General features: G+C 62.7%; 79 protein-coding genes (2 of these 79 running past the window's edge). 42 read left to right on the forward strand and 37 right to left on the reverse strand.

The window, feature by feature from the left end; all coding sequences use genetic code 11:
* The 6 genes from ACR9Y2_RS26135 to ACR9Y2_RS26160 form a co-directional block, all read right to left on the reverse strand.
* Positions 1-900 carry the 5' portion of a hypothetical protein gene (locus ACR9Y2_RS26135; RefSeq protein ID WP_435044669.1) on the reverse strand. Its footprint begins 363 nt before the window's first position, so 900 of the gene's 1,263 nt are visible here — the first part of the coding sequence; the start codon lies at positions 898-900; its stop codon lies beyond the left edge, outside the window.
* 64 nt (positions 901-964) lie between these two features.
* Complete coding sequence (locus ACR9Y2_RS26140) at positions 965-1,582, reverse strand: hypothetical protein (protein WP_435044670.1); 618 nt, start codon at positions 1,580-1,582, stop codon at positions 965-967.
* Positions 1,583-1,626: 44 nt separating this feature from the next.
* Positions 1,627-3,474: a M28 family peptidase gene (locus ACR9Y2_RS26145; RefSeq protein WP_435044671.1), complete on the reverse strand. Its 1,848-nt coding sequence runs from the start codon at positions 3,472-3,474 to the stop codon at positions 1,627-1,629.
* A 19-nt stretch (positions 3,475-3,493) separates the two neighbouring features.
* Positions 3,494-4,459 carry a thioredoxin domain-containing protein gene (locus ACR9Y2_RS26150; RefSeq protein ID WP_435044672.1) on the reverse strand — a complete coding sequence of 322 codons (966 nt, stop codon included), beginning with the start codon at positions 4,457-4,459 and terminating at the stop codon, positions 3,494-3,496.
* Positions 4,460-4,477: 18 nt separating this feature from the next.
* Positions 4,478-5,521 (reverse strand): cytochrome d ubiquinol oxidase subunit II, encoded by a 1,044-nt coding sequence (cydB, locus tag ACR9Y2_RS26155; protein WP_435044673.1) that lies wholly within the window; start codon positions 5,519-5,521, stop codon positions 4,478-4,480.
* An 18-nt stretch (positions 5,522-5,539) separates the two neighbouring features.
* Positions 5,540-6,874, reverse strand: coding sequence for a cytochrome ubiquinol oxidase subunit I (locus tag ACR9Y2_RS26160; RefSeq protein ID WP_435044674.1), 1,335 nt, complete (start codon positions 6,872-6,874; stop codon positions 5,540-5,542).
* A 117-nt stretch (positions 6,875-6,991) separates the two neighbouring features.
* Between ACR9Y2_RS26160 and ACR9Y2_RS26165 the strand changes: the two genes are divergently transcribed.
* A complete protein-coding gene (locus ACR9Y2_RS26165) occupies positions 6,992-7,453 on the forward strand; it encodes a hypothetical protein (protein WP_435044675.1) in 462 nt (153 codons plus the stop codon).
* 65 nt (positions 7,454-7,518) lie between these two features.
* Positions 7,519-8,661, forward strand: coding sequence for an AAA family ATPase (locus tag ACR9Y2_RS26170; RefSeq protein ID WP_435044676.1), 1,143 nt, complete (start codon positions 7,519-7,521; stop codon positions 8,659-8,661).
* 7 nt (positions 8,662-8,668) lie between these two features.
* Here ACR9Y2_RS26170 and ACR9Y2_RS26175 read toward each other — a convergent pair whose 3' ends face one another.
* From ACR9Y2_RS26175 to ACR9Y2_RS26190, 4 genes are read right to left on the reverse strand one after another with little or no spacing between them, the layout of a single operon-like run.
* Positions 8,669-8,857, reverse strand: a complete 189-nt coding sequence (locus ACR9Y2_RS26175; protein ID WP_435044677.1) for a YgaP family membrane protein — start codon at positions 8,855-8,857, stop codon at positions 8,669-8,671.
* Entirely contained in the window at positions 8,854-12,027 is a 3,174-nt protein-coding gene (locus ACR9Y2_RS26180; protein ID WP_435044678.1) for an efflux RND transporter permease subunit, read from the reverse strand. The genes ACR9Y2_RS26175 and ACR9Y2_RS26180 overlap by 4 nt, the downstream gene beginning before the upstream one ends.
* The gene (locus ACR9Y2_RS26185) at positions 12,024-13,184 is read right to left on the reverse strand and encodes an efflux RND transporter periplasmic adaptor subunit (protein WP_435044679.1); all 1,161 of its coding nucleotides are present in this window, start codon (positions 13,182-13,184) and stop codon (positions 12,024-12,026) included. The genes ACR9Y2_RS26180 and ACR9Y2_RS26185 overlap by 4 nt, the downstream gene beginning before the upstream one ends.
* Positions 13,171-14,484, reverse strand: coding sequence for a TolC family protein (locus ACR9Y2_RS26190; RefSeq protein ID WP_435044680.1), 1,314 nt, complete (start codon positions 14,482-14,484; stop codon positions 13,171-13,173). Before ACR9Y2_RS26190 ends, ACR9Y2_RS26185 begins: the two co-directional genes overlap by 14 nt.
* An 88-nt stretch (positions 14,485-14,572) precedes the next feature.
* Between ACR9Y2_RS26190 and ACR9Y2_RS26195 the strand changes: the two genes are divergently transcribed.
* The 6 genes from ACR9Y2_RS26195 (at position 14,573) to ACR9Y2_RS26220 (ending at position 19,871) form a co-directional block, all read left to right on the forward strand.
* Positions 14,573-15,013 carry an OsmC family protein gene (locus ACR9Y2_RS26195; protein WP_435044681.1) on the forward strand — a complete coding sequence of 147 codons (441 nt, stop codon included), beginning with the start codon at positions 14,573-14,575 and terminating at the stop codon, positions 15,011-15,013.
* A gap of 21 nt (positions 15,014-15,034) precedes the next feature.
* Positions 15,035-15,637: an RNA polymerase sigma factor gene (locus ACR9Y2_RS26200; RefSeq protein ID WP_435044682.1), complete on the forward strand. Its 603-nt coding sequence runs from the start codon at positions 15,035-15,037 to the stop codon at positions 15,635-15,637.
* Entirely contained in the window at positions 15,634-15,915 is a 282-nt protein-coding gene (locus tag ACR9Y2_RS26205) for an anti-sigma factor family protein (RefSeq protein WP_435044683.1), read from the forward strand. The genes ACR9Y2_RS26200 and ACR9Y2_RS26205 overlap by 4 nt, the downstream gene beginning before the upstream one ends.
* A 108-nt stretch (positions 15,916-16,023) precedes the next feature.
* Positions 16,024-16,365: a PadR family transcriptional regulator gene (locus ACR9Y2_RS26210; protein WP_435044684.1), complete on the forward strand. Its 342-nt coding sequence runs from the start codon at positions 16,024-16,026 to the stop codon at positions 16,363-16,365.
* Positions 16,366-16,370: 5 nt separating this feature from the next.
* Positions 16,371-19,025, forward strand: coding sequence for an ADOP family duplicated permease (locus ACR9Y2_RS26215; RefSeq protein WP_435044685.1), 2,655 nt, complete (start codon positions 16,371-16,373; stop codon positions 19,023-19,025).
* 171 nt (positions 19,026-19,196) lie between these two features.
* Positions 19,197-19,871 (forward strand): hypothetical protein, encoded by a 675-nt coding sequence (locus ACR9Y2_RS26220; RefSeq protein WP_435044686.1) that lies wholly within the window; start codon positions 19,197-19,199, stop codon positions 19,869-19,871.
* A gap of 87 nt (positions 19,872-19,958) precedes the next feature.
* On the opposite strand, the gene ACR9Y2_RS26225 is transcribed toward ACR9Y2_RS26220, so the two are convergent.
* The 4 genes from ACR9Y2_RS26225 to ACR9Y2_RS26240 form a co-directional block, all read right to left on the reverse strand.
* Positions 19,959-21,047 (reverse strand): c-type cytochrome, encoded by a 1,089-nt coding sequence (locus tag ACR9Y2_RS26225; RefSeq protein WP_435044687.1) that lies wholly within the window; start codon positions 21,045-21,047, stop codon positions 19,959-19,961.
* 16 nt (positions 21,048-21,063) lie between these two features.
* Complete coding sequence (locus ACR9Y2_RS26230; protein WP_435044688.1) at positions 21,064-23,061, reverse strand: hypothetical protein; 1,998 nt, start codon at positions 23,059-23,061, stop codon at positions 21,064-21,066.
* Positions 23,058-24,026, reverse strand: coding sequence for a DmsE family decaheme c-type cytochrome (locus tag ACR9Y2_RS26235; RefSeq protein ID WP_435044689.1), 969 nt, complete (start codon positions 24,024-24,026; stop codon positions 23,058-23,060). Before ACR9Y2_RS26235 ends, ACR9Y2_RS26230 begins: the two co-directional genes overlap by 4 nt.
* Positions 24,027-24,092: 66 nt before the next feature.
* Entirely contained in the window at positions 24,093-26,222 is a 2,130-nt protein-coding gene (locus ACR9Y2_RS26240) for an OmcA/MtrC family decaheme c-type cytochrome (RefSeq protein ID WP_435044690.1), read from the reverse strand.
* Positions 26,223-26,936: 714 nt separating this feature from the next.
* Between ACR9Y2_RS26240 and ACR9Y2_RS26245 the strand changes: the two genes are divergently transcribed.
* The 3 genes from ACR9Y2_RS26245 (at position 26,937) to ACR9Y2_RS26255 (ending at position 30,973) form a co-directional block, all read left to right on the forward strand.
* On the forward strand, positions 26,937-28,079 hold the full coding sequence (locus ACR9Y2_RS26245; RefSeq protein ID WP_435044691.1) for a glycosyltransferase: 1,143 nt from the start codon (positions 26,937-26,939) through the stop codon (positions 28,077-28,079).
* A 35-nt stretch (positions 28,080-28,114) separates the two neighbouring features.
* On the forward strand, positions 28,115-30,589 hold the full coding sequence (locus ACR9Y2_RS26250) for a glycoside hydrolase family 95 protein (RefSeq protein WP_435044692.1): 2,475 nt from the start codon (positions 28,115-28,117) through the stop codon (positions 30,587-30,589).
* Positions 30,590-30,652: 63 nt separating this feature from the next.
* Positions 30,653-30,973, forward strand: a complete 321-nt coding sequence (locus tag ACR9Y2_RS26255) for a PspC domain-containing protein (protein WP_435044693.1) — start codon at positions 30,653-30,655, stop codon at positions 30,971-30,973.
* Here ACR9Y2_RS26255 and ACR9Y2_RS26260 read toward each other — a convergent pair whose 3' ends face one another.
* On the reverse strand, positions 30,974-32,176 hold the full coding sequence (locus ACR9Y2_RS26260) for a M14-type cytosolic carboxypeptidase (protein ID WP_435044694.1): 1,203 nt from the start codon (positions 32,174-32,176) through the stop codon (positions 30,974-30,976).
* Between the two features lie 9 nt (positions 32,177-32,185).
* Positions 32,186-32,635: a hypothetical protein gene (locus ACR9Y2_RS26265; RefSeq protein ID WP_435044695.1), complete on the reverse strand. Its 450-nt coding sequence runs from the start codon at positions 32,633-32,635 to the stop codon at positions 32,186-32,188.
* Between the two features lie 160 nt (positions 32,636-32,795).
* On the opposite strand from ACR9Y2_RS26265, the gene ACR9Y2_RS26270 reads away from it, so the two are divergent.
* From ACR9Y2_RS26270 to ACR9Y2_RS26330, 13 genes are all read left to right on the forward strand, one after another.
* On the forward strand, positions 32,796-34,865 hold the full coding sequence (locus ACR9Y2_RS26270) for a CHRD domain-containing protein (protein WP_435044696.1): 2,070 nt from the start codon (positions 32,796-32,798) through the stop codon (positions 34,863-34,865).
* 185 nt (positions 34,866-35,050) lie between these two features.
* On the forward strand, positions 35,051-38,230 hold the full coding sequence (locus tag ACR9Y2_RS26275) for an FG-GAP-like repeat-containing protein (RefSeq protein ID WP_435044697.1): 3,180 nt from the start codon (positions 35,051-35,053) through the stop codon (positions 38,228-38,230).
* Between the two features lies 1 nt (position 38,231).
* Positions 38,232-40,976 carry a tetratricopeptide repeat protein gene (locus tag ACR9Y2_RS26280; RefSeq protein ID WP_435044698.1) on the forward strand — a complete coding sequence of 915 codons (2,745 nt, stop codon included), beginning with the start codon at positions 38,232-38,234 and terminating at the stop codon, positions 40,974-40,976.
* Positions 40,973-42,595 carry a CRTAC1 family protein gene (locus ACR9Y2_RS26285; RefSeq protein ID WP_435044699.1) on the forward strand — a complete coding sequence of 541 codons (1,623 nt, stop codon included), beginning with the start codon at positions 40,973-40,975 and terminating at the stop codon, positions 42,593-42,595. The genes ACR9Y2_RS26280 and ACR9Y2_RS26285 overlap by 4 nt, the downstream gene beginning before the upstream one ends.
* A 5-nt stretch (positions 42,596-42,600) precedes the next feature.
* Positions 42,601-43,461, forward strand: coding sequence for a sugar phosphate isomerase/epimerase family protein (locus tag ACR9Y2_RS26290; RefSeq protein WP_435044700.1), 861 nt, complete (start codon positions 42,601-42,603; stop codon positions 43,459-43,461).
* A 213-nt stretch (positions 43,462-43,674) separates the two neighbouring features.
* Positions 43,675-44,472 carry a DUF4159 domain-containing protein gene (locus ACR9Y2_RS26295; RefSeq protein WP_435044701.1) on the forward strand — a complete coding sequence of 266 codons (798 nt, stop codon included), beginning with the start codon at positions 43,675-43,677 and terminating at the stop codon, positions 44,470-44,472.
* A gap of 8 nt (positions 44,473-44,480) precedes the next feature.
* Positions 44,481-46,709 carry a glutamine amidotransferase gene (locus tag ACR9Y2_RS26300; RefSeq protein WP_435044702.1) on the forward strand — a complete coding sequence of 743 codons (2,229 nt, stop codon included), beginning with the start codon at positions 44,481-44,483 and terminating at the stop codon, positions 46,707-46,709.
* Positions 46,706-47,557 (forward strand): C13 family peptidase, encoded by an 852-nt coding sequence (locus tag ACR9Y2_RS26305; protein ID WP_435044704.1) that lies wholly within the window; start codon positions 46,706-46,708, stop codon positions 47,555-47,557. The genes ACR9Y2_RS26300 and ACR9Y2_RS26305 overlap by 4 nt, the downstream gene beginning before the upstream one ends.
* Entirely contained in the window at positions 47,554-49,725 is a 2,172-nt protein-coding gene (locus ACR9Y2_RS26310; protein ID WP_435044705.1) for a tetratricopeptide repeat protein, read from the forward strand. The genes ACR9Y2_RS26305 and ACR9Y2_RS26310 overlap by 4 nt, the downstream gene beginning before the upstream one ends.
* A gap of 5 nt (positions 49,726-49,730) precedes the next feature.
* Positions 49,731-50,738, forward strand: coding sequence for an AAA family ATPase (locus ACR9Y2_RS26315; protein WP_435044706.1), 1,008 nt, complete (start codon positions 49,731-49,733; stop codon positions 50,736-50,738).
* A 2-nt stretch (positions 50,739-50,740) separates the two neighbouring features.
* The gene (locus ACR9Y2_RS26320; protein WP_435044707.1) at positions 50,741-51,628 is read left to right on the forward strand and encodes a DUF58 domain-containing protein; all 888 of its coding nucleotides are present in this window, start codon (positions 50,741-50,743) and stop codon (positions 51,626-51,628) included.
* Between the two features lie 4 nt (positions 51,629-51,632).
* Positions 51,633-53,567, forward strand: a complete 1,935-nt coding sequence (locus tag ACR9Y2_RS26325) for a BatA domain-containing protein (RefSeq protein ID WP_435044708.1) — start codon at positions 51,633-51,635, stop codon at positions 53,565-53,567.
* Complete coding sequence (locus ACR9Y2_RS26330; protein WP_435044709.1) at positions 53,564-57,292, forward strand: hypothetical protein; 3,729 nt, start codon at positions 53,564-53,566, stop codon at positions 57,290-57,292. The genes ACR9Y2_RS26325 and ACR9Y2_RS26330 overlap by 4 nt, the downstream gene beginning before the upstream one ends.
* 283 nt (positions 57,293-57,575) lie before the next feature.
* Here ACR9Y2_RS26330 and ACR9Y2_RS26335 read toward each other — a convergent pair whose 3' ends face one another.
* The 4 genes from ACR9Y2_RS26335 to ACR9Y2_RS26350 form a co-directional block, all read right to left on the reverse strand.
* Positions 57,576-60,095 (reverse strand): matrixin family metalloprotease, encoded by a 2,520-nt coding sequence (locus ACR9Y2_RS26335; protein ID WP_435044710.1) that lies wholly within the window; start codon positions 60,093-60,095, stop codon positions 57,576-57,578.
* Positions 60,092-60,631 (reverse strand): hypothetical protein, encoded by a 540-nt coding sequence (locus tag ACR9Y2_RS26340; RefSeq protein ID WP_435044711.1) that lies wholly within the window; start codon positions 60,629-60,631, stop codon positions 60,092-60,094. The genes ACR9Y2_RS26335 and ACR9Y2_RS26340 overlap by 4 nt, the downstream gene beginning before the upstream one ends.
* A 134-nt stretch (positions 60,632-60,765) precedes the next feature.
* A complete protein-coding gene (locus tag ACR9Y2_RS26345) occupies positions 60,766-62,604 on the reverse strand; it encodes an Nramp family divalent metal transporter (protein WP_435044712.1) in 1,839 nt (612 codons plus the stop codon).
* A 47-nt stretch (positions 62,605-62,651) separates the two neighbouring features.
* Positions 62,652-64,904: a hypothetical protein gene (locus ACR9Y2_RS26350; RefSeq protein WP_435044713.1), complete on the reverse strand. Its 2,253-nt coding sequence runs from the start codon at positions 64,902-64,904 to the stop codon at positions 62,652-62,654.
* 104 nt (positions 64,905-65,008) lie between these two features.
* Between ACR9Y2_RS26350 and ACR9Y2_RS26355 the strand changes: the two genes are divergently transcribed.
* Positions 65,009-67,621, forward strand: a complete 2,613-nt coding sequence (locus tag ACR9Y2_RS26355; RefSeq protein WP_435044715.1) for a DUF6600 domain-containing protein — start codon at positions 65,009-65,011, stop codon at positions 67,619-67,621.
* Positions 67,622-67,908: 287 nt separating this feature from the next.
* Positions 67,909-70,932: an SBBP repeat-containing protein gene (locus tag ACR9Y2_RS26360; protein ID WP_435044716.1), complete on the forward strand. Its 3,024-nt coding sequence runs from the start codon at positions 67,909-67,911 to the stop codon at positions 70,930-70,932.
* Positions 70,933-71,007: 75 nt separating this feature from the next.
* Here the strand turns inward: ACR9Y2_RS26360 and ACR9Y2_RS26365 are convergent, their stop codons facing one another.
* The 4 genes from ACR9Y2_RS26365 to ACR9Y2_RS26380 all read right to left on the reverse strand — a co-directional run bounded on the left by ACR9Y2_RS26365 (position 71,008) and on the right by ACR9Y2_RS26380 (position 76,157).
* Entirely contained in the window at positions 71,008-73,695 is a 2,688-nt protein-coding gene (locus ACR9Y2_RS26365) for an ADOP family duplicated permease (RefSeq protein WP_435044717.1), read from the reverse strand.
* Entirely contained in the window at positions 73,692-74,054 is a 363-nt protein-coding gene (locus tag ACR9Y2_RS26370) for a PadR family transcriptional regulator (RefSeq protein ID WP_435044718.1), read from the reverse strand. Before ACR9Y2_RS26370 ends, ACR9Y2_RS26365 begins: the two co-directional genes overlap by 4 nt.
* Positions 74,055-74,127: 73 nt before the next feature.
* Entirely contained in the window at positions 74,128-74,769 is a 642-nt protein-coding gene (locus ACR9Y2_RS26375) for an HAD family hydrolase (protein ID WP_435044719.1), read from the reverse strand.
* Positions 74,770-74,780: 11 nt separating this feature from the next.
* Complete coding sequence (locus ACR9Y2_RS26380; RefSeq protein WP_435044720.1) at positions 74,781-76,157, reverse strand: M48 family metalloprotease; 1,377 nt, start codon at positions 76,155-76,157, stop codon at positions 74,781-74,783.
* Positions 76,158-76,194: 37 nt separating this feature from the next.
* Between ACR9Y2_RS26380 and ACR9Y2_RS26385 the strand changes: the two genes are divergently transcribed.
* From ACR9Y2_RS26385 to ACR9Y2_RS26400, 4 genes are all read left to right on the forward strand, one after another.
* Positions 76,195-77,130 (forward strand): branched-chain amino acid transaminase, encoded by a 936-nt coding sequence (locus ACR9Y2_RS26385; protein WP_435044721.1) that lies wholly within the window; start codon positions 76,195-76,197, stop codon positions 77,128-77,130.
* A 229-nt stretch (positions 77,131-77,359) separates the two neighbouring features.
* Positions 77,360-78,508 carry an N-acetylglucosamine-6-phosphate deacetylase gene (locus ACR9Y2_RS26390; protein ID WP_435044722.1) on the forward strand — a complete coding sequence of 383 codons (1,149 nt, stop codon included), beginning with the start codon at positions 77,360-77,362 and terminating at the stop codon, positions 78,506-78,508.
* Complete coding sequence (locus ACR9Y2_RS26395; RefSeq protein WP_435044723.1) at positions 78,505-78,777, forward strand: hypothetical protein; 273 nt, start codon at positions 78,505-78,507, stop codon at positions 78,775-78,777. Before ACR9Y2_RS26390 ends, ACR9Y2_RS26395 begins: the two co-directional genes overlap by 4 nt.
* 184 nt (positions 78,778-78,961) lie before the next feature.
* Positions 78,962-81,451 (forward strand): ATP-binding protein, encoded by a 2,490-nt coding sequence (locus ACR9Y2_RS26400; protein ID WP_435044724.1) that lies wholly within the window; start codon positions 78,962-78,964, stop codon positions 81,449-81,451.
* On the opposite strand, the gene ACR9Y2_RS26405 is transcribed toward ACR9Y2_RS26400, so the two are convergent.
* Positions 81,448-82,545 (reverse strand): homogentisate 1,2-dioxygenase, encoded by a 1,098-nt coding sequence (locus ACR9Y2_RS26405; protein WP_435044725.1) that lies wholly within the window; start codon positions 82,543-82,545, stop codon positions 81,448-81,450. The two genes, ACR9Y2_RS26400 and ACR9Y2_RS26405, sit on opposite strands and share 4 nt — an antisense overlap.
* Positions 82,546-82,735: 190 nt before the next feature.
* On the opposite strand from ACR9Y2_RS26405, the gene ACR9Y2_RS26410 reads away from it, so the two are divergent.
* Positions 82,736-83,620: a phenylalanine 4-monooxygenase gene (locus ACR9Y2_RS26410; protein ID WP_435044726.1), complete on the forward strand. Its 885-nt coding sequence runs from the start codon at positions 82,736-82,738 to the stop codon at positions 83,618-83,620.
* On the forward strand, positions 83,611-84,519 hold the full coding sequence (locus tag ACR9Y2_RS26415) for a hypothetical protein (RefSeq protein ID WP_435044727.1): 909 nt from the start codon (positions 83,611-83,613) through the stop codon (positions 84,517-84,519). The genes ACR9Y2_RS26410 and ACR9Y2_RS26415 overlap by 10 nt, the downstream gene beginning before the upstream one ends.
* Positions 84,520-84,557: 38 nt before the next feature.
* Here the strand turns inward: ACR9Y2_RS26415 and ACR9Y2_RS26420 are convergent, their stop codons facing one another.
* The 6 genes from ACR9Y2_RS26420 to ACR9Y2_RS26445 form a co-directional block, all read right to left on the reverse strand.
* Positions 84,558-85,652 carry a phytase gene (locus ACR9Y2_RS26420; protein ID WP_435044728.1) on the reverse strand — a complete coding sequence of 365 codons (1,095 nt, stop codon included), beginning with the start codon at positions 85,650-85,652 and terminating at the stop codon, positions 84,558-84,560.
* Between the two features lie 58 nt (positions 85,653-85,710).
* Complete coding sequence (locus ACR9Y2_RS26425; RefSeq protein WP_435044730.1) at positions 85,711-87,582, reverse strand: TolC family protein; 1,872 nt, start codon at positions 87,580-87,582, stop codon at positions 85,711-85,713.
* Between the two features lie 19 nt (positions 87,583-87,601).
* Positions 87,602-88,981 (reverse strand): efflux RND transporter periplasmic adaptor subunit, encoded by a 1,380-nt coding sequence (locus tag ACR9Y2_RS26430; RefSeq protein WP_435044731.1) that lies wholly within the window; start codon positions 88,979-88,981, stop codon positions 87,602-87,604.
* An 11-nt stretch (positions 88,982-88,992) separates the two neighbouring features.
* Positions 88,993-92,328 carry an efflux RND transporter permease subunit gene (locus tag ACR9Y2_RS26435; protein WP_435044732.1) on the reverse strand — a complete coding sequence of 1,112 codons (3,336 nt, stop codon included), beginning with the start codon at positions 92,326-92,328 and terminating at the stop codon, positions 88,993-88,995.
* A 143-nt stretch (positions 92,329-92,471) separates the two neighbouring features.
* Positions 92,472-93,119 (reverse strand): response regulator, encoded by a 648-nt coding sequence (locus tag ACR9Y2_RS26440; RefSeq protein WP_435044733.1) that lies wholly within the window; start codon positions 93,117-93,119, stop codon positions 92,472-92,474.
* Positions 93,116-96,043 (reverse strand): two-component regulator propeller domain-containing protein, encoded by a 2,928-nt coding sequence (locus ACR9Y2_RS26445; protein ID WP_435044734.1) that lies wholly within the window; start codon positions 96,041-96,043, stop codon positions 93,116-93,118. The genes ACR9Y2_RS26440 and ACR9Y2_RS26445 overlap by 4 nt, the downstream gene beginning before the upstream one ends.
* A gap of 69 nt (positions 96,044-96,112) precedes the next feature.
* Here ACR9Y2_RS26445 and ACR9Y2_RS26450 point away from each other — a divergent pair, with 69 nt between their 5' ends.
* On the forward strand, positions 96,113-96,583 hold the full coding sequence (locus ACR9Y2_RS26450; RefSeq protein WP_435044735.1) for a CoA-binding protein: 471 nt from the start codon (positions 96,113-96,115) through the stop codon (positions 96,581-96,583).
* Between the two features lie 21 nt (positions 96,584-96,604).
* Here the strand turns inward: ACR9Y2_RS26450 and ACR9Y2_RS26455 are convergent, their stop codons facing one another.
* The 3 genes from ACR9Y2_RS26455 to ACR9Y2_RS26465 form a co-directional block, all read right to left on the reverse strand.
* A complete protein-coding gene (locus ACR9Y2_RS26455) occupies positions 96,605-98,035 on the reverse strand; it encodes a methyl-accepting chemotaxis protein (protein ID WP_435044736.1) in 1,431 nt (476 codons plus the stop codon).
* A gap of 258 nt (positions 98,036-98,293) precedes the next feature.
* The gene (locus tag ACR9Y2_RS26460) at positions 98,294-101,473 is read right to left on the reverse strand and encodes a carboxypeptidase regulatory-like domain-containing protein (RefSeq protein ID WP_435044737.1); all 3,180 of its coding nucleotides are present in this window, start codon (positions 101,471-101,473) and stop codon (positions 98,294-98,296) included.
* A 159-nt stretch (positions 101,474-101,632) separates the two neighbouring features.
* Positions 101,633-102,022: a gamma-glutamylcyclotransferase family protein gene (locus tag ACR9Y2_RS26465; RefSeq protein ID WP_435044738.1), complete on the reverse strand. Its 390-nt coding sequence runs from the start codon at positions 102,020-102,022 to the stop codon at positions 101,633-101,635.
* A gap of 178 nt (positions 102,023-102,200) precedes the next feature.
* Between ACR9Y2_RS26465 and ACR9Y2_RS26470 the strand changes: the two genes are divergently transcribed.
* The 3 genes from ACR9Y2_RS26470 to ACR9Y2_RS26480 are packed head-to-tail and all read left to right on the forward strand — an operon-like array spanning position 102,201 to position 107,933.
* Positions 102,201-102,866 carry a DUF1175 family protein gene (locus ACR9Y2_RS26470; RefSeq protein ID WP_435044740.1) on the forward strand — a complete coding sequence of 222 codons (666 nt, stop codon included), beginning with the start codon at positions 102,201-102,203 and terminating at the stop codon, positions 102,864-102,866.
* 4 nt (positions 102,867-102,870) lie between these two features.
* Positions 102,871-107,508 carry an alpha-2-macroglobulin family protein gene (locus ACR9Y2_RS26475; protein ID WP_435044741.1) on the forward strand — a complete coding sequence of 1,546 codons (4,638 nt, stop codon included), beginning with the start codon at positions 102,871-102,873 and terminating at the stop codon, positions 107,506-107,508.
* Positions 107,508-107,933, forward strand: coding sequence for a hypothetical protein (locus tag ACR9Y2_RS26480; protein WP_435044742.1), 426 nt, complete (start codon positions 107,508-107,510; stop codon positions 107,931-107,933). The genes ACR9Y2_RS26475 and ACR9Y2_RS26480 overlap by 1 nt, the downstream gene beginning before the upstream one ends.
* On the opposite strand, the gene ACR9Y2_RS26485 is transcribed toward ACR9Y2_RS26480, so the two are convergent.
* From ACR9Y2_RS26485 to ACR9Y2_RS26495, 3 genes are read right to left on the reverse strand one after another with little or no spacing between them, the layout of a single operon-like run.
* Positions 107,926-109,224, reverse strand: coding sequence for a SpoIID/LytB domain-containing protein (locus ACR9Y2_RS26485; protein ID WP_435044743.1), 1,299 nt, complete (start codon positions 109,222-109,224; stop codon positions 107,926-107,928). The genes ACR9Y2_RS26480 and ACR9Y2_RS26485 overlap by 8 nt on opposite strands.
* Entirely contained in the window at positions 109,194-109,928 is a 735-nt protein-coding gene (locus tag ACR9Y2_RS26490) for a penicillin-binding transpeptidase domain-containing protein (RefSeq protein ID WP_435044744.1), read from the reverse strand. The genes ACR9Y2_RS26485 and ACR9Y2_RS26490 overlap by 31 nt, the downstream gene beginning before the upstream one ends.
* A complete protein-coding gene (locus tag ACR9Y2_RS26495) occupies positions 109,925-110,341 on the reverse strand; it encodes an acyl-CoA thioesterase (RefSeq protein ID WP_435044745.1) in 417 nt (138 codons plus the stop codon). The genes ACR9Y2_RS26490 and ACR9Y2_RS26495 overlap by 4 nt, the downstream gene beginning before the upstream one ends.
* A gap of 65 nt (positions 110,342-110,406) precedes the next feature.
* Between ACR9Y2_RS26495 and ACR9Y2_RS26500 the strand changes: the two genes are divergently transcribed.
* The 6 genes in view from ACR9Y2_RS26500 to ACR9Y2_RS26525 are tightly spaced (at most 57 nt apart) and all read left to right on the forward strand, a layout consistent with a single transcriptional unit that may run on beyond the window.
* The gene (locus tag ACR9Y2_RS26500) at positions 110,407-111,123 is read left to right on the forward strand and encodes a molybdenum cofactor biosynthesis protein MoaE (RefSeq protein WP_435044746.1); all 717 of its coding nucleotides are present in this window, start codon (positions 110,407-110,409) and stop codon (positions 111,121-111,123) included.
* Entirely contained in the window at positions 111,096-112,001 is a 906-nt protein-coding gene (locus ACR9Y2_RS26505; protein WP_435044747.1) for a VWA domain-containing protein, read from the forward strand. Before ACR9Y2_RS26500 ends, ACR9Y2_RS26505 begins: the two co-directional genes overlap by 28 nt.
* Positions 112,002-112,043: 42 nt before the next feature.
* Positions 112,044-112,268 (forward strand): Hfq-like protein, encoded by a 225-nt coding sequence (locus tag ACR9Y2_RS26510; RefSeq protein WP_435044749.1) that lies wholly within the window; start codon positions 112,044-112,046, stop codon positions 112,266-112,268.
* Positions 112,269-112,287: 19 nt separating this feature from the next.
* Entirely contained in the window at positions 112,288-113,100 is an 813-nt protein-coding gene (locus ACR9Y2_RS26515; protein WP_435044750.1) for an inositol monophosphatase family protein, read from the forward strand.
* 57 nt (positions 113,101-113,157) lie between these two features.
* The gene (locus tag ACR9Y2_RS26520) at positions 113,158-114,462 is read left to right on the forward strand and encodes a thymidine phosphorylase (protein WP_435044751.1); all 1,305 of its coding nucleotides are present in this window, start codon (positions 113,158-113,160) and stop codon (positions 114,460-114,462) included.
* A gap of 48 nt (positions 114,463-114,510) precedes the next feature.
* Positions 114,511-115,343, forward strand: partial view of a NupC/NupG family nucleoside CNT transporter gene (locus tag ACR9Y2_RS26525; RefSeq protein ID WP_435044753.1) — the 5' portion only. Its footprint extends 385 nt past the window's final position; the window shows 833 of its 1,218 coding nt (coding positions 1-833); its start codon is at positions 114,511-114,513; its stop codon lies beyond the right edge, outside the window.

Here is a 115,343-nt window from a genome sequence, read left to right on the forward strand (position 1 = left end):
CATGGGGTGGATCTCGCGCAGGAACACGCGGCCCACCCGCGGGGCATAGGGCCACGGATTGTAGTCGCCATAGACGGTGCGATTGATGACCTTGGGATCCATGCCGGCGCCGGAGATGTTCTTGCCGAGCTGATTCACGATGAGCAGGTCAAGATCCTGGAGCGGGATGCGCGGCATCCAGCTTTTCACCTGCACCAGGAGTTCCTCTTCGCGCTGTTCCATGGTCGCGGCCGGCACTGCTTCGATGTGGCCGGTTTCGTGGTTGCCGTCCTCGAGGATCGCCAGGCCGCCCAGGATTTTCCCGGAGGCGAGGACCTGGCGGCCGACGGCGCGGATGACGGCTTCGAGCCCAAGGCGGTAGCCGTGGGTGTGATAGCGTTGGGCTCCGGCGAACTTACCCAGGCCGATGGCCATCATTTTGAACAGGCCGCTTTCGAGTTTGCCCTCGAAGTCGGTATGCCATTTCACCCGGCTGCACATCATGACGGCGCCGGACTGATAGGCGAGTTTGTCCATCACGACGTCGATGCCCTCGGGGGTGGTGCCGACGTTGACTACCTGGAGGGCACTGCGGATGGGACAGCCCATCTTCTCATCGGTAATGCCGTACTTGGCGAGGACCTCGGCTTGCCCCTTGGCGGTAGCGGCGCCGTGGCTGCCCATGGCGGGGAAGATGAACGGCCGGGCGCCTTGTTCTTTCCACCACTGGACGACGGTGTGGACGATGACGTCAATGTTGGCGATGCCGCGGCTGCCGACTCCGATGGCGACTGCTCCGCCTGGGGGCACCCTTTGAGCGAAGCCTGAGTTCTGCAACTCATAGCGAACGGTGCCGGGGATGTCGGTGAGGGAGTGATTGGGGAGCTTTTGACGAGTCAGCAGGAAGGGCGCAAACCGCATGTAGCCATTCTATCGGCAGGCTGACCGGGTTGGCGCCGTTCTGTTGAATTTCAGACCGGAAGAGTTAGATCTCTTCCCATTCGCGCTCCAGCATGCGGGAGTATTCACCCGATGCGAAGAGTTCGAAGCGGAAGTTCCAGGGGGACAGGGTCTTAAAGGGCTCCATGCTTTGGCGGCACTGGAACATCTGGTCCGCGTAGCGGTAGTAATACTGGATGAAGTGCGGCGCCAGCCCGTCCTGGTCGGGCGCTTTATTGAAGATGGCGTTCAGGCCGAGGGCGCGGCTGAAGATCGCCTTGTAGTCGGCGACGCCCCATTTGGTCAGCTTCTCGCGGACATCGCCGGGAGGGCTGTCGATGAGCAACTGGGTGAACGCGGCGGCCGTGATGCCGGCATCTTTCAGCACGCTGTCGCGGGCCACGAGTTCCGCGCACTGTTCGAGCCAGCGTTCGAGATCCTTGCCGACGTAGTAGAGCATGCGCAGCTCACACAAACGGCCCGAGAGGAGCCGTTGCAGGATCTCGTCCGAAGACAGTTCTCCCGTGGGGAGCATGCCCTGCAACATCAGGTGGGCTCGCGAGCTTTCGACAAGCTTATCCGGCCCGCCCGGATCGGAGAATGGGTGAAGGATGACGGGCGGCAGATCCCACACTTGGCCGGCTGGTAGTTTCGCCTCTTCCATGCGTACTTCTCTTATCGGCAGCGACATCGATTTTACTTAGGCGCTTAGCGCATTTGAGTTCGTGATTTCAGAGTCGCCTTCGTTTCCACTTCCTTGCCGTCGCGCCGGTATTTCAGCGGCACCACGTCTCCTGGTTTCTTTGAGCGTAGGGCGTAGGTAAAGTCCATCAGGCTGGAGATGGCTCTTCCGTCGAATTCGACGATCAGGTCGCCGCCTTTGAGTCCGGCCAGGTCCGCGGGCGAGCCCTTGGTGACGTCGGAGAGCTTGAAGCCGCCCTTGGTTTCGCCCATATCAGGGACGCTGCCGAACCAGGGGGAGGCTCCGCCGCTGGCGGAGGCGCTGGCGGTGGCCTGCGGAGCTGGTGCGGAAACCTTCACATAGGCCGGCCGTTGGGGCGCGTCCTGCAGCTTAATGGTCACCTCGGCTACGAGGTTGACGAGGTCGGCCGCGCTCTGGTGATCGATTTTCTCCCAGGTATCGCTGGGCTTGTGATAGTCGGAGTGCAGGCCGGAGAAGAAGAACAGAACCGGCACCTGCTTGATGGTAAAGGAGAAATGGTCGCTCGACCCGTAGCCGCCCTGGTCCGACAGATCCAGTTTCAACTTGGGGTGGGCGGCTTTGACGGAATCGAGCGAGGCCAGCAGGGTGGAGCCTGTCCCGGTGCCGCCCACGAAAACCTTGCCGTCTTTGATGCGGCCGATCATATCCATATTGATCATGGCCACGGCCTTCTCGAGCGGCAGGATGGGGTGGTTCACATAGTAGGACGAGCCGATGAGGCCGAGCTCTTCAGCCGAGAAGGCGAGGAACAGGATGCCGCGTTTGCGCTTGGGCTGGGCGGCGAAATAGTCGGCCAATTCCATCAGCCCGGCGGAACCGGAAGCGTTGTCGTCGGCGCCGTGGTGGATGGCTTTGCCGGCGAGGTCAGGCGCCATGGAGCTTTGTTCGCCCATGCCCAGGTGGTCGAAGTGGGCGCCGAGGATCACGTATTCATCGGTCTCGCCTTTGAGGTAGGCGACGACGTTCGGAACCTGGCGCACCTCGCGCAGGACATTCACCTGCAGGTCAACATTGAGGCCCGGGATTTCGAACGAAGACGGCTTCATGGTCTTGTCGACCGCCTCGATCCAATCCTTCAGATTCTTGCCGGAAGCGTGCAGCCACTGGCTGGCGAGTTCGGTTTTCACCTGAACGAAGGGAATGTCGGGCGAATTCGGCCCCACATGATTGGAGAACTTGTCGACGGTATCGGAATCGACCGGGTGGTTCGACATGTCGTTGACGAACAGCACGGCCTTGGCGCCGTGGAATTTGGCGTTGACGGCCTTGGTCTGTTTCTGTTCGTGGGAGGTGTAGACCTTGCCGGCGAACTTGCTCTTCTCGTCGAACTCCTGGGGCTCGTGACGGAGGACGAGGACGATTTTGCCCTTCACGTCGAGCCCGGCGTAGTCGTCGTAATCGTACTCAGGCGCGGTGATGCCATAGCCCGCGAAGACGACGGGGGCGGTCACTTTGGCGTTGCCGGAAAAGTTGAAGGGGTTGAAATCCTGACCCAGGGCGACTGCCTGTTTCTTCCCGCTGCCATTGATGAACGACAGTTCATTGCCTTTGCCCAGCTTGGCGTTCGTGGTGACATCAAATGTCTGGTAGTAACCGGAGGCAGCGGCTGGCGGGATGCCGAGCGCCTTGAACTGACCGGCGATGTAGGCGGCTGCCTTCTTGAGTTGGGGCGTGCCCGTGCCGCGTCCCTTTAGTCCATCGGAGGCGAGGTATTTCACCGTCTGCTGGTAGTGGTCCGCGCTGATGCGGCCCTTCTCAGGAGCGGAGCCCGCTTGCAGGAAGGTGGCGGCGGAAGCGGCCAGGCTGAGGATGAACAGTCGCTGTCTGGTCATGAGTTACTACTTTCGCAGTCTATTTCTTGCCGGGAACCGGCAGGGTGAGTTCGCAGCATTTTTCGCCGCCCTCACCTGTGGTCTTGGCGTATTCCAATTCGAAATCGATGATGCTCTTCAACTGCTGGAACTGCAGGCTGCCGGGCAGCATGCGGCCGTTGACGAACATGGTGGGCGTGGAGGTGACGCGCAGGGTCCGCGCTTCGGCCATGCTGGCTTCCACTTCTGAGAGGGTGGACTTGTTGTCGAAGCAGGCCGAGAACTGGCCGGCATCGAGCTCCTTATCCTTCATCCAGTCTGTGATTTTGGCCTTCAAGGTTTCGGGCGTGATTTCAGCCTGTTTGTCGAAGATCCAGTCGTGATAGTCCCAGAAGGAGGCGGGGTTCTGGCGGAAGAGGCAGCGGCCGGCGATGGCGGCGGGTTTGGCCCACGGGTGGAGCTGCTCGATGGGGAAATCCTTGAAGTAGAGGCGGACTTCCTTGGGATAAGTCTTGATGAGGTTGGCGCGCAGCTGTTTGGCTTCTTCGCGGCAGAAATTGCACTGGAAGTCGCTGAACAGGACCAGGACGACGGGCGCGCCGGGCGTGCCGATGGAGGGCTGCAGATCTGTCTTGAGTTTCGCCAGTTCCGCGGCGAACGGGCTCTTACCCAACTGGTAGAGCGTACCGCGGACGATTTTCTGCCCATCTTCGCTGACGTAGAACATTTCGTCGAGCGACACCTTCTGGTAGCTGGCGGTCACTTTGACCAGACGGAAACCGGGCATGTCGGAGGTCTGGGGATCGGCCACCGCGACGTTGATCTGGGGCCCCCACAGCAGCAGGTGCCGCACGAAGGTTTCGAACTTGGGCTTGTCGAAGGCGGGCGGCGCGGCGGGTTTCACGGCTGCGGCCGGTTTCGCCGGAGCAGCGGACTTTTTGGGAACCTGGCCAAAGCAGGAGGCGGCCGCCAGACCGAGGGCCGCCCAGCGCGAAAATCTGGTCATACCGCCCATTCTACCGTCTCAGTAGCCGCCTTCTTCCAACTGAACTTTACCCGCGAATTTGCGGTAGAGGAAAACGGAGTAGGAAGTAGCCAGGGCCAGGCCCGGGGCAAACCAGATGAGGCCGATGCGCAGGCCGTAGGCGGGTGCGCTGGCGTTGTGGATGGTGAGGCTCAAAGCAGGGTCGGTGTTTGCGGGCAGAACATAAGGAAAAACCCCGAACACGACGCTGGTGAGCATACCGATGACGAAGACGGCGGAGCTGATGAAGGCCTTGAGGTCTTCCTGGCGGCGCCAGAACAGGAAGGCTCCGCTGAGCCCGACGAGGGCCAGCAGCGGGAAGACAAACCCGAAGGGCATGGCGGCAAAGCTGCGGCTGAGCTGGGGTTGGATGCGGAAGCTGACCAGGGTGACGATGACGGTGAAGGCAGCGACAGCGAACCAGGCCAGGCGGGCGATGCGCCGGGCGCGTTCGCGCACGCCGTTCTCGGTCTTGTAAGCGACCCAGAGTGCGCCGTGCTGGGTGAGGGTGAAGAAGGCGAAGAGGCCGACGAGGATGGTGTACCAGTCGAGGATGCCGGGATTGGGGCCGGGGGTCCAGTCGGTCCACAGGGGCAGGAAGAACTCGCCGGCGGCGTCGAGCGGCACGCCGCGCACGACATTGCCGAGGGCCACGCCGAAGAAGACTGCGAGCAGCCCGCTGGAGAAGCAGAAGACGGTGTCCCACAGCGGCTTCCAGACTGGGTTGTCGATGTGGTTGCGGAACTCGACGGAAATGCCGCGCAGGATGAGCAGCCACAGCACCATCATCAGGGGCAGGTAGAAGCCGCTGAAGGAGGAAGCGTAGAGGGCGGGGAAGGCGAAGTAGAGGGCTCCGCCGCCGGCCAGCAACCAGACTTCGTTGCCGTCCCACACGGGGCCGATGGATTTGATGACGGCGCGGCGTTCGCGGTCTGTGCGGGCCACGCCGAGATGAACGATGCCGGCGCCGAGGTCAAAGCCATCGAGCACGACATACATGGCGACCATGACGGCGACGATACAAAACCAGATGACAGGTAGCATGGTGTCTGGAGTTCTCCTTTAGTGGGCGGCCGGCGCGGAGCCCGGGCCGTGCTCGATTTCACGCCAGATGAGGAACAGGCCCAGCATGAGTAGCACGGAATAGATGCCCATGAAGCCGAACAGAGTGAACATGGCGTTGCCGCTGGAGACGCGGGCCGAGAAGCCGGCCGAGGTCCGCATCAAGCCGTAGATGAGCCAGGGTTGGCGGCCGACCTCGGCGGTCATCCAGCCGGCGGTATTGGCCACGTAAGGCAATGGCATGGCCAGCAGCAGCGCCCAGAGCAGCGGTTTGAAGGAATAGAGCTTGCCGCGCCAGAGTTGCAGGGCGGAGAGGCCCATGATGGCGATGAAGATGGTGCCGAGGCCCACCATGATGTGGAACGAGTAGTAGAGCAGCGGGATGTTGTCGGGCCAGTTCTCGCGCGGATAGAAATCGAGGCCGCGGACTTCGGCATCCCAGCGTTTGTGGACGATCATGCTGAGTACGCCGGGCAGGACGAAGGGGTTGTCGAGTCGGCGCTGTTCGACGTCGGGCTGGCCGAGGATCGCCATGGGTGCGGACTTACCGGTTTCGAAGTGGCCTTCCATGGCGGCCAGGGTGGGTCCCTGGTGGCGGGCGACGAGTGCGCCCTGCTGGTCTCCGGTGGGGAAGGCGACTAGGAGCGTGGCGAGCATACCGGTGGTGACGGAGACGCGTAAGAACGTGCGGCCGTAGTCCTGGTGTTTGCCCATGAGCAGATAAAAAGCGCCGAGGCTGGCCATGGCGAAGCAGCCGGTGACGACACCGCCGAGGATGGTGTGGAGGAACTGCCAGGCGGCCCAGTCGTTGAAGAGCAGGGCGGTCCAGCTGTTGAGGATGATCTCACCATGCGGCCCGAGTTCATAGCCAACGGGACGCTGCATCCAGGCATCGGTGGCGACGATGAGATAGCCGGAGAGCCAGCTGCCCACCCAGACGGCCAGGGCGGAGAACCAGTGGCCGACGCGGCCTACCACTTTTTCGCCAAAGATCAACAGGCCCAAAAAACTGCTTTCCAGGAAAAAAGAGTACAGGCCTTCCATGCCGAGGGTGTGGCCGATGACACCGCCTGCGGCTTTGGAGAAGCGGGACCAGTTCGTGCCGAACTGGAATTCCATGGGGATGCCGGTGACGACGCCGAGGGCGAAGTTGACGGCAAAGATCTTAGCCCAGAAGCGGGCGGTATCGTTATAGTGTTCGTTGCCCGTACGCAGGGCCATGGTCTTGAGGATGAAGATGAGCAGTGCCAGGCCGAGCGTAAGCTGGACGAATAAATAGTGAAACGTGATGGTAAACGCGAAGTGGAAACGATGAAGAGCCAGAGCGGAGTCCATTAGGTCCTTGTCTATAGCGGAGCAATTCAGACGCCAAAGTCGAGATTCATTGAAATCTCAGGGGTTTTATAACTTGCTGATTCTTTTGCCCTTTCCTGATTGGGGGATATGCCCCAAGTGAAGATCTGTCTCATGTGCCAGATGCCACGGCCCGAGGGTGAGCCGGTGTGCCTGATCTGTTTGAATGAAAGTTTTGAGCCGGCCGGGTGGGCGTTGCCGGAGGATTTCGGGTTGCGGCTGATTGGCGAAAACCGGCTGGATGTAGCTTATGCGTACCTGGAAGACCTGGTGGCGCGGGATCAGGAATCGGCCGAGGTGACGCTGCGCCTGGCCTGGCTGGCTTATGCATTTAAGGACTTCCGGGCCGTGGAGACGTGGTGCCACGAAGCAACCCGGCTGGATGAGATGTGGGCCGAGCCGCATATTCTTCTCGGGTATGTCCTGCAGCGGGCCGGCCGCTGGGAAGAGGCGGTGGAGGAGTATGGGATCGCGGGGCGAAGACCGGGCCTATCGGACGAGCGGCGGCAGCGGGTGTCAGACTTGACTTCCGAGTGTAAGACGAACATATCCGAATTCTGATGCAAAGTATCGGACAAAAGCCGCCGATATAGGGGTAGTACGGGAAAGTAGCCCCGGAGCCGTAGATGTTCACCACCGTCATTATTCAGGCGAGCCCCGAACGCTCGCCATACATTCGAGCGCTTGCCGCGGACACAGGATTGCTGCATCTGGTCCGCGAATACCCCACTGTGCCCGCGCCGTATGAGCTGACGAGAATCGTGCATGCTTCGGCGCCTGAGGTGATCCTGATTGACGTAGGCAGCGGCGACCTGGCCCTGCATTGCTGCACCACAATCAAGTCGATTGATGCGGGCATGCCGGTGGTGGGGCTGGGCTGCGCGCCGCACATGATGCAATGGGCCAAGGATGCGGGATTCACCACCGTCCTGGGGGAGTCGTTCACCACGGAAGAGCTGTGCGAAGCGATCCACTGTTCGCTGGTCAGCCTGCAGGGCGGGATGGAGCAGTCGCTTTTCAGCTTCCTGCCATCGAAGGCGGGCAGCGGCGCCTCCACTGTGGTGCTGAATACGGCCATGGCGCTGGCTCGCGACCACCAGAAGAAAGTCCTGGTGATTGATGCGGACCTGCGCAGCAGCGTGTTGAGCTTCCTGCTGGACGTGAAGCAGACCAGCGGCATTCAGTCGCTGCTGAGTACGAGCGACGAGTTCGACCAGTTCAAATTGCGCGCGGCTTCGGTCACGGTGGAAGGCGTGGACTTCCTGTTGTCCTCGCGGTCGCTGGATGCGCGGCAACCGGGCTGGCCGCAATACTTCCAGTTGCTGAACTTCGTGCGCGAGCGGTATGACACGATTCTGGTGGACCTGCCGGAGCTGATCAATCCGGCGACGATTGAGCTGGTGCGCCGTTCGCGGAAGGTTTTCCTGGTTTGCACGACGGAAGTGCCCTCGCTGCGGATGACGCAGAAGCGGAGCGAGGAACTGGCTCGCTGGGGCATGCCTGAGCATCGCTTCGGCCTGCTGGTGAATCGCTGGCACTCGAACGATCCATCGTCGGCGGAGCTGGCCAAGATCCTGGGTATTCAGGTGCTGAAGAAGCTGCCGAACGACTACCCCAGTATCCGCAAGGCCCAGACCGAGGGGCGTTTCGTGGCGCCGAACACGCGGTTGGGCAAGGCATATTCCGAGTTCGCCAGCGTGTTGGCCGGCGACGCGAACGCTCCGCCGCCAAAAGCCGCGGGGTTGCTGCAGAGCCTGTTCAGCCGTTAACCGCACGTCAGCCTTTCACCCCCAGCTTGCGCAGGAAGGTGATCATGGGGCACCAGTTGGTGAAGGCGCTCTGGAACAGGTTCAGGCCGACGAAGGCCGTGAAGTAGAACCAGCGCGGATCGTGATAGACGCCCAGGGCGACGCTGAGCATCACGAAGAAGCCGGCAATCATACGCAGGTAGCGGTCGACGGTCATACGGATTGTCTCCTCCGGTTGGCGATGAAATAGACGATGGGGACGGTGACGCGCGAGAGCGTCAACGAGGCAATTTCTCCGGCCATCAGCGCGATGGCGAGCCCCTGGAAGATGGGATCGAACAGGATGACGATGCTGCCGACGACGACGGCGGCGGCGGTGAGCATCATGGGGCGGAAGCGAACGGCTCCGGCATCGATGACCGCCTTATCCAGAGGCATACCCTCCTTCAAACGCAGTTCCACAAAATCGACGAGGATGATGCTGTTGCGAACGACGATGCCAGCTCCGGCGATGAAGCCGATCATGGAAGTGGCGGTGAAGAAGGCGTCCATCATGCCGTGGGCGGGCAGGATGCCGACGAGGGAAAACGGGATGGCGGCCATGATGATGAGCGGTGTCAGGAAGCTCTGGAACCAGCCCACGACCAGGACGTAGATGAGCACCAGGACCGCGGCGAAGGCGAGGCCGAGATCGCGGAAGACCTCGTAGGTGATGTGCCACTCGCCGTCCCACTTCATGGAGTATTTCGAGTCTTCGAAGGGTTGATGAGCGGTGTACTGCTCGATCTCGTACCCGCCGTCGACGGGCAGTTTGGCAATCTTCGGCCCGAGGTTGAGGATGGCGTAGACAGGGCTTTCCATGATGCCGGCCACGTCCGCGGTGACGTAGGTGACGGGCATCAGGTTCTTGTGGTAGATGCTGCGTTCGCTAGTGGTGTTTTCGACGCGGACGAGTTCCGAGAGCGCGACGAGGTTACCGGTGCGGCCGGCGACCTTGAGGCTGCGCAGGCGGTCGAAGTCGCTGCGGGTGGCGCGGTCGAGCCGCAGGCTGATGGGGATGTCTTCCTTGGCGGCATCGATGTGCAGCAGGCCGGCGGTCATCCCGGCCGAGGCCAGGCGCAGGGTCTGGGCGATGTCGGCGGTGGAGACGCCGTTGAGGGCGGCCTTCTCGCGATCAACCTGCCAGACCTGCTTGGGCTGGGGGTCTTCGACATACCAGTCCGCATCGACGACTCCGGGGGTTCTGTCGAAGATATCGAGGATGCCGGCGGCGAGGCGATCGCGCCCGGCGGCGGTGGGTCCATAGACTTCGGCTACCAGGGTCTGGAGGACTGGCGGGCCGGGCGGCACTTCGGCGACTTTCATGCGCGCATGGTTGGCGCGGGCGATGGGCAGCAGGCGTTCGCGCACCTGCTTGGCGATCTCGTGGCTCTTGAGTTTGCGGTCGCCCTTGCCCAGGAGGTTCACCTGGATGTCGGCCATGTTGGGGCCGCTGCGCAGGAAGTAGTGGCGGACGAGGCCGTTGAAGTTGTAGGGCGAGGCGGTGCCGGTATAGGTCTGGACGTTGACGACCTCGGGTTGGGCGAAGGTGGCTTCGGCGAGTTGGCGTGTGACGCGGGCGGTGTCTTCGAGGGTGGTGCCCTCGGGCATGTCGACGATGACCTGGAACTCGCTCTTGTTGTCGAAGGGCAGCATTTTGACCTTGACGAACTCGGTGTAGACGAGGCCCATGGAACCGAGGAGCAGGACGACGACCATCATGAGGAAGCCGTAGCGCAGGACGGGCACATGGAGCAGCTTGTCCATGGCATGGCGGTAGAAGGTAGTGAAGCGGTCTTCGGGTTCATTCGCACTGTGTGAGACGCCGGTCTTCAGCAGCCGTACGGCGGCCCAGGGCGTGACCAGGAAGGCGACGATGATGGAGAAGATCATGGCGGCGGTGGAGCCGATGGGGATGGGGCGCATGTAGGGGCCCATGAGTCCGCCGACGAAGGCCATGGGCAGGATGGCGGCGATGACGGTGAGGGTGGCGAGGATGGTGGGGTTGCCCACTTCGTCGACCGCCTCGACCGCGACCTCGGCCAGAGGCCGGCCGTTGTTGGCGGGCAGGTGCGTATGTCGGACTATGTTCTCGACGACCACGATGGCATCGTCGACGAGAATCCCTATCGAGAAGATGAGCGCGAAGAGCGTGATGCGGTTCAGCGTGTAGCCGTAGAGGTAGAAGACGGTGAGCGTCAGGGCGAGGGTGACGGGGATCGCGGTAAAGACGATGAGCGATTCGCGGAAGCCCAGCACCAGGGCGATGAGGATGCTGACAGAGACGACGGCGATGCCCATGTGGAACAGCAGTTCATTCGACTTCTCGGCTGCCGTTTCGCCGTAGTTGCGGGTGATGTCGATGCTGACGTCCTGTGGGATGACATGGCCCTTGAGGGCGTCGACACGTTCGATGACATGATCGGCCACGGTGATGGCGTTCATGCCCTTGCGCTTGGCGATGGAGAGAGTGACGGCGGGTTCGAACTTGCCGGCGGAGGCGAACTGCACGTACTGCGTGGGGTCCTCGCCGGTGTCTTCCACGGTGGCGATGTCGCGCAGGTAGATGGGCCGGCCGTTGGCGACGGCGACGACCAGGGAGGCGGCATCCTGGGCGTTTTTGAGCCACGCACCGGCTTCGAGGATGGTCACCTGGTTGGCCTGCGCGGCCTGGCCGGCGGGCAGTTTCTGATTCGACTGGCCGATGGCGCCGAACACCTGCAGGGGCGCCAGGTTGTAGCCGGAGAGGCGGGCGGCGTCGAGGGTGACCTTGAGGGCGCGCCGCTGGCCGCCGAGGATCGTTACTTCGCTGACATCGCTGACCTGTTTGACGGCGTCGTGGACCTGGGCGGCGACGCGGCGCAGTTCGAAGTCGTTGTAGCGGGCGGAGTGCAGCGTGAGGGCCAGGATGGGGACATCGTCGATGGAACGCGGCTTGACCAGCGGCTGGGAGGCTCCGGGCGGGATGAGGTCGACGTTCGAGTGCATCTTCTGGTTGAGCTTGACGATGCTTTTCTCTTCGTCCTCGCCCACCTTGAAGCGCACGATCGCCATGGACATGCCGGAGGAGGAAGTGGAGTAGATGTACTCGACTCCGGGGATCTCCCAGAGGAGCTTCTCCATGGGCTTGGTGACGCGTTCTTCCACTTCGCGGGCACTGGCGCCGGGCATGCCCACCATGACGTCAATCATGGGGACGATGATCTGGGGCTCCTCTTCGCGCGGCAGCATGATGACGGAGAAGACGCCCATGAGGAGCGACGCTCCGATGACGAGCGGCGTGAGTTTGGAGTTGATCCAGCTATGGGCCAGGCGGCCGGCCAGACCGTACTTGGGTGTCTCGCTCACGGGCGCACCTCGACCTTGCCGCCGTCGGCCAGATTGGTGGGGGCGGGGGAGACGATGGTTTCGCCGGCCTGCAGTCCGCTCAGCACTTCAACGCGGCCCGCGGTGCGGGCTCCGGTGGTGATGAGGCGGCCGCGGGCGATGCCATTGTCGACAACAAAGACGCGCTGCACCTGACCCTGCTCCATGAGGGCCATGACCGGGATGGTGAGGGCCTGTTTGGTGCCTTGGGGGAAACGGGCGCGGCCGAACATGCCGCTGCGGAGGGTGCCGGCGCCAGCCACGCCGATCTTCACGGTGAAGGAGCGGGAGGCGGGGTCCATGGCGGGTACGATCTCTTCGACCCGGGCGTCCAGCGGGTGATCCATCGATTCGAGGTCGACCTTCACGGCCAGGCCGGGGCGGATGGAGGCGAGGCGGGCCTCTTCGACAGAAGCTTCCAGGCGGTAGCTGCCGGCCTGTTCGACGACGAGGAGGGGCATGCCGGGTGCGGCGAGCATGCCGGATTCCGCCTTGCGTTCGATGACAATGCCGGTGAAGGGGGCGGTGACTTCGGTGTAGCCGCGCAGGACGGAGGCCTGGTTGACGGCTTCCCCCGCCTGTTTGATCTTCTGGTCGAGTTGGGCGCGTTTCGCCTTGGCCATCTCGTAATTGGCCTGGGCCATGCGGTGGCGGGCGGAGACTTCGTCGAACTCCTGGGGGGTGATCGATTTCTGGTCGAAGAGGCTCTGCATGCGCTTGAGCGTGGAGGCGGCCAGGTCGAGTTGGGCCTTGGCGGCGGCGATGGCGTTGTCGACCTCGGGGATGGCGCTGCGGGCCTCTTCGCGGGCAGCTTCGGCCTGACGGACACTGGTTTCGATCTCCTTGGCGTCGATGACGGCGACCACCTGGCCGGCCCTGACGGTGTCGCCGGCCTGCGGCTTGAGTTCCCGGATGTAGCCCATGACGCGGGCGGAGAGGGTGGCGGTGGTGCGGGCTTTGATGGTGCCGGTGGCCACGTACTCGTCGGGCATGGACTCCTGGGCGGCGCGGATCACGCTCACTTTGACGGCGGGCGCGTCTTCAGCCTTCTTCGGCACAGGCTTTTCACCGCCACAGCCGGTGAGCCACAACGCGGCCAGACCGAGGGCCGCCAGCTTGGTCGAGTTACTGCAGAACATTCGAATCTCCATTCAGAATTCCTTCGGCCTGCTCCACGGCGACGGCCGCCAGACGTTGTTCATAGATCGAGCCCAGGCGGCGCATTTTGGCGTCGAGCAGGGCGGTTTGGGCGCGCAGGAGGTCAGTGACGGTGGCCAGTCCGTTGGAGTAGCGGTTGCGCAGGATGCGCAGGCTTTCGTCGGCCTGGGCGATGGTAGCGTCGGTGACCTGGATGCGTTCGGTGGCCGAGTCGAATTCGGCCTGGGCGCGGCGAACCTCGAGTTGAACGGCGCTCTGCACCTGGCGCTGTCCGGCGGCGGCGGCGTTGGACATCGACCGAGCCTCCGCTACGGCGTTGCGGGTTCGATTGCCGTCGAAGAGGGTCCATTTGAGCCCGGCGGCGAACATCCAATTGGCTCCGCCTTTGTTGACGAAGTTCTGGCGGTCGGCTTCGAACGCTCCGCGCAGGAAGAATTGGGGCCAGTAGCCGGCTTTGGCGGCGGCGGCCTGGGCGGAAGCGGCTTCCAGGGTGAGGCGGGCCTGTTCGACTTCGGGGCGGCGTGCGGTTTCGGTCTTGACGGCGGCGGCAGCAGGCGTGAGTTCGGTGGTGAGTTTGTGCTGCGTATCGAGGGGCAGGCCGAGCGCGTCATTCAAAGCTGCCTGGGCGATGCGGAGATCGGCCTGGCGGCGGATGACCTGTTCGCGCATCGAGGCGACGTGCACCTTAATGGAGAGCACGTCGGCGTCGGTGGCCATGCCGGCGTCGCGGATAGTCTCGGCCCGGGCCTGGTCGGCTTCAGCGGTTTTGAGAGCCTCGCGGGCAACGACTAAGCCCTCGGTAGCGAGAGTGACGCTGTGATAGGCGCGGGCGGTGCCGGCGGCCAGCATCAGTTCCGCTGCCTTCTTTTCTTCTTCCGAAATCCTGCGGCCCAGTTCGGCGGCGTGAATGGTTTTGCGCAGGCCGCCGAAATCGTAGACCAATTGTTCCGCCGTCAGCATGGACTGGAAATTATTCAGGGGGTCGGGGCGATTGAGGGCGCCCAGGGCGAAGTTGTTGGCGGTGAACTGGCGCTGGGTGAGCAGGGCTCCGAAGACGTAGACGGGGTTGTTGCCGGACTGGAACATCTCGGTGTAGCGGACCTGCGGCAGCAGCCCGCCGCGCACCTGCTCCACACGGGCTCCGGCGGCCTGGATGCGGGCCGTGGCAGCCTCCATCGCAGGGTGTTTGGCGAGCGCCATTTTGACGGCGTCTCGCAGGCTTAGGGGATCCTGCGCCCGGGCGCCGAGGGCGGCCGCGATCGAAAGGAAAAGGATTCTCATTCGCACAGCAGAAATGATGCGTTTTTCCGCACTCGGTGACATGTCACCTTTGGTAAGCGGCTGCATCTTTTTCTGTGAAGGCGTTTATATGGAACTTACTGTCAACTATTTGGGCGATGCGCAGTTTGAGGCCGAGGCGCGCGGGCACAAGCTGATTTGCGATCAGCCGCTGGACAACGGCGGTGCTGACGAAGGAATGACTCCGCCTGAGCTGTTGCTGGCTTCGTTGGCCACTTGCGCTGGGTATTACGCAGTACAGTATCTGAATGTCCGCAAGCTGGAGAGCGCCGGTTTGCGAGTGAAGATTACGGCCGAGAAGGCCAAGGCCCCGGCGCGGCTGGATCAGTTTGTGATTGGGATTGAGGTGCCGGGCGTGTTTGAAGAGAAGGACATCGAAGGGCTCCGTCGTTCGGCGGAGAAATGCCTGATCAAGAACACCATGCTGGCCACGCCGGCGATTGCCGTGGAGATTCGGACGGGGTCCACGGTATCGCCGGTGGTGGAAGAACTCAGTCCGGCAAACGGGTGAGTGAGCAAGTAAGATAGGGGCGTGACAACCGTTAGCCGGATAGCTCCGGAAGTGGAATGGGCGCGGCGCCTGCTGGCCGGCGACGAATCAGCCTTTACGCCGTTCGTCGAGAGTTTTCAACACCGGATCTTCCAGTACACGTGGTTGATGTGCGGCCAGCGCGAAGACGCCGAAGAGGTGGCGCAGGACACCTTGTTGAAGATCTTTGAGAGCTTCGATCAACTGGAGAATCCGGAGCGGGTGAAGGCGTGGGTATTCCGGATCGCGAAGAACTACTGCCTCATGAAGAGGCGCAAGAGTGTCTTCGCTCCAGACCGGGAGCTTTCCCTGGATGAACTTCTGCCGGGCCAGGAGGGGGAGCGCCCCATCCAGGTGGCGGACACGTCGGAACTGCCGGAAGGGCGGGTTTTGCGGCAGGAGTTGAGCGAGGAGTTGGAGCGGGCGATGCGCGAATTGCCGGATACATACCGATCTGTGGTGCTGCTGCGCGACGTGGAGGACCTGTCGACGGCGGAGACGGCGGAGGTTCTGGAACTCACCGAGGATACGGTGAAGCAGAGACTGCACCGCGGACGGTTGGCGCTGCGCAAGAGCCTGGCGGCTTATGTGGAGAAGGCACAATGACGCTTCAGCATGACAAACGCGATCCGGCCTGCCTGGAAGTCTTCGCCAAGCTGTCCGAGTATGTCGACGGCGAATTGGATGCGGTGGATTGCCGGGAAGTGGAAGCACACATCGCGGACTGTCCGCCGTGCATCGAGTTCCTGCAAAGCCTGAAGCGCTGTGTGGCGGCGGAACGGGCGTTCCAGGGCAGGGCAGAGTGCGGTCCGGTGCCGCCGGAACTGGAGCAGCGGCTGAAGTCGGCGTGGCAGGCAGCGCTGGCACGGCGGCAGCAGGCGTAAGCTCCCCTCGACGACAGGATCCTTCAAACCCCTGATTCCAGGGTGTCACATTTTACATTCTGAGTTCTTCCGGTCGAACGTCTAGTGGAGTATTATCGCCACTAGACCATGCCGAAGCGCGACACACCCGATATGCTCCAGGGCACCCTGGACATGCTGATCCTCCAGACCCTGGTCGTCGGCCCATCTCACGGCCATACCATCGCCCATGTGATCGAGCACCGGTCAGAGGAGGTGCTGCAGGTGGAGCACGGGTCGCTGTACCCGGCGCTGCACCGGTTGGAGGACCGCGGCTGGATCGCGTCGTTCTGGGGCACTTCGGAAAACAATCGCAAGGCGCGCTACTACCGGCTGACTCCGGCGGGGCGCAAGCAACTGGTGGCCGAGACGGATCGCTGGACGCAACTGGCGCGCGCCGTGGAGCGGGTGATCCGGCCTGTGGAGGAGTAACGGTTATGGGCTGGACGAAGTACTTCCGCAGAGCCCGCTGGGAGCGCGAGCGGGCCGAAGAGATCGACTCCTATATCGAAATCGAGACCGCCGAGAACGTGGAGCGGGGGATGGCTCCGGACGAGGCGCGCGCGGCGGCACAGCGCAAGTTCGGCAACCGGCAACTGGTGCAGGAGGAGATTCGCGAGATGAATACGATCCAGCCGCTGGAGACGCTGGTGCGCGATGTGCGGTACGCCGCGCGGGCCTTGCGGCGCAGTCCCGGCTTCTTCTGTACCGCGGTGCTGACTCTGGCGCTGGGCATCGGGGCGAATACGGCGATCTTCAGCATTGTCGACTCGCTGCTGCTGCGGCCGCTGCCGTATCCCCAGGCGGAGCGACTGGCCCAGGTATCGCTGGAGTTCCTGGGGCAAGGCGGCGGTTTGAATACGGCGGTGAACGGCCGAATCTGGGAGATGGTGCGGGACGGGGTGCCGGAGTTGGACAAGGCCGTCTACAGCGCCTCGGTGACGGGCATCAACCTGGCGTTCCCGGGACAGAACCGGGCGGAGTTCGCGCAGCAGCAGCGGGTGGGCAGCGGCTACTTCCGGGTGTTGGGGGTGCCGCCGGTGGTGGGACGGGAGTTTACGACGGAGGAAGACCGGACGGGCGGTCCGCCGGTGGCGGTGATCAGCCATGCCCTGTGGCAGAGGGTCTTTGCGCTGGACCCCGCCGTGATGGGCAAGACGATCCATCTGCGCGGAGAGCCGCACCAGGTGGTGGGCGTGATGCCGGCGGATTTCCGGACCAATTCCGTGGTGGATGTGTGGACGCCGTTGAGGCCGAACACGGGCGGAGAAGGGCAGGGGACGAACTACCATGTGATCGCCCGGTTGCCGGTGAACCTGTCGTGGGAGTCGGTGCAGCAACAACTGGCCGCTATCTGGGCGGCCCGGCCGCGGACGCGACGTACCAACGCTCCGGAGGAGTACCGCCTGCTGGCCTTCCCCCTGCAGGCTAGCTTCACGCAGGGCATCCGCACGCCCCTGCTGATCCTGTGGAGCGCCGTGGGCATGGTGCTGTTGATCGCCTGCGTGAATATTGCGAGCCTGTTGCTGGCCCGGGCGGGCAGCCGGTCGCGGGAGCTGGCGACACGGTTGGCACTGGGTTGCGGACGGGGTGGCGTTGTCCGGCAACTGCTGACGGAGAGTGTCCTGGTTTCGTTGGCGGGCGGCGTGCTGGGCCTTGCGATTGGGTACTTCGCCTTGTCCGGCCTGGAGCAACTAGCGGGCGACCTGTTCCCGGTGTGGCAGCCGGTACAGGTGGATTTGCGGGTGCTGGCCGTAACCCTGGGCCTGGCGTTGTTTACGAGCCTGGTGTTCGGGCTGGCGCCGGCGCTGCATTTCAGCCGCATCGACATCCACGGGAACCTGATCCAGAGCGGCAGCCGCGGTCATGCGGGGCGGGCGAATCACTGGCCGCAGCGCTGCCTGGTGGTGACCGAGGTAGCGCTGGGCGTCATCCTGCTGGTTTCGGCCGGCTTGATGGTGCGGAGTTTCGCACACCTGCGCGGACTGGATCCGGGGTTCGACCCCAATCGAGTACTGACCGCCAGTTTCTCTTTGCAGGACGCGCGGTACAAGGACCCCCAGGCGGTGAGCCGTCTGTTCCGGGATGGCCTGGAGCGGATGCGGCAGATTCCTGGTGTGGAGTCGGCCGCGGTGACGCTGAGCCTGCCGTTCGAAAGCGCCCTGAATGTCGGTTTCCACCGGTTGGACGGGCCGGCGGCGCGGGAGCAGCGGCGCAATGAGATCACGAACATCGCCTACGTCACGCCGTCCTACTTCGAGACCCTGCGCATTCCGCTGCGGCGGGGCAGGCTGTTGCTGGAGTCGGATTCGGCGGCCAGCACGCCAGTGGCGGTTGTCAACGATGCCTTCGCGGCGGCGTACTTCCGTGAGCAGGAGGCTGTCGGCAGCCACTTTTCACTGGGTACGCAGCAGTTTGAAGTAGTGGGGGTGGTGGGCAACGTGCAGTCGGGTGCGGGCTGGGGGCAATTTGGGCCGTACGGCCAAGTGCCGTTTGTCTATGTCTCGCCCGACCAGCTGCCCGGCAGCCTGCTGGCGTCGGCGCACACATGGTTCGCTCCGCATTGGGTGATTCGAGGGAACGGCGGCGCCGCCGGGTTGAAAGCAGGGATGCAGCAGGCCGCCGCGGCCGTGGATCCGCTGCTGCCGATCTCCGGTTTCAAGGCGATGCACGAGGTGCGGGCCGGAACCTTGGCGATGGAGCGCTTTATGCTGTCGCTGCTGGCCGGGTTGGCCGGACTCGCCCTGCTACTCTCGGGCATTGGCCTGTACGGGTTGATCTCGGGCACCGTGTCGGAACGCACCCGGGAACTGGGCATCCGCATGGCGTTGGGCGCGAGTTTCGGACAGGCGGTGGGGTCGGTGGTTCTGCCCGGCTTCTGGTTGACGCTGGCGGGTGTGTCGATTGGACTACTGGGCGCATCGGCGGCGACCCGCGTGCTGCGCAGCATGTTGTGGGGTGTGACCACCTCTGATCCCCTGACGCTGGGCGCGGTGGCGGCGGGCCTGTTGGTGGTGGCCGTGCTGGCGAGCCTGGCTCCGGCGGCCCGCATTTTGCGGTTGGATCCGGCAAATACCTTACGGCACGAGTAAAGATTCAGGGTAGACTGATGACACGCTGGCTGGACGTCCGGCATGCTCACACTACCTTCTGCCCGCCTGAAGCTACTGATTGCGGTGTGGATGTGTGGATTGTGTCCCGGTTTCGCTCAGAGCAGGCCGCCCGGTCTTCGACCCAGTCTGGATCGTAATGGGGATGAGATCGTGCTGCGCCTGGAGAGCAGCCGGCCCCTCGCCACCGCGGCTGAGATCCTCGAAGCGGAATACGGGTGGACGATCAACTATGAGGATCCCCAGGACTATTGCCCCCAGGAGACGACTGGCGCCACCGGAGCGGCCGTCACGAAGGTGGTCAATCAACCCAGGCCCTTGATTCCCAAGCCCGTTCGCCTGGAAGTGCGCTTCCCCCTGGCGCCGCATCCGCCGACGAACATGGAGAAGCGCGCCATTCTCTCGCGTGTGGTCGAAGCCGCGCGGCGGGAAGCCGGCCGCAATTTCACGCTGATGGAGGCCGACGGAAGCGTCGACCTCATCCCCTCCGGCTACCTCGACGCCAACTGCCGGTTTATCGCGCGCCGTTCGCTGATGGACACCCGCGTCGCCCTGGAACCTGGGCCGCGCAGCTTCGCCCGGATCCTGCAGGAGTTCGTGGCCGCGTTGAGCAAGGCGACGGGGCGGCCCATTGGATTGGGCGCGGGGCCGACCAACTTCCTGAATCAAACCCAGCTTCCGATGGCCTCGTTAGGTGGACCGGCCCGGTCGGTTCTGCGCCGTTTGATTGACGCCAGCAAACGAAAGCTGGCCTGGCAGTTACTGGTGGATCCGGGGACAGGGATGGCGATGCTGAATCTGCATTTCGTGGAAACAGCTCAGAAATAGGATGGCCCGGCGGTTGCGGCAGTGGGGGCAGGAATAGGAAAAGGGTGAAGCGCGGGCCCCACCCTTTTCAACTGGAATGCGGAACAGCTAGCGGCGTGTTTTGAGATAAGCCAGCAGATCCGACATGTCTGTGTTTTCAAACCGCGGCCATTTGATGCCCTGGCTCGCCATCTGTTTCTGCATGGACGGACCATGGCCCCAGAGGACCGAGATCATCTCGTAGGAGTTGGCGCGGTCGCCCATGGCGAGCTTGGGCGCCTGGCCCTTGTCGTGGCAGGTGGCGCAGCCGCGGCTTTCGAAGACCTTCTGGCCGCGGGCGGCAGTGCCGTCGTCATTGCTGAACTGCAACGCCCAGATGTAGCCGACAAGACGGCGCATCTCTTCGGGCAGGAGTTCTGACTGCTGCTTCATTTTGGACGAGTGGTTCCACATCGAAGCGGCGAATTCACCCGCCGTGCGCATGGAGGACTTCTTCGCCAGGCTGTTGTCACCGACGTGGCAGCCTGTGCAGCCTTTCGCCTGGAACAGCACTTCACCCGTGGTGGGCGACGCCGGGGCGAACTCGGGTTTCAGGTTCTTGGTCTGCGGGAGATTCTGGAGATAGACCGAGATGTCGTTCATCTCCAGGGCCGTGAGGATGGGCATCTTCATGCCCTTGGCGTTCATGGTGTCCCGCATCTTGGGCGAGTGGTTCCACATCTGGCGGGCCAGCTCGATGGGATCGGTAACAGAGGCCCACTTCATGACCGGGGTGCCGCCCAGGCCATTGGTGGAGGTGATGTTGTGGCAATCGGCGCAACCCTTTGAGACAAAGAGCTGGCGGCCGCGGCCGGCGTCGCCCTTTTTCTCGAAGTAGCGGGCGGCGAAGAAGTAAGCGAAGAGATCGGCCGCCTGCTGGCTGTCGAGCTTGGGCTTGGTGAGGTTCGCCTTCTCCATGGCCGACCACATCTGGGGCGCGTGATTCCACATCAGGCCCGCCAGGTCGGAAGGGGAGTAGCCCCGGCTGGAGCGCTTGCCCAGGTCCGGAGCCATCTTCCCGCCTTCGCCATTGACGCTATGGCAGGTTTCGCAGTTCTGGCTTTTGAAGAGCGCCGCGCCGCGCGAGGAGTCGCCCACCAGGACAGCCGCCTGGGAGAGGACCGCGCCGGCGATCAACCCTAATAAGATTCGCTTCATTGTGCTCCTCCGGTCCTTACATCACGAACCGAACGCCGCCGGTGAACATGTTCGAGCGGAAGCCTTCGTAGTAGTAGGTAGGCTGGTGCAGCCCATAGTACTTCCACTCCGAGAAGAACTCCAGCTTGGGTGTCACGGGGAGTTGAATCCGGCCCTGCGGCTGATAGTAGTTCGACGGGCGGGTGCCCGACGTAGTGACGAACGAGCCGCCGAAGGTCAGATGTCCACTGTAGTTCTTGCCGAGCGGCAACCGCAAGTCGGCCATGAGCGTGCCGCTGTGCGCGTTGTCCCTGTAAAGGGATTGAACCGGAAAGAGCCCCAGGGGATAGAGGTAATTGAAGTCGCTCCTGATGGTGGAGCGGGTATAGTCCGCGATGATGCTGATCCGCTTACCGTCGTTCGGCAGCCATTGCAGGTTGGCCGAAGTAGACTGGGAGACCGCGTCGAGGTTGATGCCTGTCGTGGGGTTCTTGTTGTCGAACCGGGCGTAAATCAGGTTGAACAACATGCTCTTGGGCAGGGTGACGCGGCTTTGCAAATTGATACGTTTGGTGTCCATCAGGCCGCTGCGATAGTAGGTCTTCACGCCGTCGGCCAGTTCGAAGTCGCCGGTGACGGTCAACCGGGTGACCGGCCGGGCGAGGAAGCCGAACAGCCCGATGTGGCGCTGCAACTGGCCGCGTTCCACCGGATTGTTGGTGATGAACTGGTTGGCCTTCAGGACGACATCCCCCCATTCGTAGCGGTAGCCGCCGCGGACGGTGTATTTCTTCGAGATGTCGTACAGGGCTTCCACCTGCTGGCGGTTGCGGCTGACGTCGAGACGCTCGCCGTCGGTACCGGTGATGGGCGTTCCGGTGGTGGCCGTGGAAGTGAGGAAGTAGGAGGTGGTCAGGACGCCGCTGCCGCTGGTGTGGAAACGGTCGGTTTCCCAGGTGGTGCGGACGCGCAGGCGTTCCATGGGCCGGAGTTCGGCGGAGGCGCTGGCGGAGGTGTGCGGCATGCGCACGTTGCCGTAATAAGAGTCGGTGATCTGCGGGATGACCAGCAGGGGGTCTTCACCCGAGACCAGGCTACCCTTCAACGTGTCGGTGTAAGAGGCGTAGGTCTTGGGGGATGTCCGGACGAGCGAACCGGAGAGGTCGAGCCAGTTGAACGGGTTGGCGGTGAGCAGCACCTTGGTGTAGGCGCCGTTGCCGCGGACGCGATAGTACTGGGCTCCGCTCAGCAGGTAGAGCGACTGGCCCAGGTAGGGGGCCGTCCGGTTGCCGGTGAGCTTCTCTGTGGAATAGACGCCCTGGTCGTCCTTGAAGTTCGTGCCGCCTTCTTCCAGCGTCACGTGCCAGCGGTTCATCTCGATGCGGACGCCGCCGCGCACTTCGTTCATACCCCAGGTGATCAGGTTCCGCAAGGGGTATTCGTTCATGTCGGCGACGAGCGTGGTGATGCCGTTGCCGCTATCGGAGTTCCGTGAGTAGCCGATGTAGGGCATGATGCGGCCGCCGGGGAAGAGGGTGAGCTCGTTCTCGAAGTTGCGGCGCGTGGTGTCGTAGGAACGCTGGTTCAGGTAGACACCTTTGTTTGCGGTGACATCGGCGAACGACGGGAGGTAGTTGTAGTAGGCGATGTTCGAGTAGTTGCCTACATAGCGGTAGATGCCGCGTTTCTGCACGTCGAACCGGGCGGTATTGTAAGGATCGCCGCCCCAGTTGTAGCCCTGGATCCGCAGGCTGGTGAACAGGCGGTTGGCCGCGGGTTCATAGCCGACGTCCATGCCCAGCAGGCGCGTGCCCTGGCTGAGATTGACGAGGCTGCGGTAAGTGTTGAAGTCGCCGGCGTGCCCGACCCAGCGTGCGCCGAGGTCGATGTAGCCGGTGAGTTCCTTCTCTTTTTGAGGCTGCGGCGATGCGGCGGCCGCCTTCTCGTCCTTCTTCTCGGTTGTGGCTTCCTTTTTGTCGGCAGACTCCTGCGCCAGAAGCGTCAGCGGCAGAAGCAATGCCAGCCAGATTCTCATCGCAGCAACGCCCCATTCACGTTAGAACCGTGGATCTTCTGATGACAGGTGGTGCAGTTGCGGAACCGCGGGCTGCGCAGATCGTGCAGCGCCGGGGGGATCCCGCCCACCGTCGAGGCCGCGGGAGGTGTCTGGATATTGGAGTGGCACTCCAGGCACAACGGCGCGACTTCGGCCCGTTTGAGCATGCGCGGATTGACTGATCCGTGGGGCTCGTGGCAGATGGAACAGGGTTCGTTGCGGTTGGGCGCGTGTTCAAAAACGAACGGGCCGCGCTTGTCGGCGTGGCAAGCGAAACAACCAGGCTCGTTGCCGCCCGACAGGCGGAGATTGCGGTTCTGGTTGCTGGCATGCGGGTTGTGGCAGCCGGTGCAGCTCATGGCGCCTTCCGGTACGCGGTGATGATTGGGCTTATTGAAGCTGGCAGCCACATCACGATGGCAGCTTGAGCATTTCTGATTGATGCCGGTGGTCCGCTTGAACTGGTACGCGCTCGACTCCTCGCCCTGCTTGTGCATGTTGTGGCAGGAGGTGCAGGGTACGTTGTTGCGGGCATGGCTGCTCTGCAGCCGGCCGACGTGCGTCTGCTGATTCTTATGGCAGTTCAGGCACATGGCGTCGATCGCCGAGGCCTTCATCTGTTTCGGGCTGCGGATGTCATCGGCCGAATTGGTCTCTGCGTGGACGGAACCCGGCCCGTGGCACGATTCGCAGGCTTTGGTCTCCCAACCGCGCTTCTTGTTGGTTTCGAGGATGGAATGAGGATTCTTTTTAAAAGCAGTGCTGATGTCCTCGTGACAACCCGCGCAGGTTTCCGACCCTATGAATTCTTTCTTCGCTGGCGCGGCAGGTTTAGCTTCCTGCTGCGCCGCGGTTTTGTCCGGCGGCTTCTGATCCTGTGACGCACCCGCCGCCCAAACCGACAGCGCCACCGCCGCGGTCCACGGCAATAACCGGAAAGTCATGAGTTCTCCCGATCTGAGAAAAAGGGGCAGGTCCCTTGCGAAACCTGCCCGTAGTTTTGTTCTAGCTTACTGCGCGTGCACCTTGCTGACGGCGAAGTCTGCGCTGGGACCGTGGCAGGTCGCGCAGCTCTCGCCCAGCGCTGAGGTGTTGGCCAGGGCATGCGATGCCGCATCCTTGCTGGCGTGGCAGCTCAGGCAGGCCGCCGAGGCGGTTCCAGCCGTGGTGAGCCAGCCCCTCGGATCCGTGACAGGCAGGATGCCGGCGGCCGGCAGGTTCTGCGTGTTGGTGGAGTGGCACATGTTGCAGCTTCTGGCGGAAGCCGGCTCAGGGAAGGCCGCTCCGTTGAAGTTGATCGCGGCGCTGCCAAACCCGTAGATCGTATAGTCGCGGGGCTGTTCCTTGCCGGTGTGGATGCGGTGCACCATCGAGGCCATGCTGATGGACTCGTTCGGAGCCTGGGCAGCCGGACGGCGGGCGGCGTCGGTCATGTTCGGGTTGTGGCAGATCACGCAATTCTGGATTTCATTGCGATTCTCGCCGTGCAGGGTCAGATTGTAGTGGCAGTTGTTGCAGGTCGCCGTTTCGACGATCTTCCGGCGTTCCACCACAGCCGTGCCGTCCACCGAGAAGAACTTCACATCGTTGGGGATGTTGACTTCATAGGTGCGCTGCTTCTGCGTGCCGGTGAGAATCGTCTCGTCCGTGCGGCCTTCGACTGCGAACACCCACGTGCCCGTGGCGCCGGTGGGGATCACCTTGCTGAAGGTGTACTTGTACGTGCCCGGTCCGCCGGTCATGCTGGTGACCGTCAGGTTGTCGGTGACATACCCGTTCGTGCCGGTACCGCTGATGCCCGTGCCGTAGTCGGTGGTCGGGCCGGCCAGAGTGATGGCCAGACGTCCGCGGCCTGCGCCGGGGATCAGTTCCTTGATGTCCATGTCAGCGCCGGAAAGGTCCTTCAACGAGATGGTGAGAACCGGCTGCTGGCCCGGCTTCGCATTCTCGATGCTGACGATCTTGGCGACGGCGCCGCGCGTGAGGGAGGAGGCCTGCTCAACGACGTGCGCGCCCTTAATAGAGGCGTCGAAGTCGATTTCGCCCTGCGGAATGTGGCAGGTGGAGCACTGGTTGTCGGTCGCCTGCGGCAGACCGACGTGGCCTTCGCCGGTGGCGAAATTGGTGGTGTCGTGGCAGGAACCGCAAGCGGTACGCGAAGGCTGCGTCAGCCAGGCGTCCTTCTGGGTCGCGGTATTGCCCTTTTCGTGGCACCACTGGCAGTTGTTGGGCTTCGACGGCATGTTGACCGCGGAGAAGTCGCTCACCGCATTGCCGAAACCGACGATCTGATACTTGCCGCCCGCCTGCACGCTGGCCAGGCTGCTGCCGGCATGGATCTTGTGCACCATCGGGGTCATGTCGATCGTGTTGCCCGTCTCGGGATTGGTGTTGTCCACCGTCACGCCGTTCAGGGTATAAGCCGGCGTATGGCAGATGACGCAGACTTCCACGCCTTTGCGAGAGCCGCCGTGGAACGACAGATCGTCGTGGCACTTGTCGCACGAAGAAGTGCTGATCACGTCACGAACCTTCTTCACCGCCGTACCATCCGGAACAAAGCTGTAAGTCGTGCTTGCATAGTTCGTTCCGAGGTCGAATTCGGTCAGGTTCCGGCTGCCATAGATGGCCACGGTGTGCGTTGCCGTCTTGTCATAGCTCGCCGGCAGCTTGGTGCCGAACGTGTAGTCATACACGCCGTCAGAGACTTTGACGTACCGGCCGCCCGTGTCGGCGGCGGCTTGGCGGGCCTGCTTGCCAACCGTCGGCGCATACGTGCTCGTCTTCAAACGGCTCGAATACGACTGATAGAACTTGTTGCCGCTCGGGATGGTCGCCAGAATGAAGCTGGAGCTGACCGCCCCCGGCGTGTTGATGCCTTCGCGTTCCAGGGCGGCGCCTTTGGGATCGGTCATCTTGAACCGAACCGTCAAGGTGCCGTCAGACGCAATACTCGGGCTCACCACCGTGAACACAAGGCCTGGACGGACGAAGTTCACCAAAGCTTCATCCGCGTAGAACGCCTTGTCGCGCTCTGTGAAGGGCGGTTTCGTCGAGCTGACCAGCGCAGTGGATGCTAACAGCACCATCACCACGAGAGTCCACTTCATCCAGCCCTTGGAGCGTTGATGCAAGCGCATGTTGCTCTCCTTATCTATTATTTCCACTCACTACAGCGTGACCGCCGTTGCCGCAATACACGGCTCAGCATCTGCACAGCATGAACCAGTCCAAACTCGGGCGAATCCTGAACTTGCGAGTAATAGACCTGAAATCAGTAGTTTACGTTTTTTGCTGGAAATCTCCACAGCGGACTTTCTCGTCCAGCTTGGGTGAAAGCCACCAGCATTGGGTGAATCCCCCCAACTCATACATTCCCCAGAAGAAAACGGCTCGTCCCTTACGGTTTCCTAATCTGAATTGTCGATGTCTGCCTCACATCGGAACGCATGGTATGGATTCAAGGCCGAAATCCGGGGTTGGGCCGCCAACCCGCTCGGGCCGACTGGCGGAAACCGCCCCTTACCGTCCCAGCGGCGCTCCGGCACAGCCTGCCGAATCCGCCCTTGCGCAATAATTGACTGGTTGGGGCATTTGGGAGTGCGCAACCTCACCCACCCACCCAGACAGGGCTCGCCCAGATTCAGTTTCGCGGCGGGGTCAAACGTTCGTACAATGAGCTTCATTGACCAGGCGAAGGGATACTTCCAGGCAGACGGCCGACGCGGCAGAAATCCATGAGGAATCTGCCGGTTTGCGACTTTTAGTGGAATGCCGGAACCAACCCGTGAAGCTCTGCGGCCAACGGCGTGCTGCGCCCCTGCCGGACCACCGCTGGCGATGAAGAACCAACTGTGAGAGAAATCCTGTCCATGCCGCCGGAACTCAATGCTGGGGCCGAAGCCAGCTGGGATCTGTACGTCCTGTGCGCTGCCCTGGTGGTGGTCCTGCTCATCACCGCGTATGGGTTGTACTCCAGGTATCAGTACGGCCAGTTGCCGGAACTGCGGCTGCAGTCGGACAGCGCCGTCGCCGCGCAGGGCAGCCTGGACCACTGCGTCATTATTCCCGCGCGCAACGACGAACAGGTGATCGGCCGGGCGGTCCGCAGCTTTCCGGAGTCGCTGCGCGTCGTTGTTGACGATCACTCCACCGACGCCACGGCCGCCCACGCCGAGGAAGCGGGGGCTACGGTGCGGGTGGCGCGGCCCATGGAGCGCGGCTGGCTCAGCAAGTCCAACGCCTGCTGGACGGGCGCCCTCTATACCGATTCGGCCTGGATTCTCTTTGCCGATCCCGACACCTGGTATGAGCCGCGATTCCTGCCGTCACTGCTGGCCTACGCGGCCGGCAAGAGCCTGCACGCGGCGACAGTGCTGCCACGCCAGATCCTGGTGACCTGGTATGAAAAGATGCTGGTTCCTTACGCCATGGGACTCACGTTTACAGGCGTCAGCGCCCGCAACCTGAACAATCCAAAGCACCCCGAGGCGATGGCGAACGGCCAGTGCCTGCTCTTCCGGCGCAGCGCGTATAACTTCATTGGAGGCCACAAGGCGGTGGCTTCTCACCCGTTGGAAGACCTGGCGCTGGCACGGCTGATCAAACGGCATCGCATGAGCATGGCGGTGCTGCGCTGTGAAAGCATGGCCCAAACGCGGATGTTCCACTCCTTCGGCGGCGCTTGGCGCGGGCTGGAATGGATGGTGCTGCACTCCGCACGCGGCTATGGGAAGGCGCCGCTTCTATTTCTGGCTGCAATCCTGGTGAGCACCTTCTGGCTGCCCCTGCTGGTGACCCTGATTGACTGGAAGTACGATCTGCCGGCGGCGATCCTGTTTGTGACCCCAATCCTGGCCTGGCGCGCCTGGTATGGCTCCCTGCTGCGGGCGCTCTGGGCGCCTCTGGCACTGTGCCTTTTTCCGCTGATCGCCTTCACGGCACTGGTCCGGGGCGCGCTCGGCTCGATGACCGATTCACAAGGCAGACGGGTGTAAGCGCTTGGGCGTAAACTTGGAATCGATTCCAAGCCATGCCGACCCGAAGAAGTTTTCTCCAAAGCGCGGCCTCGCTCGCCGTACCTGCCGCCAAGGATCCCAATCTCCGCCTGTGGTACGACGCTCCGGCGACCGACTGGAACGAGGCCCTGCCGCTGGGTAACGGCCGTTTGGGCGGCATGATCTTCGGCTCCGTGCCGGAGGAGTTGATCTCGCTGAACGACGACACGCTCACCTCCAGCGAGCCCGGCGTCGACAACCTGCCCCTGGATATCAGCGGACGGTTCGAGGAAGTGGTGGCCCTGCTGAAGAAGCGGCAGTACGCCGAGGCTGCCGACATCATCACGAAAGACTGGACCGGGCGATCCTGGCCCTGCTACCAGCCGCTGGGTGACCTCTTATTGTCGTTTGACCACGGAACGTCAGCCAGTGCATATATGCGGGAACTGGATCTGGCGCAGGCGATGGCGCGGACGGTCTATACGGTGGGCGGGGTCGAGTTCTCACGCGAATGCTTCATCTCCCAACCGGGCCAGGTGCTGGTGCTGCGGCTGAAGGCGTCCGCACCCCGGGCGCTGCGCTTCCAGGCCAGGTTGAAATCGGTTCATCCGACGGCGGAGATGATCTCGGTTAACCGGAACGACAGTATCCGGATGCACGGCCAGGTACCCGGATTCGCACTGCGGCGTCCGCTGGAGTGGGTGGAGAAGCGCAACGAACAGTGGAAGTACCCGGAGATCTGGAATTCAGATGGAACCAGGAAGCCGTATGCCAAAGCGGTGTTGTACGGCAAAGAGGCGGGCGGACTGGGGACGTTCTTTGAAGCCAGGGTTCAGGTCCATTCCACCGATGGCACGGCGAGTGTCGACCAGGGCGTTCTGAGTGTACGGAACAGTACGGAGACCGTCCTGCTGCTGACCGCGGCCACCAGTTTCAACGGCTTCGACAAGAGCCCCAGCAAAGCAGGGTTGAATCCGGAGCAGATCGCGGCCCGGCAGATGGCGGCGGCTTCGACGAAAGGCTGGCTGGCCTTACGCGACGAACACGTCAACGATCACCAGCGATTGTTCAAGCGAGTGACCATCGACCTGGGCGCGGCAACGAAACAGAGCCAATTGCCGACCGATGCGCGGATTCCGGCGTTCAAGAACGGCGGTGATCCTTCGCTGGCAGCGCTCTACTTCCAGTACGGCCGCTATCTGACCATCGCCGGTTCGCGGCCGGGCACGCAGCCGTTGAATCTGCAGGGGATCTGGAATCCAATGGTCATTCCGCCGTGGGCCAGCGGCTATACCACCAATATCAACGCCGAGATGAATTACTGGCCGACCGAGGTGGCCAACCTGCCGGAGTGCACGGAGCCGCTGTTGAAGATGGTGCGCGAGCTGGCCGCAACCGGCCGGCAGGTGACGACCAAGATGTACCACCGCCGGGGCTGGGTGTTACACCACAACACGACGCTGTGGCGCGGTACGCAGCCGGTGGACAACGACGCGATTCCCTCGTTCTGGCCGGTAGGCGGAGCGTGGATGTGCCAGCACCTGTGGGATCACTATGAGTTCGGCGGCGACCGGCAGTTCCTGGCCGAAGCCTATCCGCTGATGAAGGGTGCGGCCGAGTTTCTGTGCGACTGGCTGGTCGACGACGGCCACGGGCATCTGGTGACGGCGGCCGGGAATTCGCCCGAGAATTCCTTCGTCTATCTGGACGCCAATGGCAAGAAGCAGACGGCCGGGGTGACGATGGGGCCGACCATGGACTTGGCCATCACGCGCGATCTGTTCCGCAACTGCATGGAGGCAGCCAAGATCCTGAGTGTGGACGCGGGCTTCCGGAAAGAGCTGCAGGGCAAGCTCGACCGGCTGCTGCCGTACAAGGTGGGGGCGCGAGGCCAGTTGCAGGAGTGGCCGGAAGACTTCGATGAGAAGGAGCGTGAGCACCGGCACGTGTCGCATCTCTATGGGTTGCATCCGGGCCGCGAATTCCATCCCAGGACCACGCCGGAGATGTGCGCGGCGGCGCGGCGGACTTTGGAGCTGCGGGGCGATGGCGGGACGGGCTGGTCGCGCGCCTGGAAGATCAACTTCTGGGCCCGGCTGCTGGACGGCAACCACGCCTATAAGTTGTTGAGCAACCTGTTCGAGCCGGGGCGGTCGGCGCCGGGTAAGTTCAACAAAGGCGGGGTGATGCCGAACCTGTTCTGCTCGCACCCGCCGTTCCAGATTGACGGGAACTTCGGCGGGGCGGCGGGCATTGCTGAGATGCTGCTGCAGAGCCACATGGGCGAACTGCATCTGCTGCCGGCGTTGCCGGACGCATGGCCGGACGGGCAGGTGACGGGTTTGCGGGCGCGCGGGGCGTTTGAGGTGGATCTATCCTGGAAGCAGGGCCAGTTGGCGCGGGTGGAGATCCGGTCGAAGCATGGCGGCGAGTGCCGGCTGCGGTACAAGGATCGGACGGCCACGTTGAAAGGCAAGCGAATGGAGTTCACGACATTTCCTTCGGCCTGAGTTTCCGATTACCGGAACAACCGCCGGGGGCGCACCGTATCTGTAGATGCAAGGAGATCCAAGATGTACTGCACACAATGCGGAACCCAAATGAACGACGACGCTCGTTTTTGCGGTCAATGCGGGAAGTCCGCGGGCGGTCCCGCGGCGGGTGCAGCGAGACCTTCTTACCAGCCTCCCAAGCCACTGGCGCGGGATATCGCTAACAAGAAGATCGCGGGCGTTTGCGCCGGGCTCGCCAGGCACCTGGGCTGGGATGTCACGCTGGTGCGGGTCGTCCTGCTGGCTTGCGTGGTATTGCACGGCTTCGGTGTGCTCGCCTACATCATCGGTTGGATCTGCATGCCTCGCGACGACGAGCAATCCTACCAGGCGACTGCCTGATTACGGTTTGGCGGGTGCAACGGCCTGCGTGAGGACGTCGACCAGGGCGGCGCCGAAGTCGAGGCGATCCTGGACGGTCGGCGGACGGTGCAGCCGCGGGTGGTTTTCGACCATCTGCTCCATGAGGAACGCGGGCACCTTGCGGGCCGCAAACAGTTCCTGGTGAACGGTTTTGCGGCCTTTCATGCCGGGTGTGGTGGATTCGCCGGCATCCCGCGGCCCGTTCGGAGCATAGAACATCGTCTTTTCATTCAGCAGACGCTGGAAGCGTTGCGCCAGGGCGTTTAGTTCCGGGCCGCCGGTGGAGAGCATCGTGTCGATGTAGTCGACCGACTCCGTGTTGTGCATCGCCAGGAAGAGATCGATGCGGTGCCCGGAATCCACCCAGGCAAGAATCGCTTTGCGCATGGCGGCGATCTCGGGCATCGTCACCGGGTCGATCGCATCCCAGTTTCTATTGATGTCGTAGCCGTTGGCGTTGAAGCGAACCGCGCCTTCGGCCATGCCTTCGGGATCGGGGCAGGGCAGCACCTTGAAAACAAACCGCTTGCGGATTCCGGCGGATTCAGTCGCCAGCAGTTTCCGCAGCCCGCCTTCCAGGGCCCACGAGGTCCCGGTCTCCCAGGCGTGCTGGCGCACCATCCACCAGATGACCTGCTTGCCGGCTTCCGGGGTGTCGAAGTCGGTCACGGTCCATAGCGGGATCGGGCGGCCGTGCACACTCTTGCCAATAACTTCCTGTTTAATAAATGGTTTGGATCCAAATTCCTTCAGCAATGCTTGAAGGTTTGAATTCGTGTACGGCGGCGTGTGCGCAATGCGGATGGCCGGTTGGGCGGGTGTGAACCGGACGGTGAGCTCCTTGACCTCTTCATTCCAGGACACTTGGTCGTCGGTGAAATGCGTCCAGCTGCGGCCTCCGTCATAGCTATAGACGGGTCGGGTGCCTTTGGTGACAGCGTGGCTGCCGGGCTTGAAGTTGTACTCGCCGACGAGATCGGTCAGGTCGAAGCGGAAGGGCCTTTTGGGCAGATTCCTGAGCTCGAAGTAATACCAGTTGGCCTGGCGGTTGCGGCCGTTCTGATCGGCTTGGCCTTTGACGGCCAGGCGCAGATGCTCGGGCGCCACGGTCTCGACTTTGCCGAGATTGCCTCCTTCAAAGGAGGTGGACACCGTGACGGCGGCCAACAACAGGGCCAACATAGGGGAAACTTAGTTCGTTTCCCACGGGCGAGTGGGCACGCCGTGGTCGCGATCCTTGACACGATCGTAGAGGTGCTTTTCGTTGGTGGTGCCGAGGCCGTGGTTGTAGAGGCTGGTCAGGCCGGCATCTTCGCGGAAGTCTTCCTCAAAAGCGTGCAGGGCAACGAGGTGCTCAGCGAGGGCGGGCATCTTCTTACCGCTGGGCGTCATGAAGATCTTCTGGAAGCCGAGGTCGGTCAACAAGGCGAGTTCCGGACCGACGACAAGCCCCACTTCGCACAGTGCCAGGTTCTGGTCGTCCTGATCCACGTCGGCGCGTGCCTGGACGAGGGCGCCCAGTTTCCCCTTGACGACGCGCGTCTGGCTGCCGGATGCTTCCACCGTGTAGCCGGCGCTCCGCAATCTGTCCAGTTGGGTGGAAAAAGTGGATTCTTTTGCTTTTTCGCGCTTGAAGAACATGAGCCTCTCTCGATCGGACTCCCTCTATTATGCCCGATCCCACTCATTCAATGAATCTTTTCTGTTCTGGGGAGCTCTAAGAGTCTGTCCCATCTGGCGGTAGTCCCACCAAATGGAGCTACTGGGGTCAACGTTCGGTCTTTCTGGGATGTCTCCAACCATGAAAAAAACTCTCCTCCTTGGTTTCGCACTCGCTCTTTCGATGGCCGCGCAGTCCATCGAGACGATTCCATATCGTGTCAACCTCTCCTCTTTGAATGAAGTGCCCGCAATCGCAGGAGATCCCTCCACCGCCGTCGCGACGCTGCTGGTCCATGTCACTCGTGACGCCTCGGGCCAGATCGTCAGCGGAGCCGTGGACTTCAAGTCCGTCTACAAGTTGGCCGTGACCTCGAATATCACAGCCATGCACATCCACCGCGGAGCCGCCACCGCGAATGGACCAGTGGTGATTGATTCGACGCTCTCCACGCCGGTGGCCGATGCCACCAGCGGCACCCTCGCCCTGCAGGGTCCGGTGCTGCCCACCAATGCGAACGCGCTCACCGCCCTGCGCGACCTGGTGGCCGATCCTTCGGGCTTCTACCTGAATATCCACACCGCCCGCAATCCCAGCGGTGAAATGCGCGGCCAGTTGCTGAAAGCCGACCGCCTGGTGCTGATGGGCCTGATGAGCCCGGATAACGAAGTGCCGGCCATCACCGGGAGCACCGGCAAGGCCGTCTGCGCGATCAACGTGATTGCCGCCCGCACGGCGGAGGGGATCCCGATCTCGGCCGAAGTCACCTTCGACGCCAACTACTCGGGTTTCCCGGATGGCACCAACTTCACGGGTTTCCACATCCACAACGGCCCGGCCGGCGCGAATGCCGGGGTCGTGATCAATACAGGGCTCAGCGGGCAACTGGCCGCCAATCCGGCCGGCGGGAATCTGAGATATGAAGTTCAGATTGACCCGGCCAACCCGAATCAGGCTGCGGCGGTGTACGGTTTGTTCGTAGCGCCCTCGCAGTACTACGTGAACCTCCACACTACGGTATCGCCGGGCGGTGCTGCTCGCGCCCAATTGCGGAACACCGACAGGATGAACTTTCAGACGCAACTGCTGACAACGAATGAAGTTCCGGCCACGAACATCGATGCCACGGCGAATGCCGCGTTCACGATGCACACGATCAGGAACAACGAAGGTTGGATTGTTGCGGGCTATACGATCTTCGACGCCAACTACCGCTTCCCGGCCAGCGTGCAGATCACGGGCATGCACATCCACGACGGGGCGTCGGGCGCCAATGGTCCGGTGGTGATCAATTCCGGACTCGGGGCGGCCAACCAGCCGGTGAATCCCGGCGGTTTCGGCAACGTCTTCCGGGCGTTGGTGCAGTCGAGCGACCTGGCCATCCGGTCGATGAACCAGGTGTCGATCGACCCAAACAGCACCTACTACAACATTCACACCTCGGACTTCCCGGGCGGTGTATTCCGCAATCAGACGGGCACGGTGCTGAATACTCCGGTGATCTCGGCGATCATCGCAGGCGTCAGCGATCCGACGATGAACAAGGTTTCCCCGCTGGGCTGGATGACGATCTTCGGCAGCAACCTGCTGAGCGCTCCGGGCAGCGAGGCGGCCTATGAGTCGAAGGCTCCGCTGCAGTTGAACGGTACGGCCGTGCTGATCGGCGGCAAGCAGGCGGCCATCATCGCATTGGCCAGGGACAATGGGCTGATTCCGACCGACTACATTGTGGCGCAGGTTCCGGCCGACGTCACCCTGGGTACGCAGCCGGTAACGGTGGTGACCTCCGGCGGGTCGAGCGCCGGTACCGATGTCACGGTGGCTTCCGTGGCTCCGGCGCTGTTCTTCGACAAGATCGGCGGCATTGCCTTCCACAACACCGATTTGACGCTGGTGCGGCCGGAGAGTCCGGCGGTGCCTGGCGAGCAGATCGGCATCGTCGGCACCAACTTCGGTTTGACTGTTCCGCCGATGCAGACGGGGCAGTATGCGACGGCCGGGTCGTTTGCCTTCGTGCTGCCGAGCCCGGTGGTGAAGTTCGGTACGACGAACGCCACGGTGGTAGGTGCGGCGATGCTACCCGGACAAGCCGGGGTGTATGCCGTAGTGGTAGTGGTGCCCAACGTGAGCGGCAATAACACCGTCACTGTGAGCCAGACCGTTGGCGGCGCGACGGTGAGTTCGAACTCCGTGACCATTCCTGTGAAGTAACCGGCCATCTAAATAAAGATGGGCGCCCGCCGGAGGATTCAGCCTCCTCCGGCGGGCTTCTTATTTGGGCGGGCGGCCGACTAGTAGGGTCATATTATTGACCATTGTTTCAACGTTGTGTCTCAATACTGGAGATGAACTTCAGGGGTGTGTCTGTCTGTGGGGGCTGCGTTGCGCTCGCGGTATTGGCGTTCGTTCTCCCGGCTGAGCCGCCTGGAGGCGCCTCAGAGCAACTGTTGCGGCTGCGGACGCTGGGCAAGGCGTATTACGAGAATCCAACCACCCAAGCCCAGGCGGTGGAACAGTTTAAGCAGGCCTACAAGCTCAATCCCGGCTCCGCCATGGACCGCCTGAACTACGCCCTGGCGCTGCTGCGCGCCGGCAACGGCAAGGAGGGCATGACGGAACTGGAGGCGGTGCAGAAGCAGGATCCCAAGATCCCCCATACCTGGTTCAACCTGGGCATTGAGTTCAAGAAGATGGGGGAATCAGAGAAAGCGATCGCGCAACTGGAGCAGATGGCCAGGCTGGTGCCGGGCGAGGCGATCACCGAATACAACCTCGGGGTGCTGTATAAGGCAATTGGCCGGGCGGAGGACGCCAACAGGAAGTTCGAGCTGAGTGCGCGGCTGGATCCCAACTTCGCGGCTCCGCACTTCCAGTTGTTCAACTTCTACCGGCAGCAGAGCGAACCGGACAAGGCCAAGGTCGAACTGGGGCGGTTCCAGGCTCTCAAGAAGACGCATGACGATGCGGGCACGGGTAATGAGGACGTCGAGTGGAGCCTGTACTCCGAGATCCTGGATCCGGTGGACGGCGCATTGGCGGCCGATGCCGCGCAACCGGGGCCGTTGAAGTTCGCGGCCACGGCGCTGCCGGGCAAGTTCACAGCGGCTGGGGCTTCGCTGCAGGTGATCGACCTGGACGGCTCGGGCTCGACCGATTTGCTGGTTGTTTCCAGTGGCGGCCTGGGTTTGTTTCGTAAAGGACTGACGCCGGTTCCGCAGCCGGCTTTCAGCGCTTTGAAGGATGTCCTGGCGGCCGTGCCGGGCGACTACAACAACGACGGATTCGTAGACTTGTGCGTCCTGACGAAGACCGGCGCCGTGCTGCTGGAGGGGTCAAAGGCCGGGTTTAAGAAGGGTGTGGAGCTGCCGGCCGGGCGGTTTGAGTCGGCCTTGTGGATCGACTACGACCACGATTACGATCTCGATCTGATGCTGCTGGGGGCGCAGACGAAACTCCTGCGTAATCAGATGCCTGGCGGATTTGAAGAGCATACGGCCGATTTGCCGTTCGTGGCCGGGACTGCTGTCGCCGGGGTAGAGATCCGGGTGATCCCGGATACGAAGTCGCACGACATGATCATCGCGTATGCCGGGCGAAATGCTGTGCTCTATAAGGACCGGCTGGCCGGCCAATACGAAGCCAGGGAATTGACGGCCGTACCACAAGGCGCCACTGGGTTGACGGTGGCTGACCTGAACAACGACTCGCAGTTGGACCTGGTGTGGACGGGCGGCGCGGCGTTGAACCAGAACGGAGCGTTCCAGACGCTGGCGTGGCCGGCGAAGGGCAGCTTTGCCCTGGGTGATTTCGAGAATCGCGGGCTGCTGGATGCGCTGACCGGCGGACAGGTCTACCGCAATCGAGGCAAAACGACACTTGTCGCCCAGGCGGGAACGGTGGGTTTGCCGGCGGAAGTTGCGGCGCTGGCGGCGGCCGATTTTGACGGTGATGGCCGGGTGGATGCGGCAGCGGTGCTGCCGGACGGCACGGTGCAGCGGCTGATGAACCAGTCGCTGATCAAGACCAGTTGGACGCGTGTCGCCTTGAATGGCGTGAAGAACCTGAAGCTGGCGGCGGGGACTGAGGTCGAGGTAAAGGCCGGTTCGCTGTACCAGAAGCAGATGTACCGCGGGTATCCGCTGACGGTGGGAATCCGTGGCAACAAGGAGATCGACACGATCCGCATCACGTGGCCCAACGGGTTGATTCAGAACGAGATGAAGCAGAAGGTCGCGACTGCGTTGAAGTTTGAAGAGGCGCAGCGGCTGTCGGGGTCCTGCCCGACGATCTGGACCTGGAACGGGCGTGAATTCGAGTTCATCACGGATACCCTGGGCGTGGCTCCGTTGGGGGCTTCGTCAGGGGACGGGCAGTATTTCCCGGTTGATCATGACGAGTTCATCTCGATTCGAGGGGATCAACTGAAGGCGGTAGACAGGCAGTACGAGGTGAGGATCACGGAAGAGCTGAGCGAGGTCACCTATCTTGACCAGGTGAAGCTGATCGCGGTCGATCATCCTGCCGGGCAGGAAGTGTACACGAACGACAAGTGGAAGTCGCCGCCCTTCCCGGAGTTCCGGCTGTTTGGCGTGACGCAGCGGGTGTATCCCAGGAAAGCGACGGAGGACGGCGGGCGGGATGTGACGGCGGCGGTGTTGAAGAAGGATGCGCGCTATCCGGACGGCTTCCGGCGGGATCTGCAGAACGTGGCGTCGATGCACGTGCTGGACCTGGATTTCGGCCAGGCGGCGAAGGACAACCGGGCGGTCTTGATCATGCACGGCTGGGTGGATTGGGCGGACGGGTCGACGTTCCTGGGCGAGTCGCAGCGGACGAAGACCGGGCTGGCAACGCCCAAGCTTCAGGTGAAAGACAAGACAGGCCAGTGGGTTACGGTGATCGAGGACATGGGCATGCCGGCCGGCAAGCCGAAGACGATCGCGGTGGACCTGACGGGCAAGTTCCTGAGCAATTCGCGGACAGTGCGGATTGTGACCAATCTCTGCCTGTATTGGGACGAGATCTTCCTGAGCGAGACGAATGCGGCTCCGCAGGTGAGGGTGACTGAGATCGCGGCCGGCCAGACGGACCTGCGGTTCCGCGGGTTCTCGAAGAACATCGTGCATCCGGAGCGCAAGCAGCCGGAGCAGTTCTTCTATGACAACCCGGCGGTGACCTCGATGTGGAATCCGACTCCGGGGCAGTATACACGCTATGGCGCGGTGACCCCGCTGCTGGGCGAGGTGGACGACAAACTGGTGGTGATGGGGTCCGGTGACGAGGTTCAGTTGAAGTTCGATGGCGGCGCTTTACCCACGCTGCCGGCAGGCTGGCAGCGCGACTGGCTGTTGAAGGTGGATGGCTGGGCAAAGGACCGCGACGCCAACACGGCCTATTCGCAGACGGTGGAACCACTGCCGTTTCATGGCATGAGCGCCTATCCCTATCCGGCGGGTCAGCATTACCCAGATTCGCCCGAGTATCGCGAGTACCAGAAGCAGTACAACACGAGACCCGCACTGCGCCTGATGCGCGCACTGCACGAATCCGGCACACGTTCCAAACAGGTGAACTGACATGAATCTGACGAAAACCGCCCGGTGGGCCGGGCTGGCGTTCCTCGTCCTGCTCGTCAACAGCTTCTACTTGCTGGCCTTTGCGACGCCCGGCATCTTCTACATGACCAACGTGTTAGTCCACATCGGGCTGGGCACGGTGTGGGCCGCGGCGCTGTTGTGGCTGGCGTTTACCTCGCCGCAGTACCGGCGCATGGCACTCTACGCCGTGGTCGGCGTAGCGACGGGCGGGGCGCTGTCCGTGGTGGGTGCGGCGCGGGAGTTCAACTGGCTGCTGTGGACTCATATCGGAGCCGGGCTGCTGGGCGCGCTGGCGATTGTCGTGGAATCCAAGCGGCGATCGGCGCAGTTGGTTTTCGCCTGTAGCGCTGTGTTCTGCGTGGCGGCGCTGGGGTATCAGAAGGTCTTTCCCGAGCACCAGTTGAAGGTGACGAATACGGGCTATGTGCCGGTTTCGATGGAGGGAGAGGGCGGCGGGCCGAAGACGCCGTTCTGGCCGTCGTCATCGAAGACGAATGTGGGCGGTGTGATTCCGTCGACGTTCTTCATGGACTCGAAGTTCTGCGGTGAGTGCCACAAGGACATCTACCAGCAGTGGCAATCGTCGATGCACCACTTCTCGTCGTTCAACAACAAGTACTACTCGAAGTCGATCGAGTATATGCAGGACATTTCGGGGACGCGCGGATCCAAATGGTGCGCCGGGTGTCACGACCACGCAGTGTTCTTCAACGGCCGGTTTGAGAAGCCCATCAAGGACCAAATTGAGACTCCCGAGGCGCAGAACGGGTTGGGCTGCGTGTCGTGCCACTCGATTACGCATGTCGATTCGACCATGGGCAATGGCGGGTTCACGATCGAATATCCGAAGCTGCACGATCTGGCATCGTCGAAGAATCCGCTGATCCACTGGGTGGACCGGTTCCTGACCAAGGTGGAGCCGGAGCCGCACCGGCGCACGTTCCTGAAGCCGTTTATGAAGGACAGCGCGGAGTTCTGCTCGACGTGCCATAAGGTGCATCTGGACGAACCGGTGAACAACTACCGCTGGATGCGCGGGTTCAACGACTATGACAACTGGCAGGCGTCGGGCGTCAGCGGGCAGGGCGCGCGGTCGTTCTACTATCCCGACAAATCGAAGACGTGCTCGGGCTGCCACATGGACCTGGTGCCGTCGAAGGATCCGGGCAACCGCGACGGGATGGTGCACAACCACCGTTTTGCGGCGGCCAATACGGCGGTTCCTTTTGTGAATGGGGACAAGACGCAACTGGCGGCGGTGCAGGGCTTCCTGCAGTCCGGGTTCATCTCGGTGGACATCTTCGCGGCGGCTCCGGCGGGGGAGGCTCCGCAGACGCAGATGCAGCGGCGGACGGATGCGGGTCCGCAGACGATGACGACGTTCGCGGTGGGGGAAGAGGCGGAGCAGGCGTCCTCGGCGTACATGATCCGGGAGGTTTCCGAACTGGCAGCGCCTTTGGACAAGACCTCGACGAAATTCCAGCCGGGGTCGACCATCCGCATGGATGTGGTGGTGCGGACGAAAAAGATTGGCCACTTCTTCCCGGGCGGCACGGTGGATGCGTTCGACATCTGGGTGGAACTGGAAGGGCACGACGCGACGGGCAAGCAGGTGTTCCTGTCGGGCAATCTGCAGAACCCGAAGCAGGGTAACCTGGCTCCGGTGGAGCCGGGGGCGCATTTCTACAAGTCGTACATGCTGGATGGCGATTCGAACCCAATCAACAAGCGGAATGCGTGGCAGGCACGGTCGTTGCTGTATGTACGGCTGATTCCGCCGGGCGCGGCCGATGTGGCTCATTACCGGGTGAAGATCCCGAAGGATGCGAAGGGGCCGATTACGTTCACGGCGAAGTTGAACTATCGCAAGTTCACCCACTACTACAACCAGTTCAGCTACGGCATGAAGGTGAAGCCGGGCCAGGATCCGAAGCTGGTGAGCATCCACTATGACAGCCGGCAGACGGAGCAGGATCCGGCGGTGCAGGTGCCGGATATCCCAATTACGGTTCTGGCCAAGGCGGAGGTGAAGCTGCAACTGGCGCAGCCCGGGGAAGCGACGGTATGGAAGCAGGAGGCGCAGAAGGCAGACCGCGAGCGCTGGAACGACTGGGGCATCGGCTCTCTGCTGCAGGGCGATTTGAAGGCCGCGGAGTATGGATTTACGCGCGTCACCGAGGCGCAGCCGGAGTATGCCGATGGCTGGTTGAACGTGGCGCGGGCCCTGATCCAGGAAGGCGAGATCGAGCGCGCGAAGGAGTTCCTGGACAAGGCGATGAAGGCCGATTCGTCGCTGGGCCGCATCTGGTTCTTCCAGGCGATGGCGCAGAAGGCGGAAGGCGACTATGACGCGGCGTTGAAGTCGCTGGAGGTGGCGGCACAGAAGTATCCGCGGGACCGTGTGGTGCAGAACCAGATTGGGCGGATCCTGTTCCTGAAGCGCGACTACAAGGGTGCGGTGGAGGCGTTGAAACGAGTGCTGGATGTGGATCCTGAGGATCTACAGGCGCACTACACACTGATGCTGGCGTGCCGCGGCTTGGGCGATACGGAGCAGGCGGCCAGGGAGGAGAAGCTGTTCATGCGCTTCAAGGCGGACGAGTCGTCACAGGCGTTGACGGCCAAGATGCGGCAACTGTCTCCGGAAGACAACAACGAGCGGCAGACGATCCACGAACACGAGTCCTCAGCACTCAGCGTGAAGAAGGCGGGAGTGATCCAATGAGAGCGCTGATTCTGCTCGCCGTGGTCGGCTCGCTAGCCGCCCAGACGCCGAAGTTCACCGATGTCAGCAAGGCGGCCGGCATTTCCTTCACGCACAATGCCGGCAAGGCTGGGAAGAAGTGGCTGCCGGAGACGATGGGTTCCGGCTGCGCGTTTCTCGATCTGGACGGCGACGGGTATCCGGATATCGTGCTGCTGAACAGCAAGGACTGGACGCCGAAGGGGCGGCGGTCTGTCTCCGCGGTTTACAGGAACAACAAGAACGGCACGTTTACGAATGTGACGGCGGGCAGCGGCCTGGATGTCGAGATGTACGCCATGGGTGTCGCGGCCGGCGATTTCGACAACGACGGAAGGGAAGACCTGTACATTACGGCGCTGGAAGGCGACCGGCTGCTGCACAACGAGGGCGGGTTCAAGTTCAAGGATGTGACGAAGGCGGCGGGGATCGACAATGCCGCGTTCGGAACGTCGGCGGCTTTTGTGGACTACGACAAGGATGGCCGCCTGGACATTTTTGTGGCGAACTACGTGCAGTGGTCGAGGGAGAAGGACCTGTGGTGTTCGCTCGACGGTGTGAGCAAGTCGTATTGCACGCCGGAGTCCTACAAAGGTGTGTCGTCGAAGTTGTACAGGAACCTGGGCGGCGGCAAGTTTGAAGACGCGACGAAGAAGGCCAAGGTCTACGACGCGACGTCGAAGTCGTTGGGCGTGGCCGTCTTCGACTACAACGGCGACGGCTGGCCCGATCTGTTCGTGGCCAACGATACGCAGCCGAACAAGCTGTACCGGAATCTGAAGAACGGCGCCTTCGCGGAGGAGGGCGTATCAGCGGGTGTGGCGTTTGGCGAAGACGGCGTGGCGCGTGGAGCGATGGGCGTGGATACTGGCGATTTCGACCGCTCCGGCCGGCCACATTTGCTGGTGGGCAACTTCACGAACCAGATGCTGGGACTGTACCGGAACGAAGGGAAGGGGCTGTTCGTGGACGAGGCTCCGCGGTCGACCGTGGGGCGGGCGTCGCTGCTGAGCCTGGCGTTTGGCGTGTTCTACTTCGATTACGACCTGGATGGCTGGCTGGACATCTTTTCGGGCAACGGGCATATCGAGGAGGAGATCGGGCGGGTGCAGCCGAAGGTGAAGTTCGCCGAACCGCCGCTGGTGTTCCACAACGTGGGCAAGGGTAGGTTTGAGGATGTGAGCGCCAAGCTCGGCGCGGAGTTGACGCGGCCTGTAGTGGCGCGCGGAGCGGCGTATGCGGATTTCGATCGCGACGGCGATTTGGATTTGCTGATCTCAACGAACAACGGTCCGGCGTACCTGTACCGCAACGACGCGAATACGGCGAAGAACCACTGGATCAATATCAGGCTGAAGGGCGGTAAGTCGAATCGCAGCGGGATTGGCGCAGTGGTGCGCGTGGAGTCCGCGTCGGGCAAGCAATGGCAGACGGTGCACAGCGGGTCGAGCTACTGTTCGCAGTCGGACCTAGCCCTGGCGTTCGGGCTGGGCAAGGATTCCTCCATCACCTCGATTGAAATAGAATGGCCTAGCGGTGTGAAACAGCGGCTCACCAATGTGAAGCCGGATCAACACCTGGTGATGGAAGAGGCAAAATAGAACGTATGACTCCGAAACTCGAACTGGCAGCGATTACCGATGAATTCTCGCCCGACCTGGGTGAAGCGCTGGAGGCGATGGCGCCCATCGGCATGACGGCCTGCGAACTGCGCGTCGTGTGGGGGAAGAACATCATGAACCTCACCGACGATGAAGTGAAGAAGGCGATGGAGCTGCTGAACGCGAAGGGCATCCGGGTGCTGGGTCTGTCGTCGCCGATTCTGAAGTGCACACTGCCGGACGGCGGCGAAGTGGACAGCCGGTTCCAGCAGGATATCTTCGGTTCGACGCACACGATTGACGACCAGCCGCGGCTGGTGGACCGGGCGCTGCAGCTCTGCGAGATGACGGGCGCCCAGGTGGTGCGGGTGTTCTCCTTCTGGCGGACGGTGGATCCGGAGAAGTGTTTTGAGCCGGCCTGCGCGGCGCTATCGAAGATGGCCGATCAGTTCAAAGCCCACAACATCATCTGTGGGATTGAGAACGAACATGCGTGCAACATCGGCACGGCGGCGGAAGCTGCCCGATTTCTGAACGCGGTTCCGCATTCGCACTTGAAGTTGGTGTGGGATCCGGCGAACGCGCTGGTGGCGGGCGAGGAGCCGTACCCGTATGGGTACAACCTGCTGCCGAAGGGACGGATTGTGCACGTCCATGCGAAGGATTGCCATATGGAAGGGCACAAGCCGGTATGGGGCCCGGTCGGGTCGCGGCATGTCGACTGGAAGGGCCAGATTGCAGCGCTGCTGCAGGACGGGTACCAGGGGGCGGTGAGCCTGGAGACGCATTGGCCCGGCCCGAACGGGAACAAGAAGGAAGGCAGCATCATCTGCGGATGGAATCTGCGGGGGCTGCTGGCGGCGTAGCGCCTTAGCTTTCAGCGCTCAGCCTTCAGCTATCAGCTCCCCCGGCCCAAGCTGAAAGCTGACCGCTGAATGCTGACAGCTTGGTGGTTGATCGCCGCAACTCTCTGGCTGCTCGAAGTATATTTCACATTTCCGATACCCGGCCGCGTGTTTGCGCGTCAATAGAAGCAGCCGGGTTTTGCTATTCTGGAGCGCACAAGAGGGGGAATCTGATTGCGCCTGCGCAGGCTGTCGACTGTCGTTGGATTAGGCCTGCTGCTGGTGTGTTCGCTCATGGGGCAGCGCTGGATTCGCGATATCTTTCCCGAATCGGACTACATCCCTACGCCTCCGGATGCGAACGAGAAGACGGAGTTCTACTTCGCGCGTCTACGCTACCGGAATGTGCAGGCATCGGGAATGTGGGCCATGCGCGGCCAGTGGACGGTGGACTACCCCAAGGCGGACCGGCAGTTCATCCAGGGGCTGCGGCGGTTGTCGCGGATCCACGCCAACAGTGTGGAGCACATCGTCGACCTCGTCAGCGACGACATCTTTAACTACCCGTTCGTATACGTTGTGGAGGCAGGGCACTGGGATCTGCCGGACTCGCAGGCGAAGAAGCTGCGGGAATTCACGGACCGCGGCGGGTTCCTCATGACGGACGACTTCCACGGGACCTTCGAATGGGATGTCTTCACCGCCGGCCTGAACAAGGGCTTTGGCGACCGCCCGATTGTCGATATCGAGAACAGCGATCCGATTTTCCATGTGTTGTATGACTTGGAGGACCGCATCCAGGTACCTGGCATCGTCAACTATCCCTTTACCAAGACCTACGAGTATGACGGCTACGAGCCGAAGTGGCGGGCCGTACGCGACGACAAAGGGCGGATCGTAGTGGCCATCTGCCACAACATGGACCAGGGCGACGCCTGGGAATGGGCCGACAGCCCGCACTATCCTGAGAAATATACGTCGCAAGCCTACCGCACCGGGCTGAATTACATCATCTATTCAATGACTCACTAGAAAGCACAATGTTCGAGTTCCTCTTCAAGTATCCGTGGCCGGTGTATCGCAAGGGCACCCTCGTGCTGCTCAGTGGTTGGCCGGTGTGGTTGCTGGGCCTGCTTGCCCTGGCGGCGGCGGTGCTGGTGGCCGTGCTGTTTCTGCGTAAGCCCCTGCCGAAGGCGCGGGCTGCAGTGTTAGCTGGCATACAGTGGACGGGCTTGCTCGTATTGTTAATTTTGTTATGGCAGCCGGCCCTGAGCGTCTCGATGCTGAAGCCGCAGCAGAACGTGGTGGCCGTGGTGGTGGATGCCTCCACCAGTATGGCGCTGGAAGGCCGCATCGGCCAGGCGAAGGGGCTGCTGGACACCGGCCTGCTGGAGCAGTTGAAGAAGCGCTTCCCGGTGCGGCTGTATCGCGCGGGCCGGACGCTGGAGCGGGTGGAGACTGTACCGGCGCAAGCGGACCAGCCCGTCACCAATCTGGGTGAAGCGCTGAAAGGCGCCACGGCGGAATCGGCCACGCTGCCCATTGGCGCGGTGGTCCTGCTGAGCGATGGGGCGGACAATGCGGGCGGACTGGACTCCGAGACGATGGCGACGCTGCGCAGGTCGCGGATCCCTATTCACGCGATCGGTTTCGGCAGCGAGCAACTCGAGCGCGACATTGAGGTGAGCGAAGTGCAGATTGTGCCGCGGTCGCTGCCGGACGCGCGGTTGTCCGCGACGGTGACGCTGCGGCAGTCGGGCTTCGCCGGCAAGGTGGCGAAGCTGAGTGTGCGGGGCGATGGGAAGGTGCTGGCGTCGCGGGTGGTGAAGCTGCCGGAAGACGGGCAGACTGCGCGCGAGGTGATCTCGTTCCAATCCGGCGTAGCGGGGGCGAAGTCGCTGAAGGTGGGCGTCGACCTGCTGGAAGGCGAAACGAACAAGGACAACAATGTTCTGTCCCGCCTGGTGAATGTGGAGGACCGCAAGCCGCGGATTCTCTACATCGAAGGCGAGCCGCGCTGGGAGATGAAGTTCATCCGGCGCGCGGCTGAGTTGGACCGCAGTCTGCAGGTGGCGAGCATCCTGCGCACGACGCAGAACAAGCTCTACCGGCAGGGGACCACGGACGGCAAAGAGCTGGAGCACGGCTTCCCGGATACGGTGGAAGAACTCTTCAAGTACCAGGGACTGGTGATCGGCAACGTGGAGGCGAGCTACTTCAATCCGGTGCAGCAGGGGTTGATCAAGGAGTTCGTGGACCGTCGCGGCGGCGGCGTGCTGTTCCTGGGCGGCCGCGCGGCCTTGAGTGATGGCGGCTGGAACAAGAGCGAAGTGGCGGAGATCATGCCGGTGACGCTGCTCGACCGGAAAACCACGTTCCATCGCGATCCGGCGACGGTCGAACTGGCCGTGGCGGGCCGCGACAGCCTGATCACGCGCATCGAAGAAGATGCGGAGAAGAACATCTCGCGCTGGAAGGCGCTGCCGTATCTGGCCGACTACCAGGAGACGGGTCCGGCCAAGCCCGGCGCGCTGGTGCTGGCGGAGATGGCGCCGACCAGCAAAGGCAAATTCCCGTTATTGACGACGCAGAACTTTGGCCGAGGCCGGGTGGGAGTGTTCGCGACGGGCGGAAGCTGGCGCTGGCAGATGCTGCAGGACTCGAAGGACATGAGCCACGAGGTCTTCTGGCAGCAGTTGCTGCGCTGGCTGGTGAGTTCCACCTCGGAGCATGTTTCGGCGGTGACGGACAAGGCCGTGTACTCCGATGAGACGCGCGTTCCCATCCATGTGGAAGTGCGCGACCAGAACTACCTGCCCGCTTCCGATGCCGTGGTGGAAGGCCATGTACTGGGGCCGGGCGGTGTGGCGGATCTGGTGCCGCTGCGGCCGGTGACCGGCCAGCCGGGCGTGTATGCCGGCGAATGGAAGGCCGACAACGCAGGCTCTTACCTCATGGAAGTGGTGGCGAAACAAGGCGAGAAAGAACTGGGGCGCGATGTCGTGACGTTCCAGCGGGAAGACGGCGTGGCCGAGCATTTCCGGACGGAACAGAACCGGGAACTGCTGGAGCGCATTGCGCAGCAGACGGGCGGGCGCTACTACAAGCCGTCGGACACGGGGCGGCTGCCGGAAGAGATCGAGTACTCCGATGCGGGCATCTCAGTGAAAGAGACACGCGACATCTGGAACGCTCCGGCGGCGTTTCTGCTGTTCGCGGCGCTGAAGGCGGGCGAGTGGTTTCTGCGGCGGCGATGGGGTGCGGTATGAAACAGATTGCGGCAATCCTGTTGTTGATGAGTTCGGCCTGGGCGGCGGATTTCCACCTGACGGTGGCGGGCCTGGGCGGCGAGCCGGACTACGAATCGCGCTTCAACATGCTGGCGGCGGATTCGAAGAAGCTGATGGGCGGAGACGTGTTGGGCGGCGCGGCGGCGACCAAGGCCGGGATCCAGAAAGTGCTGGCCGGTTACGCGGCGCAGGCGAAGCCGGAAGACACGCTGGTGGTGGTGCTGATCGGCCACGGCAATGTGGATGGAGCGGTGTTCAAGTTCAATGTGCCGGGCCCGGATATGACGGTGGATGAGCTGCGCGGGTGGCTCGACCGCATCCAGGGCAAGCAGCTTGTGGTGATCTCGACAAGTTGCAGCGGCGCCGTGTTGGAGACGCTGAAACGGGAGAACCGGGTGGTGGTCACGGCGACCAAAACGGGCACGGAGAAGAACGCCGTGGTCTTCGCCCGCTATTGGGTGGAGGCGATGCGCGACGCTGCCGCCGATGTGGACAAGAACGAGACCGTGACAGCGCTGGAGGCGTACAACTACGCCAAGCAGAAAACGACGGGCTTCTATGAGACGCAGAAGCGGCTGGCGACGGAGCATTCCGTGCTGGACGACAACACGCTGGCGGCGCGTCTGGCTGTCGTGCGGTTTGGAGCGGCTCAGAAGGCGATGAACGATCCGCAGAAACGGCTGCTGCTGGCGCGCAAGGAAGAGCTGGAGTCGGCCATCGACAAGCTGAAGTTCGAGAAGGCGGCGATGCCGATTGCGGAGTATAAATCGAAGCTCAACGCGCTGCTGCTGGAACTGGCCCGCGTCCAGGAGGAGATCGAGAAGTGATCCAGGCCGCGCCACTTCTGCTGTTCCTGCTGGCCGGCACGCCCGCGGACTGCTGGCGCGCGAAGAAGCTGGGCCAGGCGCAGGAAGGGGCGCAGTGTTTCACGGCACTGCGGAATTCGAACAATCCCGCGCTGCGGGCGGAAGGGCAGTGGGGCCTGGGCGATTTCAAGGGCGCCAACGAGACATTCCGATCGGCCGTGAAAGCGGATGATAAAAACGCTGGGCTGCGGGTGCGTTGGGGCCGTTTGCTGCTGGAGGGCTTCAATCCGGGCGACGCCGCGGGTCTGTTTGAAGAGGCGCTGAGCCTGGACAAGAACAACGCCGACGCGCTGCTGGGGATGGCCATGCTGGCCGAGGAGAACTTCGACCAGAAAGCGATCGGGCTGGCGCAGCAGGCGCTCGAGAAGAATCCGAAGTTGATCGAGGCACGCGAATTGAGGGCCGCCGTACTGCTGGAAGACGGCAACTTCGAAGCGGCCACGGCCGAAGCGCTCAATACCGTGCAGGACGCACCGCAGGCGATGGATGCGATGTCCGTCCTCGCCACCATCGACCTGTTGAGAGACAAGCGCACGACGCCCTGGACCGGCCGCATGCTGGCCGTGAATCCGCACTATGGCGAGGGCTACGCCCGCATCGCGCGCCATTTTGTGTTGAACCGCCGATATGACGAGGCGATCGGTTTTTATCGCAAGGCACTGGAGCTCGATCCCACCTTCCATGCGGCGAAGAGCGAGCTGGGCATCAATCTCATGCGCACGGGCGACGACGTCGAGGCGCGGCGCCTGCTGGGCGAGGTTTATGAATCCGGCTACCGCAACGCGGCCACGACCAATTCGCTGACGCTGCTCGACAGCTACAAAAACTTCATCGTCTACAAGCAGCCGCGCTACATCCTGCGGCTGCACAAGACGGAAGCCGAACTGCTGCGGCCCTATGTGGAACGTGAGATTACGCGCGCTCTTGACGCCTACGACAGGAAGTACAACTTCAAGCTGCCCGGTCCCGTGATGGTGGAAATGTATCCGGATCACCAGGACTTCGCGGTGCGCACCATGGGCATGCCGGGCCTGGGCGCGTTGGGCGTCACCTTTGGGTTGAGTGTCGCCATGGACAGTCCATCGGGCCGCAAGCCCGGTGACTTCCATTGGGCCAGCACGCTGTGGCACGAACTGAGCCATGTCTACCTGCTGACCATCACCAAACATCACGTACCGCGCTGGTTCACTGAGGGCGTCTCGGTGCACGAGGAGACGGCCGTGTCGCCGGAGTGGGGCGACCGCTTGACACCTGAGATCCTGGGCGCGATGAAGAAGAAGACGCTGCTGCCCATCTCGACGCTCGACCGCGGCTACATGCGTCCGTCGTATCCGGCGCAGGTGATTGTCAGCTATTTCCAGGGCGGCCGGACAATCGACTACATCACGGAGAAGTACGGCTGGCAGAAGGTGATGACGATGCTGGGCGAGTTCTCGCAAGTCACGACAACGGCGGCCGTGATCGAGAAAGTTCTCGGCGTGAAGCCTGAGCAATTCGACAAGGACTTCCTGGCGTGGCTCGACAACGAGCACCGTGTCCCGCTGGCCAAGTTCGAGGATTGGACCAAGCAGATGAAGCCGCTGCACTCCGCTGTGAAGGGGAAGCAGTGGGACGAGGTCCTCAAAATCGGAAACGCAATCCGCGATGAGTATCCGGATTACGTCGAGGCGGGCAGTGTCTATGAAGCTCTGGCCGAGGCGTATCAGGCACAGGGGAAGAAGGCAGAGGCAATTGCGGAACTGGAGCGTTATGCGAAGGAAGGCGGGCGCGATCCGGAGACGTTGAAGAAGCTGGCCCGGCTCCAGGAAGAGGCCGGCAATCCGCGCGCCGCCGAAGCCGCGCTGAACCGCCTGTTGTACATCTATCCGGTGAAGGATGAAGAGCTGCACCGCAAGCTGGGTGGGCTACGCGCCACGCAGGGCAAGTGGGATGGGGCCGCCGAGGAGTGGCGGGCCGTGCTGGCGATGAAGACCGGGGATCCGGCTTCCGCCAACTATGAACTGGCCCGGGCTTACCAGGGCATGAAGCGGATGGACGACGCCAAGGACGCGGTTCTGGCCGCGCTGGAGGCGGCGCCGGGGTACAGGCCGGCGCAGAAGCTGCTGCTGGAGTTGAACAGGAAAGAATAGATCAAATGATGCAACTCGATTCGGAAACCTTGAAAGATCGGATCGCACGCTTCGGCGCCGTGCAGGAGTCGATGATCACGCAGGTACGCAAAGTGATCGTCGGCCAGGACGAGGTGCTGGAGCAGTTGATGGTCGCGTTGTTTGTGGGCGGCCACTGCCTGATCACCGGCATGCCGGGTACGGCGAAGACACTGCTGGTGCGCACCATGGCCGAGACGCTGGGGCTGCTGTTCCGCCGCATCCAGTTCACTCCGGACCTGATGCCCAGCGACATCACCGGCACCGATATTCTCGAAGAGGAACCCGGCACCGGCCGCCGCATCTGGACCTTCGTCCAGGGCCCGATCTTCGGCAACGTGCTGCTGGCCGACGAAATCAACCGCACTCCGCCCAAGACGCAGGCGGCGCTGCTGGAAGCCATGCAGGAGCGCAGCTGCACCGTGCGCGGCAACCAGTACAAGCTGCCCGCCCCGTTCTTTGTGTTGGCGACGCAGAACCCCATTGAGCTGGAAGGCACCTATCCTCTGCCCGAAGCGCAGCTCGACCGTTTCCTGTTCAACACGCTGCTCGACTACCTGCCGGCCGAGGACGAACTGAAAGTCGTCGGGTTGACCACCACCACGGCCGTGGCCGACCTGCAGCCCGTCACGACGGCCGAAGAGATCCTCAACTTCCAGCAACTGGTGCGCATGGTGCCCATCGCCGAAGAAGTGGCGCGCTATGCGGTGAACCTGGTGCGCGGCACGCGTCCGGTGGACGTGACCGCCAGCGATTACGTCAAGAAGTATGTGAACTTCGGCGCCAGCGTGCGCGGCGCGCAGAACCTGGTGCTGGCGGCCAAAGCCCGGTCGTTGATGCGTGGCCGCTATCACGTGAGCTTCGAGGATGTGGCCTCACTCATGCGCCCCGTGATGCGGCATCGCATCCTGCTCAACTTCCAGGCGGAGAGCGATCGCCTGACGCCCGACGACATCCTCAAGAAGGTTTTGGAGGTCGTGCCCACCAAAGGTTGATCATGATTCAGCGCTTCCTCGATCCCAAGGTACTGGCCGGTATCGCGAACCTCGAGCTCACCGCCAAGACGGTGGTCGATGGTTTTGTGGCCGGCCTGCACCGCTCGCCGGACTTCGGCTTCAGCCAAGAGTTCGCCGAATATCGCATGTACGTCCCGGGCGACGACCTGCGCTATGTGGACTGGAATGCGTACGCACGCACCGACAGGCTGTACCTGAAGCGCTATCGCGGCGAAACCAATACGCGCGTCACCGTCCTGCTGGACCGCAGTGCATCGATGGGCTTCCAGGCGCAGGGTGTGAAGAAGATCGACTATGCGCGCTTTCTGGGCGCGTCGCTGGCCTACCTGGCGCATCAGCAGCGTGACGCCGTGGGCCTCATTGGCTTCGATGACGAGATCCGCGACTATGTGGAGCCGTCGTCGCGCCACGGGCAATGGGTGAAGGTGCTGCACGGCCTGAACCGCTCCGAGCCGGGCAGCCGCACCGATTTCGCAAAGCCGTTCCTCCACTTCCAGCAGTTCCTGCAGCGTCGCGGCCTGGTGCTGGTGATCTCGGACTTCTACGCTCCGGCCAGCGAAGTGGTGAAGACGGTGGCGCCCCTGCGACAGCGCGGCAACGACGTCGTCTTGCTGCATGTGCTGGATCCCGAGGAGATCCAACCCACGCTGAAAGCTTCGAAGATCCTGATCGACATGGAGACTGGCGAGGAGATGGAAGTGAGTCCCGAGTACGCCAAGGACACCTACCGCAAGAAGATGGCGGCGCATCTCGAGGAGATGGAATCGCTATCGCGCGGAGCGGGCCTCAGCTATTTCCTGGCGATGACCGATCAGCCGCTGGACGAGGCCCTGCGGCGCTACCTGGTTGTACGGTCGGGGAGGTTCTAACGCGATGGGACTCTTCGCGCCCTGGTTTCTCGCGGGCTTCGGACTGCTGAGCCTGCCCATCTATTTCCACCTGCTGAAGCGCCACCGCAGCGAGACCCAGCAGTTCAGCTCGCTGATGTTTTTCGAGAAGAGCACGGAAGCTTCGTTGAAGCACAGGCGGCTGGACTACCTGCTGCTGATGGCGATGCGCCTGGCGTTGCTGGCCCTCATCGTTCTCGCTTTCGCGCAGCCGTTTATCTGGCGCAATACACCCGCCGGCGGACCCAGCGCCAATCGTGTGGTGGTCATCGACGACTCCGCCAGCATGGGCTTTGGCGGCCGCATGAGCAGCGCGAAATCAGAGGCCTCCAAGCTGATGGGTGAGAACGTGAAAGTAGCTGTGTTCGATTCGCAGTTGCGGTTCGTCACGCCGGCCGACGTGCCGCGGCTGGAGGCAGGCACGTCGCGGAGCTCCCTGGGCGAGCTGGCGCGGGCTCTGCGAGCCTATCAGGAGTCGGTGAAAGCGCCCCTGGAAGTGCACCTCATCAGCGACCTGCAGCGCAGTTCCATGCCCGCCGGCTTCAGTGACCTGCGGCTGGGCGGCGGCACCAAACTGGTGCTGCACACAGTGGCCGACAAGACGGAGCCGAACTGGACGGTGGAGAGCGTCACTGCTCCGGCTCGTGTCAGGGACGGCAAGACCGTGAAGGTCCAGGCAACCATCGCCGGCTTCCACACCAACGCCGCGGCGCGCACCGTGGTGCTCGAAGTGAATGGCCAGCCGGCCGGCAAGCAGACCGTACAGGTGCCCGCCTCCGGCCGCGCCAAGGTGGAGTTCAACGGGCTGGACCTGCCGCACGGCTTCTCGAAGTGCGCGGTAAGCCTGCAGGAGTCCGACGGCCTGAAGGTGGACGATCGCTATCTGTTCGCGATTGAGCGCAGTGATCCGCAGCGCGTGGTGTTCCTGTACGGCGAGCGGTCGGCCCGCTCCGCGCTGTATTTCCGCGATGCGCTCGACGCCGCGACCGCCGGCGCTTACACGGTGGAGAGCTACTCCAGCGGCACGCCGGCGAACCTGGAGCGCGCCGCGTTCATTGTGGTTTCCGATACTGGCGGCTTCGACGACGGCATGCTGAAGCGCTATGTCCAGCAGGGTGGCTCCGCCCTGGTGGTGCTGGGGCCGGCCAATGTCTCCACTGGCAAGATCCCGATTCTCGGCACGCTGGTGAAGGCTTCCCGCTATGCCTCACGCGGAGCGGAACGCTACCAGACCCTGGGCACCGCTGATGACGCCTATGCCGCCATCGCCAAGGCGGGCCGCTGGGAGGGCGTGCACTTCTACCAGTCGATTGACGCCGATCCAGGCCAGGCGCGCATCCTCGCCCGGCTCACCGATCGGACCCCCATCCTGCTGGAGCAGAAGATTGGCGAAGGCACCGTCGTCGTTCTGGCTTCTGCGCTCGACAACCTGGCCAACGACTTTCCCGTGCAACCATCATTCGTTCCATTTGTCGAACAGATCGCCCACCGGTTGAGCGGTTGGGAGGAGGCGTCCTTGAACGCCAGCGTCGACACGGCGCTCGATTTCAAAGGCGGAGCCGGCTCGAAAGCGTTTGAAGCCGTAGACCCCGACGGCAAGCGGGCGTTGACTCTTGAAGAGAGCGCGAAGGGCGCTCCGCTGGTGCTGAGCCGGGCTGGATTCTGGGAAGTTCGCCGCGGTGCAGGGAAGTCGCAGATGATCGCGGCCAACGTCGACCGGCGAGAATCCGATCTCGAACTGATGCCGAAGGAATCGGCGGAATTGTGGCAGTCGCCCGGTACCACGGGCCAGCAGGCGAGCGGACAGAGCAATAATGAAAGCAAATGGCCGTTGGCCGCCTGGGTACTCGGCGCGGCGGTCTTGGCGGGGCTATTAGAGGCGCTCGTAGGGAGCAGACACCTGGTTCAGGAGACAGCATGACAGCACTGGAACGGTTTCGGAGCTATCTGGAAGCGGTCGAGAAGCGCTTGCGTTGGAAAGCCCTGGCCCGGGGCGGCGCGCTGCTGGCGCTGCTCGCGCTGGCGGCCACTGTCGGCCTGGCCTACATCGCAGACCGCTTTGCGTTCTCCGACAACAGTCTGTTCTACACGCGGCTCACCCTGTTTCTCGCAGTCGCGCTGGGCCTCGCCTTCTGGCTGGTCGTACCGCTGTTGCGCCTGAACCGCCGGGAAGCGGCGCGAGCCGTGGAAACCGGCGATGCTGGCTTTGAACAGCGCGCCCTCACGCTGGAGCAAAGTAAGGACGACAACCCCTTCTCGGAACTGCTGGCCGAAGAGGCGCTGCGCAAAGCGGAACAGTCCCAGCCGTGGCACCTGGTGAGTGGACGCCTGCTGGGCGGCCTGGCCCTGGGCTGTGCTCTGGGCGTGGGTGTTCTCGTTTGGCTCACCGTCGCGGCTCCCGGCACACTGGGCTATGGAGCGCATCTGCTCTGGGCTGGAGCGCCGCGCCCGGGCGCCGGTCCCATCTATCAGATTCAAGTGAAGCCCGGTGACGCGAAGGTTCGCCGCGGCGGCGATCAGGTGATCGAAGCGCTGCTGCTGGGCTTCGATACGCCGGAAGTGACGCTGCGGGCACGCCCGGCTGGCGCGGCCAAGTGGGAGACCCTCCGCATGGAGCCGAGGCCCAGCGGCGGCGGCTATTCATTCCTGTTCGCCGGCCTGGCCGAGAATCTCGAATACATGGTGGAGACCACGAAGATGCGGTCGGCCATCCACCGGCTCACCGTCATCGACCTGCCGACGGTGAAGAAACTCCGCGCCGTTTACCACTACCCCGGCTATCTCGGCATGCCCGTGGCAACCGTGGAACCGGCGGGCGACCTGCGCGCCGTCGAAGGCACCGATGTCGATCTGCATGTGACCACGGACCGGCCTTTGACGAACGGCGTATTGATCCTGGATGACGGTTCGCGCATTGCGCTGGAATCGCAGGCCGGCAACACGCAGTTGGCTAAGGTGCCCATCCGCAAGGACGGCATGTACTACGTCGCGGCCATGGAAGATGGTACGCCCGTGCGCCTGACCGAGGACTACTTCATCGAAGCCAAGGCCGAACGTCCCCCGGAAGTGAAGATCTCGAAACCGGGCCGCGACGCCAAGGTCAGCCCGATTGAAGAGGTCACGGTGGAACTCGAGTCGTCCGATGACTTCGGTCTCGCCGGCATGGAGCTCCGCTATTCGGTCAACGGTGGCGAGGAGAAGAGCGTGCCCCTGCTGCAGCAGAAGGGCGCGAAGGACGCTCACGGCACGACCACCATCTCACTCGAGGATTTCAAACTCTCGCCCGGTGATGTCGTCGGCCTCTACGCCGTGGCGCGTGACGCCAAAACCACCACGCAGACCGACATCTTCTTCCTGGAAGCGCAGCCTTTCGAGAAGGAGTACCAGCAGTCGCAGACCGGTGGCGGCGGAGGCGGTGGGGGCGGGGAAGACCAGCAGGGCGAGATCGCCCAGCGCCAGAAGGAGATCATCGCCGCCACCTGGAATCAGATCAAGAATGGCGGTTCCCGATCACAGGCGCAGGAGAATGCGCAGTTCTTATCGGGGGTCCAGCAGAAGCTCTCAGACCAGGCGAAGTCGCTGGCGCAGCGCATGCGCAGCCGCGAACTGGCCGGCACCAACGAGGAGTTCCAGAAGTTCTCGAAGGAGATGGATCTTGCTTCGGCCGCGATGAACGAAGCCACGGGCCAGCTCAAGGGCCAGAAGTGGAAGGACTCGCTCTCGCCGGAACAGAAAGCCTTGCAGCACCTGCTACGCGCCGAGAGCATGTTCCGCCAGATTCAGGTAGCCTTCGGCCAGCGCGGCGGAGGCGGTGGGGGCGGCGGCGGCCAGATGCGCGACCTCGAGAGCTTGTTCGACCTCGAGCTCGACACCGAGAAGAACCAGTATGAGACCGCCCAATCGCGCAATTCGCAGGAACAGCGTGAAAAGGAAGTGGACGAGGCGCTGAAGAAGCTGGAAGAGCTGGCGCGGCGTCAGCAGGAACTGGCCCAGCAACAGCAACAGCAGAAACAGCAGGCGTTCCAGCAGCGCTGGGCGCAGGAGATGCTGCGGCGCGAGGCGGAAGAGCTGCGCAAAAAGATGGAGCAGTTGCAGCGCGGCGAGTCGCAACAAGGCCAGCAGGGGCAGCAGAGCCAGTCACAACAGGGTCAGTCGCAGCAAGGTCAGCCGCAGCAGGGTGGATCTTCCGGCCAGTCGCAGCAGGGCCGGTCCCAAGGCCAGCCGCAGCGCGGCCAGCAGGGCTCCAGCGGGCAACAGCAGCAGAACGACCAGCGCATGGCGCGGGCTCAGCAGCAGCTCGACCGGGCGTTGGACGACATGCGCAAGGCGCAATCGGAACAGGGGCAGAATAGCACCGAGAGCGCACGCCGCGCGGCCGAACGGATGAAGGAAGCGCGCGACATGGTCGGCGGTATGCGCCAGCAGCAGTCCGGCCAGCGCATGGACGACCTGGCGAACCGCTCGCAGCAACTGGCCGAACGCCAGAAGCAGTACGAAAACCAGATCCGGCAGATGTATCCCGATGGCGTGCCCGCGCCTGGCGCACGGCCGCAGCCGGGACAGAATGCGGCCCCCACTCCACAGACGATCGAGCGCCTGGCCCAGGAAAAAGAAGCCATGGAGCGCGAGTACAAGCGGCTGGAGCAGCAGATGAAGGACACGGCCCGTGCAATGGATGGGTCGCAGAAGGGCGCGGCCTCCAGGCTGCGCGATGCCCTGGGCGAAGCGCAGCAGAGCGAACTCGGCCTGAGGTTGAAGTTCGGCTCTGAGTGGGTCCGGCGCGGCTTGGGTCCCTATTTGCCGCCGCGCGAGAAGGTGGTGACGGATTCGTTGGATAAGCTCAGCCGGCAGGTGCAGGAAGCGCGGGACATGGCGCAACACGGACAGCAGGCTGGCGAAGGCAAGGAACGTACGGAACAGGCGCTGAGCCAATTGGAGCAGTTACGCGGCCGGATGCAGGGCCAGTTGCAGCGTGGACAGCAGGGTCAGCAGGGACAAGGTCAGCAGGGCCAGCGGGGTCAACAACAGGGCCAGGGCCAACAGCAGGGTCAACAGGGCCAACAGGGTCAGGGTCAACAAGGTCAGGGGCAACAGCAGGGCCAGGGCCAGCAAGGCGGCGGCCAGCAGGGTGGCGGGCAACGCGGCGGCGACGGCCAACCCGGCGGAGGGTATGGCGGACGCCAGATGGGCCGCGGCTCGGATGGCGGGTTCGATCGCGGCCGTCAGCCGATGGGCGTGCAGGACGAGTACGGCGCCATCAACGACGGCACACGGCGCTTTGATCCTAACGGTCAGCGCGCCGCCGGCCAGCAGGGCCTGGCAGGCACCTATGACGAAGCTCTGCGCCAGTTGCGGCAGTTGCGCCAGGATGACGCCGCCGATGACGAAACCAAGGCCGACGTCGATCGCCTCATCCGCGACATGCAGCGGCTGGATCCCAGGAAGCTGGGCGACAATCCGACGCTGATGGGCCGCATTGAGTCGGACATCGTGCCGCAGATGGAGCAGTTGGAACTGCGTCTTCGCAAGCAGTTGGAGAACGGTCCGTCGGGCGGCCAGGTCCGCAGCGGCGCTCAGGCGAAGGCCCCGGCCGGTTACGGTGATGCCGTGGCGGAGTACTTCCGCAAACTGAGCCGCGGCAAGTAGGATCTTGATTCACACTTGATTCGTAAAGGTGCGGCCGGGCGGCAATCCGACCCGGCCCCGCATCGGTCAAGTGGTTGAGCCAGGCTACCTGGGGTGAGGTGGCATCCAGTACCAGCAGTGGCGTCACCTGGAAGGCGAAGGCCGAAGCGCGGTCGCCCGCGGCGCGGTCCACACCCCTCAAGTCCATCCTCACGTTGGCACGCCGCGAGTGCGGGGATTCAAGTTAAGATGCCTGCAAGTGGTCGGTCGGATCGGTTTTCAGGGGTTTGGAAGCGGCCCGTGACTACTTGCTGACGGTCACGTAGAAGGCGGCGGAAGTCCGGCCGTCGATCGAAACCACCAGGGGCAGGGAACTCGCGGCCGGGGTCGAGGTCGCCAGCGAGAACTGAACCAGATAACTGCCCAGCATGGCAGGGTTGGTAGAGACGGACTGTACGCTGTGTTCCACGATGCCCGGTGAACTCACCGAGATCCGGCTGGGGTCGATGGCGGAGACGCCGTCGCCCAGGTTCACTACCAGCAACTGCAGGGTATCGCCCGGATGAGCGCCCGAAGAAGCGGCGACCATCGTGCCGAGCATGGATTGGACGCCCAGGATGGTCGGCGGCTGAGGATCGACCTGAATCACCGTCGGCAATGCGCTGACGCCGTCCACGATCAGCTTCACGATCGTCGGACCCAGGGGGAAGCCGTCGGGAATCTGTACAGTAATCGTGCTGTTTGCAGTGGCATATGCCTGCGCGATGCGATCATTGCCGGTCCGGTCGGTCAGGACGGCCGTCACGTTCGTGGGCCTGGTGCTCGACAGGTTCACCATCGGCAGCACAGCCAAGCCGCCCGGGAAGATGACGCCTCCGGGCATGGTCGACGCCGCGACATACAGCGGTTTGGAGTTCGGCAGAATCTGGAAGCCGCCCGTAAGATTGTTCAGCAAAAGACCGCTGCTGACGGTCAGCGCCGCGGGTCCGGCGGTCGCCTGCGAAGAGATCGTGATCGCGGCCACTGCCTTTGTCGCGTTCATCGCCCAGACCTGACGTACGGTTACGTCGCTGGAGCCGATGCCGAGGCTAGGCAGCCAGTTGTCGAATCCAGTGTTCACACCGTTGATTTCGACGATCGTCTCGGTGCCGGCAGGCACGGCCGTCGGCGCTACGTTGATCTGGGCCAGTGCCGGAGTGTCATAGACATAGGCGGGCGAGTCCACACCATAAATGAAGAGTGAGCTCTGGCCGTCCGGATTGAAGGCGCCCAGCACACCACGGTAGCCGGATGGCGCTGGCGGCGGCGTGATGACGAGCTTGCCATCCTGGGCTGACACGATCTTCGAACTGACACCGTCCACCCAGACCGCTGTCGAGGCGCCCAGATTGTTGCCTACCAGGGTGAGTGTCCGGTCGGCATTCTGGGTCACGCTCTGGATGGCCGGCGGCAGCTTCTGCATAAACTGCACGCCTGACGGGAGAATGTAGTTCTCGTTGTTGAAGTTGAAGAGCAGGTGCCGCGGACCTTCGCCGGAAGCCGGGCTCAGCCGCAGGTCAGCGATCAGGAACGGGTTCGAGTAAGGCTGGGTGGAAACGGTCTCAGGGGCGCTCAGGGCCGTGATGGTGAGTCCGGCGCCATTGGCCGGCAGGCCATTGCCCGTCAATACGGTGCGGCCAATCGTGTTGCCCAACAGCAGGGTGGCCGGCTTGACCGCCGTGTACTTGCTGTTGTTGTCGCCGTAGTAGAAGTAGCTGTAAGTCTGTACGCCGAAAAGGCTTACGCTGGCCCGAGCATTCACCGAAACGTTCACGCCGTCGGTCGACTGGCCGGCCGCAACCTGATAGGGCTGCTGCGGAGTCGACGTGCCCGGTGCGAAAGCCAGGTCAAAGGCGCCGCCGGGCATCAGGGAACCGGAAGGATCCGTCGGCAGAATCACGTTCACCGGCTGGATCTCGCCCTGAACGGCCGGAGGCAAGCTATGCGCGTAGACATAGTACGTGCCGGCCGGCACGCCCTCAATCCGATAGGTTCCGTCGGGATAGGTCAGGGCGCTGATCGCCTGGCGGTTCGGGGCCAGTGCCACGACCGAAGCCAAGTTCATGCCCGCTCCACCCATGGTCACGCGCCCGGTGATCACACCAGTAGTAGCCTTAAACTTGTCATTCGGGTACAGGACAGAAATGCCCGCGATATCATCCAAGCCCAGCGGTTTGCTTTTCGTCGTGGTGCGCGTCACTTCGGTCGACATCACGCTGGAAGTCCAGGTGTGCTGCAGGCCGAGGGTGTGGCCAAACTCGTGGACCACCGGCAGGAAGAACGACTCAGCCCAACTTGGGCGATCGGCAGCCATCGACTTCCGCAACATCAGCACGGCGCCGGTGATGGGATAGAACGGCCCGCTGGCCCCCTGCACGGCATCGTTGGCGATGGTCGGCACACCGTAAGCGATCATGCCCGGCGGGATTTCGTCGGAGAACTGCACCTGGATACCCGGCGCGTTCATCTGCGTACCGGCGGTAAACAACCCACCGAACGCGAGCCTGATGTCAGACGTGCCGACACCGTTCCACACCGCCGCGGCGGAGCGGATCTGGCTGATCACGGCCGCAAAACTATCTCCGCTGGCCATCTGAGTCGGGCCATTGTCAGAGATAAAGAACGGGACTGTCTTGTTTTGTAGAGCGTTCAGATCGTAGTGCGCGTAGACCGGAGCATACGGAGCGCCGCCGGACTGGAACCGGATCCAATGGTAGTAGGCCGGCGCCAGCGTCCCGGAGATCAGGGCCAAACCCGCGGCCGCCGCCCAACTTCTCATTCTCATCGGACCACCGCCTGCCGCGCCCGGGACCGCAGACTGCCCAGGCTCATCTTGAGCCCGGAGTCCGTGGTCGGTTGACCATTGGTGTCAACCACTTGCGCGTCTTCGATTGGTCCGCGCGAAAGCACCGCCTCCGCTGTGCTCGCGCTCATTCTGACGGAAAGGACACCCTGGCTCAAACCGATGATGTACGGCGTCCCGCTGGGACTTATCCAGACGAAGACCACATACTCGCCACCCACTTCCAGCGCGGGGGCTCCGGCAATGCTCTGGCGCCGGCCGTTGATCACTCCGCCTGGGACGTAGACTTCGGTGGTGGTGCTGGTGGAGGACGATCCCTTGATCCATTCCGCCACCTGCACGCGGTAGATCGTGTAAATCAGACTGCCGCGTTGAACCGGAGTGGCCGAAAGCACTTTGCCGCGCACGATGGACGTCGACTTCTCGACCATCTGATCGACGGTCAGCCGTTCCAGCGTGGTGGCACCCAACCCTGCTGCCACAAGCAGCGCCAGCACGGATTGGAGAATTCTCGGCATAGATCCTGCGTTACTACCAGCAAGCCACATGCCAACTCATAGATCAATCAAATCAATTACTTAAGATGCCCCCTCCAACATACCTGAGTCTGGAGGACACAGCGGGCGGGCCAGCTTGTCTCAATTCTGGATTTCTATGAGCCGTCCTGTACCACCAGCACCGGCACGCCAACCGCGTGACGGACTTCGTTGATGGTGGCTCCAAAGACCAGATCCTTCAACCCCTTATGGCCGTGGGCGCCCATCACGATCAGGTCGGGTTTGCATTCGCGAGTGAAGCGCACGATGGCGGACTTGGGGTCTGTGGCATGGACCACGGTCAGTTCCACTTCCAGCCCCAGTTGCTCAACGGAAGCCCTGAGTTGCGAGAAGTATTCGCGGCCCTTCTCCACCTCGGCCGTTTCCGCCAGGGCGCCGTAGACCTGGCTCGTGACACCTTCTTCCACGTGCAGCAGGTGTACCTTTGCGTTGTGGCCCCGCGCCAGGGCGGTGGCGTGGCTGAGCGCCACACGGTCCAGCCTGGAGTGGTCCAGTGGAACGAGAATGTTGCGGTAGACGGGCGGCTTTAACAGGTCGAGCGAGGCTTCCGGCAACTGGACCGCGGAACCGTGCCGGAAGGGCGCGAAAGCAACCCAGCCCAGCAGGCCCAGCAGCCCCATAGCCAGCGGGAACGAAATGTACCACGGCCAATCCTGCAAGGTATTCCAAGCCAGCCAGAGGTTCAATCCAATAATAATCGCGGCACAGCTCCAGGCCAGCGTCTTGACCCAGGCGGGGCTGGTGAACTTGCCCATCTGGCGCTTGTCTGAGGTAAACCGGATGAGCGGGATGACCGCAAACGGAAGCTGCAGGCTGAGCACTACCTGGCTGAGAATCAACAACTTGTAGGCGCCGTGGTCGCCGGTCCACCAGATGGTGAACACGGCTGGCAGCACCGCCGCGGAACGCGTGATGAACCGCCGCAACCAGGGGCGCATGCGGAAGTCGAGGAAGCCCTCCATGACGATCTGGCCGGCCATGGTGCCGGTAATGGTCGAAGACTGGCCGGAGCAGATCAGCGCGATGGCGAAAACAGCACCCGCGACAGTCGTGCCCAACAGCGGAGCCAGCATCTGGTGCGCCTGCTGGATTTCGTTGACCACCACGCCATTCTTAAAGAATGTGGCGGCGGCCATGATTAGGATCGCGGCATTCACCAGCAGCGCTCCGTTCAAGGCGACAACCGAGTCGATCAGGTTGTACTTGCAGGCGGAACGCTTGTCCTTGTCCCCCTTGCCAATGGTGCGGGTCTGCACGAGCGACGAATGCAGGTAGAGATTGTGGGGCATGACGGTCGCCCCCAGAATGCCGATGGCGACGTAGAGACTCTGGTCGTTCAAGCGGGGGATCAAACCCAAGGCAACTTCGTGAAAGTTCGGCTTGGCCAGCAGCACTTCAAACAGGAAGCAGCCGCCAATGATGGTGACAAAGGCCAGGATGATGCTCTCGATCACGCGGATGCCGTAGCGGTTAAACCACAGGACCAGCAGCGCGTCCAGCGTGGAAAGCAGGACTCCAGCGATCAGCGGGAGCTTGAACAACAGGCTGAGGCCGATCGCCGCGCCCAGCAGTTCCGCCAGGTCGCAGGCGGCAATGGCGATCTCGCACAGGATCCAGAGAGCATAGGAGACACGCTTGGGATACGCCTCGCGGCACGCCTGGGCCAGATCGCGGCCGGTGACAATGCCGAGACGGGCGCTGAGGGTTTGCAGCAGGATCGCCATCGCATTCGACAGCAGCAGAACCCACAGCAATTGGTATCCGAAACGGGCGCCGCCCTCGATGTCGGTTGCCCAATTGCCTGGATCCATGTAGCCGACGCTGACAAGATAGGCGGGTCCGGCGAATGCGAACATGCGCCGCCAGATCGACGGGTGGGCAGTGGTGACTGAAGAATGAACCTCTGAAAGAGACTGTGTCCCGGACGAGTCCATGGTTGAATTTAGTCTAGCCTAAAACTAACCCGCACGCAGCATGGGCCTTACCGGGTTCGTTTGGTAATCACGAGCGCGGCCAAAGCAGCCAGCAGGGAACCGAACGACAACGCACCGCCCAGCATCACACTGGTCGGGCGGTAAACAAACTCAATGTTGTGTGTGCCGCCGTCGCAAACCACTCCGCGGACCAGCCCGTCGACCTCATAAATGGGTGTCGTTTTGCCATCCACTTTCGCCACCCAACCCGGGAAGTAGGTGTCGGCCAGCACAACCATGCCGCGGCAGGGCAAGGTGGCCGCCAACGCAATGCTGCCGGACGAGTACGACCGAATCCAGACTTCATCCACGCCGCCGCACTGCGCCAATGGGGGCGGGGCAGTGGAAACGAAGGCCTTTTTGCCCAGGTCCGCTGAAATGTTGTTCAGCTCGGCCAGGTACTGTGTACGGTCGGACACCTGCGTCAACTGATGTACCACAAAGGCACGCGGCAAAACGTCTGGATTGTGGAAGACTTTCAGCCCCGACGAGCCGGTGAAGACCTCATCTTTTTGGAACTGCGTGGGCTCTTTGCCCACGGCGTAGGAAATGCCCAGCAGGCGCTTTACCACTGGTTCATGCGTTCCCAGATTCTGGACGTTTTGGGTCAGGCTGGCGAGGTACCCACCCGCCTGCGGAATCCCATACCAGTCGCCGAAATTGTAGGCGATCAGGTTGCTGTCGATATCGACTCGCGGCAGTCCAGGCTGCTGGCGCAGGAAGCGGGCAATATCGCCGTGCTCCTTCAGCGAATTGAGGCGCGCCAGACGTTCTTTCTCAAAGACATGCGGCAGGTAGAAGCTGTTCTGGCTGCTGACTTCCACGACAAACAACAGCAGCGCGCAGAGCGCGGCGGCGCGCCAGCCCATCTGGTGGTGGCGCAACCCTTGCAACCACAAGGCAAGCAACAGGGCGGCCAGGCCGGTCATCAGGCTGCGCTGTTCCCCGTTCGCACCCGGCATCCCCTGCACGCTGATGAGGGCGAAGCGGGTGGCAAAGACAAGCACGCCCAGGCCGGTGGCGGTGATGGCGGCACGCCGCAGCCACGGACTGGCCTGTTCGCTAAACAGGGCATTCAAACCCAATGCGGAGAGGATGGAGGCTCCGAAACCGAACAGGAAGATGGCCATGGAAGCGCTGCGCGCCTTGTCCACCACCGGCAGCAGGCTGTAGATTAACCCGTGCAGCGCGTTATAGTTAGCCAGGGAGTACAGCAAACCGCCCAGGGCGATTGCGGCGAACAGCCGGGTCTCCCAGCGCCTCCACACCAACGCGATCGCGAGCAGTGCCAGGCACAGCGCGGCGACGCCCACGAATGGATCCGAGTGGATGTTCCACCCCGGGAAGATCACTCCCAGAATTGCGGCCGGGTTCAAACTGTACTGCATGTGGACTGTATAGGGCACCTTCTGGTCCCAGGTCACGACATCCGGCGCGCCCACCCAGCGGACGGAAAGCTTGCCGTATTCCTGCGCAGGCAGGATCTGGACGGCGGCTGTGGAAATGGCCAGGCCCCAGAACAACAGGAATGCGGCGGTCCACTGGCGCGGATTCACGCGAAGCCGGGAGGACAGGAACCAGATCCAGGAAGCGGCGCAGCTGAGGGAGAGAAAGATGGGGATCTGGTGGTGGCCGCTGAGCCAAGCCATGCCGAGAAAGAACCCGGCCAGGATGGAATTGACCCACGGCCGGCACCCGCGCATCACGCGGATCATATATAGATAGACCAAGGGCGCCCACACGGCTCCATTGATCATTTGCGGCCACTCGTTGACGCCCAGCCAGCCGGAAAGCGAAAAGACGGCGGCTCCAAAGACGGACGCGAGGCGGCGGCAGGAGAGTTCGCGGCACAGCTTGTACGCAAACCACGCCGCCATCAGGTGGATGATGACGAAATACCAGTGCAGGTGGATCTGCTTGATCCAGCCGTCGCGCAGGGGCAGGGAAAAGAGCAGCCAATTCAACGGGTAAGCGACACCGGGCTGCGCCTGGGCCAACAACGGCTGCCCGCCGAACATGTTGGGATCCCACAATGGGATGTGGCCTTTGTGCCACTCGCCGGCCTCGAATTGGAACCACGGCAACACTTGGGAGGCGGTATCCTCGCCGGCCAGCCAGGTGTATTGATCGGTGAAAACCAGGCGCCAGTAGAAGCCAGTGATGACGGCGATGAGCAGAACGGCGGCCGCCCAACGGCTTAAATCCCCGGGAGCACTTCCGGAAAGTGGTGGTTCTGGATCAAGGTGGTGGTTTTCGGCCATGCCGCGGACTCCGGCGCGTCGACGTAATTATAGCGAAATCAGTGAGTTGTGTTTTGGATGACAGATTGCATAATGGGGAAATGAGGGCAAAGGAACCTCGAGGCATGAAACGCTGGCTGCTGGCACTGATCATACCGGGCATGTTGTTCAGTGGCACCGCTATGGCACAGCAGGAAGGTCCGCCTCCCGGACAGCAGGAAGACGAAGCAGCGGAGGGTCCCGGCCGGGGTGTGGCGCGCGTAAGTCTACTAAATGGGGATGTATCCGTGCGACGCGGCGACTCCGGCGATTGGGTGGCCGCGGCAATCAACGCTCCCTTGCTGGCGGAAGACCGCGTGATGACGGGCCCGGGCGCCCGAGCCGAGGTTCAGCTCGACTTCTACAACCGCATCCGGCTGGCGGCCGACACCGAGATCCGGCTCTCCCAATTGGACCAGGGGCTGTATCAGATCCAAGTGGCTCGCGGCCTGGTGACTTTCAGCGCCTTGAAGGGCAGCGATGCCCAGATCGAGATCTCGACGCCCGCCGCCGCGCTTCGGCCTTTGTCTAATGGCAATTACAGGATCTCCGTGAATCCTGACGGAGTGGCCGAGTTTACAGTCCGGAGCGGGGAAGCCGACATCGCCTCCGCGAAGGGTGTGCAGAAACTGCGTCCCGGACGGACGATGCAGGTGCGGGGCGACTCCACTGACAGTGAATACCAGTTCATCGGAGCGATCCCGAAGGACGAGTGGGATCAGTTCAATGAGCAGCGAGATCGTGACCTTTCGCGTACCTCGACGAGCACTTATCAATATGTAAGCCGTGACGTATACGGCGCCGAAGATCTGGATGGCTATGGGGAATGGGTGGATATCGCCCCCTATGGCTGGTCGTGGAGACCGTATGTGGCCGCCGGCTGGGCGCCTTACCGTTTTGGCCGTTGGGGCTGGATGGACTATTACGGATGGTCGTGGATTAGCTACGATCCCTGGGGTTGGGCGCCTTACCACTATGGACGCTGGTACAATGCCGGCGGCCGCTGGTGCTGGTATCCGGGTGCGCGCGTAGGCGCCCGTCATCATTGGAGTCCGGCGCTGGTGGGCTTCGTGGGCTGGAACAGTTGGGGCGGATTCAACGCCGGTGTGGGCGTCGGCTGGGGTGCGGTGGGCTGGATTCCGCTGGCTCCGTTTGAGCCCGTGCACCGCTGGTGGGGCCGCGGCTACTACGGGAACTACCGCAATCCGGGCAGCTTCTACAACCGTGCGACTTATGTGAGCAACATCAATGTGACGAACGTGTACCGCAACTCGCGGATTGAGAACGGCGTCACGGTAGTGAATGGCAGCGACTTCAGCCGCGGCTATGCCGGACGGCCGATGCGCGCCGGGGCCGCGGAGTTAAGCCGCGCTGACATGGCGCGGGGCGCGGTGCCCGTGGCCCCGACACGGGAAAGCCTGCGATGGAGCGACCGCGAGGTGAACTCCGGTTACGTACAGAGCCGGACCGCGGCGACGACCCAGGAACGTTTCTACACCAGAAGGGCCGCTCCGCGGGTGGAGCGGGTGCCCTTCGAGACACAACGCCAGACGTTAGAACATGTTGCGACACGCGGGATGGAATCAAGGGCGAATGCCGGACGGTCGGCCACGGCGGCCGAACCTTCGCGGGGCGGGGTGAACCAGGAGACCCGGTCGCCTGCGGCGGAAGGCCGCGGGTGGCGGCAAACCACTGATCCCAATGGCTCTGGCCAGAAATCGCAGGGCGCCGGGAATGAGTGGCAACGGTTTGGCGATCCGAGGATGAGCTCGCATACAGTGTCCGAAACCACCGGCAGTGCGAGCCGGACGGCAGAACCTGCCAACACGCGGCCAGCGGAGCAGGATTCTAACCGGACGAGTACGGGCGGATGGCAGAGGTTTGGCGATCCGGGCAGCCGGACGAGAGCCGAGCAGTCGACGGGCCGCACCTCCGAATCGGGCGGATCTTCGCGGAGTGTGGATTCGTCCAGGAGTGTGGATTCTTCCAGGCAGGCGTCGCCGTCACCGCGCTGGTCGACCGGCAGCGGATCAAGCCGGTCGGAAACGCCGCGGAGCAATGATTCGGGCCGCATGTCATCGGGTGGGTCGTCCCGCAGTGAATCGACACCGAGGGTGGAGTCGTCGCGGCCTTCGAGCGGCGGCGGCAGCCGAAGCGAGTCACCCAGGACGGAAGCGCCTCGCAGTGCGCCAGCTTCGTCGGGCGATCGCGGCAGCGGCGGCGGTGGATCCCGTCAGGCTTCGCCCAGCCGGAGCGGCGGGAAGGGCAATTCCGATTCCGACTCCGAACCAATGGCGAGTGGGAACGCGCCGGGCTCCAGCCGCAGTGAGGCGGCGGGCTTTGCCAGCGGCCGGAATGAAGCGGCCAGTTCCAGCTTTGGTTCGGGTTCAAACGGGGTGGCTGGCGGCGGATCGTTCAGTGGGAACAGCGGCAGTTTCGGCATGGGGGCGAGCCGGCCGTCGACCAGCGACTCGACTTCGTATAGCGGGAACAGTGGCCGGTTTGGAATGGGATCCAGCCGGCAGGCGTCGAGTGCGCCGAGTTTCGGTTCGTCTCGCAGCAGCGGCGGCGGGTCGCGCAGCAGTGGCGGGTTCAGTGGCAACAGCGGCAACCTCGGCCGGAGCAGCGGTGGTGGCGGCGTCTCCCGGAGTAGTGGTGGGGGAGGCGGTGGACGCAGCAGCGGCGGCCGTGGCCGGTAAGAGTTCTCCAGGTTCAGTTTGAAATTCCCTCAGGGCCGGCGGCGGGCACAACCTGCTGGACCGGCCCCTTTTTCGTTTCTTATTCGTTGACAATGCAGGTGTGGCGGCGCGCTATGATGTGATTTCCTATGAAACCGCCGCCGGATTTCGCCTCGCCAGAGAATTCTACCTTCCGGTTTTCGTGCAGGTTCCGCCCGGCTTGGCGCGCATTATGGCTCACTTGTCTGGTTTTTGTTGGCCCCGCTTGGCCGCAAACGATCCGGCCGGTCATCCGGTACGCGAATGTGTTGGGCGGTTCCGCGATCGATTCGGTAGCCGCCGTCACCACTGACCAGGCGGGCAACGTGTACCTAACGGGTAGCACGAGCTCCGCCGATTTTCCCGTTACCACCACGTTCGGCGCATCTCCGGCCGCATCAACTTCCAGCGGATTTGTGGCGAAACTCGATCCATCCGGATCGACGCTGGTCTATAGCGTTTTACTCGGCAAGGGAGAGCCAGCCGCCATCGCCTTGGGACCGGACGGCTCGGTCTTTGTTGCCGGGATCAGCAGCGAGATGCCGACGACCGAAGGCGCCGCCGTCAAAGAGGGCTTTTGTTTTCTCCTTAAGTTGGAACCGTCCGGATCCAAGCTGGTCTATTCCACGCGGCTTGGTTGCTCGGGTTCAGGGTCGATTCCGCCAGGGGGGCTGGCCATGGATTCCTCCGGTAACGCGTTCGTTACAGGCAGCAATACCGGGGCAGCCACCACTCCGGGCGCCTTTAAGCCGAATGGGTACGGTGCATTTGTGGTGAAAGTCAACGCGGCGGGCAGTGCGATTCTTTACGGCACCTACCTGCCATCGGGCGAGAACTACGCCTCCGCGAAACCGAAAGCCATCGCCGTGGATCCGGAAGGAAACGCCTATCTGACGGGATCTGCTGATGCCCGCGGTTTTCCGGTGACGCAGGACACCTTGCCGCGGGAGCGAGCCGCGGAGGGTGACACTACGGCCGACGACGTCTTCCTGCTGAAGCTCAGCCCGGATGGCGCCCGTGTGGTCTTCGCCGAGCTCTTCGGCGGCTACGGCAGCGATTCCGGTTCGGTCATCGCACTGGATGCCGAGGGGTCCATCTTCATCGGCGGAATCTCGCGGTCGTCGACAGGGTGGGGTTCCCGCGATCCGTTTCCTACGACAGAGGGCGCGCTGGACAGTCTCTCCGCCATGCCTCGCGGCTTCCTGGCGAAACTGACTCCGGATGGCCGCGAGTTGCTGTTTAGTACGTTCCTGCCGGGTGCCGACGATGCCGTATGCCTGGGCGTAGGCGGGGACGGTGTGTCGGTGATGACGGTGGAGCGGATGAAGAACCAGTCCCCGAATCTCTATGCCGACCGGTTGTCGCGAGTCAGTCCTGACGGAGGGACGCTGCTCAGCACCAGCATTGCTGCATTTGCAGCCCAGCCGCGTTGCGGCAGTTCCGGTCCACGGTTTGCGTTGGCCGGCGCCAATGGGCCGTTGACCAGCCCGAATCTCAGCCCCATCGGGACCGGCGGCAAGGGCGACGTGTGGTTCACGGCAGTGGACGCCGATGTGCCTGAGGCGCCACGCCTCGATGTGAACGCCGGGGCTCTGGAACTGTATAGTTGGTTTGGCGCGGACGGCCCCACGGGCAATTGGCCCGAGAGCCTCCAGGTCCGGACGGGCGACAAGTCACTGCCTGTCCTCATCCAGGGCGGTGACTACATCAAAGTGGAGCCGGAGCAGGGCAATACCCCGTTGGAACTCCATCTGCATCCGTCTGCCGGCGACCTGAGGGACCGCCTGTTCGTCTTCGCCCCGGGCGCCCAGGATGGCTTGGTAGTCATCCCGGTTCGAGAGCGATTTTCCCTCATCAATTTTGCGTTTGATCCGGCCGCCTTCTCGTCTCCTATGGCTCCGGGACTGGTGCAACTTGCGGCCGACAGTCCCGACGCGCCCCCGGTTTCGGGTACCCTGCGCATCTCAAGTCCAGCGGTGAAAGACCTCTTTGGAGGTTCGACCGAAGCCCAGGTCCGCTTCGGCATGCAGCCTTTCGGTTCCGTGCCTGCCTGGCTCACGATGGAAGGCGTGCCCGGCACAACCCCGGCCGAAGTCCGCTTCACCGCCAATGGCGCTGGCCTAGCACCCAGGTTGTATTCCGTTTCCTTCCAGATGACCAGTCAGGACTCGTTGCCGTGGCAGGGTTCGCTACCGACGGCCAGCGTGTATTTTCGAATTGGAGCGGCACCGGCAGCGCTCCCGGTGCTGGCCCAATCACCGCAATTCTGGAATCTCCATCTCACCGACGACCAGCCAACCAGCAGCGTTACCCTCCATCTGGACAGCACCGACGGAGCCCCGCTCGATTTCACCACCGACCCCATTCCTGATTGGATCAAGGTCAGCCCTTCCGCCGGAACCACGCCCCTGGATATGACCATTACCACCACACCGCCACGCGATGTCTCAACCACCTGGCACCAAAGCATCCAGTTTCGATCGGGGAACCGCGGGGTTGGGTTCGTTGATATTACAGCGGACGTCATCCTGGGCGGATTCACTGGCTCGTTGTCGGTCAATTCGATGAACACCAAGGATGCATCGTCCGTCACTCCGGAGAATGGAGTGGCTCCGGGAGCGTTGTTCGTCGCCGGGTTACCCAGGTTGATGGCTGGAGTGATTCCGGAGACCCCGGAGCAGGCCGACGCGTGGGCGCTGGCTCCCAGTCTCGCCGGTTACTTCTTCGTGCTGGAGGGGCAACCGGTACCGGCGCGGTCGTATGCGGGCGGGACGTTTATTCTGCAGATGCCGGCGGGCCTCGCGCCGGGCTCGCACCACTTGGGTGCCCTCGACACAAATGGCCAGGAGGTGGCCGAAGCGGAGGTTCAGTTGGTGGCCGCACGGCCGCAGATCCTTGATCAGCGAGTAGACAATGGCAACTATGCTCGCAAGGAGGACGGCTCACAGATAACGCCCGATAATCCCGTGCACACGGGTGACCGCATTCTGGTCCGTGTTACCGGACAAGGTGCGGTAGCGCCGGCGATCCCCGACGGACAGGCTGCCTCAGTTGAGAACCCATCCAAGCCGATCCTGCCGGTCACGGCGTACACCGGCCAAAAGCCACTCACTGTCCTTAGCGCCCAGATGAGCACCAGCGAAGCTGGCGTGCTGGACGTGTGGGTGCAAATCCCAGAGCTGTACGAAGGCGATCACTTTGTATCGGTGCAAGTCGGACCGCTCTCGGCGGGGGTAGTTCCTATCCGGGTGGCTGCGCGTCCGGTCGACTCGGAGCCGGGCGTTGAGGAATAGACCTCTGTATTCGCGGCTTGTCACGAGTTGACATAATAACGATTATCGGAAGTTGAGTATGGGAGGCGATGGACCCTACTCGCTTCGTAGGGTTTCGGCTGGATCTGTCCGGGCAGCCCTCAACGCTGGGTGCAATCCTGCAATCGCTGCGGTGACGGCCAGAATCATGATTGGCACCACAACGGCCGATGGATCGGTTGCTTTCACGTTGTATAGAAGCTTCTCGATCAAACGCGAGCTGGCTATGCCGGCCACGACACCCGCGGTTCCACCCAGTGTCAACATCCAGGCAGCGCGGCCGGTGACCGCTTTCACCACCTCGGCCCCCTGGGCACCTAATGCGATGCGGATTCCTATTTCGCGGCGCTGCGATGTTACCGATGAGTTCAGGACACCATAGAGTCCGATGGCCGCCAGAATCAAGGCCACGAGTGCGAAGAATCCCGACAGGCTGGCCAGGAGGCGTTCTCGCACCAGATGCCATTGGACGAAGCTCTCCTGGAGTTCGATGTTCCGGACGCGCAGGCCCGACTGCCCGCTCGCAATGGCTCTCCGCAGGCTGGGCGCCGCAGCCAAGGGGTCGGTGGAAGTGCGAACCAGCAGAGTGGCGTTGGTGCGTTTGCCGATGGGCACAAAGACGGTGGGCCGGATCGCCTCGCGCAGGTCACCGTACGCGGCGTCGCGCACGACGCCCAGGATCTCCACCGGTACGAGCTTGTCCTTGCCTTGCAGCATGTGGACCACCCTTCCGGTCGCGTTGCCCCCGTTGAAGTAGACCCTGGCAAACATCTCATTCACGATGCCGGTCCCCGCCACAACCCGATTCTGCTCGTCGAGCCGCGGGGTTTCGTCGCCCGGGCGGAAGTCCCGGCCGCTGATCATGCCGATCCGCATGGTGTCGAAGAATCCGGGCGTGACACCCAGAAAGTAAGGTGGCTTCGTTTCGTCGGAGCGGCCCGGCAGTCGGACAGTGGCCGTCCAGTGGTTGTTCGACAACAGCGGCCAGCCCGCTGCCGTGGCCGAGGTCACACCGGGCATCTCCCGGATCCTATCGGCGATCGCCGACCAGTCAGGCCGGCTGGCCGCGCTGGTGCCAAGCACCAGGACACGCTGCGGCGAAAAGCCGATGGGCCGGTTCGACAGGCTTTGGAAGGTGGAGACAAAGAGGCCCGCGATGAACAAGACCAGGACGCTGAAGGCTGCCTGGCAGGCCAGGAGCGTATGCATTAAGGGGCGGCGCGATTGCCGTGTGCGCGTACCTTTTAGCGCCTGGATGGGATCGGCCGCGGAGGCACGCAGAGCCGGAACCAGGCCGAACAGTACAGTTACGGTCAACGCCAGGCCAAGGCTGAATACCAGCTCGCGCCAGCCTGTCTGGAGCACCATCCGCACCGGGTCGGCGGGCACACGCAGCATGGAGGTGACAGCCGGGGCACCCCAAGCCGCGAAGATCATACCAAGGCCGGCAGCTGCAATGGAGATCATCAGGCTCTCAACAAAGAGGAGTTGCAGCAAGCGGCCGCGGCCGGCGCCGATGGAAACCCGCAATGCCAGTTCCCTGGCCCGGGCTTCGGCTTGGGCCGTCAGCAGGCTGGCTACGTTGGCACAGGCGACCAGCAGGACCAGCATCACCAGTCCGCTGAGGATGTAGAGCGGCTGGCGGTATTGCCGCTGCAAGTGCGAAGCGCCGGAACCGGCGGGTTGCACGAGGATCCGCTGGCTGAGCATCCTGTCGATCTCGTGTTGCGGCGTGCCGGTGTGGAGCGTACTGATGCGCCCTTTCTGCTCCTCAGTGAACACCTGCTGTAGGGGTTGCTGGATCTGCTCCGCGGTGATGCCCGGGAGGGGGCGCAGCCAGGCGCGGAACCAGCTCCAACCCGGGCTGTTCAGGGCCTGGACATTCATCGTCGCGGGTATAAAGAGATCGGTGACTTCGCCCGGCTCAGTGCCAATGAAGCCCTCGGGCCCGGCGCCGATGATTTCGTACTGTCCCCCAGCCAGGCGGAAGGTGCTGCCGATGGCTTTGGGGTCGCGCGAAAAGTGGCGGGTCCAGTAGTCGTAGGAGATGACGGCGACCGGGCTTCCGCCCGGGGCGCGATCATCATCAGGCATCAGCAACCTGCCGGCCGCGGGCTTCAAACCCATGACGGTGAAGAAGTTGCCCGATACGAACTGACGCCAGGCTCGCTCGGAATCCTGGTCACCGCGGAACAGCAACTCCTGGCGGGCACTCATCCCGACGACCATGACCTCAGCTCGATTCTTCAGCGTTTCGCGGTAGCGGAGGAAAGTGGGATAGTCGAACTCGTCCAGTATGTCGGGACGGCCTTCCCGGTCAATAAAGGTGGTCTCGAGGTAGAAGAGCCTGTTCGGTTCGGACACGGGCAGTTTGCGCAAAAAGAGGGCGTCCACGAGCCGGAAGGCGGTTGTGGTGGCGCCTGCCGCGAGAGCTAGCGAGAGGATCGCGGTTGCGCTGGAAAGAGGGTGTTTTTTCAACTGCCGCCAGCCGAAGATGACGTCGGAGCCGATGGCGGAAATCGAAGGGAGTCCGAACTGATCGCGGTAGGATTCCTTGACCGCTTCCATGGGGCCGAAGTCGATTCGGGCCTGCCGGCGGGCTTCCTCCGGGGACAGGCCGCTCAGGATGTAGTCCTCAGTGGAGGCCTCGAGGTGGGCCTCGAACTCCTGGCGCATGCGCTGCTCGTGGCGGCGAGCGGACAGGGATCCGGCGATGCGGGCGAACCAACGGCGGAGGGGCCTCACGAGAGGTCCTCCGCGGTCACCTTACAGAAGCGGCTGATGATGGCGGCCGTCTGGTCCCAGTGTTCGGTCTCGGTCTGGAGTTGGCGGCGGCCGACGGCGGTCAGTTCGTAGTAGCGGGCTTTGCGGTTGTTCTCCGATGTGCCCCAGGCGGATGAGATCGCCCCTTCCTGCTCGAGTTTGAGGAGCAAGGGATACAGCGTCCCTTGGTTGACGAAGAGCAGCTCGCCGCTGATCTGGCTGATCCGCCGGGAGATGCCATAGCCGTGCAAAGGCCCCAGGACCTCAAGCGTCTTGAGGACCATGAGCGCGAGACTTCCTTGCGGGACGTCCGTTCGGTTTTGTGACTTCGGGCTCTCCATTGGGTAACCAACAAGAAGCCTAATGCTTCTCTATTGGGAAAGCAACAGGAGTCCGTGTAACAAAACGGCCGGGCTACTCCAAAAGGCTGGCCGGCAGGCTGAGTTGGCCGTTCAACCGGGCTCGTAGCAGAGCAGGCACATCGCTGGCGTGCTTCACTTCCAACACTTCACAACCAGCCGCACGGCCGCTGGCGATGCCTGGCCCGGAATCTTCCAGCACAATCGCCGAGCTGACGCCTAGGCGCTGCATGGCTGTCAGATAGGGTTCAGGATGTGGTTTAAGGTTTGTAACCTCGTCACCATAAACGGTCGCCTGAAAGCAGTCTAAGACCTTTTCTGTCTCCAGGATGGCGCGAATCTCTGAAGTAGCACTGGAAGTAACCACAGCAAGTGGAATGGAGTGCAGCTCTTCGAGTAGCGCCTTGGTCTCCGCTGAGATCAATCCGCCGCGGGTTGCTCGCTCTGCAAATAGCTTCTTTTTCAATGGATAAGTAGGCCACAGTTCATCCAATGAGCGAGGTGGAGTGGAAACCCGGCCCAGAGCCTCCAGGAAGGCCTTGTCCGAGATACCAATACAGTGTGCGCTGTAAGCTTCCCAGGTGATAGAGACACCCAGGGTCTGGAGAGCTTCGTTCCAGCACGACCAGTGAAGTGGTTCAGTGTCAGCTAGAACCCCATCGAAATCGAAGAGGATAGCTTCTATTTGTGAATGCATCTCTTGAAGCACTATTGGAAGCGGATCGACCGCGTCATCTGCTGGAAGACCGGCTCCAATTTCGCATAATCCGGTTCCGGTGACACGAAGACCAGGTAGTGGAGGGACGAGCCCCGGTCGATGGTCACCACAATGTCGACTTCCTTGGTGCCCGCATAGGGCGAATCGGAGCCAAGCTTGGTCACCAGCGCCTTGGCTCCGCCGATGGTGACCTGCTGCGGCTGTTCTACCACCTTCATCCCGGCATTCTGCTGGGCCATGCCTTGCAGCAGTTTCTGGGTATCCCCCTGGAGGTCCACCTTCTGGCCGGACGGCGCCTGGGCGACATTCACCATCACGCCGTAGCCGATGAAGGACTGGACGCGACCTTCGGCCGGCGCCAGGGTAAGCGAGTTCTGTTCAGTGGTCTCCTGCCAGTTCGAGGGGTAAGAGAGGCTGAGCCCGTTGGCCTGGGCGGTCTTCATGGTGGAGGAAACCGGGACGCTGGTGGGTTTCTGGGCGTTGGGCAACTGTGCGGGGGCAGAGGCGCCGGCGCTACTTCCCTGCCCTTTGGCCACCTTTTTCGGCGCCGCCGGCAGCCCGTCGACGAAGGCCTGCATCTTCTTCAGGTCGCCGGCCTGCGAACTGTACGGACCACGCGCCATGTAAGGTAACTGGTCTTCGATGGCTTTGACGCGATTGCCCGGATTCGGGTGATCCGACATGAACTGCGAGAACTTGCTGCTGCCGGATTTACCCATCTCGGCTTCGAGCTTCTCGAAGAAGCGAGCCAGTTCGAGGGGGTTGTAGCCGGCCTTGGCCATTGTATGGGCGCCCAGCAGATCGGCGTCACTTTCGGCGCCGCGCGAGAATTTCAGGAGGACGGAGTTGGCGCCGAGGCCGATGCCGAGCTGGGCGAGCTGGCCGGCCAAGGTACCTCCGGCGACGACTCCAGCGAGCATGGCGGGCAACTGGATGAGCTGGGCCTTGGAGGCCTGATTGGTGCCATGGCGCAGGACGACGTGGGAAAGTTCGTGCGCGAGTACACCGGCGATCTGGGCCTCGTTATCGGCCGCCTTGATGAGGCCGGTATGGACGAACATGGGTCCGCCAGGCAGGGCAAAGGCGTTGATGCTGGGTTCCTGGACCACTTTGAAGAAGTAGGGGTAGTCGTCCAGACCGCCCTGTTTCACCAGGCGATCGCCAATCTTGTTGATGTAGTCGGTCAGCTCCTTGTTCTGGACAATGGTCATCTGCTGCTCGACCTGCTGGGCGTATTCGCGCCCCATCTGGACGTCCTGCTCTTTGCTGAAGAAGTTCGGCCAGCTGGGCTTAGGCAGTTTCTTCTGTCCGGCAGCCAGCAGGACCACCGCGGTGAACAGGGATACAACAATCAAACGTCTACGCATCGGCACCCTCTCCTTTCGATGCTGGCATAATGATTCTATGACGCCTACAGAAAAAATATGGCACAACGGGCGCTTCATTGGCTGGGATGAAGCGAAGATTCACGTCTTGTCGCATGTCGTTAGCTACGGCAGCTCGGTATTCGAGGGTGTTCGTTGCTATGAGACTCTGAACGGACCTGCCATATTCCGCCTTCGTGAGCACACCCGCCGCCTATTGGATTCAGCCCGGATCTACCGGGTTCCAGTAGACTTCTCCCTGGACCTTCTGGTGGAGGCTCAGATCGAACTTGTACGCGTCAATAAGCTTCGTTCCTGCTACATACGTCCCATTATCCTGCGCGGCTACGGCGGCGTGGGGGTGCTGCCCGCCAACAATCCCACCGAGGTCTATCTGGCCTGCTGGGAATGGGGCAAGTACCTGGGCGATGACGCCATGGCCGACGGTGTGGATGTCTGCATCTCGTCCTGGAACCGGATTGCGCCCAATACTTTGCCGACACTGGCCAAGGCCGGCGCAAACTACATGAACTCGCAGTTGATCCGCATGGAGGCGCACCACAACGGGTACGCCGAAGGCATTGCGCTCGACAGCGAGGGCCGCGTGAGCGAAGGCTCGGGCGAGAACATCTTCGTGATCCGCGACGGCAAGATTCACACGCCGCCGCTGGGTTCCAGCGTACTGCCGGGCATCACACGGGACACCGTGGTGACCATCGCGCAGGATCTGGGCCTCCCGATCGTGGAGACAGTGATCCCCCGCGAAATGCTCTACATCGCCGACGAAGTGTTCTTCACGGGCACGGCTGCCGAAGTCACGCCCATCCGTTCGGTCGACCGTATCCAGATTGGCATGGGCCATCGCGGACCGATCACGGAGAAGATCCAGCGGGCTTTCTTTGAGCTCGTCGAAGGCAAGTCGGAAGACAAGCACGGCTGGCTCACTCCGGTGCCCCAGCCCGTGGAAGCACAGTAGCCAAACATGATTCGGGCCGCGAACCCGATCCCAATGTCAACCTCCCCCGAGATTTTCTTTTGTGGACTTGGCTCGCGGCCGAACAGTCTTCACTCTAGTGGGTTCACCCCCCTTGTGGGAAGGCTTTTCCACCTGCCTCTGCCCCCTTTTCAACAGGAAAATCCGCTTTTGTTTTCAGGTGGTTGCAAGAGCGGCCGTGTGGACAATCTGTGGATAATACAAGACAGCCATGAAATGTTCCGGGTTTGACGCCAACCGGGGCGCCGCGGTCGAGATCACGGGCAGCGGAGTCCTGCAGAGTGTGGAAGAGTTCGTCCGGACGCCGGAGGGACTGAACTATGTGGCTCCGGGGTTCATCGACATCCAGGTGAACGGCTTTGCCGGAGTGGACTACTGCTCGCCCGCGGCTTCGATGGAAGAGATCGGACGGTCGCTGGACCTGATCTTCTCGACGGGTACAACTCGCATCTTCCCCACCGTGATTACAGGAGGGCGCGAGGAGATGCTGGGCGCGATCCGAAACCTGGCGAAGGCAAAGCGGACGTTGAAGCACGGGCGGGCGCTGGAAGGCTTTCACATCGAAGGTCCGCACATTTCTCCGCACGACGGAGCTCGCGGCGCGCATCCTTTACGCCAGGTGCGGCCGCCGGACACGGAAGAGTTCGATCGCTGGCAGGATGCTGCGGAGGGCAACGTACGCCTGGTGACGCTGTCTCCAGAGTGGCCCGAGGCCGCTAAGTACATCGAACATGTCGTAGGCACAGGTGTGGTGGTGAGCATCGGCCACCTGGACGCGAACGCCGATCAGATCGATGCGGCCGTGCGTGCCGGCGCGACGCTTTCCACCCATCTAGGCAATGGCGCGCACAGCATGCTGCCGCGCCATCCGAACTATCTGTGGCATCAGATGGCCGACGACCGGCTGGCGGCTTCCTTCATTGTGGATGGGATACACCTGGACAAGAGCTTCCTCAGCGTGGCGCTGCGGTCGAAGGGACTGGAGCGCGCGATTCTCATTACGGACGCAGTCATGCCGGCCATGTGCGAGCCCGGGCCGTACATGCTGGGCGAGGTGGAAGTGCAGTTGCACCCCGAGGGGAAAGTGACGCTGCGCGAAGATACGAACCGCCTGGCAGGCAGCGTGCTCAGGATGGATGCGGGCATCGGAAATCTGATGAGGATGTGCGGCTTGACGCTGAGCGAGGCGATCACCCTGGCGACGCGGAATCCGGCGCGGGTAGGACGTGTGCCCTCGCGGCAGCGCGGCCTGCAGCCGGGTGAGCGGGCCGATGTGGTGGAGTATTCCTACGACAAAGCAGCCAAGTCGATTCGGGTTTTGAAGACGTGGCTCGACGGCGAACTGGTTTATCAGGCGTGATCCGGCTGGCGTGGGGCTTCGGGGTTTTAGCTGCAGCGCAGGTGGTGTTTCTGCTGTGGCGCGGGTCGGCGATTGTGCGCTCGGACGTAGGCCCAGGCGGAGATTTGCGGTACGGCCTGGCGGCCACGCTGGCGGCCGTCCCGATCCTGCTGCTGATGCATTATTTCCGGTTGCCGCTCTTGGCCGGCAGCGTGTTCAGCGGATTCTGGCTATTGTTGATTGCTTTGCTGATATTAGAGGCGTTGGCAGGGAAGCCGTTGATCTACTAAACGCAGCTGGTGGAGCCGGTTTTGCGCCAGAGATTCGACCTATGTTCTCCTCTTCGGCGAATGCGGCGTTTTTCTACGTTAATTGTTTGATCAGGGTCCACCCAACCCGCTCGATGTTACTATTGACCACCGATCTTAGGCTGTGACGCTCCTCAGTCGGCGTGCTTAAAACCTGGTCGTTTTCGTGCATGCACAAGGAATCCGGTACTTCAGTTCGAGTCTACGCACTCTAATTGGCTCCTGCCTCCTCGCGCTGCTGGCGGCGAGTTGCGGTAGTGCGCCTCCGCGTAAACCGCTGACGGTCGCTTACGGCAATGCTCCGCCGATGATCATCATTGGTGCAAGCGGCAAGCCCACCGGATTCGCCGTGGAGATGCTGCAGGAAGCGGCGAAGCGCGAAGGCATCGATCTGGCCTGGAAGCCCGGTGGATCGCGCGTCAAAAATGAAGAGGACTTGACGCAGGGTTCGCTGGATCTGATCCTGACTGGCTATGCCACGCCGGAGCGGCGGGCTCGTTTCTTTGTGTCGGCGCCATGGTGGTCCACGGAAATCGTCATCTTAACCCCGACGACGACCGGCATTCGCACGAGTCAGGATCTAAAGGGCAAGCGGTTGGCCATGCCCCTGGGTTCATTGCCGACGCTGGCCGAAGTCCTGCAGGGCTCTGAGATCCTGCCATCGGCATCGGCCGCCCTTGCGGTGGAAACGGCCTGCCAGGGCCAGGCGGACGCTGCCATTATCGCCAATATCTTCGTGCGCGACGTACTGTATTCCGGCAATTCGGCCTGCCGGGGCATCAGCCTGCGGACCATCGATACGAAATTGCAGTGGGAATATTCGCTGGTTTCACGGCGAGAGGTGGCGGAGGAGGTGCAGGCGCTGCGGGACCGGTTTGAGGAGATGACCGCCGACGGCACCATGGCGGCGCTGGCGGCGACTTACCCGGTGATCTCCAGCCGGTACGCGGCACGCATGGCCGGTGCGATGCGAGACCGCTACTATTTAACGATTCAGCGGATTCTGATCGGGGCGGCGTCGGTGATCCTGATTTTGGCGGCCATAGCCATCTTCCGGCTGAATGACTCCAGGAAGAAACTGAAGGCCGCGAATCTGACATTGCAGCAGGACCTGGAAAGGCGGATGCGGGTGGAACGCGCGCTGAGGGAGAGCGAAGCACGCTTCCGCGCGCTGTTCGAGAATGCGCCCGAGGCCGTCATCGCATTTGGACAGACGGGTGCGATGCTGTTTGCCAATCCGCGGGCCGCGGTGATCCTGGAACGCTCTCCCGAAGCGCTGACGGGGACCCATTTTGAGGAGTTGTTTCCAGAACGCCTCCGCGCCATCCTGCCGAGACTGGCCGGCGGCACGGCCAACGCCCGTGATTTGCAGGGGCTGGCGGTTCTCCGGCCGAACGGTACGGAACTACCGGTGCAGCTCTCGGCCGCGCCCATCCTGGTGAATGAGGAGGAACTGACCCTGGTGTTCTTCTCCGATATCTCGGAGCGCATTTCGCTGGAGACACAACTCCGGCAGGCGCAGAAATTGGAGAGCATCGGGCAACTGGCCGGAGGCGTGGCGCACGACTTCAACAACCTGCTGACGGTGATCGGCGGCAATCTCGAGCTGGCGCGGATGTCGATCGCCTCGAACGAACCGGCCGATTCCTACCTGGATCAGATTGCACGGGCGTCCACCCGGGCCGTTTCGCTGACGCGCCAGTTGCTGTCATTTGCCCGGCGGCAGAAGGTAACGCCGGCGAAGCTGAATCTGAACGAAGCGTTGCGGGATGTAGCCAAGATGCTGCTGCGGCTGATTGGTGCAGACGTCTCTCTGGAGATGACGCTTGAGGCAAACCAGCCGGTGACGATTATGGATCCCGGCCAGTTCGAGCAGGTGATTGTGAACCTGGCGATCAATGCCCGTGACGCCATGCCACGAGGCGGACGGCTGGTGATCCACACTTCGGATTTCCAGCTCGGCTCCGGCGATGTTCACGAATTGGCCGGATTGGCGGCAGGCGATTACGTCCTGGTGGCCGTCAGCGATACCGGCGAGGGGATGGCGCCGGAGGTGAAGACGCACATTTTCGAGCCCTTTTTCACCACAAAGGAAGTGGGCAAAGGTACGGGGCTGGGGCTATCCACTGTATATGGCATCGTGAAGCAGTGCGGCGGCTCAATCTCCGTGTATAGCGAACCGAATCAAGGCACTTCGTTCAACATTCTGCTGCCGGCCTTGGACGCACCCGGCGATGAGGAGACGCGCAAGCCCGCAGCCAAACGAGTATTGGAAGGGACTGAAACGATTCTCGTGGCGGAAGACGATGAAGCCGTACGGCGCTTCGTGTGCGGACTGCTCGCCCGGCACGGGTACCGGGTCCTGGAGACTTCGGATCCGAATGCGGCGCTGGAGGCAGCGCAGGCGGAGCCCGGCGCGATCCACCTGCTGCTGACCGACGTCGTGATGCCCTATATGAGTGGCATGGACCTGCGGACTCGATTCAGCGAGATGCGCCCGGGCGTGCCGGCACTGCTCATGTCGGGCTACTCAGCACGCCTAAGGACGCAGCCATTGGACGCGCCGTCGATTGAGAAGCCGTTCTCGCCGGCGGCGCTGTTGACCAAGATCCGGGACCTGTTGGATGGCGTGCCGGAGCCCGGGTCCAGCCATTAGCCCTGCCAACTGCGCCAGTAGTTGGGGTCCTCCACGGCCTGGCCCCCTTCGAGCACCCGAATCGGATTCAGCCCATCCAACATGACCGCGTACTCGTCCGTGTGCGTCTTCTTCCGCTGATTGGCCAGCGCCTTGGGATGCGGCCCGTGGTGAATGCCGCGCGGATGCAGGGTGGCCATGCCGGCACGAATGTTGTCGCGCGAAAAGAAGTCGCCGTCGTGGTAGAAAAGGAACTCGTCGTAGTCGGTGTTGCGGTGAAAGAACGGCACGCGCAGCGCGTCCTGATCCTCCTCCAGGGGCCGTGGCACGAAGCTGCAGACGACGGCGCCTCCGGTGACAAAGGTGGTGTGAACGCTGGGCGGCAGGTGGGCCCGATGGCTCATCACCGGGCGAATGTCCCGCAGGTTGATCTTCCAGGCTGTCAGATCGCCCTTCCAACCGACCACGTCCATGGGATTCCAGGGGTAGAACACGCTGGAGTGCTGCCCGTCGGCGAGGATCCGCACCTCCCACTCGCGAGTGTCGGCAAGCTGCGGATCGGGCTCGGGTACGACGATCACGCCGGGGTCGTAGAGGGCGTGCTGTCCGATGAGGCCCTTCTCGGGCTGGTCGAATTCGCCCTTCGATTCGACGAGCAGGAAGAAGTTGTCGGTGGTCTCGGGAACAATGCGGTAAGTCACCGCTCGCGGGATGACCAGGTAGTCGCCGCTCTCGAACGGCAGAGGACCGAAGTCGGTCTCGACAGTGCCCTGCCCCCGGTGGACAAACCATAACTCGTCCCAATCGGCATTGCGGCAGTAGAACGGCATCGGCGCCGGACGGCGCGAGACGGAGAGCCGGACATCGGCATTGCCCAGGAACGGCAGCGGCACGCCGCGAGGGTCTGTCAGGTCAGTGGGCCTGGCTTCGTTGAGGTCGAATTTGTGGGGCCGCAGCGAGCCTTCGAAGCGGATCCAGCCCGTGGGCGGATGGGCGTGATAGAGATGCGCGGTTTTCCCGTAGAAGCCCTTGCGGCCGTGCTCTTCCTCAAACGTGCCCTCGGGGATACCGACATGCGCCTGGCGGGCGACTTTGCCCTTCGTCAGTGGGTACATGGCTGTGGGCGAGCTTTCAACCGTCAGTTTTCAGCGGTCAGCTATAGAACCCAGGACCCTTGCCGTAGCTGATCGCTTCTACTGAATGCCGAACGCCGTTTCCACCCCTCCTTTGTGAGCATCCTACCATTCCTCAGTTGACACCACAAGAAGGTGGTGCTAATTTCAAAACAGCAGAGAGGTGATCGGGATGCTCACCACAACCGCCGCTCCATTCATTGAAGAGGCTCGTGCCCGCGACCAGCTTTTCATTCGTCAACCGTACGAGCTGTACGGTGAAGAGAATCATGCGGCCTGGCGGACTCTGTACGCCCGCATGCTGCCCAGTTGGGCGCAGTATGCGAATCCGCACTTTCTGGACGGCCTCACAGCCCTCCGTCTTGACCCGCGGCAGGTGCCCCGTCTGGAGGATGTGAACCGGTTCCTGGCGCCGCTGACGGGCTTTCAGGCCCGGGCGGTGAGCGGCTACGTGCCGCCCTTCCTGTTTTTCGATTGCCTGCGGCGGCGTGAATTCCCCACTACCATTACGATCCGTTCGACAGACTCGCTGGACTACCTGCCCGAGCCCGACATCTTTCACGACATCGCGGGGCATGTACCCATGCACACGCACCGGGACTTCGCCGAGACGTTGGTGCGGTTCGGCGACTGCGCCCATACGGCGGCGGAGATCGCTGCCGGCATTCGCGACGAAGCCGTGCGCCTGGAACGGCTGGCCTCGATCGTGAAGGCGATGGCGCGGTTCTTCTGGTTCACGGTAGAGTTTGGGCTGATGCGGACCAAGGACGGGTTACGTGCCTACGGCAGCGGACTGCTGAGCTCGCACAGCGAACTGCCGCATGCCTTGGAATCACCCGAGGTCCAACGCAGTGAAGCATGTCTCGAGTGGATGATCCACCAGTCGTTTGCGATCGACCATTTCCAGCCTCTGCTGTTTGTGGTCCAAGGATTTGAGCATCTGTACGAGCTAGTGGGTAAGCTCGAAGAATGGATGCTGGCCGGAAAGCTGGATCATGTGGCTCCTGGGGAGCCCGCGCTCTCGCTCGAGGACTTGCGCAGCTTCTGTTGGGCCTGAGCACGGCCGCCGCGCAGATCCACCTTCCTGACCAGACTCTGGAGGTCAAGTTCCAGGCCAACCACATCGTCACGCTGGAATCCACGCCGAAGGGCGGCGATCTCGTCGTACGGACTCGTGATGGCCAGGTGGAGCGCACGGTGGAAGCGGGCGCCGGTTTGAAGGATGTCCGGCGAGTGGAAGTGCACGACTTCGCCCTCACCAGTGACGGCACGCTGTTGGTCTCGATGGCGGTGTTATACCCCCTGGGCGCGAGCTCGCGCGTACTGGCTTTGTATCCCCTGCAAGGGGAACCGGGGTTCCTGACCTTGGACGCGGTGCTGTGTTTCCGTCTGGCGTCGGACCCCGCGACAGGCATCTGGTGCATGGGGCCGGGGCTGGAGGAGTCGTTGTTCCACCGGTTATCGGGTCCGGCGTCCGGGCCCTGGGGCATCCTGCCGAGGAAGAAAGTACGGCTGATCGATTCAGATGCGGATGAGCCGCGGCAGGCACATGAGACGGGTCCGGCGGGGTCTCCGGCCCTGTTGACCGAGATGTCCGGACGGGTGGCGGCCTGGGTGCCGAATGCGGCGGCGGTGATCGAATTCGATGCGAAGTCGGCGGAAGTGGTGACCTGGCCGGTGCCATTGGCGCAGCAGGGGAAGTCGCAGATGTCGTTTGCGGCCGCGCAGGACGGGGCGATCTACGGGTTGATGCCGCAACGTGGCGTGAATGCCGTAGAACAGTTGGACGCGCCGTACCGGCTGATGCGGTTGAACCGGGAGACGAGCGCGTGGGTGGTGGTACCGAATGGCCCTGAGCTGCCGCGAGGGGCGGTACTGGCGGGCCTGGACGGGCAGCGGGCGGTGATCTGGAAGCGGTCGACCCGGACGGTGGAGTGGGTCCAATTGCCACGATAAAAATGGCCTCGCGCGGCCCTGCCCCCGCCAGTGGAAGTTCAGCGCTGGTTTTGTGGCACCAGTTCTTCCGCGGGAGCCAGTGCGAAATTCCTGCCTTTGCTGTTCATGGCGACAAACAAACCGTGTGGATACAAAGCGCCAAGCGGCGTCGATGTAATCTCAATGCCATTTGTGGAATCCAGAGCCGTAGTCACCGTGCGTACTACTTTGCTGTGGTTGTGAGGCCGTCCCCATGTGCCTTCGCGGCGGAACAAATGAAAGCGCGAGGCGCCAGCGATCTGATCGGTACAGACAATGTACCCTGTACCGTCCTTGCGTTTCCAGATGGCGATGCCTTTCCGGCGTCCCGCAAATTCCGTCCTCCCGAAGAGCGCCAGTTCCTTGTTCGCATGGGGCGCATCCGGGTCAGCGGGATATTTGCGAATACCGGCGACTTCATCGGCATAGTAGATATACCCCAATTCGTTATCGACGGCTATGGCCTGGATTTCCCCGGATCCGGAGAATCGGCCAAATTCCCGGACCTTCACAAGGCGGAAGCCGCCGTCCGCACGACTCATCCGGTACTGCCAGAGGTACCCATCGCGCGGTCCGGATTTCCTGCTAATCATCAGGAAGACGGCGTTATCGCGTGGTCTGGTATAGACTGCGATACCCGTTGGTTGCGTGCTCGCCGGCCCTGCTGCGCCGGTGATGCCGCCGCCAGCGTCTGGTTCCTCAAAAACGGCAGGCCCCCGCATCCCGGAGATGTCAAAGGCGCCGCCTCGGCTGGATAAAATAACAAACAGGCGCAACGAGCCGAGCGCTCGTTCCGTGCAGATTGCAAGGTCCACCTTTCGACCACCCCACCTGACGCCATAGGCGATATCGACTTGGCCGAGGCGATCGAAGGGTCCCAGTCTTTGGACCATCTTGCCGTCCAACGAGAACACAGCGAGGGCACCGTGGGGCGAAGCGCCACTGTCCGTCGCGATGATAAGGCTGCGACCGGGATCCGCGTGGTTCACCCAGATGGCGGGATCGTGCGCCTCTGAGTAAACGCTGTCCGTAAAGCGGGTCACGGGCAGCGAGATTTCTCCGCCGGCGCATAAGGCGAGCCAGCCTATCAGGCAGAATGGCGGCAAGCGAGCCATGATTCTCCACCACTATTCTGCCAAAAGGCGGTGGGGTTTATCAGCCGGAGTACGGTCTCTACCGCACGCCCTGGTGCGCCGCTTCCACTGAGATGTTGTAGTCCGCCAGGATCGTACCCGTGGCCCGCTGCAGGGCCGCTCTCGCCTTCACATACGCGCCCCGGGCGGCCACTTCGGTGGACCGCGCCTGCGCCAGGAAGCTCTGGAACTGAATCACCAGGTAGCTCGTCGAAGCGCCTACCTCAAACTTCGCCTGCTCCGCCTTCAAGGACTCTTCCTGATACACACGCGCCTGGATCGCCGCCTCGTACGCAGCCTTCGCCCGGCGCTGGGCGATCAGCGCATCTTCCACTTCCAGCCGAGCCTGGTTGCGCAACTGCTGCTCGCGGATCTTCGTCTGCTTGAACTGGATTTCGTCGCGCGCCACATCAGCCTGCGCCACACGGTTCCGCAGCGGCAGGTCGATCTGGAGGCCCGCCCCATAGGACGGGTAGTCGCGCCGGAAAATCTGGCCGAGCGCGCTGGCATAGCTCCCGATGAATGTCGCATCCGGGGTGACAGCAATGGGATTAACGTCACCGGCCAGGCCGTTGTTGGTGGCAAAAGCCACAATGTCCACCTGCGGCTTCAGCGCATTGCGCGAGCCCTTCAGCGACAGTTCCGAATTGGCGATCTGCAGCGCGGCCGTGGAGAGATCAGGGCGATTCTGCGCCGCGATCCCCACCAGCTCTGGGGATTCCCGATTCTCTTCAGGCGGCAGCGCCAGCGTGCCCATGGGAATGATACGGGCCCTGCGGACCACTTCGTCTTCCGAGCCGCGGCGCGTGAGTACCGTCTTCAGAATGACTTCCTGCTCTTCCAGCAAGCCGCGGGCCCGCTCGAGGTCGAGGCGTGTCGAATACACCTGCGCATTGGCCCGTGCCATTTCCACGGTGGCCAGCGCACCCTCATCCACTTGTGCCTTGGTGTCGTCAAACAGCTTCTGGGCCAGACGCAACGTTTCTTCTTTCACCTTGACGTCCTCATAGAGTGCGACAAAGTCGTCGTACAGCCGGGTCACTCCATACACCGTGTTGATGAGCTGCTGTCGGAAGAGCAGGTCTGCGATCTTCTGCTCATTTTCGGCCTGTCGCTGGAAGCGGCGGTTCACACTGAAGCCGGCGCCGCGCAGCAGGGGCTGCGTGACATTCAGCGTGAGGGCGGAGGCGGTGTACGGGCTATAACTGCCGCGGATGGAATTCGTCGTCTGGCGCAGATTGGTGAACGCCGCGCTGACAGAGGCGCCGGAGCCGAAGCCCTGGCGGTAGCCCAGGCCCCCTGAGGTGTTGCCTGTGATCAGATTGGGCGCGCCGGCCACGGCCAGGTTCGTCTGGGGCGTGCTGAGGTGGGAGAATCCGAAATTCCCGCTGAGAAAGGGATCGAAAACGGGGATCGCACTGCCGTTGGAAAGAGGCGTCGCTCCGGTGATGCTGAGATTGGTCTGGACGACCCCCAGCGCGCCCACTTCCAGCGGATTCGTGGAAACCGAGGTGCCTGGAATGATCCGCGAGGAACTGGTGAGCAACTGGCTTGTGGGGCCGCCCACGCCCGCCGGCATTTCCGACAGGTTCAGCGCAATACCACGGGTGAGGCCGCCGCCACGCGTCCGCAGCAACTCAGTGTCGGCCGCGGCCCGGGCATAGCGTTGGATCTCGACATCCAGGTTATTCTCGATGGCGAGTTGAACGGCATCGTCGAGCGTGAGATAGAGATTGCCGGCTCGCAACAACTGCTCAAAACGGGGCGAATTGCTGAGAATCGGAGCTTGCCGCACAGGCGCGAGATAGGGCCGTTTGAAGGGCTGGAGTACGCCGCCGTCTCCGGCGAAGACTGAGCTTTGCGCCAGCAGGCATACGGCGAGCCAAACTGTCGATTGCCTGGGGAATTGCATGCGTTTGTTGGCCACCTGCTCAGCGCTTGGCGCCGTCCTCTTTCAGCTTCACGGTCTTCACCTTGACGCCCTCCTGCACGGAGTCGTTCGCGTTGACGACCAGCGCCTGGCCTTCTTCCAGCCCCTTGATCACCTCGACCTCTTTGCCGAAGTCGCGGCCAACCAGGATCTTCTGGAAGTGAATGCTGTTGTCGGGCCGGACGATTGCCACCATCGTGCCTTGCGGCCGGATCAGCAGCGTGTCGCCGGGGATAATGAGCGGCGGATTGACGCGGCGGATGCTGAGCGAAACCTGGGCATACATACCGGGCAGCAGCGCGCCATCCTGATTGGGGATCTGCACTTCGGTCAGCAGCGTGCGGCTGGAAGCATCCAGGGCGCCGGACGATCGGGCCACCTTGCCGCGGAAGATGCGGCCCGGCAGGTCGACTACGGCAACCTCCGCCTCGACACCCGGCTTGATCACATCCGCATAGGCCTGCGGCACGTTGACAAAGGTACGGAGCGTCGCCATCTGGGCAACGCGATAAATCAGGGTCTGGCCTGTACTGATGAGCGCCCCCACATCCACGTTGCGCAGGGTGATCATGCCGGCGAATGGCGCGCGCACCAGGCGATAGCCCTGCACCTGGTTCAGCCGGTCGAGGTTGGCCTTGGCGGCCTCGATGTTGCTGCGGGCCGCCGCGACGGCGCGTTCCTGGGCTCGGGCAAAGGCGCTCTGGGCCTGGAACTGGGCCTGGTAGTTGTCGTTATCCTGGCGCGAGACGGCGCCCTTGCCCAACAGGTTGCTCCAACGCTGGGCTGTAATGCGGGCCAGTTGCTCGTTGGCACGGGACTGTTCCAGGCTGGCCGTGGCCTGTTCGAGAGCCGCATAGGACTGCTGAAGCGATGCTTTGGCCTGCTGGACCTGGTTGTCCAACTCCGGCGCCTCGATCTCCGCCAGCAATTGCCCGGCGGCCACGCGATCCCCAATATCGACCAACCGGCGTTTCAGGTAGCCATCGGCGCGAGCCAGGATGGGCGCCTCGGTAACAGCCTGGATGCTGCCCGGCAGCTCGAGGTCGACGGCGGTTTCACCACGCTTGGCAAGGGAGGTGCTGACAGTCGGGCGCGCCTCAGTGTCCGCCTTGGTCTCGGCATTGATCGATTCGGTACGGCGGATCTTGGGCAGATACCCGGTGGTGAAACCAACCCCAAGGAGGATAGCGGCCACGATGGCGATGCCGAGCAAGGCCTTGGAGGACGGACGGCGGCCGGGACGCACATCATGGTCAGTTGCATCGGCGGCGCGCGCTGCGCGGTCTTTCAACTTCGCGATTTCGGCTCGCAGCAGGGCTTCACGCTCGGCGGCGACGGGATCGTGGCCGTGGGATGCGGTCTTCTGTTCGCTGTCGGGCATAACTCTTCGCTTCAGGCCTGGCCGGATTCCGCCGGCAGTTCGCCTTCATGCTCCTCAAAGAAAATCGTCTCGTCGTAATTCACGGGCGGGGTCTTGCGCAGGGCGCTGTAGATGACCGGAACCACCACCAGGGTGGCCAGCGTCGCCACGGCCAGGCCGCCTATCACCGCGCGGCCGAGCGGTGCGTTCTGTTCCCCGCCTTCGCCAAATCCAAGCGCCATCGGCAACATTCCGATGATCATCGCCATGGCCGTCATCAGCACGGGCCGGACGCGCGTGGCGCCAGCGGAAAGCGCGGCCTCGCGGGCGTTCTTGCCCACCATCCGTTCGTCGTTGGCAAACACCACCATCAGGATGCTGTTCGCCGTCGCTACGCCGATGCACATAATGGCGCCCATCAATGAGGGGACGTTGAACGTGGTCTGGGTCAGGAACAGGGCCCAGACGATGCCGGCGAAGGCGCCCGGGATCGCCATCAGGATGATCATCGGATCCAGCCAGGATTGGAAGTTGACCACCATCAGCAGGTAGACCAGGGCCACCGCACCCAGCAGGCCGATGCCCAGCCGGAAGAACGAATCCTGCATCGTCTTATACTGGCCGCGCACGTTGAGCCCCATGCCTTTGGGCAGCTTCTTTGACTCTTCGTCGATCACCTTCATCACCTGGTCGCCAACTCCGCCCAGGTCCCGGCGGTCCACGTTTACGAAGACATCGACGACAGGCTGAACATTGTAGTGGTTGACAATGCCGTAGGTCCGGCCCCGTTCTATCGTCGCCAGGTTCGAGAGCAGTTGCGAGCGGTCGGCCTGCGCGCCCGGATTGCCATAGGCCAATGTGTTCTTGCCGGGGCTGGCGCCCGTGGAGCTGGGAGTGAGCGCCGAGGCGCCGGCCAGCGAGTCCGTGGTGGTGAAGGCCACACTGTTGGTGGCCGAACCGATGGGCGTCCGCATCAGGTCGTCCAGCGACAGGAAACGGTAGATGGGCGTCTGCACCGCGACGTTGTAGTTGACGCCGTTGGCGAAATTGAGCCACTGGTTGGGCGCCACCTGGCCGCTGGAGCTCAGCGAAATCAGCAGGCTGCTGGAGACGTCTCGCTGCGTCAGGCCCATCTGGCCGGCCTTGGTACGGTCGACGTTCACACGGATCTCCGGACTGTCGTCCGTCTGGTGGAGGTGAACATCCGCGCTGCCCGGAATGCGCTCAACCCGCTTGGCGATCTGGCGGGCAATCTGGAAGGCCTTGACGGGGTCGCGGCCCGTCACTTGGATGTCGATCGGCGCCGGCAAGCCGAAATTCAAGATCTGGTTCGTAATGTTGGCGGCTTCGAAAAAGAAGACCACGTCGGGGAATCGCTCGGATAGCCGCTTGCGGAGCTTCTCCGTGTACATCTCCACCGGCTCGTGCTTCTCCTGATTGAGGGAGATCAGAATTTCACCATCGTTGGTTCCGATGGTGGGATTGTCTCCGAACGCCAGGTTGAAGCCGCCGTTGGGGAGACCGATGTTGTCGACGATGGTCTCCAGTTCCTGCGGCGGGATCACCTTCCGGATCTCCTCCTCAATGCCTCCGAAAACGAGCTCGGTCTGCTCCAGCCGTGTACCGGAGGGGGCGCGGGCATGCAGCCGCATCTGGCCCGAGTCGATGCTGGGGAAGAAGTCGCGGCCGACCATGGGCGACAGGGCCAGCGAGAGTACAACAAAGACGCCGAACACCACGCCAACGATCTTCTTGTGATCCAGCGCCCAATCGAGAAAACCGGTGTATCGCTCACGGAAGCCCTCAAAACGGCGGTTGAAGGCGTGATGGACACTCCAGATGACGCCTTTGCCGCCCGTGGCATGTTCGCCATGCTGGTAAAGATGCGCTTCCTGGCCTAACAGGTAATGCACCATGGTGGGCACCAGGGTTCGGGAGAGCAGGTAGGACGCCATCATCGCAAAGACCACGGCGAGCGCCAGCGGCGTGAACAGGAACTTGGCCACTCCGGTGAGCAGCAGGACGGGTACAAAGACGACGCAAATCGAGAGGGTCGAAACGAAGGTGGGCGCCGCGATCTGCATCGCGCCATCCAGCACGGCGCGCGTCAGCGGCTTCTTCATCGCCAGGTTGCGATGCGTATTCTCGATCTCCACCGTCGCGTCGTCCACCAGGATGCCGACGGCCAGGGCCAGGCCGCCCAGGGTCATGACATTGATCGTCTGCCCCATGAGCGAGAGCACCGTCAGCGACGACAGGATGGACAGCGGAATGGAGATGGAGACGATCAGCGTACTGCGCCAACTGCCGAGGAACATCAGGATCATCAGGCCGGTGAGGATGGCGGCCATCAGACCTTCCTTCAACACTCCATTGATGGCGGCGCGGACGAAGACGGATTGGTCGAAGAACTCACGGACTTCCAGTTCTTTGGGCAGTCCGGCCAGGATCTTGGGCATGGCGGCCTTCACACCCTTCACGATGTCGAGAGTGGATGCCTGGCCGTTCTTCATGACAATCAGCAGCGCGCCGCGCGTCCCGTTGGTGCGCACAATGCTGGTCTGGACGGCATAGCCGTCGCGCACATGGGCCACATCCTTCATATAGACCGTGGCGCCATTCACCGTGCGGACAGGCAGATCGTTCAACTGTTCCAGCACGCGCGGGCTGGAGTTGAGCCGCACCTGGTATTCGCGCTGGTCCAGCTTGATATTGCCGGAAGGCAGAATCAGGTTCTGCAGGTTCAGCGCATTGGAAACATCGAGCGCCGACAGATTCTTGGCATAAAGGGCCTGTGGATCAAGGTCCACCATCACCTGGCGGAAACGTCCGCCGTAGGGCAGCGGCACCGAGGCGCCTTGTACCGTGGCCAATTGGGTACGGATGAAGTTCAGCCCGAGATCGAAGAGTTCCTGCTCACTGAGGGTTTTACTCCCCAGGCCCAACTGCAGGACGGGCACGATGGAAGCGTCGTACTTCAGGATGCTGGGCGGAAAGATGCCGGGCGGCAGGCCGCGCAGCAGGGTCTGCGAGATCGCTGTGACCTGCGCAATGGCGAGGTCGATCTTCACATTCGGCTGGAAGAAGATGCGCGTCACCGAGACGCCGCTATAACTCTGCGACTCGATGTGTTCGATGTCGTTGACTGTCGTCGTGAGGGCCCGTTCAAAGATGGTGACAATCCTCTTCTCCATCTCTTCCGGGGGAATGCCGTTATACGTCCACACGACGCTGACAACAGGGATGTCCACGGCCGGGAATATGTCGACCGGCATCGAGACGATGGCCGAGCAGCCCAGAAGGACGATCAGCATCGCGAGGGCGACGAAGGTATACGGGCGACGGAGCGCCAGCCGAACAATCCACATTTAGGTTGCTAGTCCGATGGAAGAATCTCTCGAAAGGCACCGCCAACTTTGGCCGTACCTGTCTGTCTAGCTACCAGTGTCCCGTTCGGGCCACCTAAAGTCATGACACCCAGGGGCTAGGGGCCTCTGGCTATTTCGAGCTATCAGGACAAGTGAATAATCCCGCGCTGCAGGGCGGAGGTCGCTGCCTGCGTGCGGTCATCCACCCCTAACTTATTGAGAACATTCTTCACATGGTTCTTAACGGTGTATTCGGCAATTCGCAGTTCATAGGCGATCTGCTTATTGCTGAGACCCTGCACAATCAGCCGGAGTACCTCAGTTTCCCGGACACTGAGGTCTGCCCTGGGGAACTGGGCGGCCAGCGCCGCAGCCACCGACGCAGGCAGGTAGGTCTGCCCGGAGTGAACCGCGCGGATGGCTTTCAGCAGCTCGTCGTGCAGGACTTCCTTCGTGAGATAGGCCTGGGCGCCGCACTGCAGGGCGCGCCGGATATCCTCATCGCCGCCATACGTGGACAGGGCCACGAAGCGCGCATTCGGCCACTCGCTGCGGATGGAGGACATGGCCTCGAAGCCCGTCATGCCCGGCATGCGGATGTCCATCAGGGTGATGTCCGGCCGGAACTGACGGTGCAACTGGACGGCGTGCGCCCCGTTCAATGCCTCGGCCACCACGGTCATATCGGACTGCATCGCCACAATCGTAGAGATGCCCACCCGCGCGATCAGGTGGTCCTCGGCAATCAGGATGCCGATGCGCTTCGGGCTGGGAATCTCAGCAGGATTCATGTGAGGGGAACCGTCACTTCGATTGTAGTGCCCGCACCGGGCGCTGTTTCCAGCCGCAGGGTGCCACCGGCGCGCTGGGCGCGCTCCTGCATGCCCAGCAGGCCGAAGTGGCCGCCGGCCGAGAGGAATGCGTTATTGGCATCAAAGCCGCTGCCGTCGTCCGTAATGCGCAGCTTCAGCGCGTTGCCCTCCCGCTGCAGAGCAATCGTGGCGTGGGTCGCTTCGGAGTGCTTCAGGGCGTTGTTCAGCGCCTCCTGTGCGATGCGCAGCAGTTGTTGTTCAGTCTCCTTGGACACCAACGGCAGGTCAGGCGCCGCCTGGACCGTGGCGCTCAAACCGCGCCCGGCGGTCATCATGCGGGAAGTCTGTGCCATCGCCTGGGCCAGCGTCTGCCCCTCCAGAGCCTGGTCGCGCAGATCCATGACGGATCGCCGGGCCTCCGTCAGGCTGTGCTGGGCCATTTTCTGGGCGAGGTTCAGATACTGCGCGGCTTGCGAGGGGTCCTCGGGCAGCAGCATCGAGACCGCCTCGAGTTGGGAGGAGATGCCGACGTAGCCCTGCGCCAGGGTATCGTGAATCTCGCGCGCCAGCCGGGCACGCTCGGCCAGGACCAGCGAGAAGCGGTGCCGTTCCTGCAGAATGCGCCAGCGGCTGATCAGCCACACCAGCAGGGCGGCAAAGGCAGCCAGGGACCAGCGGAACCAGGCGGTCTCCCAGAGGTGCGGGGTACGGCGGAACGCGAACGAGGCCGTTTCTCCAAACAGAGCGCCGCGGCTGTCGCTGGCCCTGACGACGAAGCGGTAGCTGCCCGACGGCAGTGTGTTGTAGTTGGCGACACGCCGGCTGCCGGCCTCGATCCACTGCGCGTCGAGCCCTTCCAGCTTGTAGCGGTAACGGACCGACTCCGGAGCGGCCAGCCGCACAGCGGCATAGCGGAATTCCACCCGGTGGCTGTTGGGCGGCAGGATGGCAAAGGCGGTGGGCACCACGTCGACGCCATCCACCCGCACCTCCACCACCTGAGCCGGCGGCGGCGGAGCTTCGGTGTGGATCCGCTCAGGCCGCACCGCGGCCAGCCCGGCCACCGTGGGAAACCACAAGCGCCCATCCCGGCTGCGCCCCCCTCCGCTGGAGGCAGGCCAGCCCGGCGCGCAATTCATGCTTTTCAGGCCTTCGCTGATACCGAATACCACCACCGGCAGTCGCGCAGCCGGGTTGTGTACCAGTTCCTTCACCTTTGCCTTCTCAACCCGTGCCAGGCCGCGCGTGGTGGCCAGCCACAGCCAGCCGGAGCCGTCATCCGTGACATGCGCCACATTGTCGCTGGGCAGGCCATTGACGGCCGAACAGCGCCAGAATCGATTCTCCCGGAAGAAGGCCAGTCCGCCGCCGGCAGTGCCGATCCAGAGGGTGCCGTCATCATCCTCGGCCAGCGAACGGATCTGGTTGCTCGACAGCCCTTGCTCCACCGTGATCAGCTCAGCGCGGCCATTGCGCCAGCGCCACAAGCCGCTGCCGAAAGTGCCGGCCCAGCGCGACCCGTCCCTGGCGGCCAGCAGCGCCACCACCGCGTCGTTCAACAGTGGCCCGCCGGCGATGGCGTTCGATGCCTTGCCGTCTGACAACTCCAGCACTCCGCCGTTCGTACCCAGCCACAGCGTGCCCGGCGCCACCTCGATGGCGTCAAAGACATTGTGCCGTCCCACCGTGTCGCTGGGCTCATACGTGCCGGACACCCGGCCGCCGCTGATCCTGGTCAGCCCGGCCCGCGTGCCCACCAGCACCTCACCGTCTCCGGATTCCCGCAAACAGAAGACTTCGTTACTGGGCAGGCCCTGCACCGGCGTATAGCGCGATTCCGCCAGCCGCCCGGCGCCGCCATCGTGAAACCCCACCCAGATCGCGCCGTCCCGTGACTGCATCACCGCCGTCGGCTGGTCGCTGGGCAGACCTTCGTTCTTCCCGAAAACCGCAAAGCTCTGATCGCGAAACAGGTGCAGGCCGCTGTTGGTGCCCACCCACAGGTTGCCGTCGCGGTCCTCATACAGGCACCATACCCACTCCCCTGCCCGGAACACCGCCTCGCTCACACTGTCGGTGCGGCCATTCGCGCGGCGGCACAGGCCACTGTTGGTGCCGATCCAGACTGAGCCGTCGCGGTCGTGAACCAGGGCCCGGACAAACGTGGCGGGCAAACCATCCGCCGTGGTCAGCAGGCGCCGCCGGCCGCCTTCATTCAACAGCATGCCATTCGTTCCGCCGGCCATCAGTTGACCGGCTGAATCCAGCGCCAGGCAGAGTGTAATGCCGCCGGAGAGCGACCCGCCCTCGTTGGTCTCATGGAAGCGGTCGTTCTCAAAATAGCCGATGGAGCCGAATCCGGCCACCCAGACACGGCCCGAGGCATCCACGATGGCGGCCCGTACGCCCTGCGCGGGCAGTCCGTGCTCCTGTCCGAAGTTGGTGAACTTGCCATCCCGGTAGCGGCACAGGGAGAGACCGGCGGCCACCCAGATCGTACCGCGGCTGTCTTCGTGAATCGAGGTGATGAACGCCGAGGGCACTCCCTCCTTGGCGCCAAACAGCGTGAAGCGGCCGGCGTGATAGCGGGCTAATCCGCCGGCCGTGCCGATCCACACCGAACCGTCTCGAGAGGCCCACAGCGCCGTAACCAGGTTATTTGGCAACTGGCCGGCATCGCGCGTATATACCGTGAATTCGATGCCGTCAAAGCGGGCCAACCCCTCCTCGGTCCCAATCCACAGGTAGCCGTCGCGAGACTGTGCCAGCGCCCGGATCGTATCCTGCGGCAGACCCTCCGCCTGGCTCCACTGGCGGTGCGCATACTGGCTCATCCGGCGCTGTGGGTTCAGGCCGAAGGCTGCCGGCAGCAGGCACACTACAGCCAGGATGAGGCGCGTCACGACCATCTCCCTAAGAGTGTAGCGTCCCCACGCCTTTCATCCCGTGTCCCATCGTGATAGCGTGACGGCATGATCGTGACAGCACGCGCGGAAATCGATGAGTTCCTGGCTTTGCCGCGCATCGCACTGGTAGGCCTCTCCCGGGAAGAGAAACACTTCAGCCGGATGGTCTTCAAGGAACTGCGCCGCCGCGGCCGCGATGTAGTCCCCGTGAATCCGGAGACAACCGAAATCGACGGCATTGCCTGCTATCCGGATGTCACCAGCATCCTGCCCGCCGTACAGGGTGCGCTCATCATGACTCCTCCGAAAGCGTCTGCCTCCGTTGTGGAAGATTGCGCCGTCGCCGGCGTCCATTTCGTCTGGCTCTACCGCAGCGTCGGGTCCGGGTCCGTCAGCAAGGAAGCCCTCTTTGCCTGCGAAGAACTTGGGCTTCGCGTGATCAACGGCGAATGCCCCTTCATGTTCCTGCCCGACTCCGGCTGGATCCACGGGCTGCACCGCGGCCTGCGCGGCCTGTTGGGCAATTTGCCGAATTGAGCAACAGGCGGATGGACACGCCTACTCGTCCGCAATGCGCACCCCCACCAACTGGCTGAGGTCGACCGCGATGTCGTGCAGCGTCGCCGATTGCGCCGTTAATTCCTGAGACGCGGAAGCACCCTCCTCCGCACTCGCAGCCGCTGACTGCGTCACTCGCTCCATTTGAGCAATCGCCTTGCTGATCTGCTCCACCCCTCGTGTCTGCTCCAAACTGCCCTGGTTCACTTCGTCGATCAGCACCTGAATACTCTGCGCCTCCGCCGTGATGGCGTGAATCGCATGCGCAACCTCGTCCACTTTCGACTTCCCGTCCGATGACTTGTGAATCGAATCCTCAATCAGGGCCGAGGTCTCCTTCGCCGCCTGGGCACAGCGGTGCGCCAGACTCCTCACCTCGTCCGCCACTACGGCGAAACCCATGCCCGCCTCCCCGGCCCGAGCCGCCTCCACCGCCGCATTCAGCGCCAGGATATTCGTCTGGAAGGCAATCTCATCGATCACCTTGATAATGCGCGAGATCTTGCCGCTGGAGTCGCCAATCTCCCCAATCGCCTTCACCATCCCGTCCAGCGACTTGTTGGTCAGCTTGAACTTCTCCTGCGATTGTAGAGCCAATTCCGCGGCCGAGCGCGTGCTCTCGCTGTTCTTATTCGCCATCGCGCTGATCTCTTCACTGGTAGCCGAAGTCTCCTCCAATGACGCCGCCTGTTCCGATGCCCCCTGCGCCAGCGTCTGGCTGGACGAAGACACCTGGGAGGCAGCGCTCGCCACCTGGCTCGCCCCAGCAGCCAATCGCCCGATGGAGTCGTGCAGTTGCCGTGTGATGCCTCGTACTATGAAGAACGCCGCCAGCGCGCCAAACCCGATCACCGCCAGTCCCAGGCTCGAAGTGATCACGCTCTGCTGGTGTGCGCTCGCCAAAGCCATTTCCATCGTCTGGTCGTTCCTGGCCTTGTTCCAATCCGTCCGGCCCTTCAATATCTTGCGGAGCTCGATGAATAGCGGATGCGCGGTCTTCGCGTAGAGTTCCGCCGCCTCCACGTTCTGTCCGGACCGGCTCACCACCTCAACCCGCGACCACGCCTCCAAATACCGGTCCAGCGCCGGCCTTACCTGCCCCCAGGCCAGCCTGTCCGACTCGTCTGTGACGGATTCCCCATACTTCTTCATGAACTCAGTCATGTCGCGCTTCAGGCTCTCGTTCTTTGCCTCCTCAGCAGCCATCTGCTCCTTCGACGAACTGGCAATATGCTTCCAGCAATTACCCCGGAACTCGATCAGGGCCGCCTGCAAGCCCTGGGAATAGTACATACCGGGTACCGTATCCGCGCTCAGCGAGGTGAGGCTGTCCTCTGAGCGGGTCAGCCCCAGCAATGACACAGCGGCCAGGACTACATTGACGCCCACCAGGGCCGTGCACATCCACCCAATCCGTTTACCAATCGTCATGAATATCCTCTCGTGGGGAACCTCCGGACAGGCCGGCCAGCCCGGCCGCGTGCTACTTCGGAATTCTCCACAGATCACATCGGCCGGCGCTTCGTGGTTGTGAGGGAAGCTGGTACCCCAAGCTGCAATTCCTCGCCCAAAACGAACTCGGCGCGGCAGTCCCCATCGGGAGGACTTGCCGCGCCGTCTCAAACTACCTGATTGGACTCGCTGCTTGCCGGGCCGTCCGCGGCAGCACTGCTGCCTGGCCCGCGTCTCCTAGAACATGAACTTCAGCGCCAACTGCACGTTGCGGGGTTCGCCGAAGCCGAGGCCCGGCGCGCCCGATCCGTTGCGCGTGTTCGTGATCAGGCCGAAGCTGGTCGAAGAACCCAGCGACGAACCCGGATTGGCGTAGTTCGCGCGATTGAAGAGATTGAAGATCTCCACGCGGAACTGGGTGCTGATGCGCTCGGTGATCGAAGTGTTCTTGAACACCGAGAAGTCGAAGCTGCCGAAGCCCGGTCCGCGAATCGCGTCGCGGCCGATGTTGCCGAACGTGCCAGTCGCCGGGCGGGCAAAAGCCGCCGCGTTGAACCAGCGCACGGCCGTGCCGCTCGTCGGTTGCACCACGTTGGCAAAGGGATCGCCCACCACGTCGACACGGTCGCGCGAATCGGCGCTGCCGCTGACGTTCGTGCCCGCCAGGATGTCCAGCGGTTCACCCGTGTGCGCGGTGATCAGGCCGTTCAACTGCCAGCCCTTGCTCAGCCGCGAGAAGCGCTGGCCAACCTGCGGAATGTCATAGGTGACATACCCGGTGAAGATGTTGCTGATGTCGAAGTTGGCCGGACCACGCTCCCGCGCCAGGTTATAGCTGTTCGCCGGCAGCGTGTTGCGCACGTTCGAACCGTTGTCGATCGCCTTGCCGAACGTGTAGTTCGCCACGGCGGTGAAGTTCTTGATGCGCGTCACCCGAACCTGGCTCTGGAAGGAGTGGTAGTTCGAGTTGCCAATCGAATTCAGCTCATTGATCGAGGCCAGGGTCGGATAGGCGCCGTTATAGGGCCTGCGCTCCTGCGTCGTGCCCGTCGTGCCGGGCACCGGGGCATTGATGTTCCGCAACAGCGAAAGGTGATGTCCGGCGCTGCCCACATAGCCAGCCTGCACCATAATCGCCTTGCTCAGCTGATGCTGCACGTTCAGGTTGAAGTTCTGCACATACGGCACGCGGAAATCCTGGCTCACGGAGAATACACCGAACGGAGGCCGCGGATTCGTCGCCCCGAAAATCGCTTCGTCCTTCACAAGCGTGAAGCCGCTGCGGATGATCGAGTACACCGGATTCGGGCCGCCCGGATTGGCATGCACGCCCGCCGCCCCGCCATTCGGCACACCCGTGTTCGCCACCAGGAAGTTCAGTGGCGGAACATCATAGAAGAATCCATAGCTGCCGCGAATCACCGTCTTGGCGCTCTTGCCCGGCGTATAGGCGAAGCCGAAACGCGGAGCAAAGTTGTTCAGGTCTCTCGGATACAGGCTGTCGGCATCGACACCCGGTGTGATGAAACCCTTGCCGGGGACGAAGTTCGTAATCGTGTTCTTGTCGTCGTACAGCACGCCGTGATAGGTGTAGCGGACGCCGAAGTTGAGGTTCAGCTTCGAGTTCACCTGCCAGTTGTCGTGCACCCACCAGTCGAAGGAGTTCTGCCAGTAGTCGCGCTGCAACTGCCCGCGCACAATCTGCGCGCCGTTGTTGCCCGTCACATAGCCGGCCATGAAGTCGGCCATCGCCTTCTGGCTCGTACTCAGGGTCGAGTCCGAGGCCCAGGGACCGGCCGTGCCGTCAAAGCTGAACGAGCCGCGCTTGTTCGTGTCATAGAACACGTCCAGCCGCGCCCGGCGGTACTCGCCGCCCACCTTGAGCTGATGCGCGCCCAGCGAAAGGTTCAGGTTCGAGGTGATGTGCCCCGTGCTGTCGATGCGGCCCAGCGGTTGTGTCGCGCTGGCGCCCGCAAAGCCGCTGATGCGTAGCGACGGCGAACCCTGCAGCGTCGACTCCGTGACACCCGTGTTCAGCCCGAGTGCGATCGGATTGGCGCTCGTATCCAGATCGTTGAACACCTGCAGGAAGTAGTTCACACCCAGCGTGGTCTGCAGCACGGCGCGCGGCGAGAAGATGTCGTTCATCACCACTGACATGTTGTGCATGTGGCTGGGCGCCACCTGGAAGTATTCCCGGTACGGTACGCCGGCATCGGCGATCTGCGTACCCGTGCCGCCGAAGTAGCGGCCCGCAATGGTGTGATTCGACGTGAACCGGTGGTCGATCTTGATGATCCCGTTGTAGCTGTCGTAATCAGCCGAATCCGCCGCCACGAAGTTGTTCGCCGTCGCCGGAGCGTTGTTGTAGCGCGACGGCCACAGCGAACGCAGGTTCGTCGACACCGGATTCACCGCCACGCCATAGCGGATCAGGATGCTGGTGGCATCCGCCGCCCAGGCATTCGAAGGATGCGTGTTCAGGAACGACAGGCCGGCCACCGCCTTCTGCGCTTCGCCGGTGACGAAGAAGAAAGTCTTGTCCTTGATCACAGGACCTCCCACCGAGAAGCCGTACTGGTCGTTGCGGATCTTGCGCTTCGCGCTGCCCGCCGTGGCGAACGGAGAGTTCGCGGCGAAGAACTCATTGCGGTTGAAGTAATACGCGCTGCCGTGAATGTCGTTCGTGCCCGATTTGATCACCAGGTTCACCGACGCGCCGCCATTGCGGCCGGATTCGGCGCTGGCATTGGACTGCACCGCGAACTGGTCAATCGCTTCAATGGGCAGCAGCGTACCGGCAATGCCGGCCACACCGCCCTGGTTCACCGCGCTCGCGTTGTGGAACGCGTCGTTGTTGTCGGCCCCGTCAATCTGGTAGTTGTTGCCGGAGGTGCGCATGCCGTTCACTGATCCGGACGAGGGCGAGACACCCGGCGCCAGCTTCAGCATCTGGCGGAAGTCGCGGCCCATCATCGGGACCTCGGCCACAATCTTCGGCCCCACCACACCGGTCAGCGCGGAAGAGGTGGTCTCCAGCGTGGCGGCATCCGCCGACACTTCCACCACCGCGGCCTGGGTGGCAACGCTCATTTGGAGTGTAAGATTGGTTACTTTCGAGACGCTGACTTCGATGTTGGCCACCTTGACGGTCGAGAAACCGGCTTTGGTCGCAGTCAGTTCGTACATGCCCAGGGGCAGGTCAGGCAGCGAGAAGTCGCCGGCCTGGGAGGTGAGTGTGGTGCGCTTCAAACCCGTCGACGGGCTGTTCAACTGCACCGCTGCATCGGGCACTGCGGCTCCAGAGGCGTCTGTCAACGTCCCGGAGATGGCTCCTCGGAATGTCTGTGCAGGCATCAGCGCGGCAAGCGCCAACGCCAGAGAAAATACACCCTTGGCGTATTTGGGAAAGCTCATTCGGTAAACCCCTCAGCAAATTCGGTCGGTGTGAGTGCCTGCGTGGCTCGACGGAGACAGCGCTGGGGGGCGCCTCGTGGCGCAAATCCCGAAAGCAGGGCAAGACTGCCTGTTTCCAAAGATTAACATCCCGCAGGCGGCTGAGGTTATTAAAAATTTCTATTGGCCGAATGCGAATCGGCCCGACCAGATGCGTTGATTTTCATCGACTTCTGGTTGATACATGTAAACCCAGACGGGGACCGTCCGCCCGTCCCGCAGTGTCGCGGTTCGCGTCAGTCGGATGAATTCATCACCCTCGTACGCGTCCAGGTCGGCGAGCAAGGCGGGCGAATCCGGCAATCGCGCCACCTGGCCATGAACCCAGGCGGCCGCACCCTCTTCCGGGTCCCGCATGCCTGGATAGCCGCCCAGCGTATACAACCGGCCGGCCACCTTGGCCTCCACCGGGGCGCCGGACGCCTGCCACAGGCGGCGCGACCATTCGTTATCCACACCACCCATCAGCGTGCCGTAAACAAACAGGAATTCGGTTTCGGTCGTCACCATGTCATTGGAACGGCGGACCGCCTGGCCCGTGGCCCGTCTCCGGGTCAGGTCTCCGCTTCACTTGACAGGTACCACAACGCGCATGGCCTCGGCGCCCCTCCACTTTTTTCCTGTTTCGCAACAATTGTGGCGCCTACCATTTCGGATCCTTCATTTTCCAGCTATCATAGTCCTCCGGATGCACAGTCGACGAGCCTTTTGTTTCAGCGCGGTAAGCCTCGTCCATGCACGCGCTTTCACGCCAGACCTGAGCCCGCTCGACCGCAAGCCGTTCCGCTCCTGGTTCACCTGGCTCGCCGAAGCCCTCTACCAGATGCCGGAAGCCCGCCGCCCCGCCGAGGTGGCCGATTGCTCGGCCCTGCTGCGCTTCTCCTACCGCGAAGCCCAGCGCCCGCACACCGCCCAATGGGCCTCCGAAATTGGGCTCGAGTGGATGCCGCCGCTGCCGGAACTCAAACACCCCACCCGCGAATCGGCCGTCTTTCGCGTCGCCTCCGGAGCCTTGCGCCAGTTCGCCGACGCCGAGCACCTGATGCGCTACAACTCGCGCTTCATCACCCGCGATATCCAACTCGCCCAACCCGGCGACCTTCTCTTCTATCGCCAACTGGTCCCCAACCAGCCTTGGCACAGCATGGTCTTTTTGGGCCCCAGCGCCTTCGATACGCTGCGGGAGCCTTGTATCGTCTACCACACCGGACCGTCGCGCCACGATCGCGGCGAAATCCGCCGTCCCCTGCTTTCCCAATTGCTGGGACATCCTGAGCCGCGTTGGCGGCCACTCGCCGGTAACGGCAATTTCCTGGGTGTGTTCCGTTGGAACATTATGTGTGAATCGGATTGAATCTATGCGTTTCGGTTATTGTCTGGTCCCTTTAGCCCTTCTGGTTTGCAGCGCTCCGGCGCAGGAGGACGAAGGGCGCATCTACTTTTCATTGAACTCCGACCACCCGGCGCGGGCTGGCGAGTCCATTCCGGTCCGCGTTCAGGCGCAAGGCATTCGCAGCCTCGACTTCCGCCTCTATCGCGTGAACGATCCCGTCAAATTCTTCCGGCAACTCGATGAGCCCCACCGCTTTGGAGGCGCCATCCGCCCCACGCCCAAAGCCCGCACGCCCATCGAGAAATTTGCCGCCTGGAAGCACCGCTGGCATGCCCGGGCCCGCGACGTCGTCCGGCAGCAGTTCACAGCCGACAACCGCCACAGCATTCGCGCCTCGATGTTGAAAGAGCCGGCGCCGGCCGAAAAGAAACAGGCCGAAGCCAAAAAGGGCGAGGAGTTCGCCGGCGTCTCCGTCCTCAACCCCCAACAACTGGTGCGCTCGTGGACTCAACCCATCCAGACACCCAACCGCTGGGAAGCCGCCACTGTGCCGGTGGAGTTGAAGGATAAGGGCCTCTATGTCCTCGAAGCCACCAACGGCAAACTGCAGGCCTATACCATCCTCTCTGTCACAGACTTGGCGCTCGTCACCAAGACGACTCCGGGCAAGCTTCTCGTTCGTGCCGTCGACCGCGTCACCGGCGCACCGCTCGCCAACATTCCGGTCCAGGTCTACGACACCGCCACACGCCAGGACATTGCCCGCTCGTCCACTGATCCTGACGGCCTGCTCACCGTCGACGTGAAAGACGTCTCCGAGGAAGGCGCCGTCGTGCTCGCCCATCGTGACAAAGATTTCGCGGTCAGCACCGTGGGCGGTTACAGTCTTTCCACTGAACGTGGACGCAACTTCATGGGCTACGTTTACACAGACCGGCCAGTGTACCGCCCCGGCCATCCCGTCCACTTCAAGGCCATCGTCCGCAACATGATCGGCGCGGGTTATCAGATCCCCGATCAGTCCGATGTCCAGGTGCAGGTGGAAGACCCCGAGGGCAAGACGCTCTTGAAAAAGAAGGCGTCGCTGTCCAAATACGGCTCGGTCTCCGGCGACCTCACCCTGCCGGCCGACGCCGCCATTGGCTACTACAGCGTGAATGTCAGCCTCAGCGGCGACGAACACGAACTCAAGGCGTTCGGCGGCTTCAACGTCGAGGAGTACCGCAAGCCCGACTACGAAGTAAAAGTGACCTCCGAGTCCCCTCGCGTCATTCAGGGTGCGCGGGTCAAAATGAACGTCGACGTAAAGTATTACTACGGCGAGCCCGTCGCCGGCGCCAGCGTCAAATACACCGTGCACCGCTACCGCTGGTGGGCGCCCTGGTATGAAGCCGATGAGGAATCCGGCGACGAGGACGAAGAAGGAGGCGGCTATGGAGCCGAGCAGGTGGCCGAAGAGACCGCCAAACTCGACAGCCAGGGCCATCTCACCATCGATGTCCCCACCAGCGCCGACACGCCCTACGACGCCGCTTACCGCGTCGAAGCCCGCGTCACCGATTCGTCGAACCGCGAAGTCGCCGGAAGCGGCACCTTCGTCGCCACCCGCGGTTCATTCTTTATCACCGCTGAACCGGAACGCTATGTCTACGGACCCGGCGATCCGGCCCGCATGGCGGTCGAAACTCGCGACTACTCCGGCAACATGGTGCCCAACGTGCCTTTCCATGTCGAGGTGGCTCCGCACGCCAAAAAGGGCGGCACTGAACCCGCCATCCTGAAATTGGACGGCAGGACCGGTCCCGACGGCCACGGCAAAGTGGAGTTCCCCGCCCCGGTCAGCGCGTCCTATCTGGTCAAGGTTTCCGCCGTCGACACCGCCAACCGTCCCATCGACGACACCAGCTGGCTGTGGGTCTCCGGAGCCTGGGCCGACAGCGGCACAACTGACCAGCGCATCACCATCATCCCCGACAAGAAGTCCTATAAGCCGGGCGACAAAGCGACGATTCTCCTCGTGACCAGTGTCCCCGAAGCCGATGTCTGGCTCACCCTCGAAGGCAAGACTTTGTATTGGTCGAAGTTCATCCACGCCAAGGGCGGCACCGCCACCGTGGAGATCCCCATCGAGAGCTCACATGCCCCCAACGTCTTCGTCGACGCCACCTTCCTCAGCAACAACACGCTGTACCGCGGCTCCAAGTCGCTGAAGGTGCCTCCCATCGAGAAGCAGATCCAGGTCGAGGTGCAGTCCAGCAAGAGTGAGTACAAGCCGGGCGAACCCGCCCAGTTCACCGTCACCGCCAAGGACCACCAGGGCAAACCGGTTGCCGCCGAGTTCAGTCTCGGTGTCGTCGACGAAGCCATCTACGCCGTCAAAAAAGAGGCCCAGCCCGATATCCTGAACGTCTTCTACGGACGCACCTGGAACCGGGTCGGCACCGACACGTCGATGGAGTACTACTTCTACGGCGAGGCCGGCAAGCGGCGCATGCAGTTGGCACAGATCCGCGACCGCAAATCGCGAGCTCAACTGAAGCCCGACAAACTCGTGGAACCGAAGATCCGCAAGAACTTCCCCGACACCGCCTACTGGATCGCCGATCTGAAAACCGGTAGCGACGGGCGCGCGTCCACCGAAGTGACGTTCCCCGATTCGCTCACCACCTGGCGGGCGACCGCACGTGGTGTCACCGAGGACACCAAGGTCGGTGGAGCCGTCCAGCGCACCATCGTCCGCAAGAACCTGATGGTCACCATGGCCACGCCGCGCTTCTTTACTGAAGGCGACGAGGTGACGGTGCCGGTGCTGGTCCGCAACTACACAGCCGGCGAGTTGAAGGTGAAGGTTTCCTTAGACGCACAGGGCGTCCAGATCCTGTCCGGAGCCACGTCGGAGATCACGGTCGCGCCCAAAGGCGAAGGCCGCGTCGACTACCGCATGCGGCCCAACGCCGTCGAGAAGGTCGTCCTCACAGCCAAGGCGCTCACCACCCAGGAAAGCGACGCCCTGGAACTCACCTTCCCGGTGGAGCCCTACGGCTTGAAGCTGATCGATCCGCTGCAGACCAAGCTCCAGCGGAAGAGCCAGTCCTACGACTTCGCCGGCAAATTCCCGGCCGATGCCCAGCAGAACTGGCGGGCTGTCACGGTCCACCTGACACCCTCCGCCGCCGGAGCCGTCTTTGGCGCGCTGGAATACCTCATCACTTACCCCTATGGCTGCACCGAGCAGACCATGTCCAGCTTCCTGCCCAATGTGGTGGTCAGCCAGGCCCTCAAAGAGCTCAGCCTGCCCGCCAACATCGACCAGAAAGACCTGGCCAAGAAGGTCAAGGCCGGGCTGGAACGCCTCTACGACTACCAGCACGAAGACGGCGGCTGGGGCTGGTGGAAGGACGACGCCAGCGACCCGTTCATGACCGCCTACGTCACCAGCGGCCTCAAACTGGCCGCCGACGCCGGCTACAGCATCGACCTGTGGCGGGTGAACAATTCCTCCGCCGCCCTGGCCAAGATGTTGGAAAGTAAGGCCAAGATTGCACCCGACACGCGGGCGTACATGGTCTATGCCTTGACCCTGGCCGGCCGCCAGACGAAACCGCAAATCGAAGCCATCTGGACCGGCCGCGACGAAATGACGAACTTCGGCCGGGCACTGCTAGGCCTGACGCTGTTCCAGGCCAAAGATCCGCGCGCCGCCGAGGTCGCTACCAATCTGGCCGGCCGCATCAGCAAAACCACCGACGGCTCCTACTGGGAGTCCAACCGCGACCCCATGCTCGACTTCGACTCAGAGAATTCGCTGGAGGCCACCGCCTTCGTCGTGAAGTTCCTGGCGAAGCAGCAGCCCACCAGTCCGCTGATCGACGAGGCCACACAGTGGCTGGTCAATCACCGCGATCAGGGCTATTACTGGGCCTCGACGAAACGAACCGCTTTCGTCATCTTCGGCCTCACCGATGTGCTGAAACGCAGCGGCGAGCTGAAGCCTGACTATCAGGTCAAGGTCACCGTCAACGGCGCCGAGGTGCTCTCCAAGCGCTTCACCGCCGAAGACGCCCTCAGTCCCCAACCGGTCAAGATCCGCGTCCCGCTCAAAGGCAGCGACGCGAATCCCAAGGTCACGGTCACCAAGAACGGCGACGGCGTCCTGTTCGCCTCCGCCCGCTGGGAGTACCGCTCAAACGGCACCGAAAGCCGGCTGCGCGGCGACACTCCGCTGAAGATCAACCGCAACTACTACCGGCTCAACCCGGTGAACGAGGGCGGCAAGATCATCTACAACATGGAACCGCTCAACGGCGAAGCCAAGCTCGGCGACCTGGTGGCCGTCCGGTTGTCGGTCTCCGGCGAGGAGAACCAGCGCTACTTGCTGGTGGAGGATCCGCTCCCCACAGGCGCCGAAGTGGTGGCTCGCGACGATCTCTATCAGGTTCGGGGCCAACCCTCGTGGTGGTCCACCTGGTGGACCCGCCGCGAAGTCCGCGACAACCGCGTCTCCTACTTCCCTTGGCGTATGCCTAAGGAAGGATTGGAGTATGTTTACCTGATCCGCTTCACCAACGCCGGCGCCTTCAAGGTGACCCCGGCTCGAGTGGAGCCCATGTACAAGCCCGGCCATCTCGGCTGGAGCCTCCCCGCCACTTTCGAGGTGCACTAATGAACGCGTTCCGACGTTTGCTCTCCCAAAAGCTGCTCTGGATCGAGGAGACCGCCCTGGTGGGCGCGATCCTCGGTGCCGCTTACGGCTGGCTGGCGCTGCCGGTCGCAACCACCCTGCACCTCGTCGAGCATGTCCTTTTGTTTCTGCTGATTGTGGGGCTCATTTGGCTGGCCTTCCGGCTCGCCAACCGGGCCCTCGGTCCAGTCGAATGGGGCAAGGCTGTGTCACTGCCGGCATTCTGGATCGCGGCGGTCGTCACGCTGGTGCTTGGCTTCGTTTTGCCTTACTACCTGATCTGGTGGATCCCCGAACTGGGGTCCATGACAGCGCAGGCAGTAAGCGCCGGCATCCGGTTCCTGATCGCCGGTTTACTGTTCACCGGGTCGATGCTGTGGCTGCACTGCACGGCCACGACTACTTAATCTGTTCGCGATTGTCCAGTACCCACTGGAGGCTGTTCTTCTTGACGAGCGCGTCAACCCTGGCGCGCTCGGCAGGATGAGTTATCCCGTTCCCCAGATAGTCAGCCAAGCCTTCATCCAGCCACAAAGCCAGCGGAGTCCTGCTATTCAGCCCCAAAGCGACGTGCAGCATCTCGTGCTTCAGGGCGTTCTCGGTGCGCGGCTGCATGTGGATCACCCGCCCGCGGGTGACGGCCGCGACTTTGCCCGACTCTCCGGTCGAATCACGATAAACGACAACTGTTGGGTAGACTCTAACTATAGGCCGTTTAAGGACTTTCAGGCCGGTCAGGCGTTCCGCCTCGGCCAGGGCCCGGTCGGCCTTGGCCGGTAGCGCCTCGTCTCCGGGTGTTCCGGCGGACCAAATGTCCACGCGTTCACCGCGCAAAATCCGCCAGGGAATATCGGTGGCGGCGACGCCGGCCCGGGTCCCGGGGAAGTATGCCTGGAGGATCTGCTCCCACTTCATGCCGGCTTTGCCGCGCTGCTCGGCTCCGATCTGGCACAAGCCCACGCCATGGCCGGTGCCGTAGCCACGGAAGACCGCTTGTTTTTCAGTCACTTCCACGTCGTAGCTGCGGCTTCGCATCAGATTCCAGCCCATCTCGCGGCCGACGAGAAGGTGGAGCCGCTCCGCATTCACTAAACCCCTGTTGGTTCTGAGGGATAGAGCCCGGCCGGAGGCGGTGCGGGTCTGCACTTCCATCTCCTGCAGGCCCGGCAGGCCCAGGATTCTGGATAGATCCGTCCAGGCGATCTTGGCGGTCCACGGGTTCCGGCCGGCTGAGAGGCAGTAGGTGTCCTCCTGGCTGGGCAGGTACGAGCGCCGGGCGGTGGGCCAGATCTCCCCGGCGGCCGCGGTTTTTCCACCGCAATGGCCGGTGTAAAACACCGTGGCCGGACGGCCGTTGCTCCACAGAATGACGCCTTCCGTTGCCTCGACCGCAGCGCGCAACCGGGCCGTCACGGCGCCCACCCGCGCATCCTGGCAGTGGGTGGTTTCGCAGTAATCGAATCCTTCCGAATTGTGACGGTTTCGATTGACCCGGGCGTACGTGCGGATCACGACCGCCATCGCCTTGAGGGCTTCGTCGGATTTCATGCCGCCGGCTTCCCCGGCGATCACCCAGCCGACATACTCCTCCAGGCTGACGTGGACTACTCCCTTGTCGGCTAGGCGTACGCGTGCCGTCTGGGCCAGCAGGGGCCAGGCGAGCAGGATTAGCGCGACGATGCGGAGCGCTGCCACCATTCGAAGATCTCACGAGCGGCGGGGGCCGCGTCGGTGGCTCCGTGGCCGAGCCTGGTATGGGCCACCACGATCACTTTCGGCTGGCGGGCTGGCGCGAAGCCGGCAAACCAGGATCCTTCACTCGTCGTACCTGTCTTGCCGGCCACCTGGAGATTGGCCAGTGCCGCCAACTGGCCGGTGCCTTCGGTGACGGCGCGTTCAAGCCCGCTGCGGAGGATCGGATCTGGAGACGCAACGACCTGGAGATAGGCCTTGGCCAGCGCCATCACCGTGAATTCAACACCTTCCAGGCCGAGCGCCTGCAATTGCAGATCCTCCATGCGGCCCGCCAGTTTGGCTCGGGCTCCGTACTGTTGCAGCTTGTGGTGGAAGCTGCGCGCATCGAGGCTGCGCGCCATTTCGGCGAACCAGGAGTTGCAACTGGCCGCCAAGGCTACTTCGCCGTCCACTTTCGTGAGAATGGGGACGTGGGTGCAATCGAGCCGGCGTCCGCCAATGAAGAAGGGCGTAGTGCAACGGGCCGGCACGCGCCGGGGCAGGTTCATCCAGGTGAGCGGCTTGATGGCCGAGCCGGGCGGGGCCCACTGTTCGCGGGCGCGCAGCGGGTCGTCGCAGCGCAGCACGGCTCCATCCGGGACCCGGATGGCGACCGTGCAGGCCGGGGACGGGACCAGCAGACTCAGCAGTGCCCGCCGCGTGATCATGACAAGCCGAAGAGCTGGAAGTACTTGGCGGGCACCTTCACGGGGCGGCCATCCTTGAGGAACAGGTGGCGGGTCTCGCCGGTGGCGAGCAGGGCTCCGTCGGAGGAGTTTGTGATTCTGTACGCAAAAGTGATCATGCGCGGGTGAGCGTGCTTGATGACGGCCTGCGAAATGACCTCGTCGTCGTAGCGGGCGGGCTGGTGGTAGCGGCAGTTGGCCTCGGCCACGACCATGATGAGCCCATCGTTCTTCTCGATATCGCGGTAGCGGACGCCGCGCACCCGGCATAGTTCTGTGCGGGCCATCTCCATCCAGATGAGGTAGTTCGCGTGGTAAACCACGCCCATCTGGTCGGTTTCCGCGTACCGTACGCGGAAATGTACTTCTGAAGCTTCAGGAACCGTTGTGTCCACATCTTATAGTAGCCATGGCGGAAACCGCGAGTGTCCTACAGGCGTCTGGTACCATGGCGCTTAGCGTGACAATTCGCGTTCTTTTCTTCGGACAACTCAAGGATGTGGCGGGGCTTCGCGAGGAGCATCTGCTGGTGGAGGAGGGGCTGCGGCTGGACGACCTGTTCGGCCAGTACGCGGCCCGCTTCCCGTCCATTCTCAAGATGCGGGCCAGCATTGTGCTGGCCGTGAATCAGCAATTCGCTCTGGATAACCCCGAGTTGCAGGACGGCGACGAAGTGGCATTTCTGCCGCCGGTGAGCGGCGGGACGGGCCAGTATTCGCATGTCATTGAAGACCAGGCGGGGCATTTCTTCGCACTAACCCGTGAACCCATCGACACGCCGGCGTTGCGGCGGCGGTTGCTGCAGGGCTCCGACGGCGGCATTGTGCTGTTTGAGGGTGTCGTGCGGAATAACTCGGACGGCCGGCGCACTCTCTATCTGGACTACGAGTGCTATGAAGCAATGGCAATCCGGGTGATGGCCGACCTGGGGCGCGAGATCGCGGGCAAGTACGAAGTGGGCCGCCTGGCGATGGTGCACCGCCTGGGCCGCATGGAGATTGGCGAAGCGAGCGTCGTCGTGCTGGTATGCGCGCCGCACCGCAAACCTGCCTTCGACGCGGCACTGGAAGGCATCAATCGCCTGAAGAAGCTGGTGCCGGTTTGGAAGAAAGAGTACTTCGAGGACGGGGCTGTATGGGTGGAGGGCGATTGGGACGAATCAGTCGCCGGGCGCTGATCGCCGGGTTGCCGGCGGTCACGGTACTGGCACAAGACCCGGTCATCAAGGTCGACGTCAAACTGGTTCGCATGCTGGTCACGGCGAAGAACCAGATGGGCGAACTCGTGGGCGGCCTGACGAAGAACGACTTCCAGGTACTGGATAACGGCGTCGAGCAGGAAGTCGCGTTATTTGAGCGCAACACCGCGCAGCCGCTGTCGATCGCCATGCTGGTGGACCGGTCGCGATCGACGCAGCGCGAGAAGGCGTACGAGATCGAATCCGTCAGGAAGTTCTTCCGGGCACTGTTCAAGGAAGGCAACGAGCGGGACCAGACGGCGCTGTACAGTTTCAACTACGAAGTGCGGCTGCAGACGGACTTTACGCGCCGCATGGACCGTTTGAACAGCGGTTTAAACGCGCTGCGGAGTGAGGGCGCGACGGCGATGTACGACGCCATCTACCTGGCCAGCGAGGATCTGGACCACCGGGAAGGCCGGCGCGTGGTGGTGGTGGTGAGCGACGGCGGCGACACGTTCAGCAAGATCAAGTTCCAGCAGGCCCTGGAGGCGCTGCACCGGGCCAACGCGGTGATGTATGCGGTGCTGATTGTGCCGGTGGCGGGCGATGCGGGGCGCAACCTGGGCGGCGAGAATTCGCTGACCACTCTGACCAACTGGACCGGCGGCAAGATCTTCTTCCCTGCCCTGGGCCTGTCGCTGGACCAGGCGTTCGAGGACATCCTGCGCGATCTGCGCACGCAGTATCTGATCGGCTACTATCCGAAGAACCTGCCACCCAGCAAGCAGCGGTTTCACCGCGTGGGTGTGACCGTCAAGCGGCCGGGCTTTTCGGTGTCGGCGCGCAACGGCTATTTTGCCGACCCGACTCTGTGAGCCGCGCTGGGTTACCATAGGATTTCTAGGAGCCTTCCCCACTTGCCGAAGTCGAAAGCGCCCGCGCAGACCTTTGTGGAGCCGCAGTATCTGACGGAACTGGTCCAGAACAAGGCCCCGGTGCGTGTGAAGCTGCTGACGGACGAGGAATACGAAGGCTACATCGAGTATTGGGACGCCGGCTTCATCCGCCTTACGCGAACCGATGGACCGAATCTGTTCATCTTCAAAGACCAGATCAAGTACATCGCTGAATTGAAGGTCTGACGCGCGCCCGTTCGGGACAATGGCCAGCTACCTGGAAACCGCAATCGACATCGCCCGTGAAGCGGGCGCGCTGCTTTCCCAACATTTCAATCGGGGCATCACCTACGATCTCAAGGGTGAATACGACCTGGTGACCGAGGCCGACCGGGCCAGCGAAAAGCTGGTGGTGGAGCGGCTGAAGAACCACTTCCCGTCGCACAGCGTGCTGGGCGAAGAGGGCGGGCTGCGCGACAATGCCAGCGAATACTGCTGGTATGTCGATCCGCTGGACGGCACCACGAACTTCGCGCACAGCTACCCGGCGTTCAACGTGACGCTGGGTTTGGAACGCGCCGGTGAACTGATTGCGGGCGTGATCTTCGATCCCGTGCGGCAGGAGATGTTCGCGGCGGAGTTGGGTGGTGGCGCGTTTTTGAACGGCCGGCGGATTCACGTGAGCAAGTCGGCGACGCTGGATGTTTCGCTGCTGGCGACGGGTTTTCCGTCGAGGAAGCGGCATCAGAGCGTGAACGTTCATTTCTTCCATCAGGCCTCGATGGTGACACACGGCATGCGGCGCAGCGGATCGGCTGCCATTGACCTCGCGTACGTGGCGTGCGGGCGCCTGGAAGGCTTCTGGGAATTCGGACTGAATCCATGGGATATCGCGGCAGGATTATTGCTGGTTCGCGAGGCGGGCGGACGGACGTCTGATATGCACGGCGGACCCGCGGAATTGACCGGGCCGCACATTGCCGTCTCCAATTCGTTGATTCATGACGAGTTATTGGCGCTGTTCAGCGATGTGTTCGCGGGCCGATACCGCTATCCGATGCCGCCTGTGACGGGTTAACCCTCTTTCGCTTCCTTTACTTATCGATTCCGAAGGTGATACGCTAAGCGATTGATAATGCGAACCGTCGACCTCATTCAGCGCAAGCGGAACGGCGAAGAGCTGTCGCCCGAAGAAATCACCTGGCTTGTCGAGAGCTACACTCGCGGCGAGATCCCCGATTACCAGGTCTCGGCCTTCCTGATGGCCGTCTATTTTCAGAGCATGACCGACGTCGAAGTGGGCGCCATGGTGGAATCCATGATCGCGTCCGGAGAGCGTCTCGACCTCTCCTCGGTGCCGGGTCCGAAGGTGGACAAGCACTCCACCGGCGGCGTGGGTGACAAGACCAGCCTGATCTGCGCACCGCTGGCAGCGGCCGCGGGCGTGAAGGTTCCGATGGTCTCGGGCCGCGCCCTGGGCCACACCGGCGGCACGCTGGACAAGCTGGAGTCGATCCCCGGTTTCCGCACGAATCTGAGTGTCGATGAGTTTCGCGACGTACTGAACCGTGTCGGTTTCGCCGTAATGGGCCAGAGTGACGAGATCACCCCGGCCGACGGCAAGCTGTATTCGCTGCGCGATGCCACGGGTACGGTGGAGTCGATTCCGCTGATCGCCGCGTCGATCATGTCGAAGAAGCTGGCGGCGTCCCTGGACGGCCTGGTGCTCGACGTGAAGGTGGGCGCCGGCGCATTCATGAAGCGCCAGGTGGATGCCCGCAAGCTGGCCCAGTTGATGACGACCATTGCCCGCCGCGCCGACCTGCGCGCCCAGGCTTTGATCACCGACATGAACCAGCCGCTGGGTTATGCCATCGGCAACGCTCTCGAAATCATGGAAGTGTCGCAGACGCTGCAGTTCTCCGGTCCTGACGATCTGACGAAGATCTCGCTGGAGCTGGCGGCGCGCATGATCTACCTGGCCAAGGTGACCGCGACCATGGAAGAAGCGCGCGACCTGGCTACCTCCAAGCTGCGCGACGGTTCCGGCTATGCCAAGTTCAAGGACATGATTGCGGCGCAGGGCGGCAATCCGCAGGTTCTCGACCGTTTCGACCTGCTGCCGAACGCCACGGGCGCGATGGAGATCACCTCTCCGCGCGGCGGCTACATCTCCCACATCGACGCCGAAGAGATCGGCATCGCCTCGGCCATGATCGGCGCGGGCCGCGACACGAAGGAAGATTCCATCGATCCGGCCGTCGGCGTGATTCTGGAAGTGAAGGTCGGCCAGAAGGTGGAAGCCGGCGGTGTTCTGTGCCGCCTGTACTTCACCAAGGAAGACCGCATCGGCGAAGCGGCTGAGCGCGTGGAAGACGCCTTCCGCATCTCCTCCACCGCGCCCGAGCCGCGTGAACTGATCCTCGAAGTCGTCAGCTAAAGAAGTTCGAACAAGAGAGGGCCGGTCCCCACAGGCCGGTGCGTTACCATGGACCGCTTTACGGGACTGCTGGGCCTGATCGCCATCCTGGCCCTCTGCTATTCGATGTCGACGGACCGGAGAGCGATCAAGCCCCGGTTGCTGTTGTGGGGGTTGGGGCTGCAATTCAGCTTTGCCTTCCTGGTGCTGAAGACGGATGTAGGGAAGATCTTTCAGGCAGCCAGCGTCGCGGTCAACGCATTGCTGGAATATGCCGAACAGGGCAGCAATTTCCTGTTTGGACCGTTAGGCGTCAAGAGCGGCCCCTTTGGGGTCGTTTTTGCTTTCCAGGTGCTGCCGATCGTGATCTTCATCGCCAGCCTGTTCTCGATCCTCTACTACTTCGGCGTGATGCAGGTGGTGATCAAGGCGATGGCCTGGGGCATGCACCGCGTGATGCGCTGCTCCGGCGCCGAGTCGACCAACGTCGCGGCCAGCATCTTCATGGGCCAGACGGAAGCTCCGCTGACCATCCGGCCGTTCCTGGCCAACCTGACACCCTCTGAGCTGTTCACGGTGATGACCTGCGGCATGGCGCATGTGTCGGGCGCGGTGATGGCCGCCTACGTAAAGATCGCCGGCGTGGACATCAAGCACCTGCTGACGGCCGTGATCATGACTGCTCCTGCGACGCTGCTGCTGGCCAAGATGCTGGTGCCGGAGACGGGCCATCCCGAGACCGAAGGCGACGTCAAAGTCGAAATTGAACGGCCCGGCGTGAACGTGATCGATGCGGCGGCGCGCGGTGCGGGCGATGGCCTGCAACTGGCGTTGAACATCGGCGGCATGCTGATCGCGTTCATATCGCTCATCGCGCTGGTGAACGGCGGCATGAGCTGGCT

This window comes from Paludibaculum fermentans, assembly GCF_051172195.1.
Taxonomy (GTDB): Bacteria; Acidobacteriota; Terriglobia; order Bryobacterales; family Bryobacteraceae; genus Paludibaculum; species Paludibaculum fermentans_A.

Coding starts and splice junctions, on each gene's coding strand:
- ACR9Y2_RS26140 (WP_435044670.1), bottom strand. CDS start 1,582: ATGGAAGAGGCGAAACTACCAGCCGGCCAAGTGTGGGATCTGCCGCCC.
- ACR9Y2_RS26145 (WP_435044671.1), bottom strand. CDS start 3,474: ATGACCAGACAGCGACTGTTCATCCTCAGCCTGGCCGCTTCCGCCGCC.
- ACR9Y2_RS26150 (WP_435044672.1), bottom strand. CDS start 4,459: ATGACCAGATTTTCGCGCTGGGCGGCCCTCGGTCTGGCGGCCGCCTCC.
- cydB (WP_435044673.1), bottom strand. CDS start 5,521: ATGCTACCTGTCATCTGGTTTTGTATCGTCGCCGTCATGGTCGCCATG.
- ACR9Y2_RS26160 (WP_435044674.1), bottom strand. CDS start 6,874: ATGGACTCCGCTCTGGCTCTTCATCGTTTCCACTTCGCGTTTACCATC.
- ACR9Y2_RS26170 (WP_435044676.1), top strand. CDS start 7,519: ATGTTCACCACCGTCATTATTCAGGCGAGCCCCGAACGCTCGCCATAC.
- ACR9Y2_RS26175 (WP_435044677.1), bottom strand. CDS start 8,857: ATGACCGTCGACCGCTACCTGCGTATGATTGCCGGCTTCTTCGTGATG.
- ACR9Y2_RS26185 (WP_435044679.1), bottom strand. CDS start 13,184: ATGTTCTGCAGTAACTCGACCAAGCTGGCGGCCCTCGGTCTGGCCGCG.
- ACR9Y2_RS26190 (WP_435044680.1), bottom strand. CDS start 14,484: ATGAGAATCCTTTTCCTTTCGATCGCGGCCGCCCTCGGCGCCCGGGCG.
- ACR9Y2_RS26195 (WP_435044681.1), top strand. CDS start 14,573: ATGGAACTTACTGTCAACTATTTGGGCGATGCGCAGTTTGAGGCCGAG.
- ACR9Y2_RS26205 (WP_435044683.1), top strand. CDS start 15,634: ATGACGCTTCAGCATGACAAACGCGATCCGGCCTGCCTGGAAGTCTTC.
- ACR9Y2_RS26210 (WP_435044684.1), top strand. CDS start 16,024: ATGCCGAAGCGCGACACACCCGATATGCTCCAGGGCACCCTGGACATG.
- ACR9Y2_RS26215 (WP_435044685.1), top strand. CDS start 16,371: ATGGGCTGGACGAAGTACTTCCGCAGAGCCCGCTGGGAGCGCGAGCGG.
- ACR9Y2_RS26225 (WP_435044687.1), bottom strand. CDS start 21,047: ATGAAGCGAATCTTATTAGGGTTGATCGCCGGCGCGGTCCTCTCCCAG.
- ACR9Y2_RS26230 (WP_435044688.1), bottom strand. CDS start 23,061: ATGAGAATCTGGCTGGCATTGCTTCTGCCGCTGACGCTTCTGGCGCAG.
- ACR9Y2_RS26235 (WP_435044689.1), bottom strand. CDS start 24,026: ATGACTTTCCGGTTATTGCCGTGGACCGCGGCGGTGGCGCTGTCGGTT.
- ACR9Y2_RS26240 (WP_435044690.1), bottom strand. CDS start 26,222: ATGCGCTTGCATCAACGCTCCAAGGGCTGGATGAAGTGGACTCTCGTG.
- ACR9Y2_RS26250 (WP_435044692.1), top strand. CDS start 28,115: ATGCCGACCCGAAGAAGTTTTCTCCAAAGCGCGGCCTCGCTCGCCGTA.
- ACR9Y2_RS26255 (WP_435044693.1), top strand. CDS start 30,653: ATGTACTGCACACAATGCGGAACCCAAATGAACGACGACGCTCGTTTT.
- ACR9Y2_RS26260 (WP_435044694.1), bottom strand. CDS start 32,176: ATGTTGGCCCTGTTGTTGGCCGCCGTCACGGTGTCCACCTCCTTTGAA.
- ACR9Y2_RS26265 (WP_435044695.1), bottom strand. CDS start 32,635: ATGTTCTTCAAGCGCGAAAAAGCAAAAGAATCCACTTTTTCCACCCAA.
- ACR9Y2_RS26270 (WP_435044696.1), top strand. CDS start 32,796: ATGAAAAAAACTCTCCTCCTTGGTTTCGCACTCGCTCTTTCGATGGCC.
- ACR9Y2_RS26280 (WP_435044698.1), top strand. CDS start 38,232: ATGAATCTGACGAAAACCGCCCGGTGGGCCGGGCTGGCGTTCCTCGTC.
- ACR9Y2_RS26285 (WP_435044699.1), top strand. CDS start 40,973: ATGAGAGCGCTGATTCTGCTCGCCGTGGTCGGCTCGCTAGCCGCCCAG.
- ACR9Y2_RS26290 (WP_435044700.1), top strand. CDS start 42,601: ATGACTCCGAAACTCGAACTGGCAGCGATTACCGATGAATTCTCGCCC.
- ACR9Y2_RS26300 (WP_435044702.1), top strand. CDS start 44,481: ATGTTCGAGTTCCTCTTCAAGTATCCGTGGCCGGTGTATCGCAAGGGC.
- ACR9Y2_RS26305 (WP_435044704.1), top strand. CDS start 46,706: ATGAAACAGATTGCGGCAATCCTGTTGTTGATGAGTTCGGCCTGGGCG.
- ACR9Y2_RS26315 (WP_435044706.1), top strand. CDS start 49,731: ATGATGCAACTCGATTCGGAAACCTTGAAAGATCGGATCGCACGCTTC.
- ACR9Y2_RS26320 (WP_435044707.1), top strand. CDS start 50,741: ATGATTCAGCGCTTCCTCGATCCCAAGGTACTGGCCGGTATCGCGAAC.
- ACR9Y2_RS26325 (WP_435044708.1), top strand. CDS start 51,633: ATGGGACTCTTCGCGCCCTGGTTTCTCGCGGGCTTCGGACTGCTGAGC.
- ACR9Y2_RS26330 (WP_435044709.1), top strand. CDS start 53,564: ATGACAGCACTGGAACGGTTTCGGAGCTATCTGGAAGCGGTCGAGAAG.
- ACR9Y2_RS26335 (WP_435044710.1), bottom strand. CDS start 60,095: ATGAGAATGAGAAGTTGGGCGGCGGCCGCGGGTTTGGCCCTGATCTCC.
- ACR9Y2_RS26340 (WP_435044711.1), bottom strand. CDS start 60,631: ATGCCGAGAATTCTCCAATCCGTGCTGGCGCTGCTTGTGGCAGCAGGG.
- ACR9Y2_RS26345 (WP_435044712.1), bottom strand. CDS start 62,604: ATGGACTCGTCCGGGACACAGTCTCTTTCAGAGGTTCATTCTTCAGTC.
- ACR9Y2_RS26350 (WP_435044713.1), bottom strand. CDS start 64,904: ATGGCCGAAAACCACCACCTTGATCCAGAACCACCACTTTCCGGAAGT.
- ACR9Y2_RS26355 (WP_435044715.1), top strand. CDS start 65,009: ATGAAACGCTGGCTGCTGGCACTGATCATACCGGGCATGTTGTTCAGT.
- ACR9Y2_RS26370 (WP_435044718.1), bottom strand. CDS start 74,054: ATGGAGAGCCCGAAGTCACAAAACCGAACGGACGTCCCGCAAGGAAGT.
- ACR9Y2_RS26375 (WP_435044719.1), bottom strand. CDS start 74,769: ATGCATTCACAAATAGAAGCTATCCTCTTCGATTTCGATGGGGTTCTA.
- ACR9Y2_RS26380 (WP_435044720.1), bottom strand. CDS start 76,157: ATGCGTAGACGTTTGATTGTTGTATCCCTGTTCACCGCGGTGGTCCTG.
- ACR9Y2_RS26385 (WP_435044721.1), top strand. CDS start 76,195: ATGACGCCTACAGAAAAAATATGGCACAACGGGCGCTTCATTGGCTGG.
- ACR9Y2_RS26390 (WP_435044722.1), top strand. CDS start 77,360: ATGAAATGTTCCGGGTTTGACGCCAACCGGGGCGCCGCGGTCGAGATC.
- ACR9Y2_RS26405 (WP_435044725.1), bottom strand. CDS start 82,545: ATGTACCCACTGACGAAGGGCAAAGTCGCCCGCCAGGCGCATGTCGGT.
- ACR9Y2_RS26410 (WP_435044726.1), top strand. CDS start 82,736: ATGCTCACCACAACCGCCGCTCCATTCATTGAAGAGGCTCGTGCCCGC.
- ACR9Y2_RS26420 (WP_435044728.1), bottom strand. CDS start 85,652: ATGGCTCGCTTGCCGCCATTCTGCCTGATAGGCTGGCTCGCCTTATGC.
- ACR9Y2_RS26425 (WP_435044730.1), bottom strand. CDS start 87,582: ATGCAATTCCCCAGGCAATCGACAGTTTGGCTCGCCGTATGCCTGCTG.
- ACR9Y2_RS26430 (WP_435044731.1), bottom strand. CDS start 88,981: ATGCCCGACAGCGAACAGAAGACCGCATCCCACGGCCACGATCCCGTC.
- ACR9Y2_RS26435 (WP_435044732.1), bottom strand. CDS start 92,328: ATGTGGATTGTTCGGCTGGCGCTCCGTCGCCCGTATACCTTCGTCGCC.
- ACR9Y2_RS26440 (WP_435044733.1), bottom strand. CDS start 93,119: ATGAATCCTGCTGAGATTCCCAGCCCGAAGCGCATCGGCATCCTGATT.
- ACR9Y2_RS26450 (WP_435044735.1), top strand. CDS start 96,113: ATGATCGTGACAGCACGCGCGGAAATCGATGAGTTCCTGGCTTTGCCG.
- ACR9Y2_RS26455 (WP_435044736.1), bottom strand. CDS start 98,035: ATGACGATTGGTAAACGGATTGGGTGGATGTGCACGGCCCTGGTGGGC.
- ACR9Y2_RS26460 (WP_435044737.1), bottom strand. CDS start 101,473: ATGAGCTTTCCCAAATACGCCAAGGGTGTATTTTCTCTGGCGTTGGCG.
- ACR9Y2_RS26465 (WP_435044738.1), bottom strand. CDS start 102,022: ATGGTGACGACCGAAACCGAATTCCTGTTTGTTTACGGCACGCTGATG.
- ACR9Y2_RS26470 (WP_435044740.1), top strand. CDS start 102,201: ATGCACAGTCGACGAGCCTTTTGTTTCAGCGCGGTAAGCCTCGTCCAT.
- ACR9Y2_RS26475 (WP_435044741.1), top strand. CDS start 102,871: ATGCGTTTCGGTTATTGTCTGGTCCCTTTAGCCCTTCTGGTTTGCAGC.
- ACR9Y2_RS26480 (WP_435044742.1), top strand. CDS start 107,508: ATGAACGCGTTCCGACGTTTGCTCTCCCAAAAGCTGCTCTGGATCGAG.
- ACR9Y2_RS26485 (WP_435044743.1), bottom strand. CDS start 109,224: ATGGTGGCAGCGCTCCGCATCGTCGCGCTAATCCTGCTCGCCTGGCCC.
- ACR9Y2_RS26490 (WP_435044744.1), bottom strand. CDS start 109,928: ATGATCACGCGGCGGGCACTGCTGAGTCTGCTGGTCCCGTCCCCGGCC.
- ACR9Y2_RS26515 (WP_435044750.1), top strand. CDS start 112,288: ATGGCCAGCTACCTGGAAACCGCAATCGACATCGCCCGTGAAGCGGGC.
- ACR9Y2_RS26520 (WP_435044751.1), top strand. CDS start 113,158: ATGCGAACCGTCGACCTCATTCAGCGCAAGCGGAACGGCGAAGAGCTG.